Annotated in this window: 91 protein-coding genes, 5 tRNA genes and 2 pseudogenes (2 of these 98 running past the window's edge); 34 read left to right on the forward strand and 64 right to left on the reverse strand. The window is 56.1% G+C overall.

Annotated features, from left to right (window positions below):
* Positions 1 to 4,228, forward strand: partial view of an outer membrane protein assembly factor BamB family protein gene (locus LOC70_RS15930; protein WP_230254996.1) — the 3' portion only. It extends 692 nt beyond the left edge of the window; the window shows 4,228 of its 4,920 coding nt (coding positions 693–4,920); the start codon falls outside the window, past its left edge; the stop codon is at positions 4,226 to 4,228.
* On the opposite strand, the gene LOC70_RS15935 is transcribed toward LOC70_RS15930, so the two are convergent.
* From LOC70_RS15935 to LOC70_RS15955, 5 genes are all read right to left on the reverse strand, one after another.
* Complete coding sequence (locus LOC70_RS15935; protein WP_230254997.1) at positions 4,135 to 8,211, reverse strand: hydantoinase B/oxoprolinase family protein; 4,077 nt, start codon at positions 8,209 to 8,211, stop codon at positions 4,135 to 4,137. The two genes, LOC70_RS15930 and LOC70_RS15935, sit on opposite strands and share 94 nt — an antisense overlap.
* 149 nt (positions 8,212 to 8,360) lie before the next feature.
* Positions 8,361 to 9,215, reverse strand: a complete 855-nt coding sequence (locus LOC70_RS15940; protein WP_230254998.1) for an FHA domain-containing protein — start codon at positions 9,213 to 9,215, stop codon at positions 8,361 to 8,363.
* A 115-nt stretch (positions 9,216 to 9,330) separates the two neighbouring features.
* Complete coding sequence (gene serB, locus LOC70_RS15945) at positions 9,331 to 10,554, reverse strand: phosphoserine phosphatase SerB (protein ID WP_230256169.1); 1,224 nt, start codon at positions 10,552 to 10,554, stop codon at positions 9,331 to 9,333.
* 80 nt (positions 10,555 to 10,634) lie between these two features.
* Complete coding sequence (gene trkA, locus LOC70_RS15950) at positions 10,635 to 11,981, reverse strand: Trk system potassium transporter TrkA (RefSeq protein ID WP_230254999.1); 1,347 nt, start codon at positions 11,979 to 11,981, stop codon at positions 10,635 to 10,637.
* A 4-nt stretch (positions 11,982 to 11,985) separates the two neighbouring features.
* On the reverse strand, positions 11,986 to 12,177 hold the full coding sequence (locus tag LOC70_RS15955) for a hypothetical protein (RefSeq protein ID WP_230255000.1): 192 nt from the start codon (positions 12,175 to 12,177) through the stop codon (positions 11,986 to 11,988).
* Between the two features lie 349 nt (positions 12,178 to 12,526).
* Between LOC70_RS15955 and LOC70_RS15960 the strand changes: the two genes are divergently transcribed.
* A complete protein-coding gene (locus tag LOC70_RS15960) occupies positions 12,527 to 13,606 on the forward strand; it encodes a lactonase family protein (protein WP_390889075.1) in 1,080 nt (359 codons plus the stop codon).
* Between the two features lie 32 nt (positions 13,607 to 13,638).
* On the opposite strand, the gene LOC70_RS15965 is transcribed toward LOC70_RS15960, so the two are convergent.
* The 6 genes from LOC70_RS15965 to LOC70_RS15990 all read right to left on the reverse strand — a co-directional run bounded on the left by LOC70_RS15965 (position 13,639) and on the right by LOC70_RS15990 (position 22,409).
* Positions 13,639 to 15,387, reverse strand: a complete 1,749-nt coding sequence (locus tag LOC70_RS15965) for a serine/threonine-protein kinase (RefSeq protein ID WP_230255002.1) — start codon at positions 15,385 to 15,387, stop codon at positions 13,639 to 13,641.
* Complete coding sequence (locus LOC70_RS15970) at positions 15,347 to 15,979, reverse strand: ECF-type sigma factor (protein WP_230255003.1); 633 nt, start codon at positions 15,977 to 15,979, stop codon at positions 15,347 to 15,349. The genes LOC70_RS15965 and LOC70_RS15970 overlap by 41 nt, the downstream gene beginning before the upstream one ends.
* 63 nt (positions 15,980 to 16,042) lie before the next feature.
* Positions 16,043 to 17,104: a formylglycine-generating enzyme family protein gene (locus LOC70_RS15975; protein ID WP_230255004.1), complete on the reverse strand. Its 1,062-nt coding sequence runs from the start codon at positions 17,102 to 17,104 to the stop codon at positions 16,043 to 16,045.
* Complete coding sequence (locus LOC70_RS15980; RefSeq protein ID WP_230255005.1) at positions 17,101 to 18,420, reverse strand: DUF1552 domain-containing protein; 1,320 nt, start codon at positions 18,418 to 18,420, stop codon at positions 17,101 to 17,103. Before LOC70_RS15980 ends, LOC70_RS15975 begins: the two co-directional genes overlap by 4 nt.
* Positions 18,417 to 20,870 (reverse strand): DUF1592 domain-containing protein, encoded by a 2,454-nt coding sequence (locus tag LOC70_RS15985; RefSeq protein WP_230255006.1) that lies wholly within the window; start codon positions 20,868 to 20,870, stop codon positions 18,417 to 18,419. The genes LOC70_RS15980 and LOC70_RS15985 overlap by 4 nt, the downstream gene beginning before the upstream one ends.
* 243 nt (positions 20,871 to 21,113) lie before the next feature.
* Positions 21,114 to 22,409, reverse strand: a complete 1,296-nt coding sequence (locus LOC70_RS15990; protein WP_230255007.1) for a sodium:calcium antiporter — start codon at positions 22,407 to 22,409, stop codon at positions 21,114 to 21,116.
* Between the two features lie 557 nt (positions 22,410 to 22,966).
* Between LOC70_RS15990 and LOC70_RS15995 the strand changes: the two genes are divergently transcribed.
* A complete protein-coding gene (locus LOC70_RS15995) occupies positions 22,967 to 24,115 on the forward strand; it encodes a DUF1571 domain-containing protein (RefSeq protein ID WP_230255008.1) in 1,149 nt (382 codons plus the stop codon).
* 22 nt (positions 24,116 to 24,137) lie between these two features.
* Here LOC70_RS15995 and LOC70_RS16000 read toward each other — a convergent pair whose 3' ends face one another.
* Together LOC70_RS16000 and trpE are read right to left on the reverse strand one after the other, a co-directional pair.
* Positions 24,138 to 25,574: an isoaspartyl peptidase/L-asparaginase gene (locus LOC70_RS16000; RefSeq protein ID WP_230255009.1), complete on the reverse strand. Its 1,437-nt coding sequence runs from the start codon at positions 25,572 to 25,574 to the stop codon at positions 24,138 to 24,140.
* A gap of 90 nt (positions 25,575 to 25,664) precedes the next feature.
* Positions 25,665 to 27,318, reverse strand: a pseudogene (trpE, locus tag LOC70_RS16005) (anthranilate synthase component I).
* Positions 27,319 to 27,584: 266 nt separating this feature from the next.
* Here trpE and LOC70_RS16010 point away from each other — a divergent pair.
* From LOC70_RS16010 to LOC70_RS16065, 12 genes and pseudogenes are all read left to right on the forward strand, one after another.
* Positions 27,585 to 28,106 carry a UvrB/UvrC motif-containing protein gene (locus LOC70_RS16010; protein ID WP_230255011.1) on the forward strand — a complete coding sequence of 174 codons (522 nt, stop codon included), beginning with the start codon at positions 27,585 to 27,587 and terminating at the stop codon, positions 28,104 to 28,106.
* Positions 28,103 to 29,194, forward strand: a complete 1,092-nt coding sequence (locus LOC70_RS16015; protein ID WP_230255012.1) for a protein arginine kinase — start codon at positions 28,103 to 28,105, stop codon at positions 29,192 to 29,194. Before LOC70_RS16010 ends, LOC70_RS16015 begins: the two co-directional genes overlap by 4 nt.
* A gap of 53 nt (positions 29,195 to 29,247) precedes the next feature.
* Positions 29,248 to 35,886 carry an excinuclease ABC subunit UvrA gene (uvrA, locus tag LOC70_RS16020; RefSeq protein WP_230255013.1) on the forward strand — a complete coding sequence of 2,213 codons (6,639 nt, stop codon included), beginning with the start codon at positions 29,248 to 29,250 and terminating at the stop codon, positions 35,884 to 35,886.
* Between the two features lie 92 nt (positions 35,887 to 35,978).
* Positions 35,979 to 38,516: pseudogene (topA, locus tag LOC70_RS16025) on the forward strand (type I DNA topoisomerase); the annotation flags it as partial.
* Between the two features lie 194 nt (positions 38,517 to 38,710).
* A complete protein-coding gene (locus tag LOC70_RS16030; RefSeq protein ID WP_230255014.1) occupies positions 38,711 to 39,076 on the forward strand; it encodes a hypothetical protein in 366 nt (121 codons plus the stop codon).
* A gap of 152 nt (positions 39,077 to 39,228) precedes the next feature.
* Positions 39,229 to 40,323: a hypothetical protein gene (locus LOC70_RS16035; protein WP_230255015.1), complete on the forward strand. Its 1,095-nt coding sequence runs from the start codon at positions 39,229 to 39,231 to the stop codon at positions 40,321 to 40,323.
* Between the two features lie 186 nt (positions 40,324 to 40,509).
* Complete coding sequence (locus tag LOC70_RS16040; RefSeq protein WP_230255016.1) at positions 40,510 to 41,793, forward strand: tetratricopeptide repeat protein; 1,284 nt, start codon at positions 40,510 to 40,512, stop codon at positions 41,791 to 41,793.
* A 151-nt stretch (positions 41,794 to 41,944) separates the two neighbouring features.
* Complete coding sequence (gene rsmG / locus LOC70_RS16045) at positions 41,945 to 42,634, forward strand: 16S rRNA (guanine(527)-N(7))-methyltransferase RsmG (RefSeq protein ID WP_230255017.1); 690 nt, start codon at positions 41,945 to 41,947, stop codon at positions 42,632 to 42,634.
* A gap of 108 nt (positions 42,635 to 42,742) precedes the next feature.
* Positions 42,743 to 43,654: a sulfate adenylyltransferase subunit CysD gene (cysD, locus tag LOC70_RS16050; protein WP_230255018.1), complete on the forward strand. Its 912-nt coding sequence runs from the start codon at positions 42,743 to 42,745 to the stop codon at positions 43,652 to 43,654.
* A 64-nt stretch (positions 43,655 to 43,718) separates the two neighbouring features.
* Positions 43,719 to 44,126 (forward strand): four helix bundle protein, encoded by a 408-nt coding sequence (locus tag LOC70_RS16055; RefSeq protein WP_230255019.1) that lies wholly within the window; start codon positions 43,719 to 43,721, stop codon positions 44,124 to 44,126.
* 46 nt (positions 44,127 to 44,172) lie between these two features.
* Entirely contained in the window at positions 44,173 to 46,116 is a 1,944-nt protein-coding gene (gene cysN, locus LOC70_RS16060) for a sulfate adenylyltransferase subunit CysN (protein ID WP_230255020.1), read from the forward strand.
* Entirely contained in the window at positions 46,113 to 48,299 is a 2,187-nt protein-coding gene (locus LOC70_RS16065) for a M3 family metallopeptidase (protein ID WP_230255021.1), read from the forward strand. The genes cysN and LOC70_RS16065 overlap by 4 nt, the downstream gene beginning before the upstream one ends.
* A gap of 91 nt (positions 48,300 to 48,390) precedes the next feature.
* Here the strand turns inward: LOC70_RS16065 and LOC70_RS16070 are convergent, their stop codons facing one another.
* A complete protein-coding gene (locus LOC70_RS16070; RefSeq protein WP_230256170.1) occupies positions 48,391 to 49,044 on the reverse strand; it encodes an RNA polymerase sigma factor in 654 nt (217 codons plus the stop codon).
* Between the two features lie 238 nt (positions 49,045 to 49,282).
* Here LOC70_RS16070 and LOC70_RS16075 point away from each other — a divergent pair, with 238 nt between their 5' ends.
* Entirely contained in the window at positions 49,283 to 51,556 is a 2,274-nt protein-coding gene (locus tag LOC70_RS16075; protein ID WP_230255022.1) for a serine/threonine-protein kinase, read from the forward strand.
* Positions 51,557 to 51,587: 31 nt separating this feature from the next.
* On the opposite strand, the gene LOC70_RS16080 is transcribed toward LOC70_RS16075, so the two are convergent.
* Together LOC70_RS16080 and LOC70_RS16085 are read right to left on the reverse strand one after the other, a co-directional pair.
* Complete coding sequence (locus LOC70_RS16080) at positions 51,588 to 52,328, reverse strand: hypothetical protein (RefSeq protein ID WP_230255023.1); 741 nt, start codon at positions 52,326 to 52,328, stop codon at positions 51,588 to 51,590.
* Positions 52,329 to 52,460: 132 nt separating this feature from the next.
* Positions 52,461 to 52,883: a hypothetical protein gene (locus LOC70_RS16085; RefSeq protein ID WP_230255024.1), complete on the reverse strand. Its 423-nt coding sequence runs from the start codon at positions 52,881 to 52,883 to the stop codon at positions 52,461 to 52,463.
* A 434-nt stretch (positions 52,884 to 53,317) separates the two neighbouring features.
* Here LOC70_RS16085 and LOC70_RS16090 point away from each other — a divergent pair, with 434 nt between their 5' ends.
* From LOC70_RS16090 to LOC70_RS16105, 4 genes are all read left to right on the forward strand, one after another.
* Positions 53,318 to 54,265 carry a hypothetical protein gene (locus LOC70_RS16090; protein WP_230255025.1) on the forward strand — a complete coding sequence of 316 codons (948 nt, stop codon included), beginning with the start codon at positions 53,318 to 53,320 and terminating at the stop codon, positions 54,263 to 54,265.
* 79 nt (positions 54,266 to 54,344) lie between these two features.
* Positions 54,345 to 55,571: a S1 family peptidase gene (locus tag LOC70_RS16095; RefSeq protein WP_230255026.1), complete on the forward strand. Its 1,227-nt coding sequence runs from the start codon at positions 54,345 to 54,347 to the stop codon at positions 55,569 to 55,571.
* A 126-nt stretch (positions 55,572 to 55,697) separates the two neighbouring features.
* Positions 55,698 to 56,669 carry a hypothetical protein gene (locus tag LOC70_RS16100; protein WP_230255027.1) on the forward strand — a complete coding sequence of 324 codons (972 nt, stop codon included), beginning with the start codon at positions 55,698 to 55,700 and terminating at the stop codon, positions 56,667 to 56,669.
* A gap of 107 nt (positions 56,670 to 56,776) precedes the next feature.
* Complete coding sequence (locus LOC70_RS16105) at positions 56,777 to 57,574, forward strand: alpha/beta hydrolase (protein WP_315857269.1); 798 nt, start codon at positions 56,777 to 56,779, stop codon at positions 57,572 to 57,574.
* Here the strand turns inward: LOC70_RS16105 and LOC70_RS16110 are convergent.
* Positions 57,549 to 58,247 carry an RsmD family RNA methyltransferase gene (locus LOC70_RS16110; RefSeq protein ID WP_230255028.1) on the reverse strand — a complete coding sequence of 233 codons (699 nt, stop codon included), beginning with the start codon at positions 58,245 to 58,247 and terminating at the stop codon, positions 57,549 to 57,551. The genes LOC70_RS16105 and LOC70_RS16110 overlap by 26 nt on opposite strands.
* A gap of 221 nt (positions 58,248 to 58,468) precedes the next feature.
* Positions 58,469 to 59,575: an ABC transporter ATP-binding protein gene (locus LOC70_RS16115; protein ID WP_230255029.1), complete on the reverse strand. Its 1,107-nt coding sequence runs from the start codon at positions 59,573 to 59,575 to the stop codon at positions 58,469 to 58,471.
* Positions 59,576 to 59,859: 284 nt separating this feature from the next.
* Between LOC70_RS16115 and msrB the strand changes: the two genes are divergently transcribed.
* Positions 59,860 to 60,444: a peptide-methionine (R)-S-oxide reductase MsrB gene (gene msrB / locus LOC70_RS16120; protein ID WP_230255030.1), complete on the forward strand. Its 585-nt coding sequence runs from the start codon at positions 59,860 to 59,862 to the stop codon at positions 60,442 to 60,444.
* 19 nt (positions 60,445 to 60,463) lie between these two features.
* Here the strand turns inward: msrB and rplK are convergent, their stop codons facing one another.
* The 12 genes from rplK to mutL all read right to left on the reverse strand — a co-directional run bounded on the left by rplK (position 60,464) and on the right by mutL (position 69,711).
* Positions 60,464 to 60,889: a 50S ribosomal protein L11 gene (rplK, locus tag LOC70_RS16125; RefSeq protein WP_230255031.1), complete on the reverse strand. Its 426-nt coding sequence runs from the start codon at positions 60,887 to 60,889 to the stop codon at positions 60,464 to 60,466.
* A gap of 206 nt (positions 60,890 to 61,095) precedes the next feature.
* Positions 61,096 to 61,773, reverse strand: coding sequence for a transcription termination/antitermination protein NusG (nusG, locus tag LOC70_RS16130; protein WP_230255032.1), 678 nt, complete (start codon positions 61,771 to 61,773; stop codon positions 61,096 to 61,098).
* A complete protein-coding gene (gene secE / locus LOC70_RS16135; protein WP_230255033.1) occupies positions 61,770 to 62,228 on the reverse strand; it encodes a preprotein translocase subunit SecE in 459 nt (152 codons plus the stop codon). The genes nusG and secE overlap by 4 nt, the downstream gene beginning before the upstream one ends.
* A gap of 121 nt (positions 62,229 to 62,349) precedes the next feature.
* A tRNA-Trp gene (locus LOC70_RS16140) sits at positions 62,350 to 62,422 on the reverse strand.
* A 69-nt stretch (positions 62,423 to 62,491) separates the two neighbouring features.
* On the reverse strand, positions 62,492 to 63,688 hold the full coding sequence (tuf, locus tag LOC70_RS16145; RefSeq protein WP_230255034.1) for an elongation factor Tu: 1,197 nt from the start codon (positions 63,686 to 63,688) through the stop codon (positions 62,492 to 62,494).
* Between the two features lie 215 nt (positions 63,689 to 63,903).
* Positions 63,904 to 63,975: transfer RNA gene (locus tag LOC70_RS16150), tRNA-Thr, on the reverse strand.
* 2 nt (positions 63,976 to 63,977) lie between these two features.
* Positions 63,978 to 64,048: transfer RNA gene (locus tag LOC70_RS16155), tRNA-Gly, on the reverse strand.
* A 159-nt stretch (positions 64,049 to 64,207) separates the two neighbouring features.
* A tRNA-Tyr gene (locus tag LOC70_RS16160) sits at positions 64,208 to 64,289 on the reverse strand.
* Between the two features lie 184 nt (positions 64,290 to 64,473).
* Positions 64,474 to 64,546: transfer RNA gene (locus LOC70_RS16165), tRNA-Thr, on the reverse strand.
* Positions 64,547 to 64,742: 196 nt separating this feature from the next.
* Positions 64,743 to 66,494: a DUF6798 domain-containing protein gene (locus LOC70_RS16170; RefSeq protein ID WP_390889076.1), complete on the reverse strand. Its 1,752-nt coding sequence runs from the start codon at positions 66,492 to 66,494 to the stop codon at positions 64,743 to 64,745.
* Positions 66,479 to 67,492: a 4-hydroxythreonine-4-phosphate dehydrogenase PdxA gene (gene pdxA / locus LOC70_RS16175; protein ID WP_255716390.1), complete on the reverse strand. Its 1,014-nt coding sequence runs from the start codon at positions 67,490 to 67,492 to the stop codon at positions 66,479 to 66,481. The genes LOC70_RS16170 and pdxA overlap by 16 nt, the downstream gene beginning before the upstream one ends.
* A gap of 101 nt (positions 67,493 to 67,593) precedes the next feature.
* On the reverse strand, positions 67,594 to 69,711 hold the full coding sequence (mutL, locus tag LOC70_RS16180) for a DNA mismatch repair endonuclease MutL (RefSeq protein ID WP_230255037.1): 2,118 nt from the start codon (positions 69,709 to 69,711) through the stop codon (positions 67,594 to 67,596).
* Positions 69,712 to 69,979: 268 nt separating this feature from the next.
* On the opposite strand from mutL, the gene LOC70_RS16185 reads away from it, so the two are divergent.
* Positions 69,980 to 70,618 carry a thioredoxin family protein gene (locus LOC70_RS16185; protein WP_230256172.1) on the forward strand — a complete coding sequence of 213 codons (639 nt, stop codon included), beginning with the start codon at positions 69,980 to 69,982 and terminating at the stop codon, positions 70,616 to 70,618.
* Positions 70,619 to 70,689: 71 nt separating this feature from the next.
* Here the strand turns inward: LOC70_RS16185 and LOC70_RS16190 are convergent, their stop codons facing one another.
* The 22 genes from LOC70_RS16190 to rpsJ form a co-directional block, all read right to left on the reverse strand.
* Positions 70,690 to 71,259 (reverse strand): adenylate kinase, encoded by a 570-nt coding sequence (locus LOC70_RS16190; RefSeq protein WP_230256173.1) that lies wholly within the window; start codon positions 71,257 to 71,259, stop codon positions 70,690 to 70,692.
* Between the two features lie 13 nt (positions 71,260 to 71,272).
* Positions 71,273 to 72,658: a preprotein translocase subunit SecY gene (secY, locus tag LOC70_RS16195; RefSeq protein ID WP_230255038.1), complete on the reverse strand. Its 1,386-nt coding sequence runs from the start codon at positions 72,656 to 72,658 to the stop codon at positions 71,273 to 71,275.
* Between the two features lie 261 nt (positions 72,659 to 72,919).
* Positions 72,920 to 73,414: a 50S ribosomal protein L15 gene (gene rplO, locus LOC70_RS16200; RefSeq protein ID WP_230255039.1), complete on the reverse strand. Its 495-nt coding sequence runs from the start codon at positions 73,412 to 73,414 to the stop codon at positions 72,920 to 72,922.
* Between the two features lie 117 nt (positions 73,415 to 73,531).
* Positions 73,532 to 74,065: a 30S ribosomal protein S5 gene (rpsE, locus tag LOC70_RS16205; RefSeq protein ID WP_230255040.1), complete on the reverse strand. Its 534-nt coding sequence runs from the start codon at positions 74,063 to 74,065 to the stop codon at positions 73,532 to 73,534.
* A 46-nt stretch (positions 74,066 to 74,111) separates the two neighbouring features.
* The gene (gene rplR, locus LOC70_RS16210) at positions 74,112 to 74,480 is read right to left on the reverse strand and encodes a 50S ribosomal protein L18 (RefSeq protein WP_230255041.1); all 369 of its coding nucleotides are present in this window, start codon (positions 74,478 to 74,480) and stop codon (positions 74,112 to 74,114) included.
* A gap of 83 nt (positions 74,481 to 74,563) precedes the next feature.
* Positions 74,564 to 75,109: a 50S ribosomal protein L6 gene (rplF, locus tag LOC70_RS16215; RefSeq protein ID WP_230255042.1), complete on the reverse strand. Its 546-nt coding sequence runs from the start codon at positions 75,107 to 75,109 to the stop codon at positions 74,564 to 74,566.
* A 68-nt stretch (positions 75,110 to 75,177) separates the two neighbouring features.
* Positions 75,178 to 75,579 carry a 30S ribosomal protein S8 gene (gene rpsH / locus LOC70_RS16220; protein ID WP_230255043.1) on the reverse strand — a complete coding sequence of 134 codons (402 nt, stop codon included), beginning with the start codon at positions 75,577 to 75,579 and terminating at the stop codon, positions 75,178 to 75,180.
* Positions 75,580 to 75,608: 29 nt separating this feature from the next.
* Positions 75,609 to 75,794: a type Z 30S ribosomal protein S14 gene (locus tag LOC70_RS16225; protein ID WP_007326809.1), complete on the reverse strand. Its 186-nt coding sequence runs from the start codon at positions 75,792 to 75,794 to the stop codon at positions 75,609 to 75,611.
* 99 nt (positions 75,795 to 75,893) lie between these two features.
* Positions 75,894 to 76,469 (reverse strand): 50S ribosomal protein L5, encoded by a 576-nt coding sequence (gene rplE, locus LOC70_RS16230; protein WP_255712880.1) that lies wholly within the window; start codon positions 76,467 to 76,469, stop codon positions 75,894 to 75,896.
* Between the two features lie 78 nt (positions 76,470 to 76,547).
* Complete coding sequence (gene rplX / locus LOC70_RS16235; RefSeq protein WP_230255044.1) at positions 76,548 to 76,895, reverse strand: 50S ribosomal protein L24; 348 nt, start codon at positions 76,893 to 76,895, stop codon at positions 76,548 to 76,550.
* 79 nt (positions 76,896 to 76,974) lie between these two features.
* The gene (gene rplN / locus LOC70_RS16240) at positions 76,975 to 77,343 is read right to left on the reverse strand and encodes a 50S ribosomal protein L14 (RefSeq protein WP_230255045.1); all 369 of its coding nucleotides are present in this window, start codon (positions 77,341 to 77,343) and stop codon (positions 76,975 to 76,977) included.
* A 54-nt stretch (positions 77,344 to 77,397) separates the two neighbouring features.
* The gene (gene rpsQ / locus LOC70_RS16245; protein WP_390889050.1) at positions 77,398 to 77,751 is read right to left on the reverse strand and encodes a 30S ribosomal protein S17; all 354 of its coding nucleotides are present in this window, start codon (positions 77,749 to 77,751) and stop codon (positions 77,398 to 77,400) included.
* A gap of 49 nt (positions 77,752 to 77,800) precedes the next feature.
* A complete protein-coding gene (gene rpmC, locus LOC70_RS16250; RefSeq protein ID WP_230255046.1) occupies positions 77,801 to 78,007 on the reverse strand; it encodes a 50S ribosomal protein L29 in 207 nt (68 codons plus the stop codon).
* A gap of 169 nt (positions 78,008 to 78,176) precedes the next feature.
* On the reverse strand, positions 78,177 to 78,584 hold the full coding sequence (rplP, locus tag LOC70_RS16255; RefSeq protein ID WP_255712881.1) for a 50S ribosomal protein L16: 408 nt from the start codon (positions 78,582 to 78,584) through the stop codon (positions 78,177 to 78,179).
* Complete coding sequence (gene rpsC / locus LOC70_RS16260) at positions 78,532 to 79,242, reverse strand: 30S ribosomal protein S3 (RefSeq protein WP_230255048.1); 711 nt, start codon at positions 79,240 to 79,242, stop codon at positions 78,532 to 78,534. Before rpsC ends, rplP begins: the two co-directional genes overlap by 53 nt.
* 80 nt (positions 79,243 to 79,322) lie before the next feature.
* The gene (rplV, locus tag LOC70_RS16265) at positions 79,323 to 79,682 is read right to left on the reverse strand and encodes a 50S ribosomal protein L22 (RefSeq protein WP_230255049.1); all 360 of its coding nucleotides are present in this window, start codon (positions 79,680 to 79,682) and stop codon (positions 79,323 to 79,325) included.
* A gap of 57 nt (positions 79,683 to 79,739) precedes the next feature.
* A complete protein-coding gene (gene rpsS, locus LOC70_RS16270; RefSeq protein ID WP_007326800.1) occupies positions 79,740 to 80,009 on the reverse strand; it encodes a 30S ribosomal protein S19 in 270 nt (89 codons plus the stop codon).
* Positions 80,010 to 80,042: 33 nt separating this feature from the next.
* On the reverse strand, positions 80,043 to 80,903 hold the full coding sequence (gene rplB, locus LOC70_RS16275; protein ID WP_230255050.1) for a 50S ribosomal protein L2: 861 nt from the start codon (positions 80,901 to 80,903) through the stop codon (positions 80,043 to 80,045).
* 93 nt (positions 80,904 to 80,996) lie between these two features.
* The gene (rplW, locus tag LOC70_RS16280) at positions 80,997 to 81,320 is read right to left on the reverse strand and encodes a 50S ribosomal protein L23 (protein ID WP_230255051.1); all 324 of its coding nucleotides are present in this window, start codon (positions 81,318 to 81,320) and stop codon (positions 80,997 to 80,999) included.
* A gap of 1 nt (position 81,321) precedes the next feature.
* Entirely contained in the window at positions 81,322 to 81,990 is a 669-nt protein-coding gene (rplD, locus tag LOC70_RS16285) for a 50S ribosomal protein L4 (protein WP_230255052.1), read from the reverse strand.
* An 11-nt stretch (positions 81,991 to 82,001) separates the two neighbouring features.
* Positions 82,002 to 82,655, reverse strand: a complete 654-nt coding sequence (rplC, locus tag LOC70_RS16290; RefSeq protein WP_230256175.1) for a 50S ribosomal protein L3 — start codon at positions 82,653 to 82,655, stop codon at positions 82,002 to 82,004.
* 342 nt (positions 82,656 to 82,997) lie between these two features.
* Positions 82,998 to 83,324: a 30S ribosomal protein S10 gene (gene rpsJ / locus LOC70_RS16295; RefSeq protein WP_315857270.1), complete on the reverse strand. Its 327-nt coding sequence runs from the start codon at positions 83,322 to 83,324 to the stop codon at positions 82,998 to 83,000.
* 497 nt (positions 83,325 to 83,821) lie between these two features.
* Here rpsJ and LOC70_RS16300 point away from each other — a divergent pair, with 497 nt between their 5' ends.
* The 3 genes from LOC70_RS16300 (at position 83,822) to LOC70_RS16310 (ending at position 86,302) form a co-directional block, all read left to right on the forward strand.
* Positions 83,822 to 84,232, forward strand: a complete 411-nt coding sequence (locus LOC70_RS16300; protein WP_230255053.1) for a DUF2752 domain-containing protein — start codon at positions 83,822 to 83,824, stop codon at positions 84,230 to 84,232.
* Between the two features lie 146 nt (positions 84,233 to 84,378).
* On the forward strand, positions 84,379 to 85,683 hold the full coding sequence (locus tag LOC70_RS16305; protein ID WP_230255054.1) for an aminotransferase class I/II-fold pyridoxal phosphate-dependent enzyme: 1,305 nt from the start codon (positions 84,379 to 84,381) through the stop codon (positions 85,681 to 85,683).
* A 73-nt stretch (positions 85,684 to 85,756) separates the two neighbouring features.
* The gene (locus LOC70_RS16310; protein WP_230255055.1) at positions 85,757 to 86,302 is read left to right on the forward strand and encodes a DUF2760 domain-containing protein; all 546 of its coding nucleotides are present in this window, start codon (positions 85,757 to 85,759) and stop codon (positions 86,300 to 86,302) included.
* A gap of 51 nt (positions 86,303 to 86,353) precedes the next feature.
* On the opposite strand, the gene fusA is transcribed toward LOC70_RS16310, so the two are convergent.
* From fusA to rpsL, 3 genes are all read right to left on the reverse strand, one after another.
* A complete protein-coding gene (gene fusA / locus LOC70_RS16315) occupies positions 86,354 to 88,447 on the reverse strand; it encodes an elongation factor G (protein WP_230255056.1) in 2,094 nt (697 codons plus the stop codon).
* Positions 88,448 to 88,587: 140 nt separating this feature from the next.
* Complete coding sequence (gene rpsG / locus LOC70_RS16320; RefSeq protein WP_230255057.1) at positions 88,588 to 89,061, reverse strand: 30S ribosomal protein S7; 474 nt, start codon at positions 89,059 to 89,061, stop codon at positions 88,588 to 88,590.
* Between the two features lie 72 nt (positions 89,062 to 89,133).
* On the reverse strand, positions 89,134 to 89,499 hold the full coding sequence (gene rpsL, locus LOC70_RS16325; RefSeq protein ID WP_007326865.1) for a 30S ribosomal protein S12: 366 nt from the start codon (positions 89,497 to 89,499) through the stop codon (positions 89,134 to 89,136).
* A 481-nt stretch (positions 89,500 to 89,980) separates the two neighbouring features.
* On the opposite strand from rpsL, the gene LOC70_RS16330 reads away from it, so the two are divergent.
* Together LOC70_RS16330 and LOC70_RS16335 are read left to right on the forward strand one after the other, a co-directional pair.
* The gene (locus LOC70_RS16330) at positions 89,981 to 90,883 is read left to right on the forward strand and encodes a DUF72 domain-containing protein (protein ID WP_230255058.1); all 903 of its coding nucleotides are present in this window, start codon (positions 89,981 to 89,983) and stop codon (positions 90,881 to 90,883) included.
* A gap of 76 nt (positions 90,884 to 90,959) precedes the next feature.
* Positions 90,960 to 91,748 carry an enoyl-CoA hydratase/isomerase family protein gene (locus LOC70_RS16335; protein WP_230255059.1) on the forward strand — a complete coding sequence of 263 codons (789 nt, stop codon included), beginning with the start codon at positions 90,960 to 90,962 and terminating at the stop codon, positions 91,746 to 91,748.
* Positions 91,749 to 91,777: 29 nt separating this feature from the next.
* On the opposite strand, the gene trmB is transcribed toward LOC70_RS16335, so the two are convergent.
* Entirely contained in the window at positions 91,778 to 92,440 is a 663-nt protein-coding gene (gene trmB / locus LOC70_RS16340) for a tRNA (guanosine(46)-N7)-methyltransferase TrmB (protein WP_230255060.1), read from the reverse strand.
* 134 nt (positions 92,441 to 92,574) lie between these two features.
* On the opposite strand from trmB, the gene hemE reads away from it, so the two are divergent.
* The 3 genes from hemE to LOC70_RS16355 all read left to right on the forward strand — a co-directional run bounded on the left by hemE (position 92,575) and on the right by LOC70_RS16355 (position 96,168).
* Positions 92,575 to 94,587, forward strand: a complete 2,013-nt coding sequence (gene hemE, locus LOC70_RS16345; RefSeq protein ID WP_230255061.1) for a uroporphyrinogen decarboxylase — start codon at positions 92,575 to 92,577, stop codon at positions 94,585 to 94,587.
* The gene (locus LOC70_RS16350) at positions 94,584 to 95,651 is read left to right on the forward strand and encodes a hypothetical protein (protein ID WP_230255062.1); all 1,068 of its coding nucleotides are present in this window, start codon (positions 94,584 to 94,586) and stop codon (positions 95,649 to 95,651) included. The genes hemE and LOC70_RS16350 overlap by 4 nt, the downstream gene beginning before the upstream one ends.
* A gap of 124 nt (positions 95,652 to 95,775) precedes the next feature.
* A complete protein-coding gene (locus tag LOC70_RS16355; protein ID WP_230255063.1) occupies positions 95,776 to 96,168 on the forward strand; it encodes a GxxExxY protein in 393 nt (130 codons plus the stop codon).
* A 148-nt stretch (positions 96,169 to 96,316) separates the two neighbouring features.
* On the opposite strand, the gene LOC70_RS16360 is transcribed toward LOC70_RS16355, so the two are convergent.
* From LOC70_RS16360 to LOC70_RS16370, 3 genes are all read right to left on the reverse strand, one after another.
* A complete protein-coding gene (locus tag LOC70_RS16360; RefSeq protein ID WP_230255064.1) occupies positions 96,317 to 99,046 on the reverse strand; it encodes a serine/threonine protein kinase in 2,730 nt (909 codons plus the stop codon).
* Positions 99,047 to 99,115: 69 nt separating this feature from the next.
* A complete protein-coding gene (locus LOC70_RS16365; RefSeq protein WP_230255065.1) occupies positions 99,116 to 99,703 on the reverse strand; it encodes an RNA polymerase sigma factor in 588 nt (195 codons plus the stop codon).
* A gap of 110 nt (positions 99,704 to 99,813) precedes the next feature.
* Positions 99,814 to 101,376 (reverse strand): TIGR04222 domain-containing membrane protein, encoded by a 1,563-nt coding sequence (locus LOC70_RS16370; protein WP_230255066.1) that lies wholly within the window; start codon positions 101,374 to 101,376, stop codon positions 99,814 to 99,816.
* 195 nt (positions 101,377 to 101,571) lie between these two features.
* Between LOC70_RS16370 and LOC70_RS16375 the strand changes: the two genes are divergently transcribed.
* On the forward strand, positions 101,572 to 102,723 hold the full coding sequence (locus LOC70_RS16375) for a DUF2891 domain-containing protein (protein ID WP_230255067.1): 1,152 nt from the start codon (positions 101,572 to 101,574) through the stop codon (positions 102,721 to 102,723).
* Between the two features lie 45 nt (positions 102,724 to 102,768).
* Positions 102,769 to 104,739, forward strand: a complete 1,971-nt coding sequence (locus LOC70_RS16380; protein WP_230255068.1) for an adenylate/guanylate cyclase domain-containing protein — start codon at positions 102,769 to 102,771, stop codon at positions 104,737 to 104,739.
* Between the two features lie 20 nt (positions 104,740 to 104,759).
* Here the strand turns inward: LOC70_RS16380 and LOC70_RS16385 are convergent, their stop codons facing one another.
* The 3 genes from LOC70_RS16385 to LOC70_RS16395 all read right to left on the reverse strand — a co-directional run bounded on the left by LOC70_RS16385 (position 104,760) and on the right by LOC70_RS16395 (position 111,100).
* Entirely contained in the window at positions 104,760 to 106,556 is a 1,797-nt protein-coding gene (locus LOC70_RS16385) for an FMN-binding protein (protein ID WP_230255069.1), read from the reverse strand.
* Positions 106,538 to 108,790: an FAD-dependent oxidoreductase gene (locus LOC70_RS16390; protein ID WP_230255070.1), complete on the reverse strand. Its 2,253-nt coding sequence runs from the start codon at positions 108,788 to 108,790 to the stop codon at positions 106,538 to 106,540. The genes LOC70_RS16385 and LOC70_RS16390 overlap by 19 nt, the downstream gene beginning before the upstream one ends.
* A 213-nt stretch (positions 108,791 to 109,003) precedes the next feature.
* A complete protein-coding gene (locus LOC70_RS16395; RefSeq protein WP_390889051.1) occupies positions 109,004 to 111,100 on the reverse strand; it encodes an arylsulfatase in 2,097 nt (698 codons plus the stop codon).
* Between the two features lie 140 nt (positions 111,101 to 111,240).
* Between LOC70_RS16395 and LOC70_RS16400 the strand changes: the two genes are divergently transcribed.
* Positions 111,241 to 112,719 carry an arylsulfatase gene (locus LOC70_RS16400; RefSeq protein ID WP_230255071.1) on the forward strand — a complete coding sequence of 493 codons (1,479 nt, stop codon included), beginning with the start codon at positions 111,241 to 111,243 and terminating at the stop codon, positions 112,717 to 112,719.
* Positions 112,720 to 112,927: 208 nt separating this feature from the next.
* Complete coding sequence (locus LOC70_RS16405) at positions 112,928 to 113,614, forward strand: hypothetical protein (RefSeq protein ID WP_230255072.1); 687 nt, start codon at positions 112,928 to 112,930, stop codon at positions 113,612 to 113,614.
* A 100-nt stretch (positions 113,615 to 113,714) separates the two neighbouring features.
* Here LOC70_RS16405 and LOC70_RS16410 read toward each other — a convergent pair whose 3' ends face one another.
* Positions 113,715 to 114,140 carry a TadE family protein gene (locus LOC70_RS16410; RefSeq protein ID WP_315857304.1) on the reverse strand — a complete coding sequence of 142 codons (426 nt, stop codon included), beginning with the start codon at positions 114,138 to 114,140 and terminating at the stop codon, positions 113,715 to 113,717.
* A gap of 55 nt (positions 114,141 to 114,195) precedes the next feature.
* Positions 114,196 to 115,343, reverse strand: partial view of a TadE/TadG family type IV pilus assembly protein gene (locus tag LOC70_RS16415; RefSeq protein ID WP_230255074.1) — the 3' portion only. 76 nt of this gene lie beyond the right edge of the window; only the last 1,148 of its 1,224 coding nucleotides appear in the window; its start codon lies beyond the right edge, outside the window; its stop codon occupies positions 114,196 to 114,198.

Raw genomic sequence — 115,343 nt, forward strand, 5'->3', positions numbered from 1 at the left:
GCAAGCCGGTTACCAAGCCTCCCTGTTGTTGGCGATTCGCGAATGGAACTTGGGCAACCCATTGGCATGTTCTTTGTTGCTGGATGATCTGGTTGCGAATCAGCGAATCGTGAATCAGTTGGGTGATTCGGTCGTGGTGCTGCATGCCATGGCTTGTTTGCGAGGCAATCGACCGTTGCCGTTGCCAGCCAAGCTTCCACAGGCGTTTAGCGATGCTTCGACCAACCAGGCCTCCGCCACGACAGATCCAGGGGCCAATCAAGCGGCAGAGGTGTTGGCTTGGAAGGAATGGGTGCAAACGCAAAGCAAATCCGCGACGGTGACGGTCGATCGTTTGGCGGAGGATTATCCGATCTTGGGTGGTGACGTGAATCGCAACCAATCCGGTTCCGGTCAAATGCCTCTGAGCAATCCACGTTGGATGGTGGAGTCATCGGCAAGTCCGCGACAGGAAATGATGATTGAGGAGAAGACTCAGCAGCTCAAAGCCACCGGTCAATTGCCGCCTCCGTCTTGGACGCCGTTGCGAGTTGGCGATCAGTTGATGATGCGAACGACTCAGCGTGTGTTGGGCGTTGATTTCCGAACCGGAAAACGCATTTGGCAATACCCATGGTTCACGCAACCGGAGTCCGCCTTGGATCCGGACCCGATCGATCCAATGATGGAGGAAGAAGAAAACCCCGTCGACATCTTGGTGCAGCGGGTCTGGAACGACGTGCCATTTGGTCAGCTCACCAGCGACGGCAAACGCGTGTTCATGATCGACGATTTGGACAAGATCGCAATCGAAAGGTTCAGCCCTTTCGGAAGCCGAGGCTTGACGTCCGCATCGAACACCTTGGTGGCATTGAATTTGGAAGAGGAAGGCAAGTTGTGGTGGAGACTGGGCAAATCCGAGTCGACTCCTTCTCCTTTGGCGGAAGCCTTTTTCTTAGGCCCTCCCCTGCCGTTTCGTGGTGACTTGTATGTCATGGCAGAGATGGCTGGCGAGGTGGTGTTGCTATGTTTGGATCCTGACGACGGGGCGATTCAGTGGCAGCAAGTCCTGGTCGCGGTGGATTCGGGTGGTGTTCGGACCGATCCCGTTCGACGGGTTGCCGGCGCGATGCCGACGTATCACGAAGGCATGTTGATTTGCCCAACCGGTGCGGGTGCGACGGTCGCGGTCAATCTGATTGATCGCACCATCCGCTGGGGGAATCGTATTCTGCGAAGCCAAGAATTCGTGCACAGTTTGAATCGTCCCAACACTCGCGTGCAGATGAATCAACTGAGCCGCCGATGGACGCACTCATTGGCGATCGCGGAAGGCAACTCGATTGTGGTCACTCCGATCGAAACCGATCGGCTGCAAGTGTTGGATGCTTTGACAGGACGCAATCGTTTCACGCCTCAGAACCGAATTCGTTTGACATACGTCGCGGGGATTCATGGCGATCTGTTTTTGGTGGTTGGGGCTGATGAGGTTTCGGCTCGACGGTTGGCCGATGGTTCCGAGGTTTGGTCGACGCCGGCTGATTTGGTGCGACCCGGCCAACGCATTTCAGGGCGAGGTGTCTTCGGTGAAAACCGCTATTACCTACCGACCACCACCGATGAATTGATCGCGATTTCGCTCGAGGATGGACGTGTGTTGGATCGTCGGACCGTGCGTTTCCCTTTGGGCAATTTGATCGCGGTCGACGGCGAATTGATCTCGCAATCGGCAACGATGGTCGCGGTGGCTTACGGCGAACAGTCGCTGCAGCCACGCGTGGACGAATTGCTGGAAGAGGACCCCGAAAACTTTTTCGCGTTGGTTCGCAAAGCCGAACTGTTGATCGAACAAGAGCAGCGTCCCACAGCGATGAAGCTGCTCGCGAAGGCTCGTGAATTGGATCCTGACAACGACGAAGTGATCATGTTGTCCGTGGAAGCCATGCTCGGAAGCTTGCGTGAAAATCCCAGCGATACGAGCGTCGATCTGGATGCATTGATGAAGCTGATTGATCAGCCGGAGCAGCGGGCAGAATTGTTGGCTCTGCAAATCAAAGGTGCGGTTCAGAATCCGGATCAAGTGCCACGCGAAAAGGCGTTGCAATTGCTGTTGGATCTTTCGGATCTGGTGTTGCGGCATCCCAATTTGAACCGAGACATGGACGCGATTTTTCCGAATGCGGTCCGTCAATTCACGCTGGACGATTGGATCAGCGCCCGCGTGTCTGAATTGGTGGCTTCCGCCAATGACGATCAACGTGAAACGATGAATGAGATGGTTCAATCGCTCGTCACCTCGCGTGGCAGCTTGGATGGGGCAGCCATGTTGCGAACGTTGCGGCATTTCAGCCCGATGCCGGATGCCACTCGAGATCTTCGACGGGACATGGCGGCTCGTGCTTTGTTGATGGAAGACGGATTGTTGACGGAGCGTTTGTTGTGGGCCGATGGATTGACGACGGATGCGGAACTTGAAGGATTGAGCAACGACCGGTTGCTGATGTTGGCGAAGCTCTACAGCAAGAAGGCATGGAACTTGGACCGTTTGGCAGTTGGTGAGCTATTAGCCGAACGAATGCGAACTCAAGAACCTGTCGGGGAAGACACCTTCATCGAGGATGCGCTCGAGGCCAACCCCGTCCGCGGTCGCGCGTTCACCAGTGCGAGGGAATGGCCGGAGAACGTCAATCTGGAATGGCAATCGATTCGAATGCCTCGATCCAGTTTGATGTTCAGCGATCGTCGTTACGCTCGCACCACACGTCTGATGGGACGTTTGACGCGAGGCTGGAACGCGATGAGTGACAACATGAATTCGTTGGCATTGATCGATCCCTATGGCATTCAACGATCCATCCCGATCGAGGCGTTCTCGGGGTCACGGGCACTCAGCAAAGAGTTGACATTCAGCGGTGGACTGATGCTGGTGATGACTCAATCCGAGTTGATGGCGGTCGACTTGTTTCGTGCCATGGATGGTCGTGGTGAAGAGATTGTGCGGTGGCGTCGGTCGCTGGGAACAGATGGCCAAGCCGTCGCGAAACGACGCAGTTCGGCGACGCCGTTTGGAAATCAGATCTATCGCAACGTGATGGTGGCGGCGACCGCGGAGAACGGGGACGCCCAGTTGATTTTAGGACCGGTGCTTGGCGATCGTTTGTTTCTGTTGCAAGGAAGCGAATTGATCTGTCTGGACAACATCAGCGGTGATGAACGTTGGCGGACGACGACCGAGAGCATTGGTTCTGCGGTCACTTTCGCCGATGGCAAGGTGTTTGTGATCAGCGACAGCCAAAACGTGGTGGAGTCGTATGACATGCACGACGGCGCATTGCTAGATGTTGTGGGTAGCGATTTGGGTTCAGTGATCACATCGCTCGGGCGGCATGTGTTGACGGTCAAACAGGTCACACCGCAATTGCAATTGCCCGATGACGCCAGCGAGGAATTGCGTCAAGACATCGCTTCGGCCAGCGAGATGTTGGATCCGCAGTTGCTTCAATTGACCGACCTGTCCACTGGAGAAACAGTGTTGCATCGAGTGGCGGACAGCCACAATCGTTCCAACCAAAAAGATGCTGCGGCGGCCTACGGTGATTTGAAAGACGGTCGCTTCTTCACGCTGCTGGACCATGCGGGACGCACCACGATTTGGGACGTGCTCGAAGGGCGAAGCGTTGCTGATGTGATAGTGCCAACCAAGCCCGGGTTGTATGGGGTTTCGGTGATGGAGATCCAAGACCAAATGCTGGTTCTGCCTCGTCACCGCAAGGCCAACCGAGACTTGGCTGCGACTCGCACTTTGTCAGTGTCGGGAGGAGCAGCGGTGCAACCGATGACGGCGATTCATGCGATCTCAACCGTGGATGGATCTCTTCGATGGAGCCGAACGTTTGACGATCCTTGGGGATGCACGGTGGAACAACCTTGGTTGACACCGATGTTGATCCTCGCCAGGGCTCATCTGACCGTGCCCGGCAACGGCGTGCGGCGACGGCAAATGGATGTGATGGGATTGAGCGTGACCGACGGCGAGACACTGCACGAGATCGAACGCAAAGAGACGAACAACAATACCAATGTGATTGAAAGCCGCGTGAAGTTGATTCCACATCTCTCCAACATGTTGGTGGAAATCCAGATGGAGATGCTGACTTACTCGTTCCGTACGGAAGCCGAAGCGGATGAGGAAGAAGCGGATTCCGAATTAGGCGAAGAACTCGAACTGGTAGAACCAGGCAACGAATGATCGATCGGCGTGCCGTAGCCTCCACCGCCCGGCGTTTCCATAATCAAGCGGTCGCCGGGTGAGACGGTTTGTGTCGTTGCGAAGGGGAGCAAGGTTTCGGTGTTGTCTCGGATCAGCGTTTGCTGTCCCGGCTTGCCGGGTTCGCCTCCGTCCATCCCGTATGGCTTGGTCTCTCGCCGCGACGTGATCAGCGAAAGAGTCAGCGGACGAAGGAACTCAAATTCCCGGATGATTCCGTTTCCTCCGCGGTGCCGCCCTGCCCCGCCGCTCTGTGGGCGAATGGCGAAACGCCACAATCTCACGGGAAGACGTGATTCCAAAATTTCCGGGTCGGTGATCCGGGTGTTGGTCATGTGAGTGTGAACCGCGTCAGCTCCATCGTGATTCGATGTGGCACCCGCGCCACCACCAATCGTTTCGTAATAGCCAAACGTGTCGTCACCAAGCAACAGGTTGTTCATCGTTCCTTGAGAGGCGGCTGCAACGCCGAGGCATCCGAGCAGCACATCCACAACGCGATTGCTGGTTTCAACATTGCCCGCCACGACGGCGGGGCTGTTCTCCGGCGAGCTTCCCGCGGTGGGAGCGAGCAGACCGGGCGGGATGATCAACTCGATGCGTTGCAGGACACCGTCGCACAATGGAAGTTCACCGGGAGAAACGCACCGCAAAACGTAGAGCACGGCGGCGGTCACGATGGAACGCGTTGCGTTGAACCCGTTGGGATGAACCGGACCGGTTCCAGTGAAATCGATTCGCAAACGACCGGTGGATTGATCGGGGGTCAGCGTGACTCGGATTGGCGTGCCGTCGTCCAGACTGTCTTCGAAAGTTCGGCTCTCGGAGCCCAGCGTTTGGATCCAAGTTGCGGTTGCTTCTCCGGCAACATGCAATAGTTGTTGAAGCCAGCTCAGCAATTGGTTCTTTCCCATGCCCTCCGCGAGTGCTTGGATTCGACGAGCACCGGATTGCCCAGCAGCTTCGGCGGCGGCGATGTCCGCCATGTTCTCTTCCACGTTTCGCGACGGGTATGCGGCCTCGCTGAGTAGTTTGCGTATGTTTTCATGGAACGGTTGTCCCGACCGGACCAAGCATTCGTTGTGGAGGACCACTCCTTCTTCAGCCAAGCAAGTTGCAGCGGGGGCCATCGAGCCCGGAACGATTCCGCCAATTTCCGCGTGGTGGCAACGTGATGCAACAAAGAAGTCGCACGGCCATCCATCGGGTCTTTCGGAGCGATGTGCATCCAACGAGGTGTTCGGCCGGTCTGAGCTTTCTGTGCAGAAAACGGGAGTCACAACAGTCAAGTCAGGCAGGTGAGAGCCGCCGGCGAAGGGATCATTGCTGATGTAACTGTCGCCCGCGGACATCTGTGGGTACTTCGCGATCAGACTGCGGACGGTGTGGCTCATTGCACCCAGGTGCACCGGGACGTGAGGTGCGTTGGCAACCAACGATCCGTCACCGAGAAAGACGGCGCAACTGTAGTCACGCCGTTCCTTGACGTTCACGCTGACACTGGTTCGCCGAATGACTTCACCCATCGCTTCGGCGATGCCTTGCACGCGTCGCGCGGCGATCTCCATCGCAACGATGTCGTTCCAATGGGTGGACTGCGATACTATGGACCGTTGGCCGTCTGTTGTTTTGGTCGCGGAATTGGGCTTGCGCAATTGCAAGATGCCGTTGTCTGACAGGTTGGCTTGCCAGCCTGGTTCGACCACCAACACCGAGTAGGGGCCGGCGATGATTGAAGGCCCACGGATCGTCTGTCCCGATTGGAGTTTGTCGCGGTCCCACAGTTCGACCTCGGTGTCGACGCCATCAACCCACATCTTGGTTGTTTTGGGGGTGGAGGACGAATCCAGCGATGCCGATGTCGCCGATGTGGAGTCGGGTTGGTTTGGGGAATGCCCGTCGTCTCGCGAGATCACCGCGACTTCGCATCGGACGGTGACTGTCTCGATTGGCATCGTTTCGCGGACGTAACCGAATGTTTGGAGGTGTTTCTGGTCAAAGCGTTCGGGCAACGATTCCAGTGGAAAGAGGTCGATGGAAAGTGACGACTGGGTACCAACCGAACGCACTTCGCATTGATGTTGAATTTCAAGCTTCGCTGATCGCGAGATCTTTTCGTCGCTTTGCAATTCGTCTTCGCATCGTTGTTGCGTTCGCGAAGCAGCGACGGCGAGTCGTTGCAATGCGGCCTTGTCCGGCACTCGAACGAAGGTGTGATTGTCGGTTGAGCATGCCGTCGCGATCGTTTGTTGAATGGATTCAACGTGGATGCGTCCGATCTTTGCCGCCCCCAAGCCGACCGCCGATAGCAGGCCAGCATCGGGATGATCGATGACGTGCGTCATTTCCAATGCATCGGCGACTTGGCACAGATGTCCGCCCGCAGCACCGCCGAAACCAACCAGTGCCATTTGGCGTGCGTCGCTTCCCGCGGCGGTCGTGACGACTCGAACCGCTTCGGCCATTTGAGTCACGGCCAATTGAAGGAATCCATCGGCCAGACCCTCCGGTGTCAGCGTGCTTTCGCTGGGAAGCCGAGAATGAACTTCGTTGAGGACGCGGCGAGAGGCTTCCAAATCCAACGGGAATGGAAACCGGTCAACCGGCAATCGGCCGAGCAGCACATTGATATCGGTCACCGTCAGCGGACCGCCATTGCCGTAGCAGGCGGGGCCGGGGAAGGCACCTGCGCTATCTGGGCCGACGTGCAAGCGTCCGTCTCGCACTTCGCAGATCGATCCGCCGCCGGACGCGATCGTGTGAATGTCCATCATCGGAGTGAGAACACGAATGCCACCGATGTCGCTTTCTTGGCGTCTTCCGACCTGTCCTTCGTAGCGGCTGACGTCAGTGCTGGTTCCGCCCATGTCCAGTCCCACCGCACCGGTCACGTTGCACTGGCGTGCCACATCGGCCAAGGCGACCACTCCACCGGCGGGACCAGACAAAACACTGTCCTTGCCGCGAAAACCAGGGGATGCCACCAAGTTCCCGTTGCTGGTCATCCAACGCAAGTGGCAAGAGTCCGCTCCGCCGAATTGTTTCCACACTCGCTGCACGTACGCTTCCAAGATCGGTTGCAGATAGGCATCGAGCGTCGTGGTTTCAGCGCGAGGAACGATTCGTGGCAACGAAACCACATCGGATGAACAAAGAACGTTTGCAAATCCAATTTCTTGTGCGATCGTTTGGACACGTCGTTCGTGGACGTCGTTGCGATACGAATGCATCAAGCAAATCGCCAAGACAATCTCCGCGCCGGCGTCAGCCTTGAGTTGGCTCAGTCGTTGGCGAAGAGCATCCTCGTTCAACGGAAGCAATTCATCGCCGTCAGCGTCCAGTCGTCCTGGTACCTCGACCGTGTGGGTTGCCAGCGGCGTTGATTTGACAATGTCGAGGGCAAACAAGTCGGGACGATCCTGCGTTCCAATCGCGAGCAGATCGGCGAAGCCTTCCGTGATCAACAGTGCGGTGGGGGCTCCCGTCCGTGTCAGCAACGCGTTGGTGCCCCGAGTGGTACCCATCCGGACAGACAACGGCGGCAGCGGTTCGTTCAGAGGCCGCTGCAGTAGGACTCGAGTGGCCAGAACCGGTGATTCAATGTTGGCATCCAAAGTGCAAGCTTCACCGGTGTTCCAGCCGCGGGAAGTTTGGTCAGCCAAAGCGACGTGAATTTGATCGCGAGCTACTTTCTCACACGTGGTGATGCGAACCGAATGGTTGTCGCGATCCAAAACAAGGTTTGCAGAATTCCAAAACCCTTCGATGGCATAAGGTGCGGGAAGTTGAAGTGTCGCCAGTCGGTGTTGGTCATCCCACGAGATGACTTGAGCGGAAACTAACCCGCTGCTGAGAACCTTGATCGCATCACGATGCGAAACGCCGGTGGCATCGGTGCGACGAACCAGGCAATCGGTGAACGTGCCTCCGACGTCGACCCAAACTTCCAAGGATTCGGTTGGCATAAAAGCGAATTGGCAAATGACGAACCATCTCGTGATTCCTGCGGGCAAGGAGGATGGCGTCGTGAGAACCTTGGCCGCGATTGAATCGCAATTGTAACGATCCGCGGGGAAATGCCACGAGGAGACACGGCATGGCAGTCGGCTTCACCTCAGCGACCACCAAACAATCGCTTCAATGCATCTTTGGCTGCTTCTTGAGAGTCTTGTGCCAATCGTTTGCGGACGTGATCTGGCAATCGTTTGGGGCCAGGCGGTTCTTGGCTCGATTCATCGTCACCGTTTTCAGATGGCTTGCTATTGCCGTTGTCGACCACGGTGTCGGTGGAATCAGCGGAACCCAATTCGGTATCCAACTGGGCATCGGCCGCGTCCTTGGACGCCCCCGAATTAGTTCCGCTCGTCTCAGCTTCGACAAGTTGCTGTCGGACTTCAGTGGCGCGGACGGGAATCGGGGTCTCGTTGGAATCCTGGTCGCTGTCTGGACTGAGGTTCACGCTTTCCTGCTCGAGAAAACGGTCTTGTTGAACATCGTCGAGCAGCGAGTCCAGTTCGCTGAGGATGGTGGTCGAATCTCGGGAAGCCGTGCTTGGATCTTCCTCGAGATCAGCCTTCTGAGGTTTTGCAGTGGCATCGGATCGCAATGGGGAAGCGATCACGGGTGCGTTGGTCGAACGTTGGCGAATGGACAGACGCAGATGCACCTTACCGACCCGCAAACGCTGGTTGTGCGAAACCGCGATGGATTGATTGACGCCCAGCCGAACGTCGTCGACCCAGGTTCCGTTGCGGCTTCCCAAATCGGTGACTGTGATGTTTCCATCTCGAAACGAGATGACGCAGTGCGAGCGACTGATGGAGCTTCGCCGAATGGACAGGTCGCAGTCCGCACTGCGTCCGATCAAGAAAGGAAGGCGGTCCACCTTCACCCGGACAGGCATGTCCGGCGGCGCATGAGCGAGCGGGGTGAGACGTATTTTCAGATCGATGCCGGGACTCGCGTTCATAACTGGCCCGATCGTATCGGACTCAGATGAAGTTCCCGTTAACGAGCCGTTGCGTTCACGAAAAGGGCTCGCAATTGGAACCGGCAGCCTGAACGGATGTCGCGCGGTGTTTCGCTCAGCCGTCGATCAAATCGCGATCGCGAACACCGAGCAGGTACAGCACTGCGTCGAGCCCCAATGTGGAGACTTGATGTTCGGCTGATTCACGGACGATGGGCTTCGCATGGAAGGCGATCCCAAGACCGGCTCGGGAAAGCATCGGCAGGTCGTTGGCTCCATCGCCAATCGCGATCATTTGCTTCCGGTCGACCCCCTCGTTGGCGGCCAGTTGTTCCAGCAGCAGTGCCTTGCGTTCCGCGTTGACGATCGGCCCGATCACGCGTCCGGTGAGTTTGCCGTCTTCGATTTCCAACTGATTTGCGTGGACGTGGTCGATGCCCAACAGCTTTTGCAGGTGCTCGCCGAAGTAAGTGAAACCACCGCTCAAAATTGCGGTCGTGTATCCGAACCGGCGCAGATTCGATAGCAAGCGTTCGGCACCTTCGGTCAATTGCAGACGCTCGGCAACTTTGGGCAGAACACTCTCAGGCAGTCCCGCGAGCGATTGCACGCGTTGACGCAGTGACTCGTCAAAGTCGATTTCGCCACGCATGGCGGATTCAGTGATGGCACTGACCTTCTCTCCCGCACCGGCTTCCTTGGCAAGTTCGTCGATGACTTCGGCTTGCAGCAGCGTTGAATCCATATCCAATGCCACGATGCGACGATTGCGTCGGAAGGCATCGTCCCGTTGCCAAGCCAAGTCCAAGTTCAGGCGGTTCGACAGTTCGAGCAGGCTGGCTTTTAAGTCGTTCGTGTCGACCGGATCGCCACGCAACGAGAACTCGACGCAAGCGCGTGTCGGCTCGTCACCTTGTTCGCGTTCGGGGCGACCGGACAAACGAGTGATCACATCGATGTTCAGATTTTGGTCGGAGACCAAACGGCTGACCGCGGCGAATTGCTCGGCAGTCACTGAACGCGAAAGAAGCGTGAGGATGAAACGCGATTTGCCTTGGCGTTCGACCCAAGCGTCATAGTCCGGGTCGCAAACAATCTTTGCTTTGCACTTCAAACCCAACTTGCGGCCTTTGCGTTGCATCTTCCGCATCAATCGTTCGGGATCTTCGGTGCCGGGAACTTGAACCAGCATGCCCAATAGCAACGAACGATGAATCACCGCTTGGTTCACGTCCAAGACACGGCAATTGAAACGATGCAGTCGTTCGGAGATGGAGGCGGTCAGTCCGGGACGATCCTCACCGGTGAATCGCAGCAGCACGATGGTCGGAGGACCCATCGGTTGATCAGATGGCGGGACGAACTTTTCGGAAACAGCGTTGGGGGTGGACACGGGAGCGTTGGTGGTAGCAGGCAAAACTAGACGCTGTGAAAGAGAGAGAGGACTTCGTCGGCATCCGACAAATCAATCAGGGCGACGATGATGTCGTTGACTTCCAAGACATCGTCCGCCGTCGGGACTCGTACAAACCCGTCACGTTGGATCGCGGCAATCAAGCAACGCCCGGCCAGCGGTAAGTTGGCCAACGAGGCTTGTGTGACGGGGGAACCTTCGAGAATTTCCAATTCGTAAACGCCGATGGAACCGTTGGGCAGTTTACTTTGGCTGATCACGGCACCCTCATTGAGGAAGCCAAGAATTTGGCGGGCGACCACGTCTCGTTCGCTGACCGCCAAGTCGATCCCCAACTTTCCAACCACGTTGGCGTAGTCAGGGCGACCGACGACACACATCACGCGAGACGCACCCAGTTCACGAGCCTCCACGCCCGCCATGATGTTGTTCTCGTCGTTGCCAGTGCAGGCAACAAAGTAATCGACCGTGCCACCGCCTTCGTCTTCCAAAACACTGCGACGATTGGCGTTGGCATGGACGACGGTCACATCGGGAAGCAGCTTCGAAAGTTGCTCGCAACGTTTCGGATCTTGTTCCAGCAAGACCGTCCGGAAATCTTCGCGACCGAGCAATCCGGCCAAGTGGTAGCCGGTCTCGCCACCGCCGGCGATCATCACTTTGGATTGTTTGCGACGACGTTTCTCGCCACCAAAAATTTGACGAGCCACGCTGACCGCGTCAGGCATTCCAACCAAGCTGACTCGGTCGCCGGCACGCGTTTCGTCCGCCCCGCTGGCGATCCACATGCGGCCTTCACGAGCCAAGGATCCAACACGAACACTGGGGGGCAGTTGCAACTCCATCAACTTCTTGCCAGCCGCAGGAGAACCCGCCGCCACATCCATCTCGTAAACCTGCAGTTGCCCGCGAGCAAAGTGCTCCAGTGGAATTGCATCTGGGTTGCGGATGGCTCGGGCAAGTTCCGAAGCCGAAAGTTGCTCCAGCGAAAGCAGACTGTCAATTTGAAAGTGGCGTTGGTAATCGAATGTCGACAAGTCGCGGAACGCCGGGGCGTAAACTCGCGCGATCGCCCGTCGGGCACCAAGCGCCTTCGCCATACTCGCCGCGACGATGTTGACTTCGTCGTCGCCGGTGACCGCCAAGCAAAGGTCGGCGCTGAGCACATCGGCTGAAAACAACACGGTGCTTTGTGATGCGTTGCCTTCGATCGCTCGAACGTCCAATTCGCTGTTGATGGACCGAACGATTTCTGGATCGCTGTCGATCAACGTGACGCTATGTCGACGGCGGCACAGCATGTCCGCGATCCAGCGTCCGACGGTTCCGCCGCCGAGGGTCAGAATCCGCATCGGCTCAGACCATCCAGTCCAAGAAGAGAACCAACAAGAAGACCACCGCCATGAATCCGGTGATCCAGCGCGCGGTATGCAAAGCGTGCCGCAGGATCAGTTTGGTGTCCTCGTGCCGCGTTGCACCAAACACCAGCGAGATCGCGACGATCAGCGGCAAGTAGTACAGCAGATAGGTGGGCGAAATCGAAAGCACGGCGGGTCTCTGAGGTGATGGGGAGAATCCGCATCGTAGATCAAACACGGGTTGATCGGCAATGTCCATGAAAGATGCCCTGCCCTGCCCCGCCCCGAAAACTGCCGACATTCAGGCCATTCTGCGGCGTGGAAAATGAGACTTCGGATCGTCCTTGGCTGCGGCTACCGGGGTATGATGCCCCCTAAAGAAGTTCCCAATCCACCTGTGATGAATCAACCGAGACTGGAGCCCCGTCGTGCAAAGAAGAATGAATTACCGTTTGAACCGAATGTTCCACTTGCCTGCGTCGGGCGCCGGCGTCTTTCTGATCGCGATTTTGAGCGTGTTCTTGGCAGGAGAAACCTTGATGGCGGGAACGTTGAATGTCTGGTTCGGCACCACCACTCCTCGCGGCGGCGTGAGCGAGGGCATTTACCACGCTCGATTCGATACGGAGACCGGGAAACTTGGACCGGCGACCTTGGCCGTCAAAACGCAACAGCCGGGATTTCTGGCCATGCACCCGACTCTGCCCGTTCTGTATGCCAGCACCGGAAAAGGCGTGGCGGCTTACCGCGTGAAAGCGGAATCGAACGGTGACAAATTGGCGTTAATTGGTGAAGTCGAGAGTGGTGACGGTGGCGTGGCCCACCTCGCCGCAGATCCATCCGGAAAGGTGCTGCTATCGGCTCAATACGGAGGCGGATCGACCACGCTGTATTCTCTCCGCGAAGATGGATCGATCGACCGCATGGTTTCGGTGATGGAACATTCGGAGCTGATCACTCCTGCCGGTTCCGGCGTCGTGAAAGGTCGGCAAGACGCCCCGCATGCTCACTGGGTCGGTTTCTCACCTGACAACCGTTTCGCATTCACGCCCGATCTTGGAATGGACAAGGTGGTGATCTGGAAGCTGGACGTGAATGAGCCTTCCTTAACCCATCATGGTTTTGGTGAAGGTATTCCCGGCGGTGGGCCGAGGCATATGAAGTTTAGCCCCGATGGAAAACGCATCTACTTGTTGAACGAATTGACCTTGTCGGTTTCCGTCTTCGATTACGACTCCGAAGACGGCAAGATGACTCGCGGGCAAACCATTGCGGCGTTGTCCGAAGAAGCCAAAGCCAAGGAAACCTTCAACAGTGCATCGGAAATTCGAGTGCACCCATCGGGACGCTTCATCTATTCAGCCAACCGTGGTCACGACAGCATTTCAGTGTTTCGCGTGGATGAGGCGGGACAATTGGAGTTGGTTGAGGTTGAACCCATTCGTGGCGGTTGGCCACGCAACTTCAACTTGGACCCCAGTGGGCGTTGGCTGATCGCCGCTGGACGCGACAGTCATACCGCGACCGTCTTTGAAGTCGATGCGAAGTCGGGCGAGTTGACCTTTATCCGACAAACACAACAGGTGCCCACCCCCATCTGCGTGCTCTTTAGCAAGTAGCGGGACGTGGGGTTTGAATGTTCGCAAAGCGTTCATGCGATATTGGCTTGCTCGATTTCATCGAGTGCCCGTTGTGTTGCTTGAATGCTTCGCCCCGACATGTGCTGTTTCCCTTTTTCGGATTTCATGGCTCTCGAAACGATCCAGAGCGATCCGAACAAGCCAATCACGCCGATGAGCAGGGACGGATACAGCGAGTTGGGGTGGAGGATTTGATCAAAGCCCGCGGCCACAGCAACCGGGATCCAAAGCAACCACCATGTGAATCCGATGATCGGACCTGTGCCCAGGTAAAACCTTCGCACTCGCTGGAGTTGTTGCCGAACCTGCGGCAGTGGCTTGGTGGTGTCGATTTGGCTAATTCGAACCAAGACATTGATTGCGCAGACGAGGAGGAACAGTCCGTACAGGTGGACGATGACTCCGCTGATCAACAGGTGAGGGACACGGGTGTTCGGTGCCCAGCACCATGCACCCAGGGCGATGAAGGCAATTCCTGTGACGATTTGGAATAGCTGACCGAAAAACAACGGACGCAAAGATCGTTTGACGCCATTCATTAATTCGCGACGTGTCAAAAGCCACTGGCCAGACTGAGCTTGGGTTTCCGAATGGAAGTTGTTGTTGGTCGCAGTTGGGTTGGCGGCATGTTCCACTTGCGTCATTGCCGGGGCGGAGCGATCGCCCGAGGCGATCGATTGCACATCTGATTTGATTTGACTGGCCCGTTGATACCGTCGCTGTGGTTCTTTCTCGAGTGTTCGCAGCACGACTTCATCCAGTCGAACGTCCACATGCACTTTTTGTGATGGTGCGGCGAAACGACCGATTGGCAGTTCGCCCGTCAGCATTTCGTAAAAGACGACACCCAGCGAATAGATGTCGGTGCGGTGGTCGACGCCGCGTGCTCCCTCGAGTTGTTCCGGAGCCATGTAACGAGGCGTTCCCATGACTTGATGGGTGCCAGTCAAATCCAACGAAGGTTGATGGTCTCCCAAAATTCGCGAAAGGCCGAAGTCGGCGATTTTGACCGACCCATCTTTGGCCATCAGAATATTCTCGGGTTTGATGTCGCGATGGATGACACCATTGTCGTGAGCGTACTGCAGGGCGTCACAAAGATGCGGGACGATGGCCAACGCATGAGCCGGTTCCAGTTGTCTGGCGGCAACGATGTCGCGAAGCGTGGAACCTTCGACGAATTCCATCAGGAAATAGTAGGTGTCATTGACGTGTCCAAACTCATACACCGAAACAATGTTGGGGTGATTGAGTTTCGCGAGCGTGCGAGCTTCGCGGGTGAAGCGAAGTGCGAACTTCACATCGTGTCCGAATTCTTCAGGCAGAATCTTCAACGCAACGACGCGATCCAAGCCCGTTTGACGGGCTTTGTAGACAGCGCCCATTCCTCCGGCACCGAGTAACTCCGTGATTTCCAGAGTCGGGAAGAGTTCGGCAAGTTGATCGACCGACGGTGGAACAAAAGCACGATTGGATGGAGCACTCTCGTGCATGGCATCGCGAATCGCGGTTTCGTGTTCGGGGAAACGGTCCCGATAGTTCGCTTCGTCGGGTCGCTCGCCCCGGCGTTGTCGGTAGTCCAAATCCAACGCGATCAGTTCCGCCAGCAAGACTTCCTGTGCGTCGGACGTGAAATCATCGGTGATCATCGACTCGATGGTCGGTGACAGATCCTGTTGCCAGCGGCGTTCGAATTCAGCACAGCGATCGTCGATCTGTTCAAGTGTCTGGATGGGCAGTTTTTTCTGGCGGATGCTCATCGAAGAATTCCTGTTGGCATTTTTCACGAATCAGATGCAGACGACGCTCAATCGTCCGTTCCGAGCACCCAAAACGTTCGGCAAGTTCCGCGTTGGAGTACCCTTCTAACTTGGCACCCGCCAAATCTCGAAGTTGCCCGACACCCAAATGAGAAAAAAATTGTTCAACGGATTCTTCCATCATTAAAACCATCTCGGGTGATGGTTCGTTGCCGATCGCCTCCAGCAGCACGTCGTCCTCGTCGCGTTGGTCGAGTGATTGCGGTTGGGCGTTACCGCCGCGACGCTGACGTTGATCATGGCGACGTTTGTCCACCACCTTTCGTGCCGACATTTTCAACAACAACTGCCACAGATTGTCGCGATCCGCTAAGTCGGGGAAGCGACCTTTCTGAACTGCGGAATAGAAACTGTCGAAAACGCTAAGGACGATGTCCTCTTCGTCTGATATCGCTCGGTTCTGGCCATACAGTCGCCGTCGGACTGCGTTGATCAAGCGATCATGAAAATGTTGCCAAAGCTGATTGGCGGCGATCGAATCTCCTTCTCGGACCTGCTCGATCCAGTGACTGACGCTGCGTGAAGCTGACATGAGAAACCCTTTTTTGTCGCGGAGCCTGTGGCATAAACCTCCCGTGATCTCGGTGGCAGAAATCTACTCTCGCACAACTCGGAAACCGGTGTAGATGGTCGCGTCAGAGGCTTCCGCGAATGTGCGGATGGAGCAGCGAACCGAGGCGGGAGCACAGGTCCAAGCTCCACCTCGAATGCTTCGCCAATCACCATATTGGTGCTGGGGCGTTTCCTCCAGTGCGACGGGATCCGTGACCGTGAAATTCTTTCGATCGGGCCAGGGGACATCTTTCAGATAGCGTCGATACAAATCACCGGACCATCGATCCTGGCACCACTCCCAAACGTTGCCGTGCATGTCGTGAAGTCCTCGGTCATTGGGGCGAAAACTTGCCACGGGAGCGGTGAAGACAAACCCATCACCATCGTTTGGGTCTAGTTGGACGGCTCGTTGATAACGCGTGGTGTTGGGATGAGCCGCCTCCAATGCACCGTCAGCGACATTGGCGTGTGAGGAGGCTTCATTCGGATCGGTGCCCCAAGAGTACCAAGTGGTTCGACCAGCTCGGCAAGCGCATTCCCATTCGGCCTCGGTGGGCAGGCGGTAAGTTCCCGGCTGTTGATCCGATAACCATCGACAGAATTCTTGGGCGTCGTTCCAACTGACGCCCACCACCGGGTGCTGATCTGATTGTGGGAAGCCAGGATTCCGCCAGGTGATCTCCGGGCGTTTCTGAAACCGGTCAACATAGTTTTTCTGATCGGGCGAGTGTCCCAAGGCTCCACCATTTCGTTCGGCGTCCGTTTCGTACCCCGTGTCTGCAACGAAGGCTCGAAACTGGGCAACGGTGACTTCGGTGGTCTGAATCTCAAATGGTTCGGTCAGCACGACCAAATGAGACGGCGAATCGTGCTGGAAGTTTTGTTGATTGCTGTAGCGATGAGCGAGACTGAATTCACGGTCGCGCTGTTGAGAAGTGTCGAATCCACGCCGAAAAGTGCTCGGTCCGATCGAAACAAATTCCATCTTCCAGGTGCCCGGTTTATCTGGGCTCTCGCGTTCTTGAGCGTCGGAGTTCGTGTCCACGACGAGCAGCAAGGTGAGCGTAAAAAAGGCCGTCTGAACCATTCGCATCCAGTTCATGCGAGCAACTCTCCGATTGGCCCCGTGCTGTCTTGGAAATCGTTTTCGATCTCAATCCCCATGCGTTCCACCATGGTGTGCCACACCGACGACAACGGCGTGTGATCAGCAAGTTGCAAGTGCGTTTGGTGGCGAACGCCAAGCCCTCTGCCGCCCGATATCATGGTGGGCAGCGTGTCTTTGCTATGGCCGATTCCCATGCCGCTGGAAAAGCCGAGGATGGTGTTGTCGAGCAAGCTTTTGTCGCCTTCGCGGATCGATGCCAGACGGTTCAGGAAGTAACTCCAATGGTTCATGTAGATGGTGTCGACCTTGGCCAACTCATCTAAGTTTTTGGGATCGTTGCCGTGGTGGGTCAGTTCGTGATAGCCCTTGGAGACACCAAATTCTGGATAGACCCCGCCAGCCAATTCCGTTCGCACCACATAGCTCACAACCCGAGTCGAATCGGTTTGAAAGGCGAGTGCGATGAGGTCGTACATCAGTTTGGCGTAGGTGTCATAGACAAATTTGCCATTGCCTTCCGGGGTGACCGCTTTTTCGTAGTCGCCAAAACCATTGAGTTCGGGTTGCGGTTTCGGACGATCCGCCCAGTCAATTTCGCGGCGGAGTGTCGTTTCCACTTCACGAATCGATTGGAAGTACTGATCGAGTTGTCGTCGGTCCGTATGGCCTAACCTCTGTTGTAGATGTTTGGCATTGGAAAGGATGGCATCCAGCACGCTGCCCCGTTGCCGGAACTCGTTCGACTGTTCCGAACGCTGCTTTTCGTTTGTAGGGCGAAAGAGATTTTGGAAGATTGTTTGTGGATCGTTCTCGGCGGCCAGCGGGATGCCTTGCCGGTTCCAGGAAATGGTCGCCAACGCTTGGGAGCCGAATCCGGTGCCGCGTTTGACTGAAAGTTGCAACGAAGGAAAACGAGTGTGCTTTCCGTGGTGTTCCGCCACCAACTGGTCTGGTGAAATGGTTTGTTTTTCTCCACGAGCAATCGAGGTCGAGAACGGATACGCCCCGTCATGTCCTCCACCGTGTTGAAGGGTTGTTCCGGACAGCACGGTGAACTGATCGCGTTGTTTCTCGAGCGGTTTCAAGATCCGCGAGAGCTTGGCATCTGGCCCAAAGCCATCCGGGTAGAACTGCCTCATGTTCATTCCCGTGCCGAAATAGAACATGCCCATGCGCGGTGGTACGGCATTCGTTTCGGCGGCCGAAACAGATCGTGGCATCATCGCTTCTAACCAAGGCAAGGCTAGGCAAGTGCTTGCACCACGAAGCAAAGTGCGACGGTCCAACGTGCGAAAAGAAAGAAAGTTCATGGCGTGATAAATGCCTCGCTGGAAACGATGGACTGGATCAGTGCACGCAACGTATCGCCTTGTGCTTTCATGTCATTGACCGCCTGTGAGAGAAGAGCGTCGTCCGCTGGGTCAACTGGGCGACCGAACGCATAGATGAGTAGCTTTTCAGCCAATGCTCGCCGGAAACGGTCGCTTTGCAAAAGCAATTGCTGGCGGAACTCACGAAAGTCAGCGAATTCGTTGCCATTTGGCAGTCGACCGCTAGCGTCGATCGGCGGTCGATTGCGTCCGCGAAAGTTTTCGCCGTCTTGTGCTTCTCGCCAGGCACCGATCACATTGAAATTTTCCAACGCGAGGCCGTAAGGGGCCAGTGACCGATGGCATGACGCGCACGCGTCGATTTGTTGGTGCTGGACCAAACGTTCCCGAACGGTCAGGTTCTCTCCGCGAATGTTCGGTTCGACTTCGCCCGCGTTGGGTGGCGGAGGGTCGGGTGGGTTGTTGAAAAGAACTTCTCGCACATAGACGGCTCTCGAAACGGGTTTGGTGCGAATGCCATCGGATCCCGCTTGGTGAACGCCCGCCATTGCCAGCAAGCCACCGCGAACCGACGTTTGTGGAAGCGGAACCACTCGATAGTGGTCGCCGGTGATCCCGTCCAGCTCGTAGTGCTCAGCCAAGCGTTCATTGATCACGATGAAGTCGGAGTTCAGGAAGTTCAGCACACTTCGGTCATGCAGCAGAATCTCGCGGAAAAACTCCAGCGGTTCGCGGGCAACCGCTTCTGCCAAGGCGTCGTCATAGTCCCGATACAAATGTGGGTCGGGAGTGAAGTCCAGGAACGTATTCGTTTGCAGCCATTGTCCGGCAAAGCTTTCCACCAAGCGTTCGATCTTTGGATCGGCCAGCATACGATCCACTTGCTCGCGTCGATTCGACGGAGCGGCCAATTCACCCGCCTGGGCAGCCCGGAAGAGCTCCTCGTCCGGCATGGAGGACCATAGGAAATAGGACAAACGATTCGCGATTGCGTGATCGTTGAGGTGTTTGGTGTCGTTGTCGCTTGTTGTGTGCTCGATGAGGTACAGAAAGTTCGGCGAGGTCAACGATGCCGTTAAACCGACGCGGATTGCCTCATGAAAAGACTCCCCATTGTCCAGTTCGGTTTGCACGACGTTCAAAATGGACGCGAGTTCGGATGGCTCCACCGGGCGTCGCCAAGCACGTGGAAGAAATTGAGCAAAGATCTTCTTTGCGTCGTCCAGATCTTTCGCCGCGGGTTCGACGACCGAGAACAACGTGGTGTGACTTTTGGGGGGCCACTGATCATAGAGTGGGCCCTCGACCTCCAAGTAGTCCAAGAAGACACGCGGGAATTCGGTGAGATCAAGCTTTTCCGGATCCGGGGTTGAGCGATCGCCTCCCCATCCTTCCGCGATTTTCCGTCCCGCCAAACGCAATGATTCTTGGAAGTTTTGCTGGCTTCCAACCTCGCCGATGCGACGCATAAAGTCTTCACCCGGACGTTGGCCCATGTATAGCTTTGTCTCGTTGAGAATCTCGACCTTCACCTCCCCACCCAGCGTGTCGCGCGGAATGACGACGGTTTGCTCTTTGGGATTGTCCCAGGCGGCGGTCACATCAAACTCCATGATCGTTTGCATGGAATCGTCTGGGTGATCGTGTCGAAGGCGAATGCGAGGGACTTCCCCGTCTTTGCCGGGCGACGCACCAGCCCGGATGGTGAACCTGTAGAAACCGTTTGTCGGTGCGACGTTGTTGTCTTTGCGGCCGGGGTATCGAAGCATCCCAAACGACCGTGTGCCTCCTTCGATCAGTTCCAACCCGTCCGGAACGGGATTCAGTCCTAGTCGTGTGACGAGATACCCAATCGCATGGCTGTCAGGAATCTTTTCTAACTCCAGCCTCATCGTCTCGGTTGGATACTCCGGCGGCCCATCCACAATCGCTCGTTCCGCGATGTGTCGGGCCACATGGTAGTAGTGAGTCATGAGCGAAGGATCGAGCATCAACGCTGAGCTGACCTTGTCAAACCCTTCCGCTGTCCCGTCTGGCGGCAGAGTGTTCAGTGGGCTCTCACCACTGGGGAACTTCATCGAGAGCAAATCAGAAATGGTGTGGGTGTATTCGTGACGGTTCAAACGACGCAACATGGTTTGTTCGTCGGATCGCGAGCGTGATCGCTCAATTTGCTTCAAGGATTGCGACACCCATTCAGAGGTCTGTGAAAGGATCTCGATGGGAAGAGGTGATTCGCCATCGGGTGGCATTTCTCCGAGATTGATCGCGTTTCGGATTTCGATCCACTTCAACGCGTTTTCGCGATCAGCCAGATCGCTGGTGAGCAAGTCGATTCGCAGGTTGGCTTCTGCTGCGTCGGGACCGTGGCACCCCAGGCAGTGTGCTTTCAACGCCGGCAAGACGTTGGGAGGAATCTCCGCCGCCACTGGGCCGCACGCGACTGCAGTGAGGAGAAGCGAAAGAAGCGAGCATTGCCGAAATGAGTTCAACGTGCGCACCTGCGATGGGAGTCGGGGACTCACTCGCGTGTTCGTCGCGATTGAGTCCGTGAAAACGACCCATCAGTCTACAGCAAGACCGACTCGGATTCAGACATTCGCCGTGATTGCGAAGCGAGAGGAGCCGACAAGAATCTTTTGGACGGGGTGGTTCTTTTTGCTCGGATCGGCTCAGCCAATGGCAGGAAGTTTTTGGAGCAGGAGTTGAAGGCGATCCGAGATTTGTTGGGCGAATCCGATATCGTTCTCGAGTGCCAAAATATGAAGCACAAACAGTGCGTAAACCGTTAGCAACGCGAATGCCTTGCCACGTTTTAGTTCGACGTAGCGGGTGCCGTCGGCACTCACTCCTCGTTTTCCGATGTAGTAAATTAAGAAGCCAACGATCGTGAGAAAGAAGAGAAACAGTCGCAACTCTCCGCTCTGCTGAGCGACCTCAGGTGCCATTTGAATGGGGCCATGGATCATGGTGTACAAAAACAGTGGGAAGCCGAGCGCAAAGCAGATGTCAAAGATGTTGCTTCCCAAAGCATTTGCGACGGCATCGTCGTAGTCGCCATCACGGGCGTCTCGGATCGACATGACGGTGTCGGGGACGCTGGTCGCCATGGATGCGAAGATGACCGCGACAAACATGGCGGGCATGCCAAGGCCCTCAAATGTTTGGCCGAACAATTGATACGAAGGGTTTTCCGCATTGGCTGCGCCGCTGCCCAACCATTCGCATGCCAGCACCAGTCCCCAGCACGCCGCCGCAATGACGCCGGTGCTGCTCAGGAGTAACCACCACCCGTTCCAGGTTTCCTGTTTCATTTGCTCGCGGTGGTGGTCTTTGACGAACCAACGTTCCAAATCCAACGCGGGTCCACCGGACAACCAATAGAAGAGATTGCCGATCCACCCGCGTGTTGACTCGTCTTCCTCTTCCGCATCTGCCTCGCTCTCGTCGGCGATGTTGTCAGGAGAGTTGGCTGAAGGTCGCATGGTTTTCAACATGGTGATCAAGTAGGTGACGTACAGCAGGATCAGAGTCAGGCCTTGCCACCAATGAAGCTGTTCGCCGTTGATCAGCAGAATCAAGATGAATTCGCAAAAGATGAGCGATAGCCCATCCCGCAACAGAACTCTGAGCGAGACGTTGACGGAGGTGACTCGCGTGCCCATCACGACAAATCCAACCACGCTGAGGATGCATACGGCAGGAATGATCATTCCGTTGAACAACGCACTGCCCGCGGTCGTTCCGATACCGATCGAAAAACCTTCGTGATCGGAAAGCACAAACAGAGCGATCAGCGTGGTGAAGAGCTCTGGGATCGAACTGGAAATGGCATTGATAGTGCCGCCCCGAACGCCCTCGGAAAGATTGCGGCCGATGTATTCGCTGGCAATCTCAAAGCCGTCGCAGGCACGCCAAATGATCAAGCAAGTGATGAAGATCAAAACCAGCGGTATGACGATGCCCATGGATGCCTGAAGAGTGTTGGGAAATGGAAACGCGAAGCCACCGCCCGGCGGATGTCACGTTTACAAAAGGGTGAAGCAATTTCCATCAGAAACCAAGAGCCCCTGTTTCACACCGGTGAATTGCGGCGTCTCAGATTGCAATGAAAACGTGTCAATTTGATGCGGAAGCGATCCGTTCGTCGAGGCGTCCAGGTAGGTCGACCGGTCGAACGCCGGAGGCAAACTTGGGTTGCTCGGTGCGTGAAACTCCGCGGTTGACGCCAAAACGCTTGCTCGCAAGAGGGAGACTATGCCGGTTTTGCCGGCGGTCCAGGCGCGCGGAAATTGGAAACGCGGTCGGAAAGTCTTTTCGAATTGTTTCCCGGTTCCGGCTCGCTAATCTAAAACTCTGGCAGAAATCCGGGAAACGGCACGTTTTCTGCATGATCGGCTGCCGCCGCTAAGGTCACGAGGGAACTCGTTGACCGGTGGCGTCACAAGTGAACGGTGCTGAAGTAAACAGCGCTGAAGTGAACAGCGCTGAATAGTGACTCGCACGCGAATTGGAGCTTTTGTCGATGCTGATTGATTTGCCTTCCCGCTTCATGCCACGATTCCTTCGCCCACTTTCTGGTTCGGTGGTGAGGCGTTCGCGAACAACTTCGCAAGTCGTTTTATCGCTGGTCGCCGTGATGGTGGCTTGCTTTGTAGCGGTCGATGCATCCGCCGATGATCCGGCGAATGCGGACGACGCCGACCAACGCGTCGCAGTTCGTAAAATCGCCACGGAAGACTCCACGGATCAATTGGCACGCCAAGCCATGGCGGAGATCGGATTGGACGACTCTGCAGCGATTCAGCAGGTCTCGGCCACCACGATCGAGGATCTTTCCGCAGAGCAAAAGAAGACTTCCCTCGACAAGATTGCCAAAGAGCACCCGTTGGGATGGGCATTGGCGTTTGCTCATTCCCATGCCGAATACATCGAAGCGAACATCCGAGACTACACCTGTAAGCTGATCAAGCGAGAGCGAATCGACGGCGAATTGCAATCGCCTCAAATGATGGAAGTCGCGGTGCGATGCGAGCAAACGGGTGAGTCGGGAGAGGCAATGCCGTTGTCGGTGTTCCTGCGATATCACGCACCGCGTTCCGTGCGAGATCGTCGTGTCTTGTTCATTGACGGTGAGAACGATGGCAAGGCGTGGGTCCGCAAAGGCGGCGGGTTCATGAAAAGTTTGGTGGTCTCGATCGATCCCAACAGTCGGCAAGCCAAGGAGCAGAGCAACTATCCCATCACGCACATTGGTTTCGACAAAATCATCCAACGGTTGATCGAGTTGATCGAACTCGACATGGAACGGGATCCGTCAGGCGATCGAACGGAAGTCACCTACTATCGCAACGCGAAAGTGATGGGGCGGCCAGCAACTCACATCGAGATCGTTCACCCGAGCAAAGACGGTGGGTTCGATTTCCATCGGGCCAACGCCTACATCGACGATGAGTTGCACGTGCCCATTCGTCTGGAAGTTTATGATTGGCCGGCGACTGACGACGACACCTCCGAGTTGATGGAGGAGTACACCTACGCCGACCTGAAGCTAAACGTCGACCTCGTGGATGGCTCGTTTGCCGAGAGTCGTTTGAAAGGCAAATTGTCCGAGCCAGTTGGATTGACCTCTGCGGATTTAAAAGCGGATACGAATGCGGTTGCGATCGACTGACTTTTTCTTCGAGGGAGACGCCTTATTGTTTTGCGGGATCGGGGAACGAAGAAGTGTGATCGTGGACAATTCGCCAACCCTCAGGAAGTCGTCGCAGCACCAGTGTGAAGCGACCGCCAAGAGGTTCCTGGCGTTCTAGCTTCCACACACCCAGCACTTGCATGGCATCTTCGCCCAGACGAAAGAACTCAAAGTCTTCGAAGGTGAGCGTGCCCATGGCTTCGGCGGTTGGGTAGCGGCTCTGGTATCGCTTCAGCGTCGCTTCGTATCCTCGCGTGATATCACCCGACGAAGAAAAAGTGAGTTGATCGCTTTTCCAGTAAACCTTCATGAACGATTCGATGTCGCCAGCATTCCAATCGTTGGCTTGCTGTTGAAGGAGCGTTTGGATTTCTGCTTCGTCCAAGTGTTGAGCGGATTCAGTGGCGTCTTGTTCGTTGGGGGCTCCACCGTTTTCGAGCTTCAAATGAATCTCAAAGCGTCCCGTGCTGTCGGCGGCTCCGCAGCTCATTCCTGGCGTGTTGTGTTGCAGCACAATTTCGCCGTTTTGAGACACCGCGATCACGCCGCCGATTTCGGAGTCGAGTTTTTGAAACATGACGTCCGTGACGGCCGATTCGAGATTCCGATCGGCGTATTTCATTTGAGCCGCGATGTCGTATGCGACGGCGTTGCGAATGTATTCCTCGCCCACACCGGTCCCCGACACCGCACACAAACCATTGGCGGCGTAGGTGCCCGCACCAACGATCGGCGAATCTCCGACTCGGCCGGGCAGTTTATTGGTGGTGCCGCCGGTGCTGGTCCCCGCGGCCAAGTTGCCGTGTGAGTCCAGGACGACGCAGCCGACGGTGCCCAGGTGAGCTTCGTCTTCTTGGCTCAGGTTCCGAAGGGGAGCGGCGTGCGAAGCTAGGTCAGCAACTCGGTTGTGTGATTGGTCCGTCAGGAAATAGCTCGGGTCCACTTGAGGGACCTGTTGGTCTTCCGAGAATTCATCCGCACCCGGACCGACCAACAGGACATGTTTGGTTTGAGTCATCACCAGCCGGGCCAGTGAGATCGGGTTTTTCGTTTTGGTCACGCCCGCGACGGCGCCACACCCCAGTGTGTTGCCATCCATGATGGAAGCGTCCAGTTCTGCTTTGCCATCTTCTGTCAGCACTGCTCCTCGTCCGGCATTGAACACCGGATCGTCCTCGAGAATACGGATGACGGATTCCACCGTGTCAATCGCGGTGGCTCCCTGAGCCAGTTGATCTCGCCCCGCTTGCAAGGCTTTGGTCAGACCGGCGGAGCGAAGTCGGCTGGATTCCTCCCCAAGCTGCTCCGGTGAACTGCCCGCACCCCCATGAATCGCGATCGCCCAAGTTGGTTGCATGTTCGTTTCTTCGCCGCGAAGGAGGTGAGCTTGGAAAGCCGGTGCGACGGCGAGCAGGAGGTACAAGACGCGAATTTTCATGGCTAGCCGTTCGGTTTCGTCGCTTCAGTGGATTGGTACGACGGCGGATTCTAGCATCGATCGCGGGAGATCCCGACTGGATTTCAGGATTCACTCCGTGCGGGATTCGCGAGCGATGGTCCATTCGATCGCGGCGATCAGGGCACGGGCTTTGTTGAGCGTTTCCTGGTACTCGGAATCGGGATTGCTGTCGGCGACCACGCCGCAACCGGCTTGGACGTGATAGGCACCGTTGTGGTGAACGATGGTGCGGAGGGCCAAGCAGGTGTCCATGTTGCCGCGGTAGTCGATGTAGCCCACCGCGCCGCCGTAGGGGCCGCGACGATGAGGTTCGATCTCGTCGATCACTTCCATGGCTCGGACCTTCGGGGCGCCCGAGACCGTTCCGGCGGGCAAGCAGGATTTCAACGCATCAAAGGCATCCAGGCCTTCGCGGAGTTTGCCGCGAACTTCGCTGCTGATGTGCATCACGTGGCTGTAGCGTTCGATCACCATGATTTCGGTGAGGTCAACAGTTCCGAATTCCGCGATGCGACCGATGTCGTTTCGTCCCAGGTCCACCAACATCACATGTTCGGCGCGTTCCTTCGGATCCGCCAGCAAGTCTTTTTCGAGAGCGAGGTCCTCTTTTTCGGTGGCACCTCGCGGCCTGGTGCCCGCCAACGGACGCACCGTGACCTCGCCATTTTTGACGCGGCACATGATCTCGGGGGAGCATCCAACCAGCACGCATTCTGGGTTTCGAACGAAGAACATGAACGGCGATGGATTGACCACGCGGAGCGATCGATAGACCGCGAAGGGATCGACGTCGCTTTTGACCGTCAATCGTTGGCTGGGGACGACCTGGAAAATGTCGCCGGCGCGAATGTATTCAACGCAATGCCGCACCGCGTCACAGAAAAACTCGCGGGTGAAGTTCGACTCCACCGGCAGGGACTTGGTTTGGTCCGCTTCGATGATTTCGTCCACGCGAAGGTCGGGCGGGTTGGTCATCAAACGCTTGATCGTTTGGTCCACTTCGTCGGCAGCGGATTGGCGAGCTTTCGCGATTGATTCCGCATCCGAGTTCTCGTCGATGTCGCGGCAGTCGGCGAGCGAAACCACGGTGATGGTCTTGTCGACGTGATCGAACACGCAAAGTGTGTGATAAAACGCGAAATTTAGATCCGGTAATTCGCGATCGTCTTCGGTGGAATCCGGCAAATCCTCGACGTAACGCACCACGTCATAGGACGCGTACCCGATTGCTCCGCCGATGAAGGGTGGCAAGCCATCCAGCGTGGCCGTGCGGTCTTGAAAGCTTTTGCGGAAAGCATCCAGTGGGTCGTCACACTGGGTTTTTTCGACTTCGCCGGTGGTCAGATTGTGACGCTCGACCGAGTTCCCCTTGGCGGTGAATCGAGCCAGCGGGCGGGAACCAAGAAAGCTGAATCGACCAACTTTTTCGCCGCCGATGACGCTTTCAATCAGGAAACCGGGGCCGCCGTCGTCCAGGTGCATGAACGCGGTGACCGGGGTCAGCGTATCAGACAGCAGGCGTCGATAGACGGGGACAAAGTCGTACTGACGGGCCAGCGAATCGAACGACGAAAGCGGCGGTTGATGCATGATGTTTCCAAGCATGAAGTTACGGCGCACAGGGGCGTTTCGATAGTGTGAAGTGAGACGGCGGGCTTGGAAACCGGGTTGGCCAGCGATAGAATTCCAAGGACGTGAATGAGTCCGCCCATACCGGTGGCAATCACAACGCCGTGATGCCGACCATGACAGCCATGGTGCCGCGAAGTTCGCTTCGTGTCGCGAATTCCGCATCGTGCCACGGAAGCCCCCACGTGTTCTCGAGAAGATTCGGTTGAGATGCCGGAATCGGGAATGCAAAGAAGCCCTGCGACTTCGACTGCACCAAGCTGTGAGCCCGATGCTCCGAAGCGAGGCTTTTTGAACATTGGATGTTCAGAGACCTGGAACGAGTGTCACGAAAACTGCGACCCAACCTGCGAGACTCTCATGAAATGTCAGTACTGCGATAAACCAGCGACCTTTCACATCACCGAACTGACAGAGCCGGATGGCCCGAAAGTGTTGCATTTGTGCGAGCATCACGCACGCAACGTGCTGCAGAAAGGCGAGCCCACTCCGGTTTCCTCCGTGGCGGGGGCTTTGGCAAAACAATTGCAGTTGGGCCAAACCAAGGAAGAGCTGCGGAAGCTGGATCAAAAAGAATGCCCGGTGTGCGGGATCACCTTTTTCGAATTCCGCAATTCGGGGCGGTTGGGGTGTCCTCTGGATTACGACCACTTCGAGGCGGATTTGAAACCGTTGCTGATCAACATTCACGATTCATTGGAGCACACCGGAAAACGGCCGACCCGGGCGGCGGCGACCGCTGATTCACAAGTCGATTTGATTCGATTGCGGAAGGAAATGGAGGTCGCGGTGGAGCGAGAGGAATACGAGCGAGCATCTGAATTGCGAGACCAAATCAACGCGATCCAAGGCGAACCTAAACGTCGAGGGAACGCGACATGAAAGAAGCCACCGACTTGTCGGTGCTGGCGAAGAACAGCGGAGAATGGTTGCGTGGCACGGGCCCGGAATCGGACATCGTGATCAGCAGCCGCATTCGATTGGCCCGCAACTTGGCGGGGTTCCCTTTCATTCGGAAGTGCAGTCCAGACGATCGCGAAAAGATCCAACGGCAAGTTCGTTCCCGGCTGGAGAACCTGCCCGAGTGGGACGAGATCCCGTACGTCGATATCACCACGCTCAGCGAAGTGGATCGTCAGTTTCTGGTTGAGCGGCAATTGATCAGCCGCGAAATCGCGGATTCCGAAGGTAGCCGTGCGGTGGCGATTGACCCGAGCGAGCAGTACTCGGTCATGATCAACGAGGAAGACCACCTGCGCATCCAAGTGATGCACAGCGGGTTGGATCTGATCAGCGCCTGGGAACAAATCGATCGCATTGATGACGCGATCGAAGGCGAGGTGCTGTACGCCTTTCACAGTAAATTTGGCTACCTGACGGCTTGCCCTACCAACGTCGGAACCGGCCTGCGTGTCAGCGTCATGTTGCACTTGCCGGGACTCGTGATCACGCAGCAAATCGAAAAAGTGTTCCGCAGCATGCAGCGGATCAATGTGACCGTGCGAGGCCTGTACGGCGAAGGATCCCAGTACACGGGCGACTTCTATCAGGTCAGCAATCAAGTCACGTTGGGGCACACCGAAAAAGAACTTCTCGAGATGGTGGGCCACGAAGTGGTGCCGCGAATCATCGATTACGAACGCAAGGCACGCGAATTTCTGATTGAGAAGGGACAGCAAGACTTGCATGACGACGTCAGTCGCGCCTTGGGGATCCTCAGCACCGCTCGCAAAATCAGCAGCGAAGAGACTATGCACTATCTGTCCAAGGTTCGGATGGGTGTGAACCTGGGGCTGATCGATGACGTGCAACTTGCCACGATCAATAAATTGTTCATTCACACTCAACCGGCTCACTTGCAAAAGCTGCATGGGCGAGTGTTGACGACCAGTGATCGGAACGTCGAACGAGCCAGCTACCTGCAACGTCATTTGTGTGGGCCCGCGGATCGTGCCGACGAGCTGAACTGACTTTCTCGACGATGCGTCTGGATGAATGGACGCATCAACCGCCGACCCAATGAGTGGACAAGTTGCAACGGGAAATCACCGTCAAAGGCGCTCGCGAACACAATCTCCGCGACGTCGACTTGACGCTCACGCGGGGTGAGTTGATTTGTTTCTCGGGGGTATCGGGAAGTGGAAAGAGTTCGCTCGCGTTTGACACGCTCTACGCCGAGGGGCAACGTCGCTACGTCGAAAGCCTGAGCAATTCCGCTCGGCAATTCATGGGGCAGATGCCCAAGCCTGATGTCGATTTGGTCACCGGACTCAGCCCGTCCATTTCGATCAGTCAAAAATCGACCGGCAACAACCCTCGCAGTACCGTCGGCACGATCACCGAGATCTACGATTTCTTAAGGGTCTTGTACGCCCGAGTCGGGACGGGTTATTGCCCGAGTTGTCACGTCGAAATCACCGCCCAGACCACGGACAACATTGTCAGTCGCTTGGTCGAAATGGTCGACGAGGGTTGGCACCCGGATGGCGAAGGTATTGACGAAAATGCGGTCGCGGAAGACGGCACGCTGTGGGTGATGGCCTCGCTGATTCGCGGGCAAAAAGGTGAGTTTCGAGATCTGTTTGAGGATTTGCGAAAGCAGGGATTCAACCGTGCTCGGGTTGACGGTGAAACCTTTCGATTGAGCGATCCGCCTCCGTTGGATCGTACGCGGCGGCACGATGTCGAAGTCATCGTGGATCGTATCGTCGCTGGACAAGCGGACCGGACGCGACTCAATGAAGCCGTTGAATTGGCTTTGAAATTGGGCGAATCGTCATTAATCGCTTCGGTGGGGCCGGACAACGGCGAAGACGTGCCGCCCGTTCGACACGATCGTTTGTTCTCATCGAAGTACGCGTGTGGAAGTTGCGGTCGAAGCTTTCGTTCGCCGACACCGCAACTGTTCAGTTTCAACAGCCCACAAGGCATGTGCGAATCGTGTGACGGGATCGGCCGTCTGTACACGTTCGTGCCGGAATTGCTAATTCCGGATGAGTCCATTTCGGTTCGAAAAGGTGCGATTGCTCTGCTCGGCAAGTGGGGCGACCTCGGTCGGTACCGTCGCCACATCTATCGTGGTGTCGCGGATGCGATGGATGCGGAGTTGGACCTGGAACCCGGCACGATGTTGGAGACTCGCTGGGACAAACTGCCGGAGATGGCGCGGCATATTTGGCTGTGGGGTGCGGATGAATCCATGCAGTTCACTTGGCGTGGTGGGAAGAAGGCGAAGAAGTACGTCGGTAGCTTTGATGGTTTCATTCCTGAACTGCTGGATCGCTATCGAACCAGTCGCAACAAGATGCAGTTGCGGCAATTTGAAAAGTACATGAGCACGATGGACTGTCCGGATTGCCACGGACAGCGACTGAATGACCAAGCTCGCTCCGTCAGGATCGCGACGGGATCGGAAACGCTTGCGGATCAACTTAGCAAGTCTTTGCCCGAGTTGTGCGAGCTGTCGATTGCTCAGCTCGCGGAGTTCTTTTCTGACATTCCTCTTTCCGAGACGGATTCGCGAATTGCTGGAGAGGCTCTTAAAGAGATCCGTGGACGCATTGGCTTTCTGTTGGGTGTCGGGTTGGAGTATCTGACGTTGGGGCGAACGGCACCGACGTTGTCCGGCGGTGAATCGCAACGCATTCGCTTGGCGGGCCAGATCGGGTCAGGCTTGTCCGGTGTGCTCTACATCCTGGACGAGCCGTCGATCGGTTTGCATCCACGTGACAACGATCGTTTGATCACCACGTTGACGCGACTGCGAGATGCGGGCAACACGTTGATCGTGGTCGAGCATGACGAAGACACGATGCGGGCGGCTGACACGATCGTCGACTTTGGTCCGGGGCCGGGCGTGAAGGGCGGACACATCGTGGCCGCCGGTTCCGTCGAAGATTTACACCGTTCGAAAAAGAGTGTTACCGGCGCCTTTCTGTCCGGTGAGCGGGCCATCACACCGAGCGAAAAGCTGCGTGAGATCGATCCTGAGAAACAGCTCACCATTCGGGGTGCTCGGTTCCACAACCTGAAGAACATTGATGTTTCGATCCCGTTGGGGGTGGTGACATGCGTAACCGGTGTCTCGGGCAGCGGTAAGAGTTCGTTGATCGGCGGGATCGTCGAGCCTGCGCTTCGTAATGCACTGAATGGTGCGGAAGTCGAGGTCGGCGACCACGATGCGATCGAGGGACTGGAGCACCTGGACAAAACGATCGCCATTGATCAGTCGCCCATCGGCCGCACGCCGCGCAGCAACCCGGCGACTTATGTCAAAGTGTTCGACGAGATTCGAAATCTGTTCGCGAAATTGCCGGAGGCGAAGGCCCGTGGATACACCGTTGGGCGTTTTAGCTTCAACGTGGACGGAGGACGCTGCGCCGCTTGCGATGGGAACGGTGCGACCAAGCTCGAGATGGATTTCTTGGCGGATATCTGGGTGACCTGTCCGGTTTGCCAGGGCCAACGCTACAACCGCGAAACGTTGTCGGTCCAATTCAAAGGCAAATCGATCGCGGATGTTCTCAACATGGATATCTCGGAGGCTTTGGAGCTGTTCCAAAACATTCCGAAGATCGCCGAGAAACTTCAGACGTTGGTCGATGTGGGGTTGGAGTATCTGAAGCTCGGGCAACCCTCGCCGACGCTTTCGGGCGGCGAAGCCCAACGCATCAAGCTTTCGCGGGAACTCAGTCGACGCGACACGGGCAAGACCCTGTACGTGTTGGATGAACCCACGACCGGCTTGCACTTTGCCGATATCGATTTGTTGTTGGGAGTGATCAATCGTTTGGCGGACCGCGGCAATACGATTGTGATCGTCGAGCACAATCTGGACGTGATCAAAACCGCCGATTGGGTTGTCGACATTGGCGTGGAAGGCGGCGCGGGCGGCGGAACCGTGGTCGCATCGGGGCGGCCGAAAGAAGTCGCCAAGGTGGACGAAAGCTACACCGGTGCGGCGATCGCAGAAGTGCTGGGCGTCAAACGCAAACGAGCGAAGAAGAAAGGGAAAGCGATCCGTGACATCGTTGCTCCACCCGCGAAATCACGGACGCATGTCGTCGTCGAAGGTGCTGGCGAGCACAATTTGAAGTCGGTCGACATCGCGGTCCCGCGAGACGCCATGACGGTTTTTTGCGGCCCCAGCGGCAGCGGGAAGAGTTCGCTGGCGATGGACACAATCTACGCCGAGGGGCAGCGACGTTATGTCGAATCGCTGTCCAGCTATGCGAGGCAATTCATCGGTCAGGTGCAAAAACCAAAGGCCGAACGAATCGAGGGTCTCTCACCCGCGGTGGCTTTGGAACAGAAAAACCTGGGGCATTCCCCGCGAAGTACCGTGGGGACGGTGACCGAGATCTATGACTACCTGCGGATCTTGTACAGCAAGCTCGGGACCATGCACTGCCCGGATTGTTTGGTGCCGGTCGGAACGCAGACACCGGATCAAATCATCGACAAAGTGATGTCGTTGCCCGAAGGCACGCGTGCGTTGTTGCTGGCACCGATTGAGGTGCAGTCGGGCGAGGCTTCGCTGAGCACATGGCAAAGCTACCGAGCCATGGGCTTTTCTCGCGTTCGCATTGATGGCGAGACAGTCGATTTGGACGATGCCAAAGCGCTCGATCCGCGACGTTTGCATTTGGTTCAGATTGTCGTTGACCGGATCAAAATTTCGCCGGACGAACAATCGCGAATCAGTGATAGCGTCGAGCAAGCGTTGTCCTTAGGAGTGGGCGTTCTCGATGTGGCTCTGGCGGATTCGGATCAGCCCGAACGTGATTGGCACATGCTGCGGCATAGCCAGCATCTCGTGTGTGAGTCGTGCGGGCGTTCGTTCTCTCAACTAACCCCACACCATTTCTCGTTCAATTCCGCGATCGGTTGGTGTTCTGGGTGTGAAGGTTTGGGGACTCAAACGGGAACCAACCCAGCGGCCTTGATGGGGACTCCGCAGACCACGTTGGCTGATGGTGCCGCATTACTGTGGCCGTCGGTCGAACATTCGGTCAGTTTGTGGATGTTGCGTGCTTTGTCACGGACAACCGGCATTCCTATTCATCAGCCCATCGATGCTTTGACGGTTTCGCAGCGTCGTATCCTTTTCCATGGTTTGGGGTCGCGTTGGATCGAAGTTCGACAAGGCGATACCTCGGATGGGAAGTCGTCAGGAAGTTCTGGCGACGAAGCCGTGCGGGATCACTTTGGTGAAGGCAATGTGCTGTTCCGCTACCAGTTCAAAGGGTTTTATCCGGCGTTGGAAGAAGCGTCGCGATTGACGCCTGGATTGCGCATGCGGTTGGAAGCGTTCGTGGCGGAGATTGATTGCTCGGTGTGTGATGGATCGCGTTTGCGAGACGATTCGGCGGCGGTGCGATTTCGTGACTTCACAATCGGCGACCTCGTTCACATGCCGCTGGATCGATTGTCGGAGGAAGTGCTGTCGTGGAAGCTCGACCGTCGTGAATCCAAGATCGCCGGCGAGTTGGTTCGTGAGATCCAATCACGGGTGCAATTTTTGCGTGATGTTGGACTGGACTACCTCACGCTGCATCGTGGCGCGCCGACGTTGTCGGGTGGGGAGGCTCAGCGAATCCGATTGGCGTCGCAATTAGGCAGCGGTCTGTGCGGTGTATTGTATGTGCTCGATGAGCCGACGATTGGTTTGCATCCACGGGACAATCGTCGGTTGTTGGCGGCACTGCATCGCTTACGCGACCAAGGCAACACGTTATTAGTGGTGGAACATGATCATGATGTGATCGCGGGCAGTGACTACCTGTGTGACTTTGGGCCTCGCGCTGGTCGGCATGGTGGCCAAGTGGTTGCTCAAGGCGAGCCGACAAAGGTCGAGCCGGCGGAGGTGTCGGTGACAGCGCCTTACTTGAGCGGTGAAAAGAAGATTGAGCTGCCTCCGTCACGACGTCCGGTGTACTCGGAATCGGGCAAACCGATGGTCGAGTTCTTGCAAGTCCGCGGGGCTCGTGAGAACAACCTGCAAGATATCGATGTCGACATTCCGTTGGGCGTGTTGACGGCGATCACCGGCCCCAGTGGAAGCGGAAAAAGCTCGCTAATCAACGACATCGTGTATCCCGTGTTGGCTCGCCGGCTTCATCGAGCCAAGGTGAAACCGGGGCAGCATGACGCGATTGATGGTCTGCGTTATGTGAACAAAGTCATCCAAGTCGACCAATCACCGCTGGGCAATTCGCCTAGCAGCAACCCGGCGACTTACACCGGCGTTTTTGATCTGATTCGGGCTCTCTTTGCAGAATTGCCTGCGGCGAGAGAACGTCGGTTCACACCGCGGACGTTCAGCTTCAATGTGTCCGGAGGTCGGTGCGAGGCATGCGAAGGCAGCGGCCAACGCAAGATTGAAATGCACTTTCTGCCGGACGTTTGGGTGCCGTGCGATGATTGCGGGGCGCGGCGTTACAACGAAGATGTCTTGGAGGTGAAACTGCATGGGCAGTCCATCGCGGACGTGTTGGAAATGCCCTGCGGTGAAGCGGTCGACCTGTTTGCGAATTATCCAAGGATCGCTCGAGTGATCCAAACACTGTGCGACGTGGGGCTCGACTACGTCACGCTGGGGCAATCAGCACCGACGCTATCTGGTGGCGAGGCTCAACGGGTGAAGTTGGCTGCTGAGTTGGCTCGTCCGTCGACCGGGCACACGATCTATTTGTTGGATGAACCTACCACTGGTTTGCACTTCGGCGACATTGAGAAACTGTTGGTGGTGATGCAGCGATTGGTCGAACTCGGCAACTCGGTGATCGTGATCGAGCACAACTTGGATGTGATCAAGTGTTGCGACTGGTTGATCGACATTGGACCTGGGGCGGGCGTGCACGGTGGTCAAGTCGTCTTTTCCGGCACACCGGAAGGCTTGGCAGCCAAGGCCGATGCGAGGAACCGAGATTCGGATGAATGGGTTTCCGCAACGGCTCCGTTCATGGCGGAAGCCTTGAGTGGCGCTCGCACGATGGATTCGCCGGAGTGGCACGAATCGGACGCCAGCGAACGAGTGGATTCGCGTCACGCGATGAGCGTATCGGCTCATTCGAAGAAGAACGTTGCTGCTTCGAAACAAGCAACTGCGGTGGCATCGTCGACGGTCAACGAACCCGTGATGACACAGCAAGAAATCTCTTCAACGCAGCCGACCACTGTCGCATCCGTCGGTGGGTCGATGCAACCTTGGCGAGTGCTCGGTCGCCGGTGGCACACGCTACCTAAAGGCTTTCCGGGAGATGCTTCGCCTCAATGGTCATTTGAGTTGGTCGACCGATTGTTGGAAATGCTCGGCAATGTCGCTGGGGAAAGCGCAGTCGAGTACCCTGCCCCGGATCGAGTCGCGGTTCGGTTAGAATCTGGCGGCTCCACTCCTGAATTGCCCACCTGGGCCGAGTTGGAGACGAAAGTTGCGGACCATGTACGTTTGACGTTGAGCGGCCCTCGGTCAGCGATAGATCTGGACCAATTGTTGTCGCTGGATGTGTTGCAATCGCGTTCGGACACAGGCACGTTGGACCTCAGTGATGCGGAGCGAGTGACGTTGACGTTCCATTTGACGGAGGTGGATCATGCCCGGAGTCGGAAGCTGAAAACGTTCCTCAAAACCCACTTGGATCGCACTCGGTCCCTGACGTGACGTGTTGACGAGGCGTCGGGTTTGAGCGACAACCCCGAAACACGCATTCCTGAATCCCCCCATCTTCTCACCCCAATTGTTCGTTCTCGCACATGGCTAAATCGACCAGCAAAAGTTTGGTGATCGTCGAATCGCCCGCCAAAGCCCGGACGATCTCAAAGTTTTTAGGAAGTGGTTACCAGGTCGAAGCTAGTGTGGGTCACGTTCGCGATTTGCCCAGTGGTGCGAAGGATATCCCCAAGAAATACAAGAAAGAGCCTTGGGCTTATTTGGGGGTGAATGTCGAAAAAGACTTCGAGCCGGTGTACATCGTTCCGGCCGACAAGAAGAAACAGGTCGACAAGCTGAAGGCCGCTCTCAAAGAGGCAGATAGCCTCTATCTCGCGACGGATGAAGACCGCGAAGGAGAAGCAATCAGTTGGCACCTGTACGAATTGCTCAAGCCGAAAGTGCCCGTGCACCGTCTGGTCTTTCACGAGATCACCAAGGATGCGATCCAGCATGCTTTGGAGGAACCACGTGAGATCGATGATGGCTTGGTGCGTGCACAGGAGACTCGTCGCATTTTGGATCGGCTGTACGGCTACGACGTTTCACAGTTGCTTTGGAAAAAGGTCGGTCGCGGTCTGTCAGCCGGTCGAGTTCAAAGTGTGGCGGTCCGATTGATCGTGCAGCGTGAACGCGAACGCATCGCGTTTGTTGATGCTACTTACTGGGACCTGGAAGCGATCTTCACGACCGAGACCGGCGACTCCCTGCCCGCCACGCTCGCCACCGTCGACGGTCGAAAGATTCCTTCCGGGAAAGACTTCGACTCGACCACGGGCAAGTTGACCAACCCGGATCTGTTGCAGATGGATGAGCAACAGGCCAACGCGTTGAAAGAGAAACTGCAGACCGAAAACTTTCAGGTCACAAAGGTCGAAGTCAAACCGTTCACGGAACGCCCCAAAGCCCCGTTCACGACCAGTACGTTGCAACAGGAAGCCAACCGCAAACTGGGCTTCACCGCACGACGGTGCATGCAAGCCGCTCAGCGTTTGTACGAAAACGGTTACATCACTTACATGCGTACCGACTCGACCACGCTGTCGAAGGAAGCGGTCAACGCGGCGCGTGATTTGGTGCGAAGCGAATATGGCGAGAAGTTCTTGCATGATTCGGTCCGTGTCTACAAAGGCAAGGTCAAGAACGCACAGGAAGCTCACGAAGCCATTCGTCCCGCCGGTACTCCGTTCCGAGTACCAGCCGCGGTTCAGAACGAACTGGATCGTGATCAATTCCGATTGTTCGAATTGATTTGGAAACGAACCGTCGCCTGTCAGATGGCCGACGCGAAGAAGCAACGCATCAGTGTGACGATCGAAGGTGGTGGAACGACATTCACCGCCAGCGGAACGAGCATCCTGTTCGAAGGTTTCCTGCGAGCGTATGTGGAAGGCAGTGACGACCCCAACGCGGAACTTGCCGACAAAGAGCGGTTGCTGCCAGCGGTGAAAGAAAGCGACCCCATGTCGGTTGCGACGTTGGATCCAAAGAGCCACACGACGCAGCCGCCATCACGTTTCAGCGAAGCATCGTTGACCCGCACCTTGGAAGAGAAAGGCATCGGGCGACCCAGTACCTACGCTTCGATCATCGAGACCATTCAGCGTCGTGATTATGTTTACAAGAAGGGCAATGCGTTGGTTCCCAGCTGGACCGCGTTCAGCGTGATTCGGTTGATGGAAACTCACTTTGAGCCATTGGTCGACTACGATTTCACGGCTCAGATGGAAGACTTCCTTGACACAATCAGTCGGCAGGAAGCGGAATCTCTTGAATACTTGAAGCGGTTCTACTTCGGTGACGAAGCATCCGAGATTGATGAGGCACAGCGGGCGATTGGGCTCAAGCCGCGATTGGACAGCAAGGTCGAAGAGATTGACCCTCGGGTGACCGCGAAGTTTTCGCTTGGTTTCCCAACCGAAGGTGAGCACCGTGAGGAAGTGTTTGTCCGTGTTGGAAAGTACGGGCCTTTCCTGGAACAAGGCGAACGCAAAGCACCCATTTTGGATGGGATGGCTCCCGATGAAATGACGCTCTCGCGTGCGTTGGAGTTGTTCGAGGATGCCGCGCGGGAAGACGAGCCGCTGGGCACGCACCCTGAAACGGGCAAGCCGATCTACATCAAAGCCGGTCGATTTGGACCTTATGTCCAGATGGGCGAAAAGGACGATGAGGAAAAGAAGAACGCCTCGATTTTGAAGTCGATCGCGGTGGAAGACGTCGATTTGGAAATGGCGTGCAAGTTGTTGTCGTTGCCGCGTGATCTCGGCGAACATCCTGAGATGAAAGAGCCTGTGATGGCTCACGATGGGCGCTATGGCCCTTACGTCAAATGCGGGAAGGAGACGAGATCACTGCCCGCTGAGATTTCTCCTCTGGACGTGACGTTCGAGAAGGCACTGGAGCTTTTAAAGCAACCCAAGACGCGTGGACGTGCGGCACCGAAAGAACCCATCAAGAAGTTTGAGAAGCCTTCCCCGGTAACGGAGAAGGAAGTCAAAATTTTGGAAGGTCGCTTTGGGCCTTACGCGACCGACGGGGAAACGAACGCTTCGATCCCTCGCGGAACCGATCCGAAAGAAATGAACTACGAAGCAGTTCTGGATCTGCTTGCCGAGCGAGCCGCGAAGGGGCCGACGAAGAAGAAAAAGAAGAAGGCCAAGAAAAAGAAAGCCGCGAAGAAGGCAGCTAAGAAGAAGACCGCAAAGAAAAAGACAGCCAAGAAGAAAACGGCGAAGGCCGCAACGAAGAAGAAAGGCATCATCAAGAAATCGTCGTGAAGTTCTCCTCCGAAGAAATTCAGCTCGCCCACGAACTGAAAGAAGCCGGTTTGTCGTGGGAGCCCCAGCCGGGGCACTACGTGTGGGACCGCGATTCGTTGATCGAACATGATTCGCCCTTTCATGGGCGAGTCTTCTTCATCCTGGAGCTCAAGCATTTTCTGCGTCGAGCAGAAAACATGGAGCACTTGCAATCGTCGCTGGTGTGGTTGCCGACCTGGCAGCAAATTCGCGACTTGTTGCTGCAGTGCGGACGTTCCCATGAGGAAATGCAGGCGAGATTGATCGAGTCGGGAGCCTTTTTGCAAGGCACCGAGCGGCTGGAGCTGTACAGGCTCCTTCGCGAATCAATAGGCGGCTAATAAGACCACTCAGTAGCTGCGTTCTCTTGAACTCGCTTTGCCGGCAATGCGGATTTCCGCATCCTTACGGCGGCCCATGGGTGGATGCGGCGGCGGTATATTGGGCGGTCCTGTCTTCCCCCCTTTGTGTCCGTCGCTCCGAGGAGTTCCGAATGCTGGATGCATCCACGCACAGTCGCCGTCGTTTTCTTCAGTCTTCCGCCGCGGCAGTCGTTTCGATTGGGGCCGCGAATATTTGGACATCCAAGCGGACGGCCGCACAAAACGTGATCGGTGAAGGCGACCACACGTTCCACTTCAACCACCAGTGGGCTCAGCTACCTGACAAGTATCACTGGCAAATCACGCACAACGTGGCCGTCGATCCCGACAACAATGTCTACGTGATTCACGAGGGGAACGCGAAATTGGCGGAGCATCCGTCCATTTTCGTCTTCGATGAAAGCGGCAAGTTCATCCGGGCGTTCGGGCAACAGTTCCAAGGCGGTGGGCACGGGATCGAAGTTCATCTCGAAGACGGCACACCGTACCTGTATGTGACCGGGTATCAGCAGACGAAAACGATCGCCAAAATGTCGTTGGACGGCGAATTGGTGTGGCAAAAGTATGCCCCCATGCAGGCTGGGGCCTACGCGGCGGACGAGGCGAGCAACCCGTCGCAGATCTGGGGTCGCGATCGGTTCATGCCCACGAACTTCGCCTTTCTAAATGATGAGTTTCTAGTCGCGGATGGTTACGGCAGTTTCCGAATCCATCGCTATGACTTCGACGGAAATTGGAAGTCTTGTTTTGGTGGACCCGGTGGCGGAAAAGGTCGATTCAATACCCCTCACGGAATTTGGGTCGACCGACGCGGCGATGGCGATCCAGAAATCGTGATCTGTGATCGAGCCAACAACACACTGCAAACGTTCAGCGTGGATGGTCAGTATCGCAAAACGGTGCCCGGTTTTGGATTGCCCGCCAATGCGGACACGTACGGCGAATGGATGGTGATTCCCGAGTTAGTTTCACAGGTGTCACTGTTGGACCAGCATCACAACGTTGTCGTCAAATTGGGTTCGGACCAAGAGCGAATTCTGGCCGATCAGAAAGCCAACAACGGCTTCACGATTCGAACGGACGAATCCAAGTGGGAAGACGGCAAGTTTGTGCACCCGCATGACGCTTGTTTTGACAAGCAAGGCGATCTGTACGTGGCAGAGTGGGTATCGACCGGGCGAGTCACAAAGCTCACACGGGCTTGAGGACGTTTTTCCGGAAAAATCCGTTTCCACGCTAAAGTCGTTGAAGTTGTTCGAGTCGTTGGTCGATGAAAGCGAATGGAATGATCTATCAGATCGATTGTTCCATTGATTTGATTGACTCTCGTCAACTCGATCGAAGCCGGTTGCAACGATCGGCCGAGTCTGCTCCTCAACGAAGTGTGAAACATGGACGCCACACGTCAGCCAGCAAAACAATCCAAAAACCGTGCTCCCAAACGTGAGTGGATGCTCTCGTTGGTGGTGGGCGGTTGCCTCACGCTGACTTCGACCGGTTGTGCTTCTCGATCGATGTCCTTGGCGTCGATGAATCCGTTCGCCGGAAAGGGAACGGCTACGGTGAGCGAGCCCAACGAAGGACCGAGCATGTTGGCGTCCGCCGGAGACTCGGTTGGCAAAGCCGCATCGGGTGTCGGCCAAGCGACCAAAGGTGCTTGGAGCAAAACAACCGGAACGGTTGCAGGGTGGTTCGGTCGCGATGCTGAAGAAGGCAGCGTTGATCCACTCTCGTTGGAAAACGAGCCCGGTCAACTGGAGCCGGATGTCTTGGTCGCCAACGGTCAATTGTGGGAGTCGACTGGCAACCTGACCAAAGCGATGGAAAGCTATTCGCAAGCGTTGAAAGCGTCGCCCAGTCATGGTGCGGCTTTGACCAGCGTTGCTCGATTGCATTTCCGTGAAGGCAACCATTCCAAGGCGGCCGAGTTCTTTCAAAAGGCGATCGCACAAAATCCCAACGACGCTGCGTTGTACAACGACTTGGGTTTGACGCTCGGAAAATTGGGCCAGCACGGCATGGCGGTTCAAACGTTGTCGCGAGCGTTGCAGTTGGCACCCGGAACGTCTCGCTACGCCAACAACCTGGCCAGCGTGCATTTCGAATCGGGGCAAACCGAGCAAGCCTTCAAAGTCTTGACGGCCAACAACAAGCCCGCTGTGGCGCACTTCAACATGGCGTTCTTGCACTACAAGAAGGGCCAAAACAACGACGCACAAGTTCACCTTCAACAGGCGATCACTCACGAGGGGGCCGCGACGGGCGATCCGGCGACCAAGCGGGCCGTGGATCGTTCGCGAGAAATGCTGGCTCAGTTGAACCCGGGAATGGGAACGATGCCAGCCGCAAACATTGCTTCGGCCGGTCCCAATACGGCGGGTCCAGGTGCTGCGGCAGGTCCTGTGGCGACGGTCGCGGCTGCTCCGGCACACCAAGCCAACCAAAAATTGCCTAGCTACGCGACTCCGCCCAGCTACGCTCAGTCCAACGTCAGTCAGCCCGCTGCGACACAACCGGTGGTTCCTGGCAACAACTCGGCGGTGAACTACGAGGACGCGGAGACCAAGGCAGCGGAAAAGCCAGCCACCGAGCAGGCTCCTGCCACTCAGCCGAAGGCGGAGGAAACCAAGGATAGTGGGGCCGAATTGCCGATGAACTTCAGCTTGCCCGAGTGATTTCGGGCTGAACCTGTGATTTCCCGATCGGGGCGCCTTCTGTTGAAAGGGCCCCGAATGGACGTTCATCGGGCGTTTTTGATGTCTTTCGCGGGTTCTGGACCATTGTTCCGCTACCCAGCCGCCACGCCCCCTGGTATCACCTGCGGGCATGATTGAAGCAGAATTCAAAACGGCACTGGAACAGTTTGGTCTCGACCTCGATGAGCCTCTCGGGGAGTTGCTGCAGCAGTATGCTCAGACGCTTTGGCGGTACAACGAAGAGATCAACCTTACTCGGCACACGACCTGGGACTTGTTCGTCACCCGGGATCTTCGTGATTGCCTGCAATTGGCTCAATTGATCCAGCCCGGCGAAGAGGTATTGGATTTGGGCAGCGGCAATGGTGTTCCTGGGATTCCCCTGGCAATGCTCCGCCCCGACGTGGACGTGTCGCTGGCTGAATCAGTCGGAAAACGTGCCAAGGTCCTGGACGAGCTGGTCACCGAGTTGAACCTGCCTGTGCCGGTCTACGCCGCTCGCGGAGAAGATCTGTTGGAAGATTTTCGATTCACCACCATCGTCAGCCGTGCCGTTGGAAGTCTTCTGAAATTTTGCCGCTGGGTCGAGCCACACTGGAGTCAGTTTGATCGTCTGTTGTTGATCAAAGGGCCGAAGTGGGTGGAGGAACGCGGTGAGGCGCGGCATTACGGCGTCTTGAAAGGCCTGGATCTTCGCGTTGTCGCGACCTACCCGCTGGGGAGTGCCGCTCCTGAAATCGCAGAAGTAGCGGACTCGGACGATCCCGACGCCGCGGACACTAGCCGTGGTGTGATCCTGGAACTGACCAAGAAACGCTGAGACTGCAGGACTGCGAGGGTTCCGCCTGGAACCAATCTCGGCGCCGTTTATACTGCCTCGCTTGATGACGCAGCGAACCCGATTCGTTTCACTCTTTTCGAAGAATCTATGTCCGATTACAGCCTCACCCACCTGAAACAGCTCGAGGCCGAAAGCATCCACATTTTCCGAGAGGTCGTCTCGGAATTTCAGCGTCCCGTGATGCTGTATTCAATCGGCAAGGATTCCGCCGTGTTGCTGCATTTGGCTCGCAAGGCGTTTCATCCGGCCAAGTTGCCGTTCCCACTCTTGCACGTCGACACGACGTACAAATTCAAGGACATGATCGACCATCGCGAGCAGTACGTTCGCGGAACGTTGGGTTTGGAAGTTTTGGTGCACATCAACCAAGAAGGTTTGAAAGCCAACATTCCACCGTGGGAAGACAGCGAGCGTCACACGGAATTGATGAAAACCGATGCTTTGAAAGCGGCTCTGGACCAGTATCAATTCGACGCTGCGTTCGGTGGAGCCCGCCGCGACGAAGAAAAAAGCCGAGCCAAAGAGCGTGTTTTCAGCTTCCGCGACAAATCACACCGTTGGGATCCAAAGAACCAACGCCCCGAATTGTGGAACCTCTACAACGGCCGCGTGAACAAAGGCGAGTCGATTCGGGTGTTCCCGATGAGTAACTGGACGGAATTGGACGTGTGGCAATACATCCACATGGAAAACATTCCCATCGTTCCGCTCTATCTGTCGGCACCTCGAAAGGTCGTCAACCGCGACGGTTTGTTGTTGATGCGAGACGACGATCGGATGCCGTTGCTGCCGGGCGAAAAAGAAGAAACGAAAATGGTGCGTTTCCGAACGCTAGGCTGCTACCCACTTTCCGGTGCCGTGGAAAGCGAAGCGACCACCTTGCCCGAAGTCATCCAGGAAATGCTGCTCACCCGAACCAGCGAACGCCAAGGCCGAATCATCGACCAAGACGAAGGCGGCGTCGGCATGCAAAAAAAGAAAGAACGCGGCTACTTCTGAGTGCCAAGCATTTAGTACTGAGGGCTGAGTTAGTTTGAGAAAAGCGGGCTTTCACTTCGAGGAATTGGAGATTTGGCGACGCGGCGTCGCGGTTGGACGTCGCCTTTGCCGAGTTGCGGATTGCTTGGAAGAACGTCGACAGTATCGTTTTGCAGAACAACTTAGAGCCGCAGCACTTTCAATCAGTAACAACATCGCAGAAGGTTCCGGAGCATTTTCGAATCGTGATTTCGCCAACTTCATTGCAATTGCACACAAGTCGACTTACGAGTGTGCCAGCATGTTGTTGTTTTTTTGCGAGGATGGATTGATCGAAAAGAATCTCATCGAGGATTTACTCGATGAGTTGAACCAGCAGACAAAAATGCAATTCGTGTTTCGTAAACGGTTATTGCAGCAGTCGCCTAATACTCCCGTCATTAAAGAGGATGCCGGCATTTACGATTTCAGTCAGTCATCACAGCTAGATTGAAACTTGCCGCTTCTCAGTACTCAGCCCTCCGAGCTCACAGCTTTCCATGTCTCATCAATCTGATCTGATCGCTACTGACATCGATGCTTATTTGAAGCAGCACGAGCAAAAGCAGTTGCTGCGTTTTATCACTTGCGGCAGCGTCGATGATGGCAAGAGCACGTTGATTGGTCGCTTGCTCTACGATTCCAAACTGGTCTACGAAGACGAACTCGCCAAAGTCCAAAGCGACTCGGTGCGGCAAGGAAGCGTCGCGGGTGGATTCGATCCATCGTTGTTCATGGATGGTTTGAAAGAAGAACGCGAACAAGGCATCACGATCGATGTTGCCTACCGCTACTTCAGCACCGCCAAACGGAAGTTCATCATCGCGGACACGCCCGGACACGAGCAGTACACCCGCAACATGGCGACGGGTGCCAGCACCGCTGACCTGGCGATCATCCTGATTGACTCCCGTCATGGTGTGTTGACCCAAACTCGTCGCCACTCGTTCATCGTCTCCTTGTTGGGGATCCGTCACGTTGTTGTGGCGGTCAACAAGATGGATATCGACGGGGTTGATTACAGCGAAGATCGTTTCAACGAGATCTGTGAAGACTATCGCAACTTTGCGACTCGCTTGGATCTGCCCGATCTGCACTTCATTCCGATCAGTGCGCTCAACGGAGACAACTTGGTCGAACGCAGCGAGAACATGCCGTGGTACACCGGCAGCACGCTGATGAACTTCCTGGAAACCGTTTACATCGGCTCGGATCGGAACCTGCAAGATTTCCGCATGCCAGTTCAGTACGTGAACCGGCCGAACCTGAACTTCCGTGGTTTCTGCGGAACGATTGCTTCGGGAATCATTCGCAAAGGCGAAGAAATCACGGTTCTGCCCAGTCGCCAAAAGTCAAAGGTGAAAGAGATTGTCACCTACGACGGCAATTTGGATGAAGCCTACGCTCCGCTGTCAGTGACGCTGACGCTGGAAGACGAAATCGACGCCAGCCGCGGCGACATGATCGTTCGAAGTGGCAACTTGCCACGAAGTGAGTCCGATGTCGAAGCGATGTTGGTTTGGATGAACGAAGAGGCGATGGTGCCTGGGAAGACTTACCTTGTCAAACACACCACGCAAACGGTTCCCGGCAACGTCGAAACCTTGGCTTACAAGGTCGATGTCAATGACTTGCATCGCATGCCAGCGCCAACGCTGGAATTGAATGAGATTGGACGGGTGCGTTTGTCGTTGTCGGCACCCATTCACATGGATCCCTATCGTCGCAACCGATCCACCGGCGCGATCATTTTGGTGGACCGCATTACCAATGCGACGGTCGCTGCCGGGATGATTTTGGACCGTGGTACAACCGGGGCTCATAAATCGGTTTGGGACGATGAAGTCTCCGCGGACGAATCGGGCGACGCGTTGTCGACGGTCACCTCCGAAGAACGCTCGGCTCGGTTTGGTCAAAAGCCGGCGACCGTCTTGCTGACTGGTTTGACCGGAAGTGGAAAGACCTCGATCGCACAAGCGGTGGAACGCAAACTGTTCGACGCGGGACGATCGGTCGCTGTCGTTGACGGTGAGTTTGTTCGTCGTGGTTTGAGTCGAGATCTTGGGTTCAGCGCGGAAGATCGCAGCGAAAACCTGCGACGTAGCGGTCACCTCGCTCACACCTTGAACGATGCGGGATTGATCTGTTTGGCATCGTTGGTGGCTCCGTCGGAAGACGTGCGCCAAAAGGTGGCCAAGCTGATTGGCGAAGACCAATTCCTGGTGGTCCATGTGGCGACACCGTTGGAAGTTTGCCGCGAGCGTGATACCAAGGGACAATACGCCAAAGCCGATGCGGGTGAGTTGTCGAACTTCCCAGGCGTCACCGCGGATTACGACGTCCCGTCCAACCCTGATTTGGTGGTGGACGCTTCGGCCGCTTCCATCGCGGAGTGTGCGGACTCAGTGGTCGAATTGTTGAAGTCCAAAGGGTTTATTAAATGAGATTCAGTGTTGTTCCGGCGAGTTTTCTTGCCGTGATCGTGTTGGTTCAACCTTCTTTTTCACAAGACCCCGCCGTGAACAACTCCTCCGCAACCGAAAAATCGCCTTTGCTTCAACCCTGGCCCGGACCCCATGGTGGCGTCCCGCCATGGAACGAAGTTCGAGTGAATGAGTTCGCAGAGGCCTTTGATGTCGCGATTGAAGAAGCCGAAGCGGAGATCGATCGCATTGCAAATCAGGATTCCGCACCCACGTTCGAAAACACGATCGTGGCAATGGAAACGGCCGGCGAGACACTTCATCGGTTGGAAGTCCTGTTTGATGTGCACGCTGGCAATTTGAACGTGGGTCCCATTCCGGATCTCGAACGCAGCGTTACACCGAAGTTGGCCGCCTATTCAGATTCGGTCACACAGAACGCGGCTTTGTTTGCCAGGATCGAAGCGATTCATCAGGACGTGTTTGACAAACAAACGGTCCAGCTCAACGACGATGCCAAGCGTTTGCTGGATGAAACCTTCAAGAGTTTCGTACGACGCGGGGCAAGGCTGAGCGACGAAGACAAAGCGAAACTGTCTCAGATCAATACGCGACTGGCTCGTTTGTTCACCGACTTCAACCAAAACGTATTGGAAGAAGAGAAAGGGCATGTGACCTGGATTGATGATGAATCGCGATTGTCGGGGATTTCGGAGTCCACTCGCGACGCAATGGCTGTCGCCGCGAAGGAAAAGGGTGGCAAAGCGAAATTTGCAGTGACCAACACGCGTTCGTCGATGGATCCATTTTTGACCAACGCGGACGATCGCGAATTGCGTGAGCAGGTTTGGCGGAACTATTACTTCCGTGCCGACCACGGTGATGAACACGACAACAAATCCATCATTCGGGAAATTCTGAACCTGCGAGCGGCACGAGCAAAATTGCTCGGTTACCCGACGCATGCACATTGGCGGATGGAATCAACGATGGCAGGGACGCCGGATCGTGCGATGCAACTAATGATGAAGGTTTGGCCGCACGCGGTGAAGCGAGTTGCGACGGAAGTGGCGGACATGCAAGCAATCGCCGACGCCGAGATGGAGGCCGCGGGGAAACCAAAGATCAAAATCGAACCGTGGGACTATCGTTACTACGCCGAAAAAGTCCGCCAGGACAAATACGATTTGGACATGGCCGAGGTCCGTCCGTATCTGCAACTGGATCGTTTGACGGAAGCCATGATGTGGTGTGCGGACGAACTGTTCGGATTTGAGTTTCGTCCGGTCAACGATCTTCCTGTCTTTCATCCCGACGTGACCGTTTACGAAGTCGTGCAAAAGACCGATGGCAGTCACGTTGGATTGTTCTACTTGGATCCCTTTGCTCGCGAAGGCAAACGCAGCGGCGCTTGGATGATGGATTATCGAGGCCAATCCGGATGGGAGTTGGATCCCGACGATTCCAATGTGCCAGTTCGCACTCCGATTGTTTCAAACAACAGCAACTTCGTGCCTGCCGCGGATGGCAAGCCTGTTTTGATTTCTTGGGACGATGCCACGACTTTGTTTCATGAATTTGGGCACGCGTTGCATGGGCTTTCCAGCCGAGTGCATTATCCGTCTCAGTCGGGCACCAACGTCGCGCGGGACTTTGTTGAATTCCCATCGCAGGTGCTGGAGCATTGGCTCTCAACTCCCGAAGTGCTGACGAAGTACGCAACCCACCACGAGACCGGTGAGCCGATGCCGCAGCAGTTGCTGGACAAGATCGAAGCGTCGTCCAAGTTCAACAGCGGATTCGAGACGGTCGAGTATTTGGCCTGTGCAATTCTCGATATGAAGCTGCATCAATTGAACGGTGACATCGACATCAGCGAATTTGAAAAATCTGCTTTGGACGAAATCGGAATGCCCGATGAATTGCCGATGCGTCACCGTCTACCTCACTTCAGTCACCTGTTCAGCAGTGACTCCTATTCGGCGGGCTATTACAGTTATCTGTGGAGCGACGCATTGACCGCAGACGCGGCTGAAATGTTCGAGCAAGCGGGCAGTTACTTCGATGAAGCGACCGCTTCAAAATTGTTCGACCACATTTTAAGTGTCGGTGACACGGTGGATCCGGCTGAAACGTATCGCAATTTCCGCGGTCGTGATGTTGACACGGAAGCCTTGCTCCGCAAACGCGGTTTCGCGGATTGAACTGAACGCATCAGTCGATGGCATGCGGGCTCTTGTTGAAAATGAACGTTCGCTCGGGTGAGGCGGCCTTTTCCATCGCTTTCACCGCGTCTCACCTGGTCGGACGATTGGCTTCCAGTTGTTTCTCGAGCTGACGCATGCTTCGAGACAAGAGCACGCGAATGGACACGTCTGTTTTTCCAAGTCGTTCAGCGATGTCTTTCGTGGGCAGCCCTTCAACGTAGCGTAGTCGAATCGCCGTCTGTTGCTCATCGTTGAGCTGTGAGATGGCTTGCGACATGGCGTTGAGGCGAATGTCTTGGCTAACGACCGCGCTGGGCGATGTCATGCTCGCCGCCAGAAGCTGTTCCATTCCCATCACGCTGGCGTCCCCGCCCGAGGCTCCGCCGCCGTGGATGGATTGTTGCCGTCCGGCATCGCGACGTTTGGCATCGAAGTGAAAACGGTGTGCATCGACGACTCGCCGACGTGCAATTTGTTGCAACCACTGCATCACGGAGTACTGGTCCAACGGAGCGGTGGGCAGACTAGAGATGGCGGCCGTCGCGACTTCCTGCAGCAAGTCGTCCACCTCCACCAAGGCCAACAAGTGTTCGCCGGTGATCGAATGGATGAATCGTGACAGAGAAGTATGTTGTTGCCCAATGAATTCGCCGAGTGCATCCACATCACGCTGGCGAATGCGGGCAATCAGCGGGTTCTGATCCGTCGATTCATCGGCGACAGAGTTGTCTTCGGAATTCATGTGACGTGATTCCAATGAATAGGGCAGTGAGGCGGCGATGATGCCTTCGCAGGCGATGTGTGGAGCGGCCCACACCGCGGGATACGCAAGTCCAGTCGGGCCAAACGCATCGTAAGATGCATGCCATCTTACCGAGGTGCTCGCTATCATGGGCACTGGTTGTTGATGCGCGTGCCAACTTAACAATCCCGTTACTGGCTGTTTCTGGTTTCTCACTCCGATTTTTTGGTCTCGCGTCATGACATCAAAATTGTCATCTCGAAACCGATCGTCCAGAACGGCGGATGAGTCCACACTCGATATGGACGCGATTCTGCTGGAGTGTTTGGAGAGTTTGGCTGAGTGCGAAGATGGCGGAACTCCTCAGCGTGTTTGGGAACTTTGTCCCGAATCTCTGCGGCAAGGTGCTCGTTCCGGAGACCGATCCGGACGATTTGTTTTGGTCGAGATGGTGAAGATGAGCATGGCGATTGCCGTGCAGAACGAAAGCCCCTGTTGGTTGCAGGACTACTTCGATGTCTTGCCCGATTGGTTCGATGCTAAATCCGCACCGTTTGATTTGGTCATGGAGGAAATTCAGCTGCGTCGAGAAAGCGGGCAAACGCCTGAGTTCGAAACGTATCAGCAAGGTTATCCTCACCTGCAAGAGTTCCTTCGTCCTTTGTTTTCCGGGGCGGAAGGAATGGATGTTTCCGTTGCGAAGACTCGACGGCGAGGTGTTCCCACCGAGTTCTCCTCGGGCGAAGTGGTGGATGATTTTGAGATCATTCAAAAGCTTGGCGAAGGGGCGTTCGCTCATGTTTATCTAGCGCGGCAGCAATCGATGTCCCGATTGGTGGCGTTGAAGGTATCGTGGGATACCGGCGCGGAGCCTCAGGCATTGGCCCAGTTTGATCATCCCAACATTGTTCGGGTGTTTGATCAGCGACGCGTGATCATTCGCGAATCGAAGGATGACGATGCGGAACTGCATCTGCTTTACATGCAATATCATCCTGGTGGCACCTTGGCGGAGGTGGTTCGCGTCATTCGTGAGCTGCCGCTGCATCAGCGATCTGGGAAGTGTTTTCTGCAGGCGGTTGATCAATCGTTGCTGGATTCAGCTCAGGTGGTTCCTGATCGATCGTCAACACGAGCTTGGTTGGCCTCAAGCGATTGGCCGAAATTGGTCGCGTGGGTTGGGATGCAATTGGCGGAAGCACTGCAAACCGCTCATGACGCCGGTGTGTTGCACCGGGATGTGAAGCCAGCCAACGTGTTGCTCACGGCGGAGGGCTTGCCACAACTGGCTGATTTCAACGTTGCCATGTCGGGGACGGCGGGGCGTGCCGGGGCGGCTTCTTCGATGGGAGGATCAGTCGGTTACATGGCACCTGAACATCTCAATGCGATGAGTCTCTCGCGCGAAGGTGGGCCGGAGCACGTGAAGGAAACGGCTGACTTGTATTCGTTGGCGGTTTTGTTGTGGGAGCTTTGGCAAGGCGCGCGTCCTTTCGACTGTCCCAAAGTGACCGAGTCATGGACCGAATTGTTGGAGACTCAGCACGAGGCACGTCACAGAGAATTGTTGGATCCGGAGCGTTTGGATACGCCTTCCGAACGAGTTCTGGAAAACGTTCTGAGAAACGCTCTGTCGGTTGATCCTGAAATACGTCCCGAGAACGGAGCTGCCATGGGAGGCAGTTTGCGTTTGGCCATGCATCCTGAGGCGGCCAGATTGTTCGATCCGAAACCAGGATCATGGACGCATTGGTTGGGGCGGTTTTCGCCATGGTGGTTGGCGATCTTTTCGATCTTGCTGCCCAACGTAGCGGCCGGGTTCATCAACTACTTTTACAACCACAGCGAAATCATGCCCGAGGAGATGCGTCCGAGCTTGGATGAGTTTGCCATCTGGGTCAATTCGGTCGCGTTCCCTTTGGGAGTTGGGTTGATCATCGTCTACACCCGCGCCTCGGCACGGGCGTTGAAGGCGTCCAGGAACGGCGAGCCAGTCGGGGAAGAAGAGTTGAATTCGATGTTGCGTCTTGGCTATCGCGCCGCTTCGATTGGAGGCACTTGTTGGTTGGTTGCCGGCGTGGTTTATCCGCTGCTCTTGAAAGCTCGTTTTGAGGAGTTCACCAATGGGCAGGCGGTCCACTTCTTTGCTTCGCTGATGATCTGTGGTGGCGTGGCAATGGTTTATCCATTGTTTGCGTTGAGCATTGTTGCCAGTTGCGTGCACTATCCGCGGATGATTCGACCGACCATGCGGGATCCCCATTTCGAAAGGCACGCTCAGAAGATGGTCGGTGACAGTGAATCCTTTTTGCTGATCGCGGTGGTGATTCCGCTGATGGGTGTGGCGTTGATTGTGTTTGGCGAAGGGCAAGCCAAAGAGTATCTGTTACTGGCGATCATCGCGGGAATGATCGGCTTGGTGGGGGCCTTTGCTGCGTATCGCGTGATCGTGCGAACGTGGCGAACTCTGGCCGAAGTCCTCGCCAACGAAACAACGGCCACGCCGCATTGAGGCATGACCGCTGTTTCGGAACACGTGATCCTCACTGCCCATCCGTTGATGCTTGCGGGGCCATCTGGTCCAAGGCCGAACGTAGTGGATCGGCCGTGGAAGCAACCGGTGCGACTTGGTTGGTCACTGGGGTGCTTGGCGTTGGCGTAGTGGCGGGGCCGGTCGCCGGGACAACGGCGGATTCCGCGGGAACGGTCTGTGTCGTTGTGACGCCGATCGTATCGGTCGACGTATCGATCGACGTAGCGGTCGTTTCCACCGACACCGCCTCGGTCACTTCGATGGGTAGCGAATCCATGGAAAAGCATTTGCGATTGTTCCATTCATTCGATTCGAAGAACTCGTCCCAGCTGTCAATCACGACCGTGAGATGTTGCATGCCAATGATCAGCCCGCCACGATTGCCCATGGCCAGCGTTTCAATGGGCAACGACACCTCCACCTGAAGTGCCCCTTGCGCGGGAATCTCACCAGCAACGACCGTTGTGTGAGGGGAATGTGGAAGGGCGCGACCCAATGAACCAATCGCTGTGACGTGGAAGTCTTTCACACAACGATTGCTGTGGTTGGCGATCACGATTCCAAAACGTGGGCCACAGGACTGATCAACGACGGGAAGTTGTTTGACATCGACGATTTCAAGATCGCCAATCTCTTCGGTTGGGACAACGAAGTGTTCTTGTCCCTGACAGATCACGATACCGATCGTGCAAAAGGCGATGAACAGAATCGCCGTGTTCAGTGCTTTGACTGAAAAGGAAGTGCGGTGCATGAGAATGGACCCTGAGTGAATGGCATGGTTTCATAAAAAAGCCCGGCACTCCGTTTGGCGGAGATACCGGGCAATGCTTGGTTGAGATGACGCTCGAGCCCTGCGGGAGAAGAGGCCATCAGGTGATTTGGATCACCAGCATCCCCAGTAGCTGGTGTAAACCGGGGTGTAGTAGTGGTGCACGACGGGCTTGTAGTGCACGACGGGGGTGTAGCTGTACGAGTAGCTGATGGGGCTGTAGTAGCTGTTGTAGTGCCCATAGCCATAGCTGCGATGGACGTAGCTGCGATAGCCATAGCTGCCGCGGAAGCGTCGGTAGCAGGCGGCGACCGCTTCTTCGGAATCCACTTCGTCGCCGTCATTCAGCAGCGATTCCACGTCTGCCATTCCCAGTTCGATGTCATTGTTGGTCGAAGCGTCGGTGGAGGTCAGTTTCGTGGTGTTGTAGTCGTTTGCGGCCAACATGGCCATCAGGTTGTCGTCGGCTTTGGCAGCGGTGCCAGCAACGCAGAAGGTCAAAGCCAAAGCAGCGGTGATCAGGGTTCGTTTGGACATCGTTCAGTCTCCGGTCTGTTTTTTTGCGGCGGATGAAGTTCGCCAGCGAGTTTGCCGCGTGTCTCGCTGTCGTGCGTCTTGTGACTGAACGACCAAGCGGAGGTGTCCGGAAGTTGTTACGAGGAAAACCCAAGAATCTCCCGTGCATCGCGAATGGATGCAGAAAACGCGGTGTTTTTGTTGTCAAGAAAATTCGGAAAGAACGGAAACACTGTCCGTCAACCGTTGAGTTAGTCAAATTTTGTCCTCGTACGAGCAAGGCGAAATACAGACATGCCTCACCTAAACGTGTTCGCCCAACGAGTGCAGCGACGCGAAAGGTAAAAAACTCCGCGAAACAGCTCGCAAACAGGTAACAGAGGGCGGACTTGTTCGCTTGGAAACTATCGCACCCGCGCGTGCGTCTGTTTCCTTTCTCTTTCGCGAGCAAGACCATGACCTTCTCCATCCAACGTTTCTGCTTCTGTGCTAGTTTCTTGATCGGGGGAACCCTGGTGTCGTCAGCGGACGACGAGTTGTTCTCGAAAGTCGATATCGAGTCTGTTTTCACCACAGCTTCCTCGACTCACGCTTCGGTGAAGTCGCAGGAATCGAATTTGTCCCTTGGATCTGGTCAGCAACCCAACGTTCGTGATTTGGACGATCTGTTCGATTTGGTTCGCCAGTTCGATCCTCAGGCGACTCGAGAACTCGGTACCGTTCGCCGTCAGCAAATGATCGGCGACATGAAGAAAACGGTCCGATTGACTGTCCAAGGCGACGCCGGCCGCGTGCTGATTGAATTGGAGCTTGTCGTACTCTCGGCCAAACCTGTCGCCAACGAACGAGATCTTTGGATCGGTTTGATGCAGGCCGCGAATACGGACGATTCGACATTCTTTGCGGTACGAAACGACGACGAGAATTCCCGTCGTCGATTGGTGTTGCGATCGAGTGAATCCAGCGTGGGAATGACGCGTGATTCCTTGCGAGACCGTCTCAAGGCGTTCGGCCAATTCGCGGTCGAGCACTCAGGATTCTGGCAGCCTCTCTCGGCGGCCGCCAAGCAGCCAAAAAAGCCAGCCGAGGAGGTCAGTCAGCCGGAACAGCCGAAGGAAAACGAGTTTTCTCTGATTGGTAACTGGGTCGCCACGCCCATCAAAGGGGAGGCGTACGCAATTCAATTTCAGGATGGCGATGCAGGTGAACGCCCGTTTCAGTTGGTTCACGTGAAGGACGGGAAATCAACGGTTTCGTCTGGGAAATACGGATTTCAGAGCGGTTCGTTGAGTTTGAAATCGGGCGAGGGCGCGCCGCTGACCAGCCCCCTGTCCTGGAAAGATGCCAACCAGTTTGAGCTGCAGATTGGGGCGGCCAAGGTTTCTTTCCAGCGACAGCCGTGATTTTCGGTAACACCCGTCTGCGTTGTCCGCTGAGTGAGTTGTAACCCGTTCCAAACCACCTGACCCTTGAGGTGATTTCATGTTTCGCTGCCGCCTGACTCGAACACTTCGAATCGTTTTTCATCGCTGGATGTCGCTGCTCTGCCCGGCTGTTTTGCTGGTGCTGGCGTCCCCAGCCTCCAACGCCATGGCGGGCGGGGAAACCTACCAAAAAGCATTGCCGTCGACGGTGTGGATCATCACGGCCAACGGCGAAGACCAAACCTCGACCGGTACCGGCGTCTTCATCGACACGGACCGAAAATTGGTGCTGACCAACGCTCACGTGGTCGGCGACAGCCGCACGGCCGTTGTTTTCTTCCCCGAAAAGAAGAACGGAGAAACGATGGTCAAACGCAAGGAATACCTCGATTCTGTGTTGAAACTCGCTCAGCCGGGCCGCATCGTCGCGGTCGATCGACGACGCGATCTGGCGCTGATCGAGTTGGCAGAGGTGCCTGAGCGGGCCGAAGCGATCACGTTAGCCGAAACCAGCGTCTCTGTTGGCGACTCCGTGGATTTGATCGGAAACCCAGGCGGATCAGATGTCCTGTGGGTCTACACCAGCGGCACGGTGCGATCGATTTATCAAAAGAAGTTCAAATCGGATCACGGCGAGCATGATTTCCGCGTCGTGGAAACGCAAACCCCGATCAAGCCCGGAGATAGCGGCGGACCCGTCGTGAACCAAAACGGCGAATTGATCGCGATCGCTCAGTCGTTCTCCCCTTCGCAAAATTTGGTCAGCTACTGCGTTGACGTTCAAGAAATCAAAGGGTTCGTGAACGGCCCGTGGAAAGCCGCCCCGCTGGGGACCAAAGCCGTCCTGAAAAATGCGGAAGTCGATTTTGAACTGCATTCGACCGGCCACTACGAGATCAAGCAAAAGTTAAGCTCCGGGGCGACTCAGTCGGTCTTCGTGGCCAAAGACACAGAGTACTTTCAGCGGGCCGATGTCCGCCGCGTGTGGTCGCTGGTTTCGGTGAGCCGTGACGAACCGAGCACCGAGCTGATGATGCGACTGATGCGTCAAAATTCTGCGACCAAGATTGGTGGATGGGTCGTCGAGAAGAACGGAAACGGTGAATTCCTCATCCTCTACGTCGCGAAATTGGATGCCACGGCTCCCGATGAAGCCGTTGCGGCCTCGATCGACTATGTGGCTCGCATCGCGGGAGCCATGAGCAAGCAATTGAAGTCTCAGGCGACGGAAGTCACCCCTGCTGAGACTCCTACCCAGACGCTGGCCTCGTGGCTGGCAAAGTGATTTCGGCCTCTAAAAAAGTTTCTGACTTTTCCTGTAACGTTCTCGCTGCCTCTTCGCTTGGCAGTTTGTAAGGCAACTCATCGCCAATCACTCAAGACAAACTTCCCAACGACCGGAGACAGAACGATGAAAATTCAAGCAAAGAAATGGATCTTGGCCGCTTCCGTGATCAGCACCGTGGCTGGAAGCACGATCGAAGCCGAAGCCTGCGGCGGAGCACGTCGCGGCGGAATTTCGCGAGTCGTATCGCAACTCCACTCGAGTCGTTCGGCAAGTCGCTACCGTACGCCAACGCCACGCTACTCGGCCCCCCACTACTCACAGCCTCAGCACTCGCAACCGCATCACTACGCTCAGCCCGCCCCGACCTATCGCTCCACTCCCGTCGGTGTTCCTGCAACGTCGATTGCACCGCAAACGGTTCAAGGCCAATTTGCCCCTCAAGCCGTGAGCCAGCCAGTCGCCCAGCCGCAAACCTTCGCGGCACAGACACCACAACAACGCGTGGCACAACCGCAGGTCAGTGCTTCTCAACCCGTCGCGGCCCAGTCGCAGCAAGTCGCCACTCAGCGGCAAGCGGCTCCGCAACAAGCTGTGTCTCAGCAACCTGTCTCGCAGCCCGTTGCGGCTCAACCAGCAGCGACCCAAGCTGCCGCCAACCAGCCCGCCGCCTCGGCGAAGGATTCCGCACTGGCCATGCTGGCATCGATCAATCAACGAACTGCCCAGCCGGCACAAGCGGCTCCTGTGGCTCAGGCACCTGCCAACACGCAGATCCCAAGCTTCGGCTCCGCCACTTCGGCTTCCAGCGTTCAACCCGCGGCCCAACCCCACGTTGGATCATGGAGTGTGACGCTTCCTGGCAACCAATCGGTTGCCTTGAAGCTGAACTCGGATGGTTCGTTCGTTTGGGCCGCCTCCAAAGATGGATCCACCAGCCAGTTCAGTGGGCAGTATGTGCTGAACAACGGCAGCTTGACTTTGGTTCGTTCGAACGACCTGCAGAAAATGGTCGGCACCTGGACCGCGACGCAGAGCGGCTTCGTGTTCCAAGTCGGTGGTGGCACCAACGGTGGCCTGAACTTCACCCGCTCGTGAGCTCGGAATGGACTATCATGCAGCGGTTTCTTGGTTCCGCTGCATGAGGTGTTTCGGTGCGACATTGGATTGGTTTTCGAATCGCAACGTTTGCGATTCTTTGCTCGTTGAGCGTCTCGGTTTCGGCACAGCAGTTGGACGCTTCCAAACTGAAAGCTGAAACGCAAACGCACCGCGATCTGCTCTACCGAACGGGCGACGACCTGACCGATTATCAAAGAAGTCGTTGCCGTTTGGATCTCAATCATCCCACCGATTCACCCGGTTTCTCAACGGTGGTTTGGTTTCACGGCGGCGGGCTGACCGGAGGCAACAAGACGTTTCCGGATGGTCTGAGGGATCAAGGCTTCGCGGTTGCCACGGTCAACTATCGACTGCATCCAAAGGTGGAGTCACCCGCCTACGTCGAAGACGCCGCAGCAGCGGTGGCTTGGGTGGTCAAGAACATCGCAGAGTTTGGAGGCGACCCGGATCGCGTGTACGTCAGCGGGCATTCGGCCGGCGGCTATCTCACCAGCATGGTCGGTTTGGACAAACGGTGGCTTGCCAAACACGATGTGGATGCGGATCGTCTTGCGGGTTTGATTCCCTACAGCGGGCACACCATCACGCACTTCACCGTGCGAAGAGAACGTGGGATCGGAAAACATCAACCCATCGTGGACGAAATGGCACCGCTCTTTCACGTGAGAGCCGATGCACCTCCGTTGTTGCTCATCACCGGCGACCGGACATTGGAAATGGTGGGACGCTACGAAGAGAACGCCTACTTATGGCGAATGATGCAGGTGGTCGGGCATCCCAACACGCAGTTGATGGAACTGGACGGTTACGACCACGGGCAAATGGCCGATCCCGCGCATCCGTTGCTGGTGCGATTCATTCAGGGATTGGAAAAGGACTGACCAACCCACAAACATTGCCCGGTTCCAAGAACGCGAGATTGGTGATGCCGTAGGTGCGGATGTCCCAATCGCCCGGCGGAAGTTGATCCGTCTCAAACGTGGTATCCGTCTCGACCACCAGCACGCTTCCCGGCGGGCCATATTGTTGAACTCGCGTGATAATTGCTTTTAGTTTTTTATAGTCTTCGGGGTCAGTCCACATCCGATAGGGAGGACTCATGAAAACGATCCAAGCGGTGTCATCCTCTGGTGTCGCGGGCTTCAAAAGCTGATCAGCCAATACAAACGCGTCGCCCGTGACCAAGCGGACTTTGTCTTCGATCCCAAGACGCTGCGTGGTGTCCCGAATCTGTGCGATCGCTTTCCGCATCGGTTCCACCAATACCGCCCGGGTGCAACCGCGGCTGATTGCTTCCAGACCCAAAACTCCTGTGCCCGCGAACAAATCAAACGCGATGGCTCCGCGGCAGGCACGGCCCAAAATGTTGAACAGGTTTTCCCGGACGCTATCACGCATCGGCCGAGTGAATTCTTCGCCGTGGTAAGTGACCGGGCGACCTCGCATGTCCCCGCCAATAATTCTCAGCTTGGTCGGCTTTCCGTCGGCGGTCCCACCCTTGGTGTTCCGCTGCTTGGGTTTGCTACGTCGATTGTTGGTGCGATTGGATTTCATCGAGGCATCGTAACCTAGGTTTCTGTCTTGCCACAGGTCGCACTTGCCACAGGTCGCGGCATCGTCCTGCTGTCGAAAACCGATCGCCACCGGTCATCGGCCAACAGTCGCTCCGCTATCCGTTTCGTCGATGAATTTGCGACCGACTTCCCGATACAAAAACACGCAACGCCCTGCCCTGCAATCTCGCCCGATGGATTGGTTCAGCGGTTGAGTCTTGGTCAGTGGGCAACGACCCTCAGTTCGGAGATTGGCACTCGACACAGGCATTCTGATCCGAAGTCGGTTGACGCTGACTCGGGAGAAAGCAAGGCGGTCAGCGTCTCCGAAAAACCGTCCCACGTGCAACGAAAACGCACCAGCATCCGAGAACCGAGGTCGCGTTGCTCCACCAGGGAAACCGGGAAGCACCACTCTCCGTTTTGAATGCCTTCGGCGGCACAGGTCCCGTGATCCGACAGTGAGGAAAGCCGGATCGCTTCGGGCCGCAGGAGCAAGAACCGTTGATTAAAATTCTTGCCATCGATCGTCTGCAGCACCTCGCCCAGTTCTGGACAGAAGACCAAGACGGCTTCCAGATCCAATCGATTGCATGGAGGTGACCCGAGTGCCAAGGCGACGGCCACCGAGTTCGGTTGGCGATAGATGTCTGCCGGAGCACCCATTTGAAGGATCGTGCCTTGGTCCATCACGACGATTTTGTCAGCCAAACGCATGGCCTCATCGCCGTCGTGAGTGACGTGGACAAACGTCGGCGATTCGGGAGCACTCGACAAATCGGCAAGGTGATCCAGCAGGTTCTCCGTTGCTGATCGATCGATCGCAGCCATGGGCTCGTCCAGCAAACACACCGCCGCTTTGCGAATCAGTGTTTTCGCGAGTGCGACGCGACGCCGTTGACCGCCACTGAGCGTGTCCGGTCGCCGCGACATCCAAGCGGGATCCAACTGCAGCGATTTGGAGATCCATCTCATCCGCTGGTTCACTTCCGCCGAAGAATGTCGTTGGCCGGGACTGGCTTCCACCGCAATCCGAAGTGTTTGCTCGACCGTCAAATGCGGGTACATCGTGTCATGTTGGAACAGCAATGCGACGTCCCGCTTGCGAGCCGCGAGAGAATTGACGTTATCTCCCTGAATCAAAACTGATCCGGTTGAGGGGGCGATCAGACCCGCGATCCCGTGCAGAAGCGTGCTCTTGCCACTGCCACTCGAACCCACGACCACGCAGTACTCGCCCTGCAAGAGGGACAGGTTGAAGTCCCGCACAACCGTCTGCGAACCCCGCTTGAGCGATAATGACGTGAGTTGTAGCGAGTGCGAAGGCATCGAGAATCAACCGCCGCGGTGGGCTGCTCCAGAAATAAGGTTGGCGACGCATTGTAACCCGTTGGCCGCCAGCTCTCGATTCATGAGCGGCAAACCGTGTCCCCCGAAAGGGCCGGCTTGGCGGCTTAGACGGGTGACGGCCCATTACAATGGAGTGTGTCCGGTGCGATGGCCTCTCAACTATCAGCGAGACAGGAACGAATCAGGGAGGATTGCATGTCGCATCAAGTGCGCTATCCCAGAACACAGGAACTATCCCACGACGTCCCGCCCGGAGAACGATCATGCCTCTCAAGCAACAAAAAACGTTCCGTCATTTCCAGGTGTTCGCAATCGCGATTACCTTGTTTGCCGCCGGTGGTCTGACCTTGCTGGCAATGGATTCCGAATCGAAAACGTCGGCCAAGTTGCTGAATGAGGAGGCAACGCAGGCAACGGATGAGGCCGGTTCTGCCGAAGAAGAATTTGTTCCACCGACGAAAGCGGAGCTGAGGAGAAAGCTCAATCGCATTCAGTACGACGTGACCCAGAATGCGGCAACGGAACCAGCGTTTCGAAACGCTTACTGGAACAACAAAAAGAAGGGCGAGTACCACTGCATCGTGTGCGACAAGCCGTTGTTCAAGAGCGACACCAAGTTCAAATCCGGAACCGGTTGGCCCAGTTTCTTCGAACCAATCGAAAAAGACGCGGTCGGATATGAGACCGACTACAAAATGTTCTTTCCGAGAACGGAAGTGCACTGCGAACGCTGCAAGGCACACCTCGGCCACGTGTTTGACGACGGGCCCGCACCGACTGGAAAAAGATACTGCATGAACAGCGCTTCGATGAAATTCATCGAAGCAAACTCACGCGAGGAGAAATGATTTCTCCCGACTTCGTCGATCAACCGTCGACGATGATGCCCATGCTGCGAGCGGTGCCCTCGATCATGCGAACGGCTTGATCGATATCGCGAGCGTTCAAGTCAGCCATCTTCTTTTGAGCGATCTCTTCGCACTGGGCACGGGTGACCGTGGCGACCTTGTCCTTGTTAGGAACGCCACTGCCTTTGGCGATTCCGGCCGACTGCATCAACATGGATGCGGCTGGTGGGCTCTTGGTGATGAAGTCAAAGCTACGGTCGTTGTAAACCGTCACGATGACTGGAATGGGTGTTCCGTTGTATTCCTTGGTTCGGTCGTTGAACTGCTGAACAAATTGTCCCAAGTTCACGCCGTACTTACCCAGCGACGTACCAACAGGAGGGGCGGGAGTGGCTTGACCGCCGGGGACTTGAAACTTGGCTTGGCCGGTGACTTGTTTTGCCATGGGTGTCGCTAATAGCTGGTAAGGACCGCAACGCTCGCGGTGCCCCTGTCGCATCATTCAAAGCGAACGGGGCGGAAATTCCGGAGTTTCGATGGGGTCAGGGTTGGAGGAATCTGTATTGGTTCAGTGGGGACGATCCTGAAGGGACCGAAATTCGCCGAAGACGAGCTCGGGCGAATGACGCATCTTATCCGAGATTTTGGATCCTACAACGGCTCGACTTGCCAGTGATCCAGTTCCATCGGGACGCTACGTCCAAAGATGTTGATGATGACCGTCACGCGGCCATTGGCTTCGTCAACCACGTCGACTTCGCCTTCTTGGTTCTCGAAGTTGCCCTCTTTGACTCGCACTCGATCGCCGACCTTGAATGGGATCGCGGTCTTGATCGGAGCTTCGTCCTCGTCTTCGACGGCGGGACGGTTGATGAACCGTTCGACATCTTCGGGTTCCATCGGCATGGGCTTACCAGCCGAGCCTGTGAAATCGCTGATACCGCCAACTTCACGGACCAAGAACCACGTGTCGTCGTTGATCGACATGTAGACCATGATGTAGCCGGGCAGCAATTTGCGTTTGCTGACACGGCGTTTGCCGTCACGAGTGAACGTCGCAACGTCTTCCGACGGGACAACGATGTCACCGAAGTACTCGCCCATGCCTTCCATGCGAACCTTCTTGCGAAGGGCTTCCGCAATGGAATCTTCGCGGTTGAAGGCGACTTTCAGGATGTACCAATCCATCGGTGACTCATCGTTCACTTCTGGTTTGGGAGGTTCGTTTGGATCGACGGGAGCCGGTGGTGGCGGAGCGGGCGCTTCAGAGGCGGATGGAGCGGCTTCGGTTTCTGGCGAGTCGACGTCTTTCACGTCTTCGTCACTCACGATGTGACTCCGATGAAGTTGAAGATGAATTGCCAGAGAACATCGAACAGGAACAATGTGATGGCAAGGAAGAAGATGGTGAAAATCACGACAACCGATGCGCGGATCAGTTCATCCTTGCTGGGCCAAGTCACCTTGTTCATTTCGGCTTCGACCGCGATCAAAAAATCGGCGAATCGGGGCCAGTTGACGACTCGGAAGCCAAACCACAGTCCTGCAGCGAGCAGAACCCCGGGGATCACACGAGCGGCCATGGACGCATCGCCCATCGTCGCGGGCAGAAACGTGTACAAACGCCAGCAACCCAAAGCGACGACCACCCAAACGGCGAGGGCCGTCAGTTGGCGAACGATCCGGCCTTGGTTGGCTTTGTACACACCGGCATGGAACAGTTCGCTGCTCAGCGAACTGCCCCCGGCGCCGGCCGTGCCGGATTGGGTTAGATCTTTGGACACCCGTGGACTCCTTCGTGAATTGATTCTGGTGTTGAGCCGGTTGGGTCAGGAGCCATGGGGCTCGAACCTCGACCGCAAACACATCCTGTCAATTGCGGTGGCGGACCAGAATTCTGGACAGCAGGGGCGGCGAGAGTCGAACTCACAACCGCTGGTTTTGGAAACCAGTGCTCTGCCAATTGAGCTACGCCCCTGAAATAGCGATAAGCCACTAGCTTTCGCTAACAGCTTATCGCTAATAGACAACTTACTGCAAATGCAGATTAATCGATGATCTTGGTGACAACACCCGAACCGACGGTGCGTCCACCTTCGCGAATAGCGAAGCGAACACCGTCATCCATAGCGATCGGCTTGTGCAATTCGACTTCGACCTTGACGTTATCGCCAGGCATGCACATGTCGGCACCGACCAAGTTGGCGGTTCCGGTGACGTCGGTCGTGCGGAAGTAGAACTGTGGACGGTAACCGCTGAAGAATGGCGTGTGACGTCCGCCTTCATCCTTGCTCAAGCAGTAAACCTCTGCTTCGAACTTGGTGTGAGGCGTGATGCTGCCTGGCTTTGCCAGAACTTGACCACGTTGGATGTCTTCGCGTTTCACACCGCGGAGCAAGCAACCAACGTTGTCGCCAGCACGGCCTTCGTTCATTTCTTTGCGGAACATTTCGACACCGGTGCAGGTCGTCTTGGTCGACTCGCTGCCCAAACCGATGATTTCGACTTCTTCGCCGACTTTGACCACACCACGCTCGATACGACCGGTAGCGACGGTACCGCGACCTTCGATCGAGAAGACGTCTTCGATCGCCATCAAGAATGGCTTGTCGTCTTCGCGGTCTGGTTCAGGAATGTACTCGTCCAACGCGTCCATCAATTCGCTGATGCACTTGCTGGCGTCTGGGTCCGCTGGGTTGTTGTAAGCGGGGAGCGAGCTACCGCGAACGACTGGCACGTCGTCGCCTGGGTAGTCGTACTTGCTCAACAATTCGCGAACTTCCAACTCGACCAACTCGAGCAGTTCTTCGTCATCGACCAAGTCGCACTTGTTCAAGTAAACGACGATGTAAGGAACGCCAACCTGACGACCGAGGAGCACGTGCTCCTTGGTTTGAGGCATGGGGCCGTCGGCAGCCGACACAACCAAAATTGCACCGTCCATCTGGGCGGCACCGGTGATCATGTTCTTGACAAAGTCAGCGTGGCCGGGGCAGTCGATGTGAGCGTAGTGACGGCTGTCTGTTTCGTATTCAACGTGAGCCACCGCGATCGTCACGGTCTTCGTTGCGTCACGAACGGTACCGCCCTTGGCGATATCCGAATAACCCTTCGCTTGTGCCAAGCCCTTTGCGGCTTGAACAGCGAGGATAGCACCCGTCGTCGTCGTTTTGCCGTGGTCAATGTGACCAATCGTACCTACGTTGACGTGGGGCTTGGTACGTTCAAATTTGTCCTTAGCCATTCTGGTTCACCTGCATTCGCGATCCGCACCACTGTCTTCGGGGAGATACGCTCCTCGAAAACCCTTGCTGCCGTCGACCGCGTTCACACCCACGGGGACTCGCCGGCAATTCGGCCGTGTTGATCGCATTCGATCTACTGAAAATCGAAACGAAACAAAAACGATGTTGCGTTTGTTTCAGTCCCCGCGAGGAATGACTGTCACAAACGACTTGAAGCTGCTGATGGGATTTGAACCCATGACCTCATCCTTACCAAGGAGGCGCTCTACCCCTGAGCTACAGCAGCGAAGCGGGTGAAGGGAATCGAACCCTCGTATTCAGCTTGGAAGGCTGCTGCTCTACCATTGAGCTACACCCGCGGTGCAACAAATTGTTGCGGTGTTTCTTCTTGCAACGCACAGGTGATCTTCGCCATTGGAACATCACTTGTCAGCCCGTTGCCGGCTATCCTAGCCGTTCACCCCGTGGGTGCGGAACCGCCTGACGACAAGTTCAGCGGCTAGGTTTCGCTTCTTCAGTGGGGGCTACTGGATTCGAACCAGTGTAGGCATAGCCAGCGGATTTACAGTCCGCCCCCTTTAACCACTCGGGCAAACCCCCAAATTTTGTTGCTCCTTTTCAGATACATGGATCTGTGTTTCAGAGCGTCTTTCTTCTACCGGTTGTGGGACCGGTTCGGATCTGTTTTTCCTGCGTTGCAGTTGGTTTCAGTTGTCTGTTGTTCGGTTTCAGCCCCGCCAGCACTGAATTGAAAGTACCGCAGGCACCAAAACGACCTTGCAAGAGCCAACGGAGGGATTCGAACCCACGACCGGCTGATTACAAATCAGCTGCTCTGCCAACTGAGCTACGTTGGCCAGCTCACGTTTTCCCCGGGGGGACACCGATGGACCGGCCTCGCGACGGGGAAGGCAGAGTGTACCGATCCGCGAACGGGCGACAAGACGGAATTGGCCTCAAAATCGGTCCGCTCACAAATTTCTTGTCGGTTTTTCGGCAATCCGGCAGCCCATCGCCAACCTGTGACCATTCGCCAGCCCAAGCACTGCGAGCTCATGGCAATTCGTAGACGGCATAGGTGGAATTGGACTGGTCATCGGCTGGGTAAATCTGCACCAACGGCAACTCCGGGCCGACCACACGGCGGTCCACCACAATCCAGTCGCACCCATACTTTCGACGAAGCTGTCGAAGTTCGTCGTATCGAATGGTCACCCGCATGGTGGATAGCCGAGCGGGATACACTTCCAAGAAACGCTTTGCCCACTCACGCAGGCTGCCGGCATCTTGAGGTGTATCCTTCCAGTTGACCACTTCGGCTCGATGGGCGTACCACTTGAACGTTTGTTGGTGGCGGGGGGTGAGCAGAATCGCGTCCTCCGGAGTGCTGGCGCGGATGAACCAGCACACGTTCAACCAATCACGCATGGTTCGTTGTTGTTCGGCGTAGTCGGCATTGGCATGCATCCCCAGCAAACGGTTGCTGACGGAAACGGGAACGCCCGGCCGGATGTGATTCCATGATGTCCATGCGAATCCCAGAACCAGAGCCAAAATAGCGACAGGCTGAACAATTCTGGCACGCAGCGAGATGATTCCGACGTCGGGGCCACGGACCGGACTGCAAAGCAAACGCACCAGCACGCAGGCCAGCGTGAGCGGTGTCACCGCGTCCGCCAGCCGGAACCAGTAGAACCGCAGCCACTTCGCGGCTTGATCGGGATAAATTGCCGGTAGCAGGCCAAGCACCAACCCGGCCAAGCTGATGCACATCGCACCCACCGCGAACGAGCTCAGGATCTGAAAGGCCGTCAGCGATTGGTGCAGAGGCTCCTGCGTTCTGTCCGCGTCGACGTTGGCGGGAATTGACGTCGAAAGGTGGTGTCTGCAGCGGCGGAGCACCCATCCGCAAGCAGCAGCGCAGGCCGCCGTGAGCAACGCATGTCGAACGTACCAATCAACATGAAACGCGGCGGGCATCAAATGATGTGAGATCCGGAAGTATGCGTAGATTCTGGCTGCGGAAATTTGCTCCGCCTCCGGCACGCCCCAGGACATTGCCGCTGCGGGAAGCACGCCCAGCAGCGACAAGCCGCCTCCGATGAACAGGCCGAGACTCCAGAAAGATGGTCGGGACTTCGCAGCGGAAGCCGAATCAGACGGTCGGACATTCAGGTATCGGACGGGTGAACGCTCGGTGATCCAGAATGCGATGGCAGCTGCCACCACCGACCATCCACCGGTGAGCACGTGAATGCCAGCCGCCGCACCAAACCAAATCCACCCCGCGGACCATCGCCTCCGCGTGATTTCGGAAAGCCCCAACAGAACCAATCCGTAGGCTGGAACTTTCGCCTCGGTCCCGCCGACGACCCATTCGCCGGCCAAATTGCCATGTTCGATTCCCAGGATCCAAAGCATGAGAATCGGTAGGCTGCTTATCGCAGGCATTCGAAGGGAATTTGTCAGACGCAGCAGGCCAACCGCCAGCATTCCCCATCCAACGATTCGTCCGATCCAAGCGGTGGTTGCCAACGAGCAAAACTTGGTTGGCCAACCGAACAACCAGTAGTAGGTGGCGTGGGCTTTCCCGGAGGACGCGAACAGATCCTCGGAACACCAATCGGGTTGCCAGAAGTTCTTTGCCTTGACGAGATAGTGAGCCTCGTTGACCCCCGGTGCGGCGTCGCCGGCGTAGATGAAGCACAACCCAAGCAACGCGATCCAAACACATAGGGTCGACAACCAACTTGAATTCATACGGCTCGAATCCGTGGAGCCGGAGCCGGTCACGGTGCCGCCCATCGGATGGCCGCCAACATACTTGTGATGCTGGCTTTGTTCTGCCAAGCCAGATCCATCGCGGTGCCGTGGTCGACGCTGGTGCGAATGATCGGCAATCCCAGCGTGACATTGACCGCATCGTCAAATGACAACGCTTTGAGGGGGATCAAACCCTGATCGTGATACATGCATACGTAGACATCGATTCGTTCACGCATGGATGGCGTGAACGCGGTGTCAGGCGAAAGAGGGCCTTCCACCGACCAGCCTTGTTGGCGGGCTTGGTTGATTGCGGGTTCAATGATGTTCTGCTCTTCACCATGACTGAACAAGCCATTTTCGCCGGCGTGAGGGTTCAAACCGCAAACGCCGATCCGCGGCGGTAGCAGGCTGCCACGGTTTTGGTGGCGACGTTGAACGGTTTCTCCTGCGAGCTGAATGGTCCGGACCAGCGAATCGCTGTTGAGTTGAGCGGCAACATCCGCGACAGGGATATGAATGGTTTCCAACACACACGCAATCGTGTCGCTGGCCAACATCATTCGTACGTCAGCAGCATGTCCGAGGATGGATTGCCCAGCTCGGTCGGCCAACAGTTCCGTGTGACCGGGATAATGAATGCCCGCCTGATGCCAAGCCTCTTTTTGAATTGGCCCGGTCACGACCGCGTCGACGTTACCCACGACAGCCGCATCAATGGCGGCCGTGACGGTTTTAAACGAGGCCCGGCCAGTCGCGGCGCTAAAGCTTCCCGGCTGAAAGTTTGTCAATTCATCTGCGGTCAGTTTGCCACAATCGACAATTCGTCCCCTGGGTGCATCGCCTGGTTCATCAAGTTCGCTGAGTGTGTCCAGGTCCGCCAGGTCGATAATGGGTGGAGCCGGGCAACTCAATTGCTCCGCTGCCTTCGCAAAAATCTTCGCGTCACCAAACAGCAATGGCAAACCAAGGAACTGAACCTCTGGCAGATGCCACGCACGCAGTGCGATCTCGGGTCCGATTCCCGCGGCGTCTCCCATGGTGATGGCAAATCGTGGGCGTCGGACTCGTGCTTGGCTAGACGAAGATGATTCAGAAGTACTCACGGTGTTGATTGCAGTCGTTGATTCTTGTCAGTCCGTCACGACTGTTCGTTGGTCTTGATGTTCGATCGGCCTCGGGGGCCCAAACGTCCGAACATCCGATCCAGCTCATCGCGGCTGAAGAACAATGCCGTCGGACGACCGTGAGGACAGTGGTGAGTCTCGTGATACAGGTCCTTCTGCTCAAGCAGGCTGGTGATCTCTTCCGGCGTAAGCGGGTCGCCGGCCTTCACTGCTGCTTTGCAAGCGACGGTGCTGAGCAAGTGATTCAAAAGATCCTTTGGGTTGGGGTCTCGGCCCGCACCCATCACGGATTCCAGCACGGTGCGAAGCATTTCCGCGGGCGGCTTGTTTGGAAGCATGGCAGGATACGATTGGATCAAAATCGTTTCGCCACCAAAGTCTTCGATCTCCAAACCGATTCGGCTGAGCGTGTCTTTGACTTCCAATGCGGCGGCACGTTCAGCCGGTGTCAGCGAGACGGGTTCCGGGACCAACAATCGCTGAGCTTCGAGACTGGCGTTCTCGTGCAATACTTTTTGGCAAACGCGTTCGTAAAGCACCCGTTCATGCAAAGCATGTTGGTCGATGACAACCATGCCTTTCTCGTCTTGTGTGACCAAGTACCGCTGATGCACCTGGAATCCAAGGTGACTCACGCTGGGTGCGGGAATGCCTGGTTGTGAGGAGTCATGGCTGGTCGGCGTTAGCGATTCTGAAACATCGCCATCCCATGGCGTCATTTCGATGCCCTCGGCATGTGCCGATGGTCGAGCGATTCCGGCTCCGGACGACTCGGGGAGGCTCGGCGGTGCAAACGAGGATGCTGACCCGCCGAATGGTTTGAAGTCAGGAACACGACTCGTTCCCACTCCGGAACCCGCATGGTGGATCGGTTCAGCGTTGCCCAGCATTTGAGAATTGGAGCTGGATCCCGTTCCAATGGTTGTGGGATCCACCGACGAGGACGAGTTTCCTCCGCGAGCCCACTCGATCACCGATTGTCGTTGCTCGTCGACTTCTTGAGGCCTCATTCCCATGACGGATTCGGGAACGGTTTTGCGTTGTTCCTCTTCGTTCATCGGTTCTGGAATTGGATTGGGGCCAACCCGCTGTGTCATATCAGTGGACAGAAATCGCTGGCGCAACGTCTGTAGTAGGCGGCTGTAGACACGTCCGCTGTCGGTGAAACGAACTTCCAACTTCGCCGGGTGAACGTTGACATCGATCATCTCGGCAGGCATTCGCATCCGCAGAAAGCACACCGGATGGCGACCGACCATCAGCATGCCTCGATAGGCTTCGCCCAAAGCGTGTTGTAGAGCGCGGTCGCGGATGTGGCGGCCATTCAGAAACAGATACTGCATCCGGTTGTTTCCGCGACTGACCGATGGATCACAGGCGTAACCGGTGATCTGAACCGTTTCGTCTTGGTTTTCGATCGGGATCAACGCGTCGGCGATTTCGGTTCCGAAGAATGCTTCGATGCGATCCGCCCAACGCGTGGTCGGCAGCAAATCAAACATCTCTTTCTCACCGTTGCGAAGCACAAAGTGCACTTTTGGATTGGCCAGTGCCAACCGAGTGAAGGCTTCGACGATGTGTCCACGTTCGGTCTGCGGTGTCTTCAGGAATTTGCGTCGGACCGGCGTGTTGAAGAATAAATTGCGGACTTCAATCACCGTGCCCACCGGGCACCCGCACGGTCCGGGCGTTTCAATCACGCCGCCGCGAATGTCGATCTGGCTGCCGCCGTCTTGTCCTTCGGCGCGGCTGCGAATCGTCATCTGCGAAACACTGGCGATCGACGCCAGCGCTTCCCCGCGGAAACCCAAGGTGCCGACGTGGAACAGCGATTCATCGTCGGGCAGTTTGCTCGTCGCGTGACTCGTCACGGCCAACGGCAGTTGTTCCGCGGTCATGCCGCACCCGTCGTCGCTGATGCGGATCAGCTCCACGCCGCCGCCTTCGAGCGTCAGTTCAATTCGTGTCGAGCCCGCATCAATGCTGTTTTCCAGTAACTCTTTGACTACCGACGCCGGACGCTCAATGACCTCGCCCGCAGCGATCTGATTGACCAGTTGCGGTGGCAGTTGACGAATGATCCGAGGAGGATTTGCTGGTTCGGACGTCGGTTGGGCGGTCGATGTGCTCATGTCTCTAACCTAACCCACGACGCCGCAATCGCACCAGGATCAACTTTGCTGAGGTCGCACCAAATCCCTTTCGGCGTTGATTCAATCGACTCAATTTCACCAATCGCTTCAGCTTCCAGATGCGGTCGGTTTCCCTGAACGAAGCAACTCCGTCTCGCCGATCCGATCGAGCAATTTGACGCCAAATCTGGGTTAGAATCGGGCCGCCTTTCCCCAACTCCCGTTCCCGATCGCATCCAACCAACACCTGAGAATCATCGTGAAATTCATGCCCATCCGCAGGGTATTCGGCTTGTCCATCGCTGCCGCCCTTAGCGTTTCGAGCTTTGCCCCGCCCGTCGCGGGCGGAGAATTCAACCAAGTTCTCGATGTCGGCGATTCAGCTCCGGAATGGAAGGATCTTCCAACGACCGACGGCAAGCTGTCTTCCCTGGAGAAGTTGGCGGAATCAAAGTTGGTCGTGTTGGCCTTCACCTGCAACAGTTGCCCCTACGCGGTCGACGCGGAAGATCGGTTGATCAAACTCACCCAGGACTACGCCGATCAATCAGTCGCGGTTGTGGCGGTCAATGTGAATCAGGTCGAAGAAGACTTGATGCCGGCCATGAAGCGAAAGGCAGCCGAAAAGTCCTTTCCATTCACCTACGCCTTCGACGAAACCCAACAGATTGCACGGGATTATGGTGCCAAGTACACGCCGCAGTTCTTTCTGATCGATCAAGACCGGAAAATTGCCTACATGGGTTCGTTAGACGACAGCCCCGACGGTCGAGAAGTGAAAGACACCTATCTCGAAGATGCCATTAAGGCTTTGCTGGATGACAAGGAAGTCGCGGTCAAGGAAACTGTCCCCGTCGGGTGCCGTATCCGAATGGAGCGACTAAGACGCTCGCGAAGGTCCCGCTAAACCGGCGACTTCATATTTGCTGCCGTGGTGGGCAAGCACCCGTTGGTTCATCCCGACTCTTAAACGCAGCCTCAACTCTGCGTGACGGGGAGCTTTAAACAGCGGCAAATCGATGCATGAACGGCATCCGCCGTGTCCGCTCCGTCGATGTCCCGAACCAGTCCTTGTCGCCGATAATGATCCAGCAGCGGCGCGGTGCGAACATCGTAGATTCGAAAGCGTTCACGGATGAATTCTTCGGCGTCATCCGCCCGGTTCTCCTCTTCGCCTCGTTTGCGGAGACGTTCAACAAGGACTTCCGCAGTGACGCGTAAGTGAAGAACATGGTCCAGCTTCATCGCTGAATCGCGAAGCTGTTCATCAAACGCGTTGGCTTGAACCAGTGTTCGCGGAAAGCCATCCAGCAGATAGCCCAGTTCGCTGTCGGGCTGCGACAGGCGTTTGGCGACCATCTCTAGGACGAATTCATCGGGAGCAAAGTGTCCGCGATCGATCCGCAGGTGAATCTGGTTTTCGCATTGAGCGTCCAACGCTCGCAACATGCCGCCCGTGCCAATGTGTGGCACGTTCAACGCCTTGCTCAATAACTCACACTGGGTGCCTTTGCCCGCTCCCGGCGGGCCGATGAAGATGATTCGCACCACTCTGCCGTGATCAAACGACGGGCGATGTGCCGCCACCGGCACCTTCGAGCAACCCTCGGTAGTTCCGCATCACCAAGTGGCTGTCGATCTTTTGCACCAAATCGAATGCAACGCTGACGGCAATCAACAATCCGGTACCACCGTAGAAACCTGCGATTGAATAGGGAACACCCAGCGAACCATAAACGATGGTTGGAACGATTGCGATCAAGCCCAAGAACGCAGCGCCGACGTACGTGATCCGGACCATCACCTTTTCTAGGTAGTCCGTGGTACGACGTCCTGGACGATAGCCAGGGATGAACGTTCCCGAATCACGCAGATTGTCACTCATCTCCTTCGGGTTGAACGTGATCGCCGTCCAGAAGTAGCAGAAGAAGAAAATCAGACCGACGTACATTAGGTTGAAGAAGTACGACGTTTGATCGCTCATCGTCAGGCTGATCAGGTTGAAAGCTCGGAACAGCGAGCCATCAGGATCGAACTGACCGGCCATGAAGCCAAACAACACGCCCGGAATCATCAACAGCGAACTGGCGAAGATGATCGGCATCACGCCGGCTTGGTTGATTCGCAAAGGCAAGTGTTGACGCGTGCCGCCGTAAACGCGACGACCGCGGGTGAACTTTGCCGACTGAGTTGGAATCTTGCGTTGGCCGAGCGTGATGAACACGACGCCGAACACCACCACCACGAACAGTACGACCAAGATGATCAGAGTTTCAATCCCAACCTGACCTTTCGCCAAGCCCGTCAGCTCGGTCTTCATTCCCAGAACGAGTTCGTAAAGTGCTTTTGGCATTTGAGCCAAGATGCCCGCCATGATCAGCAAACTGATCCCGTTGCCGATTCCATATTCGTCAATTTGCTCACCGAGCCACATTAGGAACACCGTCCCAGTGGTCATTACCAAAACGGCGACAATTTGCCATCCGAAGTAGAGCTGCTCGTTCGCGTTCATGAAGTTCGGATTGATGCTGCTCTGGCCGCCCGAGCCAGACATCAGCATGAACTTCAGGTACATGTAGCTTTGGACCAAACAGATCACAACCGTTAAATAACGAGTGTATTCGTTCAGTTTCTTGCGACCGGCTTCGCCTTCCTTTTTCAGCTCTTCCAGCGGCTTGTAGACGCTGCCGAGCAACTGGAAGATGATCGAGGCCGAAATGTACGGCATGATGCCCAGGCCGAAGATCGTTGCCTGACGCAAATCACTCGCGGCAAACACGCTGACCTTCTCGAAGAAGTCCGATGCGCCACCACTTTCTAGGTTGGCTGCGATCATCGGCAACGGGATATGGAACCCGATTCGATAGATGGCCAATAAACCAATGGTGAGCAGGACCTTCTTGCGAAGTTCCGGGATCGAGAAAATGATTCGCAGCTTTTCAAACATCGATCCGTCCGTCGTCGATCGTGCAAGGTGAATTCGGTCGGCTCACCAAATCGACTTGGTGAGGGGAGCCATGCAAAGGAAGGGGACCTTCGCAAGCCAACAAACTAGCAACCCACTTCCATTCGCGGAAGAACGATTGCATCGATGGAACCGCCAAACCGGACCATTCCAAAGAAAAAAGCCTCGACGCAAACGCCAAGGCCTGTGTGAAACATTGAGGTTGTCGATTCACGAACCAAAACGGATCGCGAATTCTTGGACCTACTTTTCGCTTTTCAACGCGGCGACGCGTTCGTCAGGCGTGCGTTTGGGGGCCAGCTTCTCAGCTGTACCACCTGCGGAAGAGATCTTCTCTTCGGCAGACTTGCTGAAACGGTGAGCCTGAACCGTCAGCTTCTTGGTCAGTTCGCCATCACCGAGAACCTTCAGTTCGTCGAAGTTGCCTTTGGCCAAGTTCTTCGCAGCCAACGCTTCCAAAGTCACGGTTTCGCCGTCGTTGAACGCTTCGTTCAACTTACCAACGTTCACAGCGAAGATCGTCAACGCCCAGCGGTTGTTGAAACCACGCTTTGGAACGCGGCGGAACATCGGCATTGCACCGCCCTGGAAGTTGGGCTTGCGGCTGTAACCGCTGCGGCTTTTGTGACCCTTGTGACCACGACCCGACGTTTTGCCGGTGCCGCTACCTGGACCGCGACCAATGCGTTTTCGAGGGCGGTTCTTGGTGATACCGCGATGAACGTCGTTGAGTTGCATAATTGTGATGGGATGGCTGAGGGCGGATGTCTGAGGCAATCGCGTCAGGCAAGATGCCCAAGTGTTTCTAAGTGAATCGACTGTTCAAGCTGTCCGAGGAAACTCGATCCGAGCTGATCAGGCTTCAATCAATTCGTCTGGGTTCAAACCACGCAAGGCGGCGATTTGCTCTCGCGTACGCAGCTTGCTCATGGCGTCGATGGTCGCCTTCACCAAAGTCACTGGATTGTTGGTGCCGTACGACTTGGTCAAAATGTCGTGGATGCCACAGGCTTCGCAAACCGCACGCACGGCTTGGCCTGCGATGATACCGGTACCGGCACCGGCTGGAAGCAAGACCACACGAGCTGCACCATAACGGCCCCAAACTTCGTGAGGGATGCTGCCTTCCACCAAAGGAACGTGGATCATGCTTCGCGAAGCTTGCTTCTGTGCCTTTTGGACACTGGGCGGAACTTCGTTGGCTTTTCCGTAGCCCCAACCGACCTGACCGCTGCCGTTTCCGACAACCACCATCGCGGCGAAGCTGAATCGGCGACCACCTTTGACGACGGCCGCACAACGCTTGATCTTGACGACTCGGTCCAGCAGACCGCTGTCCAGACCTTGCTCTTCGTTTTTGTTGTTGCGTTTGTTTCGTGCGTTGCTCATGGCGGACTATGTTGATTCGTTGCGATGGAGGTCGCGGGAGGGAGAATTAAAACTGCAAGCCAGCTTCACGAGCGGCATCTGCGAACGCTTTGACGCGGCCGTGATACTTGTTGTGACCACGATCCAGTTTGACGGTCTTCACACCCGCCTCTGCAGCCTTTTCGGCAACCAGCTTACCAATCAATGCGGCGGCTTCACAGTTGCCACCAGCCTTGACTTGGTCACGAACCGCTTTGTCACGCGTGCTCGCACTGAAGATGGTTTTGCCGGCTTGGTCGTCCACGACCTGGCAAGCAAAGTGCTTCAGCGAACGCTGAATGCACAGACGCGGTTGATCGGCACTGCCACGCAACTTGTTGCGAACATGACGTCGCCGACGCAGGCGTTTGCTTTGAAGTTTTTTGTTCTTGTCCATGGTGACGACCCGAGATGATCGTTGTGAACGGTTGAAATGAGTGGGATGACGACGAAGCGAAAGCTCCATCGCGAAAGATAAAACTACTTGGTAGCAGATTTACCGGGTTTGATTTTGACGTGCTCGTCTTGGTAGCGAATCCCTTTGCCTTTGTAAGGCTCAGGCTTACGCAACGAGCGAATTTCTGCGGCGAACTGGCCAACGCTTTGCTTGTCGCAACCTTGAATGACCACGTGAGTCTGGTCGGGACAGGTGACCGTCAGGTCCGCTGGGATCTTTCGGTGCAGTTCGTTTGCGTAACCAACCCGCAATTGAAGTGTGTCTCCGCTGATCGACGCGAGATAACCCACGCCAACGATCTCGAGCTTCTTCTCGTAACCCTCGGTCACGCCGACCATCATGTTGGCAACGATCGCACGCGTTAGTCCATGGAACTCACGAGATGTACGATCATCTTTATCACGAGTGACAACGACTTGGTTGGCGTCGCTATCGACTGCGACGTTGACTTCTGCGCGATGCTTGAACGACAGTTTGCCCTTGGGACCTTCCACGTCGATGTTTCGGTCAGCGATGCTGACTTTGACACCGGATGGGATCGCGACTGGCTTGTTACCAATGCGGCTCATGGCAGTTTACAGTGTGAGGGGGGGGTGAATGGGTTTGCAAAAACGACGTGAAGCTGAATCCTGACGACTCAGGAGACTTCGCAAAGCACTTCGCCGCCGATTTTGTCGCGGCGAGCTTCGCGATCGCTGATCACGCCTTTGCTGGTGCTGATGATTCGGATTCCCAAACCACCCAACACTGGTTTGAGTTCTTTGCTGCGGCTGTACAAACGACGGCCAGGCTTGCTGACTCGGCGAATGGTTTGGATCACGCGTTCGCCGTTGGGTCCGTACTTCAATTCCAAACGGAGCCAAGCCACTGGCTCGCCTTCGACTTGTTCTTCTTTCCAGTCCCAGATGAATCCTTCGCGTTTGAGAACATCTGCGACTCCGCGTTTCACGCGTGAGGCGGGGATGTCCACGAACGGCCGTTCAACGCGAACGGCGTTGCGGATTCGGGTGAGCATGTCGGCAATGGGGTCGGTCATCATGGCTGTATGTTCCCTTTAAGTTTCCAAGCTCACCAGCTGCTCTTGCGAACGCCAGGGATCAATCCCGCATTGGCGTTTTCGCGGAAACAAATTCGGCACAAGCCAAACTTGCGGTACACCGAGCGTGGACGTCCGCAAAACTTGCAACGGTTCTCTTTTCGAGTGGAAAACTTGGGCGTGCGAAGCGCCTTAGCGACCTTGGATTTGCTTGCCACGAATGGACCTGCGGTGTACGGATCGGGGAGCGTCTCAAACGAGAGACATGTGACGAATTGAAATGATACGAATCAAACGGTTCCGGGAGGGGAACCTGATCAGGCCGCTCCGGCCTTCTCTTTGGGTTGTTGGAATGGCATTCCAAACAACCGCAACAGTTCACGTGCTTCATCGTCGGTCTTCGCCGATGTGACAAAGCTAATGTTCATGCCTTGTGGACGAATGAACTTGTCGGGGTTCAGCTCAGGGAACACCAACTGTTCGTTCAGACCAAGTGTGTAGTTACCGTTTCCATCGAAAGCTTTGCGGCTGATACCACGAAAGTCGCGAACACGAGGAAGCACGACGGAGATCAGACGATCGAGGAATTCGAACATCCGCTGGCGACGCATGGTGACCATGCAGCCAATTGGCATGCCTTCACGAAGGCGAAAGCCTGCGATCGACTTGCGAGCGATGGTGGTGACTGGCTTTTGTCCGGTGATCTGAGTCATCGAGTCAATGGCCAGGTCGAGAACCTTTTTGTCGCCAACAGCCGCACCAACGCCCATGTTCATGCTGATCTTTTGCAGACGCGGCACTTGGTGTGGATTCTTATAACCGAATTTTTCAGTCATAGCGCTACGAATGGATTCTTCGTATCGCTGTTGCATTCGTGGGATGTTGTTGGACATTTTTTACACCGCCCCGGAAATAGGGTCACGGCCGATGGGGTAATTCTGTGTGATTGGTTCAGTCGGTTGCCGGCTGTTTCAGCTGGCGGATTTGGCTGCCTTGGCGGGTGAGATTTGTCCCAGGCTTTCACCGCTTGCCTTCGCGTAACGCTCTTTGCTGCCGTCTTCAAGGAAACGAACGCCGATTCGGGTTGGCTTTCCCGTCGATGGATCGGCCAGCATCACGTTGCTCGCACTCATGGGCATCTCTTTGTTCAAGCGGCCACCCTGAGGGTTTTTTTGGCTTTGGCGAACGTGCTTCCACACGCGAGCCGCTCCCTCGACGACAACTTTGTCTTTGTCGCGATCGACTTTCAAAATCTTGCCGCGGTGACCTTTGTCAGCACCGGCGATCACGATGACTTCGTCGTTAACGCGGAATTTCATGGTAGTAACTTTGAACGTAAGTGGTTTGCGATGGGGTTGGTGGCGAGTGGGATCTCAGCCGGTCGTTTGAACCGCTGGATCAGACCACCTCGTTCGCCAAGCTGACAATTTTCATGAAGTTGCTCTCACGCAGTTCACGGGCGACCGCACCGAAGATGCGAGTACCGCGTGGGTTGCGGTCTTTGTCAACCAACACAACCGCGTTGGAGTCAAAACGGATGTAACTTCCGTCGGGACGGCGAGTGGGTTGCTTGGTACGAACGATCACCGCACGCACAACCGATTTCTTTTTCACTTCGCTGCCAGGAATCACGCTCTTGACGCTGCAAACAATGACGTCGCCAACAGTGGCGAATCGACGCCGACTGCCGCCGAGCACCTTGATGCACATCACTTCTCGAGCACCGGTATTGTCGGCGACATCGAGGCGGGTTTCTTGTTGAATCATATCTGTTTACTTCAACGACAAAAACGTTGGACGATGGTTGAGGGGAGTTAGCAATTAAGCGTCCGACGAGGTCGATTCGGCTTCAGGTTCGCCAGCGTGAGCCGCTGCCAAGCCTTCTGCTTCGGCGCTCTTGCGAGCCGCACGCAATGCAACAACGTCGACGGCGGTGCTCTTTTCCAAAACACGAACCAAACGCCAACGTTTCAGCTTGCTCAACGGTTCTGATTCGATGATCTCCACACGGTCGCCCATGCCCGACTCATCGTTTTCGTCGTGAACGTGACACACCGTACGGCGACGAATGTATTTCTTGTATTTAGGGTGCTTGACCAAACGAGCGATCTCGACGCGACGCGTCTTGCTCATTTTGTCGCTGGTCACAATTCCTGCTACGACGCGTTTAGGCATGGTGCTTGTTGGACGTGCTTTGAATGGATGGGAGTGTTGTTTGAGTCAACTAGCTCTTTTGAGCTGCGAGCTGACGTTCTGTTTGGATCGTCTTGACACGAGCGATCGTTTTTCGGTTCTTCTTAATCTCGCTGGGCGTGTTCAAACGCTCCGATTGAGATTGAAAACGCAAGCGGAACAGACTCTCTGCAGCTTCCGTTGCGGTCGCTTGCAGCTGCTCGTCGCTCATTTCGCGAAGTTCAGTCAATTTGGTCATCGAATTGGACAAAGGTCAAAAGGGATGGAACGGTCAAAGGCCAGCTTGAATGGATCGAACCCCACGCAAGCGTCTCAGAAGGAACTCGAAGAGCGAGGATGACACCTCGCCCTGTTTCCGATCCTGAGCTTCGTCGTGCGAGCACGGGCCCGCAGACATCACCAGCCGATCAGGCAGGGCGACGTTCGACGAATCGGACCTTCACCGGCATCTTGCTCGCCAAACGTGCAAAGCACACTTTGGCTTGTTGTTCGGTCACGCCACTGAGTTCGTACAAAATGGTGCCTGGCTTCACGACTGCGGCCCAGAAGTCAGGCTCCCCTTTCCCCTTCCCCATCCGTGTTTCCAGCGGAGTGCTGGTCACAGACTTGTCGGGGAAGATGCGAATGTAGAGCTTGCCTTGGCCGCGAACGTATTGCTGGGCAGCGATCCGTCCGGCTTCGATCGTCGTAGCTTTGATCCAACCAGGCTCCAGGGATTGGATGCCGTAGTCACCAAAGACGACCGTATTGCCGCGAGTCGCGTTACCTTTTATACGACCTCTTTGGCTTTTTCGATGCTTGACCCGTTTGGGCATCAGCGCCATCGTTGTCGTCTCCGTAAGTACCTTGGTTAATCCACACTTGAATCCCGATGTGCCCCTGTGGCGTCATCGCTTCGGTGAATCCGTAATCAATCTTGGCTTGTAGCGTGCTCAATGGAATCGAGCCAGCACTTTGCTTTTCGCGGCGTGCCATTTCAGCTCCGCCCAATCGACCAGCCATTTGGATTTTGATGCCTTTGGCACCCGCGTCCATGGTCTGTTCGAGCATTCGTTTCATGGTGCGTCGGAAGCTGGCGCGTTTTGCGAGTTGCTGAGCGATGTCCTCTGCAACCAACTGAGCCTGAAGCTCAGGTCGTCCAACTTCTTCCACTTTCAAGTTGATGCGACGTCCGACCAGGTTCTGCAATTCAGCTTGCAGAATTTCGATCTCTTGGCCTTTCTTGCCGATGATCAAACCTGGGCGAGCAACATAAAGCATCACTCGAACTTCGTCTCGGGTACGCTCGATCTCGATGCGATCGATACCCGCACTTTTGTATTGTGACTTCTTCGGGTGCTTGGTGATGAATTCGCGAATCTTGCGATCTTCCACCAGCAGGTCCGAAAAATCCTGCTTCGAGGCATACCAACGACTTCCCCAACCACGGGTGACGCCGGTACGAAACGCAATCGGATTGACTTTTTGACCCATGGGAGAGTGCTGAGTGCTGAAGGCAGGGGGTGTATGAATTCGTTGTCTTTGAATCGGCCGGTATCACCAACCGACGCGGATTACATATTGTCGATGTGAGTCAGGCCGACTCGGATGTGACTCGATCGTTTCTTGATCATGAACGCCATGCCGCGAGCACGAGGTTGAATTCGCTTGAACATCGGTCCGCCGTCGATGCGAACGTCGGTAATAACGAGCTCTTCAATGCGATGGCTGCGGCCGCTGTTCTGGTCGGGGTCTTGTGCATTCCCGACGGCACTTTTGATGACCTTCTCGAGCATCCGTGCACCGCGTTGCGGTTGATACTTCAAAGTGTCCAAAGCTTCGTCGGCAAACATGCCTCGAACCAAATCGGCAACCAGACGCACCTTTTGGGCGCTGATGCGTGCGTTCTTGTGATATGCGTTGAATTGTGACATGTCTGTCGCTGAATCGTTTGCTTGTGTGTTTCACCAACCGGTGGTAGGACGCCTTGCTTAGCGTTTTCCTTTACCACCGTGACCTTTGAACGTACGGGTCGGAGCAAACTCACCGAGTTTGTGACCGACCATGTCTTCGGTAACCAGCACTTTGATGTGCTGACGCCCGTTGTGAACCATGAACGTGACGTTCACGAATTCAGGAACGATCGTGCAAGATCGCGCCCAAGTCTTGATCGGTTCCTTGGAGCCAGTCTCGGCCGCCTTCTGGACTTTGAAAAAGACTTTTGGGTCAACGAAAGGACCCTTCTTACTGCTTCGACTCATGTTTCTTTACCGGAGTTGCCGCTGAAAGGGGGCCTACTTGTGAAGTTTCAATTGACCGTAACGACGGCTCTTGCGTCGGCGAACGATCGACGAGTTGCTTGGTTTGCGCTTCTGGCGAGTTTGTCCGCCCTTGGCGCTCTTGCCCGATGGGCTCACTGGGTGTCGTCCACCCTTTGTCCGACCTTCACCACCACCGTGCGGGTGATCGATTGGGTTCATTGCGGTACCACGAACGTGAGGTCGGCGGCCAAGCCAACGTGAGCGTCCAGCTTTGCCAAGCACCACGTTCATGTGGTCGCTGTTGCCGACCTGTCCGATGGTCGCACGGCAGGCACTCGGCACGCGGCGGACTTCGCCAGACGGCAAAAGCAACTGTGCCCAGTCAGCTTCGCGTGCTTGCAAGGTGGCTTGGGTGCCGGCTGAACGACACATCACGGCTCCGCGTCCTGCACGCATTTCAATGCAGCAAACCGAGGTGCCCAGTGGAATGTTTTTCAGTGGAAGGCAGTTGCCAACGACGGGTGGTGCGTCGGGGCCGTTTTCCAGTTTGTCGCCAGCGGAAACACCGGCAGGTGCGATCACGTAATGCTTTTCGCCATCTGGGTACTTCAGCAATGCGATGCGAGCGGTGCGGTTTGGGTCGTACTGCACCGAGTCAACCGTTGCGGCCATGCCGTCTTTGACGCGGCGAAAGTCGATGACTCGGTATTTCTGTTTGTGTCCGCCGCCACGGTGACGAGCCGTGATTTTACCTTGGTTATTGCGACCGCCGGTTTTCGACTTTGGACGCAACAAAGAACGTTCTGGCGTGTAGCCAGGCGTCAGTTCTTTGAAGTCGCTGACCGACGCGTTGCGTCGTCCGGCGCTGGTCGGCTTGTAGATTCGAATGCCCATGAGATTCGCTTCGTCTGCGAGCTGTTTTTTACGGGTGAGTTACGTTGAGATTGGAAGGAGGGACGCAGTGAACCTGAGTCCCTCATCAGTGTCCTAGAAGAAGTCGATGCGATGATCTTCGTGCAACGAGACGATCGCCTTCTTCCAGTCGCTGGTTCGTCCAATCTTGTAACGGAACCGGCGGGTTTTTCCTTTTCGTGTCTGAGTGCGGACCTTGAGGACCTTCACATCAAACAAATGTTCGACAGCTTTCTTGACGTCCAATTTGGTGGCGTCGCGATGGATTTGGAACGCGTATTGGTTGTTTCGCGTGGCTCGGTGAACACCTTTTTCGGTGACGAGCGGCTTCAGCAAAACCTGGTGGGGTTCCAGTTCGATTTTGCGTTCAGCTGGTTTGGGTGGTTGGATCGCCGACATATCAGGCCGATGCCTCCGACTCGTTGGTGTTCTGGGTGGAACCGGCGAAGGTGCCGTCTTTGACTTTGTCCAAGGCTTCCTGCGTGAACAGAACGCGTTTTGGAGTCAGCAGGGTCAGTGCGTTCAGTTGGCGAACTGGCTCGACGGTCACCCCGGCGATGTTGCGGCCGCTCTTGTAGACGTTGGTGTCGTCCCCGGCGGTTGCAATCAATGTGGTGGTGTTTTCAAGTCCCAGGTTCTTCAGAATCGCTGCGACCTGACTGGTCTTAGGTGCGTCCATCTTCAGTTCGTTGATAACGACCATTTCGCCGTCGTCGATTCGCGAACGAATTGCCATGCGAGTCGCCGTCTTGATCGCCTTCTTTGGGAGACGGTAGCTGTAGTCGCGTGGCTTGACGGTACGAGCAACACCACCACCGCGGCGAACGTTGGTTCTCTTGGAGCCGGCACGTGCATTGCCGGTGCCCTTTTGGCGGTACATCTTTTTGTTGGTGCCGCTGACTTGACCGCGGGTTCGCGTGTTGTGCGAGCCTTGGCGTTTGTTGGCTTGGTACATGACAACGACGTCGTGTAGCAGTTGCTTGCTGACGCGGTTGACGATTTGTTCGGTGTTGATCTCGTACTGCCCGACTTCTTTGCCGGAAGCATCGAGGATTGGTAGGGTTGCCATGATTATGTTCCTCAGCCGACTTTGTTGGTTTGACGAATCGAGACAAAGCCGCCGTTGGGTCCGGGAACCGCACCGCGAATCAACAGCAGGTTGTTTTCTGCGTCGACGCGGACGACTTCCAGGTTGCGGGTCGTGACGCGGGCGTTTCCGTACTGGCCAGCCATGCGTTTGCCTTTGAAGGTCCGGCTTGGCGATGCACTCATGCCCGTACCACCAGCGTGACGGTGGCATTTCTTGACGCCGTGGCTGGCACGTTGCCCAGCGAAGTTGTGGCGTTTCATCACACCGGCGAAACCACGGCCTTTGCTGGTTCCTGTGATGTCGACCTTTTTGATCTCGTTGAATTGCTCAACGGTAACTGTGTCACCAACGTTGGCTTCGGATGGCCCGCGAAATTCGCGAATGAATCGCTGGGGTTCGCAGTCTGCTTTGGCAGGTGCTTCAATGCCAGCAGCGGCACGCTTCTTGGAGCGTTTGCTTTCGATGGTTGCAACTTGGCCACGCTCACTGCGTTTTGCCAAGCGGCGAGGCTTGTCTTCGAAACCTAACTGAACAGCTTCGTAGCCGTCGCGTTCCTTGCTGCGAATTTGCAGCACGTGGCAAGGGCCAGCTTGCACAACCGTGACGGGAACAGCGGTGCCGTCTTCCAGGAAGACCTGAGTCATCCCGATTTTACGGCCGAGGATTGATGGTGACATAACAGTTCCTGCCCGCGGTGAGGCGAGCGATATGCGATTCGTTAGGAGTTCCGAGACCTTCGAGGCGATCGGCTCAGTTGGTCGGCGCTGGCCGGTCCTGAGTGATTTCGCCGCGACATCCGACCATGCGGAAAACCGTGACCAATGCGTGTGTGTGATGGGTTCGTGATGACGCGATTCCGATGGCGATTTAGTCGCCGGAGGCGTCGGAGCTAACGGTGCCGAGGAGTCCTGAGCGGGGCCGCGGTGTCGCGAAGGTCAGGTTGGCGTTGTTAGCTTTGCCGGTTCAGTGTTTCGGTGCTTGACCGATCAGCGGGCGGACGCCTTGATCTTGATGTCAACACCAGCCGGCAGGCTTAGCTTGTTGAGTGCTTCGATCGTCTTGGCGGAAGCCTGGACGATGTCGACCAAACGCTTGTGCGTCCGGATTTCATACTGCTGGCGAGCCTTTTTGTTAACAAACGGGCTCGAGAGGACGGTGTATCGTTCGACTCGGGTTGGCAAAGGAATTGGGCCGTGCACAATGCTGGCCGTCGCTTTGACCGTGTCGACAATGTCGCGGGCGCTTTGGTCCAGCACGGCATGGTCGTACGCTTCCATTCGAATGCGGATGACTTCGCTGGGGCCGGTTGACACTGCTTGAATTCCAAGTCGAGAACGAGAGAACGAGTCCAGTCCTCGCGGCGGTTTCGCTGCGAGGAGGCGAGAATGTACGGTTGACATCCGATAGCGTCAACGGCTTTTGAACAATTGATGAAAAAAAGCCGTCGATTTTGCCGGGATTGATCTTGGCGTCGTTTTTCGGCCCGAGAGAAGCGTTTCGCTCAAAGTCAGAAGGTGAGGGGGTTGCGCTGTTTGGGCGTTGGGCGAGCGATTGATTTTCCGCGGTTTCGGTCAACTGAGGCAATGGTCATCGACGGGTTTTGCGGTTGGCTTTAGCTTGCTTCGTTTGAAACCGTTTCGTTTGTTGGTTTTGCTCTGAGGTTTGCCATGTTTCTGTTTTCGGCTGATATGCCCGGTGCAGTTGGCGGATGGCGGTGCGTTTGTCGCTCTAGGTGTTGTCGGGGTTAGGGGGTTGCTTTGTTTCGGTTGGTCCGGGGTGAATTGTCGTCTGTGTCTTTGCGGGGGTCAGCGTGAGTTCGCTGGCAATTCGTTTGGCGGTGGGGCTGTCGGCACTGGGTTTGGCGGCTCTGTTGGTGACGGCGAGGGTTTTGGAGCCTGCGGCGGGTGGGCTGGGGACGCATCAGCAATTGGGTCTGCCGCCCTGTTCGATGCGAGTGTTGTTAGGCGTGCGATGTCCGGCGTGTGGGATGACGACGTCGTGGAGTTGGTTGACGCGGGGGGATTTGATGGCGTCTGCCGAGGCGAGTTTGTCCGGGACGTTGCTCGGTTTGTATGCGTTGGTGGTCGTTGTGCTTGGGCTTCGCTGGGCGGGTTCGGGGAGGTCGCCGCGTTTCAGGGTGAACTGGTGGTTGGGTTTTGGTGTCGTGTCGATCGGCGTTGTTTGCGCGATGGAATGGCTGGTGCGATTAAAGCTCGGGTGAGGTTTTGCCCGGTTGAAAAATCGCCTCAAAGCTCTGATTCCCCCTACACGAATGTGCCGGGTGCGTGTGAGAATGCCGTCGTTGCCGGTCTGGATTTGGCCGGCTGATTTCGTTCGTTTCTTGTTTGCATTCACCCGGCGTCCATTATGAGTGACACCTTCGATCCCGATACGCCCAACATCGATGCTCCCGCAATCGATTCTCCAACCACCGATCCTGAACCGGCGGAGTTTGAAGTGAAGATGGCGTCACGCGTGGATCGGTTGCCGCCCTACATGTTTGGTCGGATCAACAACCTGCTGTATCAAAAGCGTCGCGCCGGCGATGACGTGATTGATTTGGGGATGGGGAATCCTTCGGATCCGCCAGATCCGGTCGTGATTCAGAAGTTGGCGGATGCGGCGGCCGATACCGGCAATCACGGTTACAGCAAGTCCAACGGAATCACGAACCTGCGACGCGAAGTGGCCGGTAAGTATCACCGGAAATACGGCGTTCGTTTGGATCCGGAGAGCGAGATCATCGCGTGTTTGGGGAGCAAGGAGGGTTTCTCGCACATGTGCTTGGCTTTGATGGGGCCTGGTGATACCGCGATCATTCCTTCGCCTTATTTTCCCGTGCACATGTACGGTGTCATTCTTGCGTCGGGCAATGTCGTGGCCTTGGATGTCGCCGATCCAGATAAGTTTCTTCGAAACGTGGCCTACACCTGCGAAAACCTGACACCGCGGCCGAAGGTTTTGATCGTCAATTATCCGCACAATCCATCTTCAGCCGTGATCGAAGCGGACTTCTTTGTGGAGGTCGTTCGGTTGGCAAAGAAGTACGGGCTGATGGTCATTCACGACTTCGCATACGCCGATGTTGCGTTCGATGGCTATGTGCCTCCGAGTTTCTTGTCGGCTCCCGGGGCCAAGGATGTCGGGGTCGAGTTCACGACCATGAGTAAGGGCTACAACATGGCCGGTTGGCGAGTTGGTTTTTGTGCCGGCAATGCCGATATGGTGCGAGGCCTCGGAACCATCAAGGGCTACTACGATTACGGCATGTTCCAGGCGGTCCAGATTGCTGCGATTGTTGCCTTGCGTGAAACGGAGGCGACCGTGCTGCAGCAATCCGAGATCTATCAAGGTCGTCGAGACACGTTGGTGAGCGGTTTGCGTCGCCTTGGATGGAATGTCAATCCGCCGAAGGCTGGCATGTTTGTCTGGGCGGAGGTACCGGAGCCTTGGAAAAGCGAGATGAGCACCATGGACTTCGCGATGAAGTTGCTAGAAGAGGGCAACGTGGCGGTCAGTCCTGGTAGCGGCTTTGGTGCTGCGGGCGAAGGCTATCTGCGGATGTCATTGGTTGAAAACGAGCACCGTTTGCGCCAGGCGGTTCGCCAGATTGGAAAGTGTCTGTCTGCGGACAGGAAGGGCGCTGGGCCCATGGCGTCGTCTGCTTCTTGATCCGTTGTTGCTGTCTGCTTGGCGGCGTTGGTTGTCCTTTGTGTGTTTGCTTTGTTCTTGAGGTTGCTTCGCGATGCGTTTGGGTTTGGCTCTGAGAGCGTTTTGGAAGGCTTTGTTTGAGCCGAAGGTCGCTGAGCGAGTGGCGTTGGCTCTGGATGGGCCTGGTTCGCTCGGCGCAGGTTCCGCGGCGCCGGAGGTTGCGGCAGAGCAAAAGCCTGTGGTGGCAGCCAAGCCCAGATCGGCTCAAAGCGAAGCGATTGCTCTGTTAGCGGCGCTCCAGCGAGACGCTCGCTTTGTGGATTTGATCCAAGAGGATCTGGATCGATTTTCGGATGAGCAGATCGGTGCAGCGGCGCGGCCCTGTTTGAAGGCATGTCGGCAAACGCTCGATCGTTTGGTCGCAATCAAGCCATTGGTCGATGCCGCGGATGGCGATGTGATTGCCGTGGATGAAACGGCGTCGGCTGCTCGGGTGCGTTGGGTGGGCGAGTCCTCCGGTGCATCGCAGGCCAAGTTGGTTCGCAAGGGCTGGGAGGCCACCAAGGTGCAGTTGCCGGCTTGGTCAGGAAGCGACGATGACGCGAAGGTGATCTCGCCGAATCAAGTCGAGGCGGTTTGATTCGGTCGGCTTCGTGGTCGCTGCGTTCGGTCGTACTGGGTGGCTGAGCGCTCAGTACTGAAAGCTATCGGCGTCTTCTTTGGGGGCGGCTTGATACCCGTGAGGTTCCATGCTGCTTCCCGCTCGGCCTTGGCTCAGGCTTCGTACCGCACCTGAGTAACCAAACATTTCTTTCAGCGGTGCGTGTGCGGTGATCACCGTCATCGCTCCGCGGCTTTCGGTGGATGCGATGATGGCGCGGCGTTGCTGTAGGTCGCCAACGATCTCGCCCATGTAGTCTTCTGGTGTCGTGACTTCGACTCGCATGACCGGCTCCAGCAGAACCGGCCCGGCGGCTTGCAGGCCGCTTTCGAAAGCGTCGCCGGCGGCAATTCGGAAGGCGACTTCGTCGCTGCCTTCTTCCGCCATTTCGGCATCGAGGACATCGATCCGCACTCCTGACAGCGGGAAACCGGCGATCATGCCGCCGCCTTCGGCTCGTTCGCGAAGTTCATCGATCGCGGCGCTGCGGACGGCGTTGGGCAATCCGATTTCGGGCGAAAGGCGATCGAAAACGACCACCGGGTCCGATGGGTTTGGCGTGGGGCTGACCTTCACTTTCAGCCGGGCGAACATCTGAGTGGCCCCAACCACGCGATTGCACTGGCCGGTGAGTTCCGCTTCGCCGCCGATGGTTTCGCGGTAATTGACGCGAGGCTTGTAGAACTTGACGTTCAGGCCAAAGTCGCGGGTTAGCCGGTGTTGGATCACTTCCAAGTGGAGTTCGCCCATGCCGCTGATGATCGTTTGTCCGATTTCTTCGTTGTCCACCGCTCGGAACGTTGGGTCTTGGCGGCGGAGCATGTCCAGGGTTTCTTCGAGCTTCTTGCGGTCGGAGGTGCTTTCGGGCTCAATGGCCATCGACAACACGGTCTCGGCGAACTTGATGCTCGGCAATTCGATCAGCTCTTTGGTGTCGCAGACGGTATCACCGGTGATCGCGAATCGCGGTCCGATCACGCAGCAAATGTCGCCCGCACCGACCGATTCCACTTGCCCGTCGCGGTCTTTTTTGGTGGCGTGAATCTGCCAAATCTGTGCAACGTTCTCTTTTTTGTCTCGGTTTGGGCAGTGCACCCGAGAGTTTTGCTTGAGCTCGCCGCTGTAAATTCGGATCCAGTAGTTGTCGCCGGTTTTGGCTGGCAAAATCTTGAAGACCAGTCCGCAAAAAGGCTCTTTGGAGTCTGGGTTTCGCGAGAGCGTCTTGTCTGGCTTTTTGGGGTCGTGCCCTTCCACGGCCGGGCGGTCCAACGGGCTTGGCAGGTAATTGCCGACGCCGGTCATCAGCGGCTGGACGCCGATTCCGTGCAATGCTGATCCGCAGAAGACGGGTTGGATGCTGCGGTCCAGGCAGCCTTGCCGAAGTGCGGCCACAACCATGTCGCGGGGCACTTCTTGGTCTTCCATCGCCAGCGCCATGGCGTCTTCGCTGATCTCGTAGACGGCCTCCATCATTTGTTCGCGCCATAGTGCCGCGTCATCCGCCAATTCGTCGGGGATGTCGGTTTCAGTGATCTGTTTGCCTTCCGTTTCGGGGTCGAACTGAAGAAGCTTCATATCGACCAAGTCAATCACGCCGCGAAACGGGTTGTCCACGTGTGCGGGGCCTTCGCCAACGGGCAGTTCCACGGCGACCGGGCGGCCACCCAGGCGGGGTCCGATGTCATTGAATACCGTTTCAAAGCTCGCGCCTTCGCGGTCCATTTTGTTGATGAAGACGATGCGGGGGACTTCGTAGCGATCGGCCTGTCGCCACACGGTTTCGCTTTGAGCTTCGACGCCTTCGCGAGCCGAGAAGACCACCACCGCGCCGTCGAGGACTCGTAGGCAGCGTTCAACTTCGGCGGTGAAGTCAACGTGGCCGGGGGTGTCCAGCAAGTTGATGTTGTAGTCGCCCCAGGAGTACTTCACGCAGGCGCTGAAAATGGTGATCCCGCGTTCCTGTTCTTCCGGGTCGTCGTCAGTGTCCGTTGTGCCGTGGTCCACTCGGCCGACGCGATGTTTGGCGCCGCTGAGGTAAAGCATTCGCTCGGTGACCGTCGTCTTGCCCGCATCGATGTGGGCGATGATGCCAATGTTGCGAATCTTGGATATGTCGGCGGCCATGGTGGGTGATGCGTAGGGAAGCTTGTTGGGGCGGGCGCAAGAAAAAATCGCGATCCGGCGGAACCGAATCGCGACTCATTGTGAACATTCGTGGGCAGTGCGCGTAGCGGCTGAAAATCAATTCAGTCGTTCGCGGTGGATCACCAAGCGAAGTGAGCGAACGCTTTGTTGGCGTCGGCCATGCGGTGTGTGTTTTCGCGTTTGGTGTATGCGGCGCCTTCTTTCTTGTAAGCGGCCAGCAACTCGTCGGCCAGCTTCAAAGCCATTGGGCGGCCCTTCTTGTCGCGGACAGCAGCCAGGACCCAGCGAATTGCCAAGCTCTGTTGGCGTGCTTTGTTGACCTGCATTGGGACTTGGTAGCTAGCACCACCGACCCGCTTGCTGCGGACTTCGATGTAAGGCTTCACGTTTTCCAAGGCAGCTTCAAAAACTTCGATCGGAGCTTCTTCGCCTTCGTGACGCTTGCTGATTTCTTCCAGGGCATCGTAGAAGACTCGCTGAGCGGTGGTCTTCTTTCCGTCCAGCATCAAGCAATTGATGAACTTGCTAGCCAGCAACGAGTGGTGCCGCGGGTCGCCTTTGAGTTGCGAGCGGCTGGAAGTGATGCGTCCCATGAAAGTCTGATCGGGCTACGAAGGGAAATGGATGGTTTGAAAAGGCGGAAACCGGGAAAGTAAGCGTCGAGCTTACTTTTTGGCTCCGTAACGGCTGCGAGACTGCTTGCGGCCATCGACGCCCAATGCGTCGCGAGATCCGCGAACGACTTGGTAGCGGACACCGGGCAAGTCGCGAACACGACCACCGCGAACAAGCACGATCGAGTGCTCTTGCAGGTTGTGGCCTTCGCCGGGGATGTAAACGGTGACTTCTTTGCCGTTGCTCAATCGAACCCGGGTGATCTTCCGCAAAGCCGAGTTCGGCTTCTTAGGGGTCATGGTCCGGACTTGCAGGCAGACACCCTGTTTCTGAGGGCATTTCTCGAGAACCGGCGACTTGCTCTGGCTCTTTTTCTGCTTCCGGTTCTTTCGGACGAGTTGATTGATCGTTGGCATGAAAACAATGCAATTGAACGGTGGTGTGTCGCGGCACGCAATTTGGGCCGAGATTTTTGCAAGCGGCGAAGTATGGCGGCTGTGCCGTTTCTGTCAAGGCCGAATTGCGTGTGGAAACGCAATCTCCTGGCCCGTGACTGGCGCCGGGCGTTTCCATCGACCGACAGAGGAGCATTTCTTCGTCCCGTCAAGGTCCTGACGCCCGTCTGGACGGTTCCATCAGTCAGAATGTCTCCGCCCAAAACGACGCGAAACGCATGGTGTTGGAAGGATTCTTTTTCGTCTGCTGTCGCTATCTTCCCCAGCTTTCTTGCGATCGGCAACCCGATTTCATGGGGAAAGCGTAGCGTTGTAGAACCTTGGTTGCCTGAAGGTGATGCCGCTTGATGTTTTACGTCGACGTTGGTTGTGTGATCCGATTCGGAACGGACGGCGTTCTCTCCATCTTTCTCTTCCCGCTCATCTTTTCGAGCCTGCAATCGTGAATCGCCCTCCTGATCCGTTCGTCTCCCCATGCTGGCCGGTCGCCGTCGGGGCGCCGGTGTGGGGCTGCGACGGATGGGCGGAAATGGTTTATCCAACCAAGACGCCTCGCAAAGATTGGTTGGCTTGGTACACGCGGACGCTGAACACCGTCGAGGGCAACAGCACGTTTTATGCGGTGCCCGGCGAGGCGACTTTTCGCGGCTGGGCGGAGCAGGCGGCCGAAGGATTTGAGTTTTGTTTCAAGTTTCCTCGGCGTATCTCGCACGACAGCATGCTGCAGCACTGTGACGACGAGGTACGCGAATTTCTGTCGCGGTTGAGGGTGATCGCCAAGGCCGAGCGTTTGGGGCCAACTTTTCTGCAATTGGGCCCCAGCTTTGCACCGGATCGCTTGCCCGTGCTGGCTCGGTTTCTGAGGCGTTTGCCACGCGAGTTGCCTTGGGCGGTTGAGCTTCGGCATCACGATTGGTTCGATTCGGCCGACAACGAATCTCGCGTGAATGATCTTCTGCGGGACCTTGGGATCGACAAGGTGACGTTTGACAGTCGACCGCTGTTTCAGTCACCACCGGACGATGCGATTGAGGAGAAGTCGCAAGGTCGCAAGCCAAAAACACCGGTTCGTCAGACCGTGACCGCGAGCCGGCCGATGGTGAGGATCGTTGGTCGCAATCGAGTCGAAATGGCGGACTCGTTTCTGGACCAGTGGGTGCCGATTGTCATGAGGTGGCTGGAGGCGGGGCTGCGGCCGATCATTTTTACCCACACACCTGACGATCGATTGGCTCCTGAATTCGCGGCGAGGTTGCTGGCGAAATTGGCGAAGGCGATGCCCGGTGTGGACTTCACCCTGCCCCGCCCTCCACAATCTCCCGAGCAGTTGTCTCTGCTGGACTAGATTGGGCTGGATCAGGTTGTTTCAGCTCGATTCAGTCGACTGCTTCCCCACCAGCTTCTCTTTCAGGGATTCTCCCATGCAACATTTGGATGTTCGGATACACGACCATGTCGCCACGGTCTTGATCGACCGGCCGGAGAAACACGGAGCACTCAGTCCAGGTTTGCTGTTTGATCTGAATGAAGCTTTGGGCGATGTGCACCAAGAGAAGAAGGTGCGAGCCGTGATTTTGTCGTCACGCGGCGATCATTTTTGCTCGGGCGTGGACCTTCAGGTGTTCCAGCAGATCGCGGACTTGCCCGAGTCCGAACGCATGCAGCAGTGGTTCGAATACTGGCGAGCGGTGTCGGAAACTTGCGAGAAAATGCTTCGCTTTCCCAAGCCAATCATTGCCGCGGTGGATGGTGCCGCGATCGGAGCGGGCTTTGCATTGATGTTGGCCGCCGATCTGTCGGTGGCTAGCAAGCGAGCAACTTTCGCGGCCGATGCGGCTCGACGTGGTTTGGTGGGGGGAGTCACCACGGCGTTGTTGTCGTTTCGCGTCGGAGCCTCGGCCGCGGCCCGGTTGACCCTGGCCGGAGAAACAATCGATGCGGAGGAAGCCCGACGTTTGAATTTGCTTTGTCAGGGGCCGGTCGCGTCCGACCAAGTTTGGGTGGTGGCGAACGAATGGGCAAAACGGTGCAGTGAAGGTCCCGCCGAAGCCGTGCAAGCGTCCAAGCGTTTGCTCAACGAGAGTGTTGGCGAGGCGTTGCTGACTCAAATCTCTGCCGCCGCCGCTGACAGCGCGTCGGCTTGCACGACGGAATCCGCCGCCGAAGGTATTTCCGCGTTCCTCGAAAAACGCAAGCCGAGCTGGCCGTAGTTGAGCTGGCCATCGTCGGCGGGTGCTAGTCAGCTGCGTTTGCGGTAGCAGACTCGATAGACCGGAATGCCCATTTTGCGACTGCGGCGTTCAAAGTGTGTGTGGAAGTCCAGGTCGTGAGTGGATTCTCGCTGGGTTTCCGGCAGCGGCACTCCCAGCTCCGGTGCGATCTCGGCAATCAACTCGACGGTCAGCTCAAAGTAATCCAGCACGTCCGTCCAGAAGTGCAGTCTGCCCCCGACTCGCAGGCAACGGCTGAAGTTGAGAATGTTCTCGTGGCTCAGCACGCGGCGTTTCCGATGGCGTTTCTTCCACCACGGATCGGGGAAGTAAACATGGACGGCTTCGAGGGATCCGTCTTCGATTCGTTTTCCTTCTTCCGTCACGGCGAACAGCGGCGTCGCGTCCCCCGCCAGCATTTTCGCGTTGGCTCGTTCTCGTTTTGCCAATCGAGCGGCTGCATGGGCGGCGTATTTTCGAGCGATTTCGATGCCGAAGTAATTGTGTTCGGGGTGCCGATCCGATTCCGTTTGAATGAACAGCCCCTTCCCGCTGCCGACTTCAATCTCCAGCGGTTGATCGTTTCCGAACAAGGTTTGGCTGGAAAGAGTTGGTGGAAGGTCCTCCGGCGTTTTCAGCCAAGAATCCAGGTCCAAGGCAGGATTGGGTTTTCGAAGGGCGGCGCGAGGCATGCGGCAGTGGCTGTCAGGGGGAAGACGAAAGACCGTGAGCCGTCATCGTAACGCGACGTAAATTCTCTACAATCTTCCCTTGGCTTCTTTCTTCCCGCACGAATCACTTCCCCTCTTTCGGATCCGATACCCGCATGGCTGCGACGACGAACAATTTTGATGGCCTTCGCGTGGCAGCTTTGGAAAGCCGTCGTGCCGACGACATGATTCGATTGATCAGTAAATTTGGTGGGGACCCCTACGTCAGCCCGTCTATGCGAGAGGTGCCGATCGAGCCCAATCGTGCGGCCATCGATTTTGCTTACCGCATCATCACCGGCGAAATCAGCATCGTGATTTTGATGACGGGGGTCGGTTTCCGCTATTTGTTGCGAGCCACTGAAAAGCACGTCGACCAGCAACGTTTGCTGGACGCTCTCAGTGACATCACCACGATTTGCCGCGGACCCAAGCCCGTGGCGGTGATGCGTGAGTTCGGTTTGAAACCCACTCACCGAGTTCCGGAGCCCAACACTTGGCGTGAGCTGCTGCAGACCATTGACGCTGGCATTCCGATCGCGAATCAAACCATCGGGATTCAGGAATACGGTGTTAGCAACAAGCAATTGATCGCCGGCTTGGAAGCTCGCGGCGCGATCGCCGAATCGGTCAAGGTGTACGGTTGGGAGTTTCCTGAAGACACTCAGCCGCTGAAAGAAAACACACAAGCTCTCGCTCGCGGCGAACGAGACCTCTTGCTCGTCACCAGTGCTCATCAAGTTGTGAACCTGCTTCGCATGGGCGAAGACCTCGGCATCACCGACCAACTTCGCGACGGTCTTTCCAAAACCTCGATTGTTTCCATTGGTCCGACGACCAGTGACATGCTTCGTGAGCACGATCTGCGAGTCGCGATGGAGCCTTCGCACCCAAAGATGGGGCATCTCGTGAGCGAGTCGGCCCGCGAAGCGAAACGTCTCTTCAGCGAAGCCAAACGCCAGACGAACGACAACCCATCTAGCACGTCGGTCAATGTGTTGGCTGATGCCTCTGAATCTTCTCCTGCCAACAAGACGCCCATGTCAGCGATCGATGACCATCCCTCCCAATCCAGTTTGTTCATGCGCGCGTGCCGAGGCGAACCGACGCCGCGCACGCCCGTTTGGTTGATGCGTCAAGCCGGTCGGTACATGCAAGAGTATCGAGCGGTGCGTTCGCAGCAGACGTTCTTGGAGCTTTGCGCCAATCCTAAGTTGTGCAGCGAAGTGATGTGCACCGCGGTCGAAAAGTTGAACGTGGACGCCGCGATCATCTTCTCGGATCTGCTGCCGATTTTGGTTCCGATGGGCTTCGACTTGGAGTTTGTCAAAGGTGATGGGCCGGTCATTCACAATCCCGTCCGCACCGCGTCAGATGTCGACCGCGTTAAAGCTCTCGACAACCCGCAAGACCTTGGCTTTGTCTACGAAACGGTCCGCCAAACACGAGCGGACTTGCCCGAAGGCATCCCGGTGATTGGTTTCTCGGGTGCACCATTTACTTTGGCCAGCTACGCCATCGAAGGCGGCGGAAGTCGTCAGTACAGTAGCACCAAAGCGTTGATGCGGGCCGACGATGGAGGCTGGGCCGCGCTGATGGATCGGTTGACGGATGCGATCATCGTCTACCTCAATGAACAAATTGCGGCGGGAGCCCAATGCGTTCAGTTGTTTGATAGTTGGGCCGGCTGTTTGTCACCCAGTGACTACCAAGAGTTCGTGTTGCCTTGGATGAAACGCATTCTTCAAGGCGTTACCCCTGGCGTACCGCTGATTAACTTCGCGACGGGCAATCCGGAATTGCTGCCGCTCTTACGAGGCGATCGACGCACGGTGGTCGGTGTGGATTGGCGAATCGAATTGGATGTGGCTTGGAAGCGAGTTGGGCATGACATCTCGGTGCAAGGGAACCTCGATCCGTCGGTGTTGCTGACCGACCCCAAAACCATTCGTTCGGCCGTTCAACAATTGCTGAATAAAGCCGGCGGACGTCCCGGGCACATTTTCAATTTGGGCCACGGTGTCTTGCAGCAAACGCCGGTCGAGAACGCCATCGAACTGGTGAAGGCGGTTCAAGAATTGTCTGTGCGTGATGATTGGTCGGACGACACGGAGGGAGCGGATTCGTGAGCGAATCGTCCCGTGTTGTCTGTCCGCTCTGTCCGTTGCACTGCGACGATGTACTCGTTGCGTCGGACGGCAAGGTGTCCGAGCCAGCTTGTGCAGCGAAAAAGTTTACAACGCTCGACTCGCAAACAGAACGAATTAGCGGGGTGAACCTGCGGCAGATCGCATCCACGGGAAAGCCCATTCGCGTGATCACAACCGGCGTGGATTTGGTGGCGGCTCGGCAATTGGTCCAGTGGCAGCAAGAAGGAACGGTCGATGTGAAATTGGAATCCGATCCTTCGGTGCGAGCGATCGGAACCGTCACGCGACGAGATGGCATTGTCTCGGCGACCTTGTCCGAGTTGGTCACGCACGCGGATTTGGTTTGGCTCATCGGAGACGCCCAAACAGAATGGCCGCGTTTTGAAGATCGCATTCGCTTGGATCAACCCGTTCCGAATGGCTCGGGAAAGACTCGAGTCGTGAAACGCTGGGAACGTTGGACAGCGGATTTTGCCGGACGAATGCATCACGCGATTGAGCATCCGAACGATGATTCGATCGAGTCGGAATTCCAATCGCGAGCGAACGATTTTCGTAGCAGCGAGTACGCCGCGGTGGTGATCGCACCCGGTGCGTTCGATCCGGAAGAGGCCGAAATGACCGCCGCGATGGTTGCTCGAATCGTTCGCCGTCGCAACGAGTCCGCGCGTTGTGTTTGTATCACGCTGGATCCCGCGAGTACGATGCGAGGTGTGCACGCATGGCAAACCAACGAGTCCTTGGCCGTCGTTGACTCCGACGAGGAATTCGCGAGTGATGCCTTCACCGTCCGTGTCGTTGGCATTGGGGAAAACCACCCACTGACGCGCCGTGTTGATCTGCAAATCGGCGGCGAAGACCCAGGTGCTGATCTTGCCAAAGCGTTCATGCCAGCGAGTCCTTGGGTGAACTCCATGGTTGTCCGAGGCGACGGATCCGTCACATTGCCACTCGAAGTGCCCGCCGCTGTGTCTGGCGAGTCATCCACTGCCATCGAGCAACTCAAAAGGGTGCTTGGAAAGACCGGTAATGCAATTTGCTAAGTTGACGTGCAGGTTGCGAGCCAATGGCACGCCAGCGAATGATCTTTCAACGAACGTTTAAGATTCGTTGGCCAGGGCTCACGCAAAATCCACAATCCTGGCAAATGTAATGGAGGGGTAGTTCATGCTCAAACAAGAAGGCTACGACCTGATGGGGGCTGCGTTTGAGGTCTACAACGAGCTTGGCTATGGAATGGCAGAGGAAATTTATCAGTCCGCTTTGGAGGTGGAACTCGGATTGAGGGAGATCCCATTTGTTGCCCAAACGGAACTAAATGTCTATTTCAAGAGGCATCTTTTGACTCCGAAGTACCGACCAGACTTGCTGGTTTTCGGAGGAATCGTGGTGGAGCTGAAGGCTCTGAAGGAACTTTGCTCTGGCCATGAGGCTCAGTTGTTCAACTACATGCGAATCTCGCGGAAGCGAGTTGGTTACCTCATCAACTTTGGAAAGCAGGGTGAGTTGGAATGGAAGCGATTCGTGATTGATGATTTGCATTCCCAACGAAGCTGTTGAGATGGTGGAGTGGGGGGGAACACTAATCTTCACTGATCGCACACTAATGGTTGTGAATTGGGGCGGATTGTCCCGGAGATGAGTGTGCGATTAGCGTCGATTAGTGTTCCTGAAACAGTCTTCGTTGGGGAGCACCAGACTGGCGCCGTCACTCGCTTTCGAATCGCTGTTTGAGGTCTTTGAGCGTCGTGAGCCAAAAGGCTTTGTCGTTGTCGGTGGTGGGTTGGAACGACGACAGATTGGGCAATGAGTTGACCAGACGCTCGAGTCGATCGTGGGCTTGTTTGGGTTCTTCGACGTGGGTGGTGTAGACGGATGCCAGGCCTTCTTGGAGGCGTTGCTGGAAATACGTCAGCGGGCGAAGCCATTCGGCGTTCTGGCTGGCTTGATATTGGCGGTCCATTTCTTGGAAGCTTCGATCGAGATGAAAGGCGATCAGGGAAGGAACTTCCGGATCGAGCGACGACAAGGTTTGGACCAACTCGTTGAGCGACGAATCGTCCATCGAGTACCAACTGAAACGCGGATGGGCCAGCGTCTCCGCTACGAATTTACGGGGCATCGTCAAACGTCCCTCTCGTTGCATTTCAATCGCGGCTTGGAAGAGTTCATTCGGTAAGAGCCAATCGGGTGTGTCAGGTGTCGTGACAACTTGTGGCGACCCACCGAATCCTCCTCCCATCCCGCCGTAGAGTCCTGTTTGTTCCGTGTACGTCCACAATGTCGTGCCCGTTTCTTGATCGATTGGTCGTTCACGATAAAGAGTGACTGCCTTTTCGACCTGCGTTTGAACGTATTCGGCGATCCATGCGGGAGGTTCAATGCGAGGACCCGCCTCTTCAATCAATCGAACCGCCGTCCCCCAAGCCAGTTGCTGGGAATGCATGGCGTCTCCAGCGGGGCTAGAGTGATACGGATCCTTCGCAGTCGCCTGAGAGGCCAGTGGTTCCAACGTCTTGCTTGCGACTCCCAATTGTTGGAGAAGAGTTTCTATTTGCGCTCGTCCAGACGGAGTTCTTCCGTTGGATCTTAAGAATTCTTCTGCAGCGTCTTGTCGCTCTGGATAGACCGTCGAGACGTACACTCCAGACAGATAGTTGTTCAGCAACAAGATGGCTGCCGTGACCGCTTGTTGATTGCCGTCGACCAAGGTTTCTCCCAACGCATCGAGTCCGGGCGTTGGGAAGTAGTTGGGATAGGTTTGGGTGAGATAGCCCATGAAACGATGATTCGGATGGGAGTGGCCGCCAAAAGAACCATTTCCTCCATCCGGAGTTTCATCGATGGTCCGACTTCCATACTGATTGGCCATCTCCAGCGTGATCCTGGCTGCTTCCGCACGTCGCGACGTGTCGCGTGACAGCAATTCGACCGCTCGCATGGCCTGGCCGATGCGTTCGATTTCTTGTTCGCGGCGAAAGACTCCCATCCAATGATCCAGGTTTTCACCCAAGTAAATTTTCTCGCTGGGGGTTGCCGAAGTGATGGTCGAGTCCGCATTCGTAGCGTTGATTGAATCGCTCTCAACAATCTCCACCTGCGTATCTTTGCCATCGCTGGTCACGATCACGGAACCGTCATTCATCTTGATTTGAATCACGACGGTTGCGAGGAGTGCAGCGGCTGTGAACCAACCCAAGGGAGCAAACCATCCAAGGTCACGTCGGCTTGAGTCGTTTGACGGCGGATCGATTGTGGCGAGCAGCGACGGTGTTGACGGCCTTTCGGGAGAAGGCGTTGCCATGGCTCGCTTGAGTAACGCTTTTAAGTTGGCGTCGCCGGACCAAGTCGCGAGTCGCTCGGCAACGATTGATCCGCTGGGACGCTGGTCGGGTTGCCGGTGCATCATCTGACCGACGAACGTTTCCAGTTCCGATTCAACCGACGGTTCCAAACGGCCCAGAGGAGGCGGAGTCGATCGATTGGAATCGCTCGTGATCGCCAACACGCGTGCCGCCAGGCCACCTTCGTTTGCATGCGGCCAGCGGCCCGAAATGAGTCGATACAGTGTTGCGCCGAGCGAATAGATGTCCGACGCCGGTTGGACTTTTCGGCTGTCAAGCAACTGTTCGGGCGACATCGCGGGCAAGGTGCCCATCAGGTGTCCCACGGTGGTCAGTCGGTCGTCGGTGGCAAGCGGATCGTCGCCCGCGAGAACCAAACCCAGGTCGAGCAGTTTGACCGTCCCATCTCGCGTCAGCATCAAGTTCGATGGCTTGATGTCACGGTGGATCAACTCTGATCCATGAACGTGGGACAGAGCCTCCGCCGCTTGGCGAGTGACCTCGCAGGCATCTGCGACGGGAAGTTTTCCCAAACGATGGGCGATCTTGCCGATGTCCATTCCATCCAAGTGTTCCATCACCAGGTAGTGCCATCCCGAATCGGTTCCCGCGTCGGTGGCTCGCACGATTCCCGGGTGTTCGAGCGCCGCGATGGTCGTCATTTCACGATTGAAACGGTCCAGCCAGCCCGGCTCGGTGACACGATGTGGCGGAAGGAGCTTGATCGCGCACTGCCGTTTCAGTCGGTTGTGACGAGCCAGGCAAACCATGCCCATGCCGCCTTGTCCGAGTTGCCCCAAGATTTCGTAAGGGCCGATCTGTTCGATGGGAATTCGAAAGGATTGTGAGATGTCGGCAGACATTAGCCGTGCGACCGCGAATTGACAGGCCGACTCCGCAAGGATGGAATCGTCGAGCGGTTGAAATGTCGCCGCTGAGTTTGGCAGTTGTGAACTGCTGGACAACTTCGACTGGCAATGTTCGCACTGATCGACGTGCTTGGATGCTGAGTCAAACTCGGCATCGGTCAAATGGCCTTCGACTAATCGGTTCAATTCGTCGAGGCTCAGGCAATCAGTGCTGGTAGCAATCATGACGGACTTTCGTTGCGAGGAGGCGATCGGACGACCACACAACGCGAGGAGCGAAACGGATTGGACACCTCAGCTAGAAAAATTATCGATTTCCTTTCGGAGCTTTTGCAAAACACGGGCTCGGGCTTTGTAAACCGTCCAGCGGCTGACGCCAAATTCTTCCGCGACGTCTGCCGGATCGTGGTCTTCCATGGTCGTCCGCCAAAACATTTGCCACGTCTTCGGATCGGTGGATTGCCGCAGGACATGAAGCATTCGGTCTTGAATTGACTTCTCATCGTCAGCAAGTTTGCTGGGAGGATCCGGTTGCTCCAGCTCAGCCAGTCGCATTGCCTCACCGTTCAGCAATTGTGGACCGCGTTGGTTGGCTCGTTGTCGGTCGCGAAGTTTGTTTCGGGCAATGGTCCACAACCAACCGCGAAACGTGGCGCCATTGCGATCCAGTTCGAATCGCGGCAGTGCCTTGGCGACCGATAGGAACGTTTCTTGCATCACGTCGGCAGCATCGGCCGACTGGACGTCACAGTGTCGGATCCATCGGTAGACAATCGGGCCGTAGACCTGGACCAACATTTGCCAGCCCTCGTCGTCACCGTACCGGGCCCGTTCCAGCAAGGATGGATGAGTTGATGGTTCCTCGATGGTGCCGGGGTTCATGAGGTGGCCTGGTGCATGGGACGAACAAGTTTGCGAGAGCCGAACCGACTTCCCGCAAGCATTCCTCTCAAGATAGCAGCCTGGTCACTCGGCAAGTGGTGGAGGCCTTTTCATCCTCCGCAACCACCACACCCTCCGCACCCGCCTCCGCAGCCCGCATCGCCCCCACCTCCGCTGAAGTCGAAACTGCTGCCTCCGTCTCCGCTGCTCCAATCAATCCATCCCGTTGAGCTGGACGCTTTTTGGGTAGCCTGGATTTCTTCCCCGTACAACATCTCGTTGGTGAAAAGTTCGGAGGGATCGGTAAGCACGTAGGCGGCGACCGCGGGACCCCAGCACGCCAGGCAGGGCAACTCATCCACATCGCCTCCGTCGGTTTGTTGGTACGATTTCGGCCCTATTTCGGGATAGCTCCGCTGCGATCGTTCTTGGACTGATTTGCCGAGGGATGTCAAACGCTCACGACCCGCCATGTGAAACGCAACCGCCAACCCAACCGTTGCGATGACCATTTCCAAAACGAGAAACCCAATTGGGCGTTCGTTTGGGATTCCCTGCAGGCACCGGAGTCCACCGACGGCCAACAAAATTCCAGCAACGCCGAAACCGCCCATTCGGAAGCGTTTGCGTTGTTCGGAGGATCTCAGCAATCCCGATTCTCGCATTTGCGATTCAGCATTGGTCGCGGTGGAATGGATCGCCACCAGCAATCGCTGGAAGGATTGTGCAGTGTTGCTGGAGGCCAGGTAGTCAGTGGTCACCTTCATCGCGCTGACAGCAACGGGATCGTCGTCGTGCTGGGCCTGCAATGCACCACGATCAAGGATGGTGAATCCATGTTGATCGCACTGGACGATGCCTCGCTTTTGCAACGCTACCAGAGTTGTTTGAAGCAATCGTTTCTTGCCTCCCGCCAGAATCGACAGTTGCCCCCAGCCAACTTTGGGAAGAGCGGACGGATTGGATGACCAACCGTTGCTGATGTGAAACCAAACCAACAAGTAGACAAAGCCAAACGCAATCGCGGCACCATACAACGCCAAGAAAGTTGGACCGTCTAAGTTAAACGGAAACAGCGCCGCGAAAGGCGTAGCTGCCAATCCCGCGATCGTGAGGTGCGATCCTTGCAATGACTTGCCGGTTAAGTTTGGCTTGGGAATCAGCCAGAACTTGCGTCGATCAATGCGAAGCGATGCGATCGATTGAGCGAAGCGTTCTTCGGTCGGCGGCCAAATCTCCACCGGGGCTTTGCCGAATGCCCGCTCATAAGATGCAAGCGTTTGTTCGTATTGGTCTTGGTAACGAACTCGTTCTTGGGAGCCACCTTTGGTCGGGCCGTGGTGAAGCGGTGATGGCAAGACTTCTTGGCACAAGTCCACCCAGTAGTTCTCGGTGTAGACCAAGTGTTGATGCCAAACTTGATCGACCGCATCCGACGGAGTCACACTGTGTCCCGCGGTGGCGGCCAGATATAAAAACCTTCGGTACTCGTCGATGCAGTGACGGGCGTGTTGGATGCTCCAATCGTTTTCCCGGGCCAATCGTTGCGAAAACGAAAGACCGCGAGTGGGCGGATTGGCGGTCCAATCCGCTGATTCGCCTCCAATCGGAAAATGAAGGATTTTCTTACACAACGCGTCATTCGTGACGTTTTCATGTGTCGTTTTCATCATTGAGTTCCTCCAACACAGAAGGGCATGTGCCCAACCCAAACGAGGCGCTCGCAAAACGGATTTTGCAGATGCCGAGTGCCCGGTGAATGCTCACCGATTCGGGAAACAGCGGCTAAGATGTCCGCAAAAGGATTGCGATTGACAGGTGTTTTTGATCCTGGTCGCAACTTGCCCGTGCGGAATTGAGGAAGCTTCATGTTTGCCTGGAAAGATCCATTCTTTCGCCAATTGTTCTCCACTTTGCTACTCGGTTCGGTCATGACAGTTCCAGCGTGGACGCAGTCGCCAGACGGGAATCAGTCCGTTGAGCAGGACTCAAATGCCACGATTGTTTTGACGTCGGAGATGGCGGATCAATGGGCAGAGTTGGTGCTTCACGGCGTCGACACGGAGTTTCCCAACAAGTTGTCGCTGGTCTATTCCAATGCGGACCAGATCGGGACACCCAAAGAACACTTTCCGGCGTTTTATGGATGCTTTGATTGGCACAGCAGTGTGCATGGGCACTGGGTGTTGGTGAGGTTGTTGAAGCTGCATCCCGAAATGGAGTCCGCTTCAAGAATTCGAGCCACGTTGTCGCGTCACTTGACGAAGGAGAACCTAGAACAAGAAACGGAGTTCTTTGCTCGGGATGAGAACAAGACTTTCGAACGCATGTATGGATGGGCTTGGTTCTTGCGTTTGGCCATGGAGTTGGAGACGTTCGAAGATGACGACGCGAAACGCTGGCGGGCGAGTTTGGCTCCGCTGGAGTCGTTGTTGGTCCAACGCATTCAGGCATATCTGCCTTTGTTGACCTTTCCCATTCGCACGGGGCAACATCCCGACACCGGATTCGCATTGGGACAAGTGTTGGATTACGCGAAGCTGCATGGATTGACGGATCTGGAAGCCTTGGTGGTGGAGCGTGCCACAGACTTCTATTCCGAGGATGTCGCCTATCCGTTGGCGTACGAACCATCTGGCCATGACTTCTTTTCGTCCGGATGGAACGAAGCAGATTTGATGAGGCGAGTTCTTCCTGCACCTGAATTCGCAAATTGGCTCACGAAGTTGATGCCGGATTTGGTGCCGCAGCTCGGGGATGGAACGGTTGCTCCCGTGGGTGTTAGCGATCAGACCGATGGCAAACTGGTTCACTTGGCAGGTTTGAACCTGAATCGTGCCTGGTGTTTGCAATCCGTCGCGGAGCATCTGCCGGATTCTGACCCACGAGTGTCGCTGCTGCGTCGAAGTGCTGCGGACCATCTGACCGCTGGATTGTCCTACATCAACAGCGGACACTACGAGGGCGACCATTGGCTAGCGACGTTTGGTTTGTATGCCATCAGCGGTGCTGGTCGATGATTTTGCTCGAATGAATTGTCCAAGTTGATGCGAGGATGAGGTCGGATGAGAACCATCTCCAAGAAGCAGCGTCGTTGGCGCCGGCCTCTGTTGGCAATGCTGGGCGGATTGCTTTGTTCGCTCGTGTTTCTTACCGCGATGCTGGGTGGCGGCCAAACGGCGTTCGAGTTTTCACGAATCACTAGCGATGCTTTGATGCTTCGCGAAGGCGGGTTGCGGTTGGGGGCACGCGAAAGTTCTGGACGCGTGGTTTTGGTGTCGTTCGGTGAAACGAGTGCCGAGCGTTTGGGCGGTCAACCCACCTTAGAATCAGACCGAAAGCTCTATCAAAACTTGATCGATGCGAATGCCGCGGCTGTTTCCGATTTGCGGAGCATGGCGTGTTCAGGGCCAGATGATTTCGAAGCCAACATTCGGCCGTACTTGGATGTGATGCGAGAGGTGTCTCCTGGTGGAAATGTCTCTCGGGACGTGTTCATGACACTGGACGTGCCGTTTGACACGGTCATGAGCTACCGCGATCAGATCGTTCATCACGGAATGAGCTTTCGTGCCCCGACGATGGCCAACCGCCATTCGCGAATCTTTCCGTTGGCTTTGCATGATTACTATTCGCTTTCCGAAACGATTCCGTTCTGGGCTGTTCGGAAATTGGCTGGTGAAACGAATCGAAGTCAGCAGGAAGTCTATGTTGAGCTAAATGAATCGGGAGTGATTGATCACTGGTTGAGTCGTTTTCCGGAGATGGGAAACCTGCTGCAGCTCGCCAGTGGCAGTGAATCCTTGGAACCGAATCCAAACTCCACGCCGTATTCGACGGGCGAAAAGGAGGTGGAATGGCTGGGGTTTGGTAGCGAATTCCCGACCGTCTCTCCGGCTGGAGTGTGGTTGGATTACGGCTTTCAGCCCAGTGAATTGTTGCGTTTGGACTACGCCGCCGTCTCGGAAGGTGACTTTGATCCGGCTTTGGTAGAAGGCAAAGCTGTGTTGATTGGCTTGGAATTGGGATTCATTCCGGCATCCGAGCGGTATGACATTCCGGTACGAGAAACTCAGGCGGACGTGTTGGATGTCACTGGCGTTGCGATCGAGACTTTGCTCAATGGCGTGACGATGCGCCCCGTGGCCACGTTTGTGACGCCGCTTTGCTTGATCGGATTGAGTGTGCTGGCGTGTTGGTTGGCGGCAAGTTGTCGCGGCCGATGGGCGTTCCTGGGAGTCGCCGTGATGGTTCTGGGGTATGTCGCCGGAAGCATTTGGGCGTTTCGCAATGGATGGTTCATGGACATGGCGTTCGCGCCCGTTTCCATTTTGATGGCAGGGATTCTCGGGGTGGGGATACGGTTCTTCGAAGAAATTCGATGGCGACAGCGGATCACCGATCTATTCGGACGCTATGTTCCTCGGGCCGTGGTCAATCAATTGGTGCAACAGTCGGAACTGCAATCCATCGTGGTTGGCGGCGTCACTCGCGACGTGACGGTGATGTTTGCTGACATTCGCGGTTTCACTCAGTTCTCAGAACGCTTGCAGCCAGAAGATGTATTGGAGGAGCTGAACGGATTGTTGGAAGTGATGGTGAAGTGCACCTTCGACGAGGAAGGAACCGTCGACAAATTCATCGGTGATGCCATCTTGGTTTTGTTCAATGCTCCGTTGGATCAACTCGATCACGCGGCCCGAGTAACTCGCGTCGCCTATCGAATTCAGGAAGCTCTTCGTGCGCACAAAAGTGGACTGTCGATTGGAATCGGCATTCACACGGGCAAGGCGGTGGTGGGCAATGTGGGCACGCCGCAACGCATGGAATACACCGCGATTGGGAACACGGTCAACGTCGCGTCGCGGTTGTGCGATCGAGCGGCCGCGGGTGAGGTGGTGGTGTCGGGTGAAGTCACCAAGCAGCTCAGCGATGAATTCGAACTGCAACCCAATGAACCGATGCATGTCAAAGGCATCGCGGAACCGTTGGCCACGTCGCGTTTGGTCGGAATTCGAGAACCCGGTAACGAGTGATCCGATGGCATGAACACCGGCTACGTCATAGCGCGGTACAGGCTGGCCGCGATCAGCAAGGCAAACACCGCTCCGTCCATACGCGTGACCTTGTGGCTGGATCCTTTGAAACGCATCCAGTCCAGCAGGCGTCCGGTTGGGCAGGCTAGCCGACAATAGGCCATGGGAATGAATGTGGATACGAGTAGCGTGCTGATCGTCCAAGCGATGGCGGACCACGAAGCCAAATGCCAAAGGTAGCCGTGGAATGGTTCGACAAAAGAAACATCGGTGGTGGGACGAATGAGCAAAGCGAGGTAGACCAACAGCAAAGTTGCCGCGGGCAAGAATCCCAACGGCTTGGAAAGCCACGACGGGAGGCTCCACTTGCGACGTGAGTTGCTTTTGGGGCGGATCAACTGTTGGGCCGCACCGTGAGGACAAAGGTGATTGCAGTACGGATTGCCCCGCCGCGTTGGCGGGATGATCACGGAGATGGTCGCAAGTGCAACCAAACCCAGGGCGAGTTGCCAGGTGACTCCTGAGGTGGCCCAGCCGGCCAGCAGGGCCAGTGATAGCAAGTTGCCAGCGTACAGGCCGATGACCAACCAGACGGCAAAAAGCCACAAACGACGCAGCCAGGTTTGCCGCATCGCTCCAAAGCGAATCAGCAGCGGCAAAAGGACCAACGCGACGAGCGTGGCGATGTCAGCGTTGGACAGACGCGTCGTTTGGATGGATTCTTGGAGGGCACGCAATCGCTGTTGAAAGGGTGTTTGCCCGAGCGTTTTCCATTCCTCATCCGCCAACAACTCCGTCGCGAATTTTGGCAAGGTGTAGGCGATCGCCATGCTGGTCATGGTGGCTCCGGAGACGCCTTCGACCTCTTCGGCGGGAGGATCGAACGCCGCGAGTTCTTCCAGCGTCAGGCCTTCGAATCGTTTCCAAAACGATCGTTCTTGGCGGACGTAATCGACGTAGGGTTCGTTGTCGAATGAGTGCCGGATCTTGGGCCGCAAGAGCCGGTGCTCCAGATCCAGTCCAACCAGCACGCTGGTCGGGCCTTGGTAACCGATTTCGTCATCGACCAACGCCCCGGTTCGGATCAAGTATCCAACCGTCGTTCCGCTCTCGTCCTTCACCACGGCCATGCGATCGCCCTGAATTTGGAAGGCGGCGGGAAAGAAGGTTTGGGCTTCGGCCAATGTCAAAGGTTCAGGGAAAACGAGTGAACCAGTCGCGACGCCCAGTCGGCTGAGGATGCCACCTGCCATCGCCAAACTGGTCAGCGTTGCACCGGAGACGCCATCGATCTTGGGAACGCTGCCGTCTGCAAGTTTGCCACCCCAGGTCAGGCCTTGGAATTGTTGCAAGAACTCGGGAGAGTTGTTGACGGCGTCGACATGCTCATCGGTGTCGTGGCTTTGCAGGACGGCAACTGAGTGAACAATGTCTTGCTGATCGAAGAGCAACAATGCTTCCGTTGGTCCGTGATAGCCGACCGATCCGTTGGCTTCGGGCAAGGTTCTGGCAACGGAACCAAGCGGAATTCGATCGGCATCCAGGATCGCCCATCTCCCACGCTGGTCCGTCGTTTCGGTGATGGTGCGAGCGGCGGGTTCCAAACGTTGGATTTGATCCAGCGATGGTTGAGACGCCACGTCGATCCGTTGATGTGGCGACGGTAGACAGGCCAGCAGCCCGATCAGCATTCCGATCCGGATCGCATGCACCACGCGTCCTCGCCAAGCAATTGTTTGGCGGGACGTGGTGCGGGAGCGGCGGCCGTCCGCGATGGGCAGGCTTGGGCCGGATTGGCTCAAGGTTGTTTGACCCATCCGATCGCGTCGAGGTGCACCGTGCCGCCCGAGTCTTTGGTGGAGAAGTCGACGGTCACTTCGGCGCCCGCGGGCAGGAAGTATTTGCCGGCCGGAATCGCACCGCCTTGCGAGTCGCGTTGATTGATCTGAACGATTTTCGGCTCTTGGCCCGGAGCGGTCACGGTGATGGCCAGCTTCGTCGCACGATTTTCATGAGGAGCACTGTAGATCTGCAACTCGTACTGGCCGGCTTCTTTCAATTTTGTCTGGAAGGTGGCGGTCGCGCCGGAGTTGGCCGATGCGTAGCGGTATTCCCAACCGACGTAGCCCTTGAGACCTTGTCCTTTGGCCCACTTGCCCGTCGTTTTGGCTTGTCGATCATCGATCACGATGCCGGGCAATTTCTCGGGATCCAAGCCTGGCATGGGGCCGTACGGTCCAGCTTTTTCCATCGCGTCGTCCGGGATCACAATCGTCGCGGAAGGCGTGCTTCGGCGAGCCTTGCCGGGCAACTCAAGCAGTTCCAGCAGGTCGTCCAAGTGTTCTTCGTAGATGTCGCGAGGAGTGCAATTGTTCAGCGTGCAAAGAGAGGCGGCTTTGCCAACGACCTCGCCCATCATGCCGCACGTCTTCATCACGCGAACGGTGCCGAGGGCTTCGTGCGTGACACTGATGTTTCGACCGGCCATGAATAAGTTGTCGACGTTGCGGCTGTAGAAACAGCGATACGGAACCGGGTAGCCGTACGAACGATCCACGCGGCGGTCGTGAACGGCAATGCTGATGAAAGGGTTCTCGGGAAACTTGTCCGCGAATTCTTTCTTGGGGTAGTGCAGATCGATTGACCAAGTGCTGGGAACGCAGCCGTCAGGGAATTCTCTTTTACTGACAATGTCTTCTTGGTTCAGGACCACATCACCGAGCAGTCGACGGCTTTCTCGAGGCCCACCGATGTAAGCGACCCAGGTCAGTTGTGCGTTGGGATGATCGGCAGCGCCGTCGCCATTCTTCATCGCATTGAACGCACCATAAACCGCACGCAGGTTCCAATCGCGGATGGCTTCGGCGTCGCCCAGCGGATCAATGTCGAATCCACTTTCCCAAAACCATTGACCGTGATGATCACGCGGATAAGGAAAGTCTTCCATGTTGAGTTGCAACGCCCAGGGAGTCTTGGGGAACTCAGGAGCGTCGTCGACTTCGTCCCAACGCCACATGTTGCTCATGCCCATGCGGCCTTTGTCGGTGATGTCAAGGTCGGCATTGGCCCACTCGCCGATCCAGCCATGGCCGGTGCAGTCAACAAAACGGTCGCCGGAAACCCGAAGGTCTTCGCCCGTTTTGGTGTTCAGGGCAAGCACATGTTCGATTTCCTTGCTCTCCGTGCCTTCTTTCATCTTCACCGCGTAAGCGTGATGGTTCAGCAACAAATCAATGTTGGGTTCCGCAGTGACGATTTCTTCTTTTTGTTCGTCGCCGAACTCTTCGTAGGTGCCGGGCGATTTGGTGGCTTTGTCGGAGAATTCCTCGACGATCTCACCAATGCGAGGAAATTTTCCGCGACGAATGTTTCCCATCGCCCACACACGAACTTCGCTGGAACCGTTGCCTCCCAGCACACCACGGTCTTGAATCAGGGCGACCCGGCAACCCATCCGCGCGGCCGACAAAGCCGATGCCATGCCGGCATAACCACCACCGACAACGACCAAGTCATAGGGACCTTTGGTAACCGGCGTTTCAGGCAAACCCAATTGAGTGCGTCGCCATGGTGAAAGCACGTCGCTCACATCCGGCGGCGTTGTTTCCAAATCGGTGGTCAAGTAGATGCAGTCGCAACGACCATCGAACCCGGTTTGGTCTTTCAGTTTCAGTTCAGCGGAACCCTTGGGCAACTCGACCACGCCACCGTCCTGCCAAGACCATGTTGCACTCTCGGTGCCAAATGTTGAGGCAAGCTTGTTGCCATTGACATGCAATTCGAACTTCCCGGGTGAAGGAGACGCGTCCCAACGCCGAACCCAGTCGATTGTTCGGACCCAAACGCGATAGGTTCCTTGTTCGGGAATGTCGACGGTGGTGCTGGCGTCGGCGACGGGTTGCCCCAATCCGTGGGCGATCAGATATGGCGAACCCATTTGTTGGATGAATTGGGTATCCAATTTCCAACCACCGTGCGTGGCAAAGCTTTCGGCTTCCACGAACACGTCGGCGGCATGCGCTCGAGGCGATACCAAAGCAGCGAGCATCATGCTGAACGCGGCTGCAGAGGCAAGGTAATTTGGGAGACGGATTGGCCGATGGTCAGGGCGGGTGGAGAAACCAGGGTGCTGAGACATTCCAGTTTTCATTGATCTTTGGGGTGGGGACGAAGGGGGCTTCACATCATAGCTGACCCAACCTTTGATTCGTTGCATTTCGAGTCGCGATTCCAATTGCGTGGATCGAAAAGCACCCTGCCCGATCTATTGATTAGCGGGTGTGGTGTTCCCATCCCAGCGTATGACTTCTTCGCCGGAAGCATCCAACACCCGCAGGTTTCGAATTTTCGCGGAGCCCTTTGCGTCACTCGTGTCCAAACGCAGCCGATGAATTTCCTGTTTGGAAGAGGTGGATTGCTCATCCGAATGGTTCACGAGCGCAAGCGAGTAAGCGTGCCATTGGTCGTCGTGTTTCGGCGTCCAAGGAAGTCGCACACCGTTTGGAAGAGATTGATCGGGCGATGTGGTGAAAAAGACGTCGCCCTGACCTGCGGCATTGCTTTGCAACTCAAACGCCAGGTGATAGGGGCCTTGGTCAAGTTTGGATGGCAATCGGTCCATCGCAATTCCCGGATCATCACCGTGGAAAGACAAATGCAGGACACCTTGTTTCCATTTCGAGGTTGTATTCTTGCGAGCTCGAATGGCACGTTGAGACGACTTGGTTGATTTCTTCTTGTTGCGTCCGTTGCCTCGAATGTTGTTTTGAGGTCGCTGCGAAAAGTCGGTCCATTCGGGGTGCCGGTTGCGGGTGGACGCGGCATCGCCGGGCGAGACGTCTGCGGTTGGCGAGAAGGAGCGCGTGTGCAAAACATCCGTCGCCATTTGGTTCCAACGCTCGGCCATTCGCTTCACGACAATGGGATGATTGTCGGCAACGTTGTGACGTTCGGTCCGATCGGAATTCAGGTCGTACAGCTCCCAAGGACCGTTCCGGAAACTTGCTAGTTTCCAATTGTCCTCTCGCAACCCACGGTCCGAGGAGAACAAAAAGTGAAGTGGTTCGTCTCGTTGGAAGGACCCGCCTTCAAAAATGGGACGAAGCGAAACGCCAGAGACAGGACGGAGTTGGCGATCAAGCCATTCCGAAGGAATCATGCTGCCCGTGACATCCACCATCGTTGGAAAGATGTCGATCAGGTGGGCCGGTGTGTGATTGATGCTGCCGGGTTGGGGCTTCAGTCCTTTGGGCCAGTGCACGATCGCGGGTGTGCTGATGCCGCCTTCGAATTGGTTTTGTTTGTAAAGCCGAAAAGGAGTGTTGCGAGCCCAGGCCCAACCGGTGGAATCGCTCCAAGACACCGTTCCGTCGGTAGGCTTGGCCTCGATTTTTTGGCTGGTTCGATCATAGGGACAAGCCCCGTTGTCCGAGACGAACCAGATCAACGTGTTGTCGATGTCACCGGTCTCTTCCAAGTGTTCGATCAAGCGTCCAGTCTCTTGGTCGACACGATCGATCATCGCGGCCAAGGCGGTCATGCGTTTGGTTTCGAACTCCTTGCGTGGATCGGACAACGAATCCCAAGCGGGAATGTGATCAGGACGTTCGCTCGGAATCAGATCCGCTGAGGTGATGCCCAGTTCTTTCTGCCGAGCGGCTCGTCGCTGGTGGATGACATCCCATCCCTGATCGTAGCGCCCTTCGTACTTGGCGTAATCCTGGGGCAACGCTTGCAGCGGAGCGTGAGGTGCGTTGAATGCCACGTAGAGAAACCACGGATTATCAGCTTCGTCGGCTTGGTGAAGAAACTTCATTGCATGGTCCACGTTCGCGACGGTGGTGTAGAAGCCTTCGGAGGGAACCGACCAAGGTTGTCCGTCTAGCCGAAACGTGTTGTCACCCAAGAAGTAATTGCAAGCACCACTGAGGTGGCCGAAGTATCGTTGAAATCCGAAATCGGTTGGCTCCTTTTGCAAGTGCCACTTCCCAGCCATTGCGGTGTAGTAGCCTTGCGCCCCCAGCGTTTCCGCACTGGTGACCGCGCGCGAGAGCGATGTGTCACCGGCGGCGATGCAGTATTGGCCCGTCAACAACGAAACTCGTGAAGAGTGACATTTCGCGGTGTTGTAGAACTGAGAAAATCGCAAGCCGTTCGCGGCCAATGCATCCAGATGCGGCGTTTCGATTTCGCTGCCGTAGCAACCGAGATCAGAGAATCCCAAATCGTCGACCATGATCAGCAACACGTTCGGGCGTTGCATGGAAGCCTCGCCGGTTTGCCCCCATCCGTTCTGGCTGGGCAACAAACAAAAGAGAAGGCAAGCCAGGAAGGCGGCCTGAACAGTCACGCTGCGTTTCATGATTCGATCCACGGTGAATTGGCGGCGGCCGCGAAACGGGCAAGATGCCTTTGGGCGGTTCGCATGTTAGTGTGTGAGGGATCAGAGATCGTACATCAATTATCCCACGCTTTCCTCTTTGTGCACCAACGATGAACCCGATGAATTCTTTTCGATGGCAGAGACTCCTGTTCGTTCTGGTCGCCTTGACCGCGGTCGGCAGTGTGGATCGATCGTGCTGTCACGCGAATGAAACATCGAAGGGATCCGGGGAGCGTCGTCCCAACATTATCTACGTGATGGCCGATGACCTCGGTTACGGTGACTTGGGATGTTACGGCCAAAAGGAGATTCAAACGCCGCGTTTGGATCAGATGGCTGCCGAGGGGATTCGATTCACCGATCACTACGCTGGTCATACGGTCTGTCGCCCATCGAGGTTGACTTTGTGGACCGGTCAGCATGTTGGCAGCACAGGGTTGATCGGAAACGCCGCTCGTGATTTGGATGGCGAGCAACCGACGGTTGCCTCGTTACTTTCCAAGGCGGGCTATGCCACCGGTGGTGTCGGCAAGTGGGCTCTTGGCAACGTCGACGTTCCCGAGGAAATCGAAAACCCGGGACATCCGATGAACAACGGGTTCGATACATGGACGGGATACATGAACCAGTCCAACGCACACAACTTTTATCCGCCGTATCTCTGGGAAGACAAACGTCAGTTGTTGTTTCCCGGCAACGTGGTCAGCACCAACCCGGCGGCGCGTGGTCGCGTGTCGGTGAAGAAAGATACCTATTCCCATGATGTGATGACCGAAGCTGCGTTCGACTTCATTCGCACGCACGCGGCGGAGCCATTTTTGTTGCACATTCACTGGACCATCCCACACGCCAACAACGAAGCCGGAAGGGTGAATGGTGATGGCATGGAGATTCCAGACTACGGAATCTACGCTGATCGCGATTGGCCCAATCCGGAAAAAGGATTCGCGGCGATGATCACCAAGATGGACCATGACATGGGCCGGTTGGATGCATTGCTCGATGAACTGGGGATCGCCGAACAGACACTTGTGATCTTTACCTCGGACAACGGGCCGCATCATGAGGGTGGGCACAGCGATCGATTCTTTCTAAGCAGCGGGCCTTTGCAGGGAAGCAAACGATCCATGCATGAAGGTGGCATTCGCATTCCATTTCTAGCGAAATGGCGGGGCACCATCGAACCGGGCTCGACCAGCGATCACCCATCGGCGTTTTGGGACTTCTTACCGACCGCGTGCGAAATTGCCGGTGTCAAACCACCAAGCCAAATTGACGGGATCTCCTACCTGCCATCGTTGCTCGGTCAACCGGAGCGACAACGCCGTCACGAATACCTTTATTGGGCCAGTCGCGAAGGCGACACGTCCGTGGGAATTCGTTCGGGAAAGTGGAAAGCGGTGAACTATCCGAGAAACGCTGTCAGCAACAAGGAACGCAACCGATTGGCTGGTGAGGGAAAACCGGCGGTGAACAAGAACGGTTGGAAGTTGTTTGATCTGTCGACTGACCCCGGTGAACAAACGGATCTGGCGGCACAACACCCTGGCGAACTCGAGCGTCTGATTGAGTTGGTTCAGCGGGACGAGCTGTTCTGATTCGCGTTGCGGCGGCGAGCCGGAACGCACGGCGGGAATCATCAACGTGGCGTCCGCAACGCTTTTCGCGTGGGGAAACGACAGGTTACGATTTTGTTGCGGAATCTGCTGCGATGAATTTCGACGCAATTAGGATGGGATCGGACGGGCCGCGTGACGGAGCGGTCCTGACCCCCACCTTTTTGACCCACCTCTGGTTTTCCACCCCATGATGATGAAGTCCACGACGGCCGCTTTGGCCATGGCGATGTCGTTCGCCGCCCCCGCACTCGCCGGAAACTGTTTTCGAAAATCTGCCTGCAGCACATCTTGCGCCACGCAATCCACTTGTTCGGTCCCAGCAAACTCGTGTGCCACCGCCGCGGGTGGCTTGTCCGCTCACGACATGGGTAGCGTTGACAACCCAAGCGAACTGAATGTCGCTTTAACGACCGAATTGGTCGGCCTACGAGAGCAACTGGCGGACGCCAAACAAACGCTGGAAGACAAGGCAGCCAAACTCGACGAAGCCGATCAAGCGATAGCTTCATTGAAAGCAGAGTTGGCATCGTTGAAAGAGCAGCTTGCTTCGCAAACCAAACGTGCCGAGCAAGCGGAAGTGAAGCTGGCTGCTGTGACCGACGCAGCAGAAGAGCAAGAGAAGGCGGCTCAACAGCGCAACAACAAACTGCAGCAGCAGGTCGCGAATGTTAAAAAGAACATGCAGACCAGAACATCTGAACTGCAACAGCAGCTGAAGGCCACTCGAGAAGAACTCCAGGCGACCAAGAAGACTTTGGAAGAAGAACGCAAGCAGCGTGAGGAAGAAAATCGCCAACAAGAGCAAATGGCGGCTCAGGCGAAGGAGGACGAGGAAGTAACAGAAGCAGAGGCTGGTAGCGAGGACGCTGAGTAACTGGAGTCGAACCTGCCAACTTGCACGGACCGGCACTGGCTGAATTGCTTTCAGCCAGTGCCGATTTTTTTTGACCCTGATGCAGTGTGGGATCGACAGGTTAATTCGTGCTTTCCATCCGCATGGTCGTCGATCCGTGGAGCTGATCCACGCCGAGCGTCAAGAAATTTGGCATCCAGCTATTTGATGTGATGGGTACATGGACGTGCACAGTAACAAGTTGGCTTCCTGAGCTGACATCGTTTGAATACTCCACCGTTGACGTCCCGCCCTGGATGCCCATCAATTCCAATTCTTCTTCGATTCTGTTGTTGATTTCGATTGCCGAAGATGTTGGTTTGATAGCGACCCGGGCGCCTTCCCGCGTGGCATGGATGGCGCTGTCGCGAAGTTGACTTAGCCGTCCCAGTTCAATCAAGCCAAAGGTCATGAATATCATGATTGGTGCTATGACGGCAAACTCCACCGCAGCGGCCCCAAGTCGGTCGCTGCCTCGTTTGGGATTGCGACAGCTCGATCGACGCACCAACTGTCGATGTGCAATTGGTGGTGATTGCGCTTTAGAATTCGAGATCATCGTTTCAATCCACCAGCATTGCAGGAGAGTAAAGATATTCGCTGTGACTGTCGCCGGTTTGGCTCAGCTTGCAACCACGTGCAACCATGGGGGCCGGTTGGATCGTCAGATGCTTGTGCTTCATTGGGCCGGTTAGCCGAACGCTCAGAATGCGAATGCCCTCCCACGCGATGATGGTGTAATTCGCGTTGTTGCCATTGCCTTGTACCCGGCGGAAAATCGGGATGATTCGTTTTTCGCCAATGATCGATTCGAGTTCCGCCTTGATGCCAGCGCTGATCCCCGTGTCGCCGTTGAGAGATAGTTCGCCCTGATCGTTGAAAATCAGTTCTTTTCCAAGAGCATCAAAGTCATCTTGCGAAATACCGTGAAGAATTTGTCGCCGGATGTCCTTGGTGCTGTTGTTGGACGATCCGATATCGACCGTTCCACGGTTGCCCGGCGATCCCGTTCCAGTGGGATAGAGCGAACATTCATGAAAGCCGTCACTTCCATTGGCAATCGATCCGTTCCAGTACATGAATTTATCTTCGGTGTCTTTGGACACGACCTGCTGCCATGTTTCTTCATCCAAGGCGATTGGGAGAATTTCAACGGTTGACGCCTCGGTGTGGGGGCGCTCGAAACCAACAATATTGTGTTGAAAGGCAGCAATGACGCTTCTCGAAAGCGATTGTGTTTTTCTGCCTGTCAAGCCACCAAGTTGCAACGGCAACTCACCGTGAACTGAATTGGTAAGAAGGAAGTTGACTCGCACAGCGTTTGCCGTATTCGAGTTTCCTGTTGAATAGAAAGTTTGCGTGCCAGCGTTGAACGTTCCGATTTCGACGGACCGTTCATCGGACGCCAAGTGAGCTTGAACATCACCGACTTCGTTGGCGGCCCCCAGAATATCTGCGGCCAAAATCACTTGTTGGTTTGCATTCAAGTCACCGCGGACTCGAGCGTCATGCAGCGCCCAAGCACCCGCTAGCGCCGCTGAGTCTGCTGAACGGGAGAGTTCGGTCCGAGCGGTATTGATGTAAGCGAATTCGGATACCACGGCGAGCAAAGTGACCATGGCAACGCATAGAATCAGTCCGAAGATTCCTGCTGCACCACGTCGGCTGTCCGCCTTGCGGGAAGAAGTTTTGGTTCGAAGAATTTTGTCAT

The organism is Rhodopirellula halodulae (assembly GCF_020966775.1).
Taxonomy (GTDB): domain Bacteria; phylum Planctomycetota; class Planctomycetia; order Pirellulales; family Pirellulaceae; genus Rhodopirellula; species Rhodopirellula halodulae.

Excerpts from the sequence above, each read along its gene's own strand:
- rsmG (WP_230255017.1), top strand. The coding sequence starts at position 41,945 with ATGATTGAAGCAGAATTCAAAACGGCACTGGAACAGTTTGGTCTCGAC.
- LOC70_RS16395 (WP_390889051.1), bottom strand. The coding sequence starts at position 111,100 with ATGAAACGCAGCGTGACTGTTCAGGCCGCCTTCCTGGCTTGCCTTCTC.
- LOC70_RS16010 (WP_230255011.1), top strand. The coding sequence starts at position 27,585 with ATGAAATGTCAGTACTGCGATAAACCAGCGACCTTTCACATCACCGAA.
- LOC70_RS15960 (WP_390889075.1), top strand. The coding sequence starts at position 12,527 with ATGGCGGGAACGTTGAATGTCTGGTTCGGCACCACCACTCCTCGCGGC.
- rplP (WP_255712881.1), bottom strand. The coding sequence starts at position 78,584 with ATGCCCAAACGGGTCAAGCATCGAAAAAGCCAAAGAGGTCGTATAAAA.
- LOC70_RS16095 (WP_230255026.1), top strand. The coding sequence starts at position 54,345 with ATGTTTCGCTGCCGCCTGACTCGAACACTTCGAATCGTTTTTCATCGC.
- msrB (WP_230255030.1), top strand. The coding sequence starts at position 59,860 with ATGCCTCTCAAGCAACAAAAAACGTTCCGTCATTTCCAGGTGTTCGCA.
- rpmC (WP_230255046.1), bottom strand. The coding sequence starts at position 78,007 with ATGACCAAATTGACTGAACTTCGCGAAATGAGCGACGAGCAGCTGCAA.
- LOC70_RS16035 (WP_230255015.1), top strand. The coding sequence starts at position 39,229 with ATGCTGGATGCATCCACGCACAGTCGCCGTCGTTTTCTTCAGTCTTCC.
- rplD (WP_230255052.1), bottom strand. The coding sequence starts at position 81,990 with ATGGCAACCCTACCAATCCTCGATGCTTCCGGCAAAGAAGTCGGGCAG.
- LOC70_RS16310 (WP_230255055.1), top strand. The coding sequence starts at position 85,757 with ATGCGTTTGGGTTTGGCTCTGAGAGCGTTTTGGAAGGCTTTGTTTGAG.
- LOC70_RS16040 (WP_230255016.1), top strand. The coding sequence starts at position 40,510 with ATGGACGCCACACGTCAGCCAGCAAAACAATCCAAAAACCGTGCTCCC.
- LOC70_RS16115 (WP_230255029.1), bottom strand. The coding sequence starts at position 59,575 with ATGCCTTCGCACTCGCTACAACTCACGTCATTATCGCTCAAGCGGGGT.
- rplB (WP_230255050.1), bottom strand. The coding sequence starts at position 80,903 with ATGGGCATTCGAATCTACAAGCCGACCAGCGCCGGACGACGCAACGCG.
- LOC70_RS16400 (WP_230255071.1), top strand. The coding sequence starts at position 111,241 with ATGAATTCTTTTCGATGGCAGAGACTCCTGTTCGTTCTGGTCGCCTTG.
- hemE (WP_230255061.1), top strand. The coding sequence starts at position 92,575 with ATGGCTGCGACGACGAACAATTTTGATGGCCTTCGCGTGGCAGCTTTG.
- LOC70_RS16015 (WP_230255012.1), top strand. The coding sequence starts at position 28,103 with ATGAAAGAAGCCACCGACTTGTCGGTGCTGGCGAAGAACAGCGGAGAA.
- LOC70_RS16365 (WP_230255065.1), bottom strand. The coding sequence starts at position 99,703 with ATGAACCCCGGCACCATCGAGGAACCATCAACTCATCCATCCTTGCTG.
- LOC70_RS15995 (WP_230255008.1), top strand. The coding sequence starts at position 22,967 with ATGCTGATTGATTTGCCTTCCCGCTTCATGCCACGATTCCTTCGCCCA.
- LOC70_RS16000 (WP_230255009.1), bottom strand. The coding sequence starts at position 25,574 with ATGAAAATTCGCGTCTTGTACCTCCTGCTCGCCGTCGCACCGGCTTTC.
- LOC70_RS15935 (WP_230254997.1), bottom strand. The coding sequence starts at position 8,211 with ATGCCAACCGAATCCTTGGAAGTTTGGGTCGACGTCGGAGGCACGTTC.
- LOC70_RS15970 (WP_230255003.1), bottom strand. The coding sequence starts at position 15,979 with ATGTCAGCTTCACGCAGCGTCAGTCACTGGATCGAGCAGGTCCGAGAA.
- mutL (WP_230255037.1), bottom strand. The coding sequence starts at position 69,711 with ATGAGCACATCGACCGCCCAACCGACGTCCGAACCAGCAAATCCTCCT.
- rplW (WP_230255051.1), bottom strand. The coding sequence starts at position 81,320 with ATGTCGGCGATCCAACCACCCAAACCAGCTGAACGCAAAATCGAACTG.
- LOC70_RS16380 (WP_230255068.1), top strand. The coding sequence starts at position 102,769 with ATGAGAACCATCTCCAAGAAGCAGCGTCGTTGGCGCCGGCCTCTGTTG.
- rplX (WP_230255044.1), bottom strand. The coding sequence starts at position 76,895 with ATGAAATTCCGCGTTAACGACGAAGTCATCGTGATCGCCGGTGCTGAC.
- LOC70_RS15940 (WP_230254998.1), bottom strand. The coding sequence starts at position 9,215 with ATGAACGCGAGTCCCGGCATCGATCTGAAAATACGTCTCACCCCGCTC.
- rplN (WP_230255045.1), bottom strand. The coding sequence starts at position 77,343 with ATGATTCAACAAGAAACCCGCCTCGATGTCGCCGACAATACCGGTGCT.
- LOC70_RS15975 (WP_230255004.1), bottom strand. The coding sequence starts at position 17,104 with ATGAACTGGATGCGAATGGTTCAGACGGCCTTTTTTACGCTCACCTTG.
- cysD (WP_230255018.1), top strand. The coding sequence starts at position 42,743 with ATGTCCGATTACAGCCTCACCCACCTGAAACAGCTCGAGGCCGAAAGC.
- rpsH (WP_230255043.1), bottom strand. The coding sequence starts at position 75,579 with ATGATGACCGACCCCATTGCCGACATGCTCACCCGAATCCGCAACGCC.
- LOC70_RS16335 (WP_230255059.1), top strand. The coding sequence starts at position 90,960 with ATGCAACATTTGGATGTTCGGATACACGACCATGTCGCCACGGTCTTG.
- LOC70_RS16370 (WP_230255066.1), bottom strand. The coding sequence starts at position 101,376 with ATGATGAAAACGACACATGAAAACGTCACGAATGACGCGTTGTGTAAG.
- secY (WP_230255038.1), bottom strand. The coding sequence starts at position 72,658 with ATGTTTGAAAAGCTGCGAATCATTTTCTCGATCCCGGAACTTCGCAAG.
- fusA (WP_230255056.1), bottom strand. The coding sequence starts at position 88,447 with ATGGCCGCCGACATATCCAAGATTCGCAACATTGGCATCATCGCCCAC.
- LOC70_RS16375 (WP_230255067.1), top strand. The coding sequence starts at position 101,572 with ATGTTTGCCTGGAAAGATCCATTCTTTCGCCAATTGTTCTCCACTTTG.
- LOC70_RS16405 (WP_230255072.1), top strand. The coding sequence starts at position 112,928 with ATGATGATGAAGTCCACGACGGCCGCTTTGGCCATGGCGATGTCGTTC.
- LOC70_RS16075 (WP_230255022.1), top strand. The coding sequence starts at position 49,283 with ATGACATCAAAATTGTCATCTCGAAACCGATCGTCCAGAACGGCGGAT.
- rplK (WP_230255031.1), bottom strand. The coding sequence starts at position 60,889 with ATGGCAAAACAAGTCACCGGCCAAGCCAAGTTTCAAGTCCCCGGCGGT.
- rplO (WP_230255039.1), bottom strand. The coding sequence starts at position 73,414 with ATGCAACTCAACGACGTTCATCGCGGTATCACCAAGAACCGCCCTCGA.
- LOC70_RS16080 (WP_230255023.1), bottom strand. The coding sequence starts at position 52,328 with ATGCACCGCACTTCCTTTTCAGTCAAAGCACTGAACACGGCGATTCTG.
- trmB (WP_230255060.1), bottom strand. The coding sequence starts at position 92,440 with ATGCCTCGCGCCGCCCTTCGAAAACCCAATCCTGCCTTGGACCTGGAT.
- rpsG (WP_230255057.1), bottom strand. The coding sequence starts at position 89,061 with ATGGGACGCATCACTTCCAGCCGCTCGCAACTCAAAGGCGACCCGCGG.
- cysN (WP_230255020.1), top strand. The coding sequence starts at position 44,173 with ATGTCTCATCAATCTGATCTGATCGCTACTGACATCGATGCTTATTTG.
- LOC70_RS16390 (WP_230255070.1), bottom strand. The coding sequence starts at position 108,790 with ATGATGCTCGCTGCTTTGGTATCGCCTCGAGCGCATGCCGCCGACGTG.
- LOC70_RS16185 (WP_230256172.1), top strand. The coding sequence starts at position 69,980 with ATGCCCATCCGCAGGGTATTCGGCTTGTCCATCGCTGCCGCCCTTAGC.
- rpsC (WP_230255048.1), bottom strand. The coding sequence starts at position 79,242 with ATGGGTCAAAAAGTCAATCCGATTGCGTTTCGTACCGGCGTCACCCGT.
- LOC70_RS15965 (WP_230255002.1), bottom strand. The coding sequence starts at position 15,387 with ATGAGCATCCGCCAGAAAAAACTGCCCATCCAGACACTTGAACAGATC.
- trkA (WP_230254999.1), bottom strand. The coding sequence starts at position 11,981 with ATGCGGATTCTGACCCTCGGCGGCGGAACCGTCGGACGCTGGATCGCG.
- LOC70_RS16100 (WP_230255027.1), top strand. The coding sequence starts at position 55,698 with ATGAAAATTCAAGCAAAGAAATGGATCTTGGCCGCTTCCGTGATCAGC.
- LOC70_RS16360 (WP_230255064.1), bottom strand. The coding sequence starts at position 99,046 with ATGATTGCTACCAGCACTGATTGCCTGAGCCTCGACGAATTGAACCGA.
- rplF (WP_230255042.1), bottom strand. The coding sequence starts at position 75,109 with ATGAGCCGCATTGGTAACAAGCCAGTCGCGATCCCATCCGGTGTCAAA.
- rplR (WP_230255041.1), bottom strand. The coding sequence starts at position 74,480 with ATGGACAAGAACAAAAAACTTCAAAGCAAACGCCTGCGTCGGCGACGT.
- LOC70_RS16085 (WP_230255024.1), bottom strand. The coding sequence starts at position 52,883 with ATGTCCAAACGAACCCTGATCACCGCTGCTTTGGCTTTGACCTTCTGC.
- LOC70_RS16065 (WP_230255021.1), top strand. The coding sequence starts at position 46,113 with ATGAGATTCAGTGTTGTTCCGGCGAGTTTTCTTGCCGTGATCGTGTTG.
- LOC70_RS16070 (WP_230256170.1), bottom strand. The coding sequence starts at position 49,044 with ATGAATTCCGAAGACAACTCTGTCGCCGATGAATCGACGGATCAGAAC.
- rplV (WP_230255049.1), bottom strand. The coding sequence starts at position 79,682 with ATGTCACAATTCAACGCATATCACAAGAACGCACGCATCAGCGCCCAA.
- rpsL (WP_007326865.1), bottom strand. The coding sequence starts at position 89,499 with ATGCCAACGATCAATCAACTCGTCCGAAAGAACCGGAAGCAGAAAAAG.
- rpsS (WP_007326800.1), bottom strand. The coding sequence starts at position 80,009 with ATGAGTCGAAGCAGTAAGAAGGGTCCTTTCGTTGACCCAAAAGTCTTT.
- pdxA (WP_255716390.1), bottom strand. The coding sequence starts at position 67,492 with ATGGGAGACGCCGCGGGAATCGGACCCGAGATCGCACTGCGTGCGTGG.
- rplC (WP_230256175.1), bottom strand. The coding sequence starts at position 82,655 with ATGACTCAGGTCTTCCTGGAAGACGGCACCGCTGTTCCCGTCACGGTT.
- rpsE (WP_230255040.1), bottom strand. The coding sequence starts at position 74,065 with ATGAGCAACGCACGAAACAAACGCAACAACAAAAACGAAGAGCAAGGT.
- LOC70_RS15980 (WP_230255005.1), bottom strand. The coding sequence starts at position 18,420 with ATGAACTTTCTTTCTTTTCGCACGTTGGACCGTCGCACTTTGCTTCGT.
- rplE (WP_255712880.1), bottom strand. The coding sequence starts at position 76,469 with ATGTCCAACAACATCCCACGAATGCAACAGCGATACGAAGAATCCATT.
- LOC70_RS16170 (WP_390889076.1), bottom strand. The coding sequence starts at position 66,494 with ATGGGCGGCACCGTGACCGGCTCCGGCTCCACGGATTCGAGCCGTATG.
- rpsQ (WP_390889050.1), bottom strand. The coding sequence starts at position 77,751 with ATGCCTAAACGCGTCGTAGCAGGAATTGTGACCAGCGACAAAATGAGC.
- LOC70_RS16090 (WP_230255025.1), top strand. The coding sequence starts at position 53,318 with ATGACCTTCTCCATCCAACGTTTCTGCTTCTGTGCTAGTTTCTTGATC.
- serB (WP_230256169.1), bottom strand. The coding sequence starts at position 10,554 with ATGGGTCCTCCGACCATCGTGCTGCTGCGATTCACCGGTGAGGATCGT.
- LOC70_RS16355 (WP_230255063.1), top strand. The coding sequence starts at position 95,776 with ATGCTCAAACAAGAAGGCTACGACCTGATGGGGGCTGCGTTTGAGGTC.
- LOC70_RS16110 (WP_230255028.1), bottom strand. The coding sequence starts at position 58,247 with ATGAAATCCAATCGCACCAACAATCGACGTAGCAAACCCAAGCAGCGG.
- LOC70_RS15990 (WP_230255007.1), bottom strand. The coding sequence starts at position 22,409 with ATGGGCATCGTCATACCGCTGGTTTTGATCTTCATCACTTGCTTGATC.
- LOC70_RS16305 (WP_230255054.1), top strand. The coding sequence starts at position 84,379 with ATGAGTGACACCTTCGATCCCGATACGCCCAACATCGATGCTCCCGCA.
- tuf (WP_230255034.1), bottom strand. The coding sequence starts at position 63,688 with ATGGCTAAGGACAAATTTGAACGTACCAAGCCCCACGTCAACGTAGGT.
- LOC70_RS16385 (WP_230255069.1), bottom strand. The coding sequence starts at position 106,556 with ATGGGTCAAACAACCTTGAGCCAATCCGGCCCAAGCCTGCCCATCGCG.